Annotated in this window: 90 protein-coding genes, 1 tRNA gene and 1 pseudogene (1 of these 92 only partly in view); 34 read left to right on the top strand and 58 right to left on the bottom strand. The window is 43.7% G+C overall.

Features of this window, described 5'->3' with window-relative positions; translation table 11 throughout:
* Positions 1-169 precede the first annotated feature (169 nt).
* The 11 genes from V7R39_RS13300 to V7R39_RS13250 all read left to right on the top strand — a co-directional run bounded on the left by V7R39_RS13300 (position 170) and on the right by V7R39_RS13250 (position 10,125).
* A complete protein-coding gene (locus V7R39_RS13300) occupies positions 170-1,504 on the top strand; it encodes a sigma-54-dependent transcriptional regulator (RefSeq protein WP_334031265.1) in 1,335 nt (444 codons plus the stop codon).
* 13 nt (positions 1,505-1,517) lie between these two features.
* A complete protein-coding gene (locus V7R39_RS13295; protein WP_334031264.1) occupies positions 1,518-1,754 on the top strand; it encodes a hypothetical protein in 237 nt (78 codons plus the stop codon).
* Positions 1,747-3,261, top strand: coding sequence for a sensor histidine kinase (locus V7R39_RS13290; RefSeq protein ID WP_334031263.1), 1,515 nt, complete (start codon positions 1,747-1,749; stop codon positions 3,259-3,261). The genes V7R39_RS13295 and V7R39_RS13290 overlap by 8 nt, the downstream gene beginning before the upstream one ends.
* Positions 3,251-3,703, top strand: a complete 453-nt coding sequence (locus tag V7R39_RS13285; RefSeq protein ID WP_334031261.1) for a response regulator — start codon at positions 3,251-3,253, stop codon at positions 3,701-3,703. Before V7R39_RS13290 ends, V7R39_RS13285 begins: the two co-directional genes overlap by 11 nt.
* Before the next feature lie 11 nt (positions 3,704-3,714).
* A complete protein-coding gene (locus tag V7R39_RS13280; RefSeq protein ID WP_334031260.1) occupies positions 3,715-5,865 on the top strand; it encodes a response regulator in 2,151 nt (716 codons plus the stop codon).
* Positions 5,866-6,172: 307 nt separating this feature from the next.
* Positions 6,173-6,490, top strand: coding sequence for a DUF883 domain-containing protein (locus V7R39_RS13275; RefSeq protein ID WP_334031259.1), 318 nt, complete (start codon positions 6,173-6,175; stop codon positions 6,488-6,490).
* 2 nt (positions 6,491-6,492) lie between these two features.
* Positions 6,493-7,062: a hypothetical protein gene (locus tag V7R39_RS13270; RefSeq protein ID WP_334031257.1), complete on the top strand. Its 570-nt coding sequence runs from the start codon at positions 6,493-6,495 to the stop codon at positions 7,060-7,062.
* 126 nt (positions 7,063-7,188) lie between these two features.
* Complete coding sequence (locus tag V7R39_RS13265) at positions 7,189-7,431, top strand: hypothetical protein (RefSeq protein ID WP_334031256.1); 243 nt, start codon at positions 7,189-7,191, stop codon at positions 7,429-7,431.
* A 24-nt stretch (positions 7,432-7,455) separates the two neighbouring features.
* Positions 7,456-8,064 carry a CC0125/CC1285 family lipoprotein gene (locus tag V7R39_RS13260; protein WP_334031255.1) on the top strand — a complete coding sequence of 203 codons (609 nt, stop codon included), beginning with the start codon at positions 7,456-7,458 and terminating at the stop codon, positions 8,062-8,064.
* 231 nt (positions 8,065-8,295) lie between these two features.
* Positions 8,296-8,940 (top strand): phosphoribosyl-AMP cyclohydrolase, encoded by a 645-nt coding sequence (locus tag V7R39_RS13255; RefSeq protein ID WP_334031253.1) that lies wholly within the window; start codon positions 8,296-8,298, stop codon positions 8,938-8,940.
* Positions 8,941-9,264: 324 nt separating this feature from the next.
* A complete protein-coding gene (locus V7R39_RS13250; protein ID WP_334031252.1) occupies positions 9,265-10,125 on the top strand; it encodes a bile acid:sodium symporter family protein in 861 nt (286 codons plus the stop codon).
* 19 nt (positions 10,126-10,144) lie between these two features.
* Here the strand turns inward: V7R39_RS13250 and yfbR are convergent, their stop codons facing one another.
* Entirely contained in the window at positions 10,145-10,804 is a 660-nt protein-coding gene (gene yfbR, locus V7R39_RS13245; protein WP_334031250.1) for a 5'-deoxynucleotidase, read from the bottom strand.
* A gap of 423 nt (positions 10,805-11,227) precedes the next feature.
* Here yfbR and V7R39_RS13240 point away from each other — a divergent pair, with 423 nt between their 5' ends.
* Together V7R39_RS13240 and V7R39_RS13235 are read left to right on the top strand one after the other, a co-directional pair.
* Positions 11,228-11,404 carry a DUF1328 domain-containing protein gene (locus tag V7R39_RS13240; RefSeq protein WP_334031249.1) on the top strand — a complete coding sequence of 59 codons (177 nt, stop codon included), beginning with the start codon at positions 11,228-11,230 and terminating at the stop codon, positions 11,402-11,404.
* Between the two features lie 42 nt (positions 11,405-11,446).
* Positions 11,447-11,695: a hypothetical protein gene (locus tag V7R39_RS13235; protein WP_334031247.1), complete on the top strand. Its 249-nt coding sequence runs from the start codon at positions 11,447-11,449 to the stop codon at positions 11,693-11,695.
* A 149-nt stretch (positions 11,696-11,844) separates the two neighbouring features.
* Here V7R39_RS13235 and V7R39_RS13230 read toward each other — a convergent pair whose 3' ends face one another.
* From V7R39_RS13230 to V7R39_RS13200, 7 genes are all read right to left on the bottom strand, one after another.
* Positions 11,845-12,063, bottom strand: a complete 219-nt coding sequence (locus V7R39_RS13230) for a hypothetical protein (RefSeq protein ID WP_334031245.1) — start codon at positions 12,061-12,063, stop codon at positions 11,845-11,847.
* Positions 12,064-14,880, bottom strand: a complete 2,817-nt coding sequence (locus tag V7R39_RS13225) for a DUF349 domain-containing protein (protein WP_334031244.1) — start codon at positions 14,878-14,880, stop codon at positions 12,064-12,066.
* Positions 14,870-15,163, bottom strand: a complete 294-nt coding sequence (locus V7R39_RS13220; protein ID WP_032096640.1) for a YeaC family protein — start codon at positions 15,161-15,163, stop codon at positions 14,870-14,872. Before V7R39_RS13220 ends, V7R39_RS13225 begins: the two co-directional genes overlap by 11 nt.
* Positions 15,164-15,490 carry a zinc ribbon domain-containing protein gene (locus V7R39_RS13215; RefSeq protein ID WP_163106714.1) on the bottom strand — a complete coding sequence of 109 codons (327 nt, stop codon included), beginning with the start codon at positions 15,488-15,490 and terminating at the stop codon, positions 15,164-15,166.
* Between the two features lie 229 nt (positions 15,491-15,719).
* Positions 15,720-17,390 (bottom strand): alanine/glycine:cation symporter family protein, encoded by a 1,671-nt coding sequence (locus V7R39_RS13210; RefSeq protein WP_334031242.1) that lies wholly within the window; start codon positions 17,388-17,390, stop codon positions 15,720-15,722.
* A gap of 92 nt (positions 17,391-17,482) precedes the next feature.
* Positions 17,483-18,619, bottom strand: a complete 1,137-nt coding sequence (locus tag V7R39_RS13205) for a M14 family metallopeptidase (protein ID WP_334031241.1) — start codon at positions 18,617-18,619, stop codon at positions 17,483-17,485.
* A 207-nt stretch (positions 18,620-18,826) separates the two neighbouring features.
* Positions 18,827-20,272, bottom strand: a complete 1,446-nt coding sequence (locus V7R39_RS13200; RefSeq protein WP_334031239.1) for a glyceraldehyde-3-phosphate dehydrogenase — start codon at positions 20,270-20,272, stop codon at positions 18,827-18,829.
* 132 nt (positions 20,273-20,404) lie between these two features.
* Between V7R39_RS13200 and V7R39_RS13195 the strand changes: the two genes are divergently transcribed.
* A complete protein-coding gene (locus tag V7R39_RS13195) occupies positions 20,405-21,289 on the top strand; it encodes a DUF2989 domain-containing protein (RefSeq protein WP_334031236.1) in 885 nt (294 codons plus the stop codon).
* 143 nt (positions 21,290-21,432) lie between these two features.
* On the opposite strand, the gene msrB is transcribed toward V7R39_RS13195, so the two are convergent.
* The 5 genes from msrB to malQ all read right to left on the bottom strand — a co-directional run bounded on the left by msrB (position 21,433) and on the right by malQ (position 30,367).
* A complete protein-coding gene (gene msrB, locus V7R39_RS13190; RefSeq protein ID WP_032096646.1) occupies positions 21,433-21,831 on the bottom strand; it encodes a peptide-methionine (R)-S-oxide reductase MsrB in 399 nt (132 codons plus the stop codon).
* 195 nt (positions 21,832-22,026) lie between these two features.
* Positions 22,027-23,580: an NADP-dependent phosphogluconate dehydrogenase gene (gene gndA / locus V7R39_RS13185; protein WP_334031234.1), complete on the bottom strand. Its 1,554-nt coding sequence runs from the start codon at positions 23,578-23,580 to the stop codon at positions 22,027-22,029.
* A 123-nt stretch (positions 23,581-23,703) separates the two neighbouring features.
* Entirely contained in the window at positions 23,704-25,791 is a 2,088-nt protein-coding gene (gene glgX / locus V7R39_RS13180) for a glycogen debranching protein GlgX (RefSeq protein WP_438823544.1), read from the bottom strand.
* Positions 25,792-25,872: 81 nt separating this feature from the next.
* Positions 25,873-28,074: a 1,4-alpha-glucan branching protein GlgB gene (glgB, locus tag V7R39_RS13175; RefSeq protein ID WP_334031232.1), complete on the bottom strand. Its 2,202-nt coding sequence runs from the start codon at positions 28,072-28,074 to the stop codon at positions 25,873-25,875.
* 94 nt (positions 28,075-28,168) lie between these two features.
* A complete protein-coding gene (malQ, locus tag V7R39_RS13170) occupies positions 28,169-30,367 on the bottom strand; it encodes a 4-alpha-glucanotransferase (protein ID WP_334031230.1) in 2,199 nt (732 codons plus the stop codon).
* A 239-nt stretch (positions 30,368-30,606) separates the two neighbouring features.
* Here malQ and gap point away from each other — a divergent pair, with 239 nt between their 5' ends.
* Both gap and V7R39_RS13160 read left to right on the top strand, forming a co-directional pair.
* Positions 30,607-31,602, top strand: a complete 996-nt coding sequence (gene gap / locus V7R39_RS13165) for a type I glyceraldehyde-3-phosphate dehydrogenase (protein ID WP_287009212.1) — start codon at positions 30,607-30,609, stop codon at positions 31,600-31,602.
* 230 nt (positions 31,603-31,832) lie between these two features.
* Positions 31,833-32,684: a D-hexose-6-phosphate mutarotase gene (locus V7R39_RS13160; protein WP_334031227.1), complete on the top strand. Its 852-nt coding sequence runs from the start codon at positions 31,833-31,835 to the stop codon at positions 32,682-32,684.
* 112 nt (positions 32,685-32,796) lie between these two features.
* Here the strand turns inward: V7R39_RS13160 and V7R39_RS13155 are convergent, their stop codons facing one another.
* Genes V7R39_RS13155 through zwf form a run of 5 tightly spaced genes read right to left on the bottom strand, consistent with a single transcriptional unit; the run spans position 32,797 to position 38,422 of the window.
* Positions 32,797-33,441 (bottom strand): bifunctional 4-hydroxy-2-oxoglutarate aldolase/2-dehydro-3-deoxy-phosphogluconate aldolase, encoded by a 645-nt coding sequence (locus V7R39_RS13155; RefSeq protein WP_334031226.1) that lies wholly within the window; start codon positions 33,439-33,441, stop codon positions 32,797-32,799.
* 3 nt (positions 33,442-33,444) lie between these two features.
* Entirely contained in the window at positions 33,445-34,398 is a 954-nt protein-coding gene (locus V7R39_RS13150; protein WP_334031225.1) for a glucokinase, read from the bottom strand.
* On the bottom strand, positions 34,398-36,224 hold the full coding sequence (gene edd, locus V7R39_RS13145; protein ID WP_334031224.1) for a phosphogluconate dehydratase: 1,827 nt from the start codon (positions 36,222-36,224) through the stop codon (positions 34,398-34,400). The genes V7R39_RS13150 and edd overlap by 1 nt, the downstream gene beginning before the upstream one ends.
* Positions 36,225-36,234: 10 nt before the next feature.
* Positions 36,235-36,927 carry a 6-phosphogluconolactonase gene (pgl, locus tag V7R39_RS13140; RefSeq protein ID WP_334031222.1) on the bottom strand — a complete coding sequence of 231 codons (693 nt, stop codon included), beginning with the start codon at positions 36,925-36,927 and terminating at the stop codon, positions 36,235-36,237.
* 1 nt (position 36,928) lies between these two features.
* A complete protein-coding gene (zwf, locus tag V7R39_RS13135; protein ID WP_334031221.1) occupies positions 36,929-38,422 on the bottom strand; it encodes a glucose-6-phosphate dehydrogenase in 1,494 nt (497 codons plus the stop codon).
* Positions 38,423-38,705: 283 nt separating this feature from the next.
* Here zwf and V7R39_RS13130 point away from each other — a divergent pair, with 283 nt between their 5' ends.
* Entirely contained in the window at positions 38,706-39,557 is an 852-nt protein-coding gene (locus V7R39_RS13130) for a MurR/RpiR family transcriptional regulator (RefSeq protein ID WP_032096656.1), read from the top strand.
* Between the two features lie 325 nt (positions 39,558-39,882).
* Positions 39,883-41,319 (top strand): pyruvate kinase, encoded by a 1,437-nt coding sequence (gene pyk, locus V7R39_RS13125; RefSeq protein WP_334031219.1) that lies wholly within the window; start codon positions 39,883-39,885, stop codon positions 41,317-41,319.
* 151 nt (positions 41,320-41,470) lie between these two features.
* Here pyk and V7R39_RS13120 read toward each other — a convergent pair whose 3' ends face one another.
* Positions 41,471-42,091, bottom strand: a complete 621-nt coding sequence (locus V7R39_RS13120; protein WP_334031217.1) for a BON domain-containing protein — start codon at positions 42,089-42,091, stop codon at positions 41,471-41,473.
* A gap of 564 nt (positions 42,092-42,655) precedes the next feature.
* Here V7R39_RS13120 and V7R39_RS13115 point away from each other — a divergent pair.
* Entirely contained in the window at positions 42,656-43,636 is a 981-nt protein-coding gene (locus V7R39_RS13115; protein WP_334031216.1) for an endonuclease/exonuclease/phosphatase family protein, read from the top strand.
* A 169-nt stretch (positions 43,637-43,805) separates the two neighbouring features.
* On the opposite strand, the gene V7R39_RS13110 is transcribed toward V7R39_RS13115, so the two are convergent.
* Positions 43,806-44,360, bottom strand: coding sequence for a hypothetical protein (locus V7R39_RS13110; RefSeq protein WP_334031214.1), 555 nt, complete (start codon positions 44,358-44,360; stop codon positions 43,806-43,808).
* A gap of 493 nt (positions 44,361-44,853) precedes the next feature.
* On the opposite strand from V7R39_RS13110, the gene V7R39_RS13105 reads away from it, so the two are divergent.
* Both V7R39_RS13105 and V7R39_RS13100 read left to right on the top strand, forming a co-directional pair.
* Entirely contained in the window at positions 44,854-45,912 is a 1,059-nt protein-coding gene (locus tag V7R39_RS13105; RefSeq protein ID WP_334031212.1) for a glycosyltransferase family 2 protein, read from the top strand.
* Between the two features lie 26 nt (positions 45,913-45,938).
* Positions 45,939-48,134, top strand: coding sequence for a response regulator (locus tag V7R39_RS13100; protein ID WP_334031211.1), 2,196 nt, complete (start codon positions 45,939-45,941; stop codon positions 48,132-48,134).
* Positions 48,135-48,270: 136 nt separating this feature from the next.
* Here the strand turns inward: V7R39_RS13100 and V7R39_RS13095 are convergent, their stop codons facing one another.
* The 4 genes from V7R39_RS13095 to V7R39_RS13080 all read right to left on the bottom strand — a co-directional run bounded on the left by V7R39_RS13095 (position 48,271) and on the right by V7R39_RS13080 (position 54,690).
* Positions 48,271-49,155, bottom strand: coding sequence for a WYL domain-containing protein (locus tag V7R39_RS13095; protein WP_334031209.1), 885 nt, complete (start codon positions 49,153-49,155; stop codon positions 48,271-48,273).
* 415 nt (positions 49,156-49,570) lie between these two features.
* On the bottom strand, positions 49,571-52,117 hold the full coding sequence (locus V7R39_RS13090; protein WP_334031286.1) for a M1 family metallopeptidase: 2,547 nt from the start codon (positions 52,115-52,117) through the stop codon (positions 49,571-49,573).
* A 268-nt stretch (positions 52,118-52,385) separates the two neighbouring features.
* Positions 52,386-54,305 (bottom strand): methyl-accepting chemotaxis protein, encoded by a 1,920-nt coding sequence (locus V7R39_RS13085; protein WP_334031208.1) that lies wholly within the window; start codon positions 54,303-54,305, stop codon positions 52,386-52,388.
* A 133-nt stretch (positions 54,306-54,438) separates the two neighbouring features.
* Positions 54,439-54,690, bottom strand: coding sequence for a hypothetical protein (locus V7R39_RS13080; protein ID WP_334031207.1), 252 nt, complete (start codon positions 54,688-54,690; stop codon positions 54,439-54,441).
* A 194-nt stretch (positions 54,691-54,884) separates the two neighbouring features.
* On the opposite strand from V7R39_RS13080, the gene V7R39_RS13075 reads away from it, so the two are divergent.
* Positions 54,885-55,289 (top strand): phosphate ABC transporter substrate-binding protein, encoded by a 405-nt coding sequence (locus tag V7R39_RS13075; RefSeq protein ID WP_334031206.1) that lies wholly within the window; start codon positions 54,885-54,887, stop codon positions 55,287-55,289.
* Positions 55,290-55,379: 90 nt separating this feature from the next.
* Here the strand turns inward: V7R39_RS13075 and V7R39_RS13070 are convergent, their stop codons facing one another.
* Complete coding sequence (locus V7R39_RS13070) at positions 55,380-55,946, bottom strand: substrate-binding domain-containing protein (protein WP_334031205.1); 567 nt, start codon at positions 55,944-55,946, stop codon at positions 55,380-55,382.
* 11 nt (positions 55,947-55,957) lie between these two features.
* Between V7R39_RS13070 and V7R39_RS13065 the strand changes: the two are divergent.
* Both V7R39_RS13065 and idi read left to right on the top strand, forming a co-directional pair.
* Positions 55,958-57,016, top strand: a pseudogene (locus V7R39_RS13065) (iron-containing alcohol dehydrogenase); the annotation flags it as partial.
* A gap of 157 nt (positions 57,017-57,173) precedes the next feature.
* Positions 57,174-57,731, top strand: coding sequence for an isopentenyl-diphosphate Delta-isomerase (idi, locus tag V7R39_RS13060; protein ID WP_334031203.1), 558 nt, complete (start codon positions 57,174-57,176; stop codon positions 57,729-57,731).
* Between the two features lie 38 nt (positions 57,732-57,769).
* On the opposite strand, the gene V7R39_RS13055 is transcribed toward idi, so the two are convergent.
* The 6 genes from V7R39_RS13055 to V7R39_RS13030 all read right to left on the bottom strand — a co-directional run bounded on the left by V7R39_RS13055 (position 57,770) and on the right by V7R39_RS13030 (position 64,098).
* A complete protein-coding gene (locus V7R39_RS13055; RefSeq protein ID WP_334031285.1) occupies positions 57,770-58,645 on the bottom strand; it encodes a Brp/Blh family beta-carotene 15,15'-dioxygenase in 876 nt (291 codons plus the stop codon).
* Positions 58,645-59,829, bottom strand: coding sequence for a lycopene cyclase family protein (locus V7R39_RS13050; RefSeq protein ID WP_334031202.1), 1,185 nt, complete (start codon positions 59,827-59,829; stop codon positions 58,645-58,647). Before V7R39_RS13050 ends, V7R39_RS13055 begins: the two co-directional genes overlap by 1 nt.
* Positions 59,822-60,736 (bottom strand): phytoene/squalene synthase family protein, encoded by a 915-nt coding sequence (locus tag V7R39_RS13045; protein WP_334031200.1) that lies wholly within the window; start codon positions 60,734-60,736, stop codon positions 59,822-59,824. The genes V7R39_RS13050 and V7R39_RS13045 overlap by 8 nt, the downstream gene beginning before the upstream one ends.
* Positions 60,726-62,336 (bottom strand): phytoene desaturase family protein, encoded by a 1,611-nt coding sequence (gene crtI / locus V7R39_RS13040; protein ID WP_334031198.1) that lies wholly within the window; start codon positions 62,334-62,336, stop codon positions 60,726-60,728. Before crtI ends, V7R39_RS13045 begins: the two co-directional genes overlap by 11 nt.
* Positions 62,329-63,186 (bottom strand): polyprenyl synthetase family protein, encoded by an 858-nt coding sequence (locus V7R39_RS13035; RefSeq protein ID WP_334031197.1) that lies wholly within the window; start codon positions 63,184-63,186, stop codon positions 62,329-62,331. Before V7R39_RS13035 ends, crtI begins: the two co-directional genes overlap by 8 nt.
* A gap of 90 nt (positions 63,187-63,276) precedes the next feature.
* The gene (locus tag V7R39_RS13030; protein ID WP_334031196.1) at positions 63,277-64,098 is read right to left on the bottom strand and encodes a bacteriorhodopsin-like; all 822 of its coding nucleotides are present in this window, start codon (positions 64,096-64,098) and stop codon (positions 63,277-63,279) included.
* A 202-nt stretch (positions 64,099-64,300) separates the two neighbouring features.
* Between V7R39_RS13030 and V7R39_RS13025 the strand changes: the two genes are divergently transcribed.
* Positions 64,301-64,465, top strand: a complete 165-nt coding sequence (locus V7R39_RS13025; protein ID WP_334031195.1) for a hypothetical protein — start codon at positions 64,301-64,303, stop codon at positions 64,463-64,465.
* A gap of 44 nt (positions 64,466-64,509) precedes the next feature.
* Here V7R39_RS13025 and V7R39_RS13020 read toward each other — a convergent pair whose 3' ends face one another.
* The 6 genes from V7R39_RS13020 to V7R39_RS12995 all read right to left on the bottom strand — a co-directional run bounded on the left by V7R39_RS13020 (position 64,510) and on the right by V7R39_RS12995 (position 73,403).
* Positions 64,510-65,184, bottom strand: a complete 675-nt coding sequence (locus tag V7R39_RS13020) for a nitroreductase (protein WP_334031194.1) — start codon at positions 65,182-65,184, stop codon at positions 64,510-64,512.
* Positions 65,185-65,320: 136 nt separating this feature from the next.
* Positions 65,321-67,276: a methyl-accepting chemotaxis protein gene (locus V7R39_RS13015; protein WP_334031193.1), complete on the bottom strand. Its 1,956-nt coding sequence runs from the start codon at positions 67,274-67,276 to the stop codon at positions 65,321-65,323.
* Positions 67,277-67,672: 396 nt separating this feature from the next.
* Entirely contained in the window at positions 67,673-70,792 is a 3,120-nt protein-coding gene (locus V7R39_RS13010) for an efflux RND transporter permease subunit (protein WP_334031191.1), read from the bottom strand.
* Positions 70,793-70,803: 11 nt separating this feature from the next.
* Complete coding sequence (locus tag V7R39_RS13005) at positions 70,804-72,123, bottom strand: efflux RND transporter periplasmic adaptor subunit (RefSeq protein WP_334031190.1); 1,320 nt, start codon at positions 72,121-72,123, stop codon at positions 70,804-70,806.
* Positions 72,124-72,249: 126 nt separating this feature from the next.
* Positions 72,250-72,639, bottom strand: coding sequence for a hypothetical protein (locus V7R39_RS13000; RefSeq protein ID WP_334031189.1), 390 nt, complete (start codon positions 72,637-72,639; stop codon positions 72,250-72,252).
* 164 nt (positions 72,640-72,803) lie between these two features.
* Entirely contained in the window at positions 72,804-73,403 is a 600-nt protein-coding gene (locus V7R39_RS12995; RefSeq protein ID WP_334031188.1) for an FMN-dependent NADH-azoreductase, read from the bottom strand.
* A 343-nt stretch (positions 73,404-73,746) separates the two neighbouring features.
* On the opposite strand from V7R39_RS12995, the gene V7R39_RS12990 reads away from it, so the two are divergent.
* Together V7R39_RS12990 and V7R39_RS12985 are read left to right on the top strand one after the other, a co-directional pair.
* The gene (locus tag V7R39_RS12990; RefSeq protein ID WP_334031186.1) at positions 73,747-74,493 is read left to right on the top strand and encodes a pirin family protein; all 747 of its coding nucleotides are present in this window, start codon (positions 73,747-73,749) and stop codon (positions 74,491-74,493) included.
* A gap of 229 nt (positions 74,494-74,722) precedes the next feature.
* Positions 74,723-77,116, top strand: coding sequence for a fatty acid cis/trans isomerase (locus V7R39_RS12985; protein WP_334031184.1), 2,394 nt, complete (start codon positions 74,723-74,725; stop codon positions 77,114-77,116).
* 112 nt (positions 77,117-77,228) lie between these two features.
* Here V7R39_RS12985 and V7R39_RS12980 read toward each other — a convergent pair whose 3' ends face one another.
* The 3 genes from V7R39_RS12980 to V7R39_RS12970 form a co-directional block, all read right to left on the bottom strand.
* Positions 77,229-78,431, bottom strand: coding sequence for a mechanosensitive ion channel family protein (locus V7R39_RS12980; protein ID WP_334031181.1), 1,203 nt, complete (start codon positions 78,429-78,431; stop codon positions 77,229-77,231).
* Positions 78,432-78,522: 91 nt separating this feature from the next.
* Positions 78,523-81,642: an efflux RND transporter permease subunit gene (locus tag V7R39_RS12975; RefSeq protein ID WP_334031179.1), complete on the bottom strand. Its 3,120-nt coding sequence runs from the start codon at positions 81,640-81,642 to the stop codon at positions 78,523-78,525.
* 2 nt (positions 81,643-81,644) lie between these two features.
* Positions 81,645-82,916 carry an efflux RND transporter periplasmic adaptor subunit gene (locus tag V7R39_RS12970; RefSeq protein WP_334031178.1) on the bottom strand — a complete coding sequence of 424 codons (1,272 nt, stop codon included), beginning with the start codon at positions 82,914-82,916 and terminating at the stop codon, positions 81,645-81,647.
* Between the two features lie 664 nt (positions 82,917-83,580).
* On the opposite strand from V7R39_RS12970, the gene V7R39_RS12965 reads away from it, so the two are divergent.
* The 5 genes from V7R39_RS12965 (at position 83,581) to V7R39_RS12950 (ending at position 87,046) form a co-directional block, all read left to right on the top strand.
* Positions 83,581-84,762, top strand: coding sequence for a tyrosine-type recombinase/integrase (locus V7R39_RS12965; protein WP_334031175.1), 1,182 nt, complete (start codon positions 83,581-83,583; stop codon positions 84,760-84,762).
* Positions 84,763-84,843: 81 nt separating this feature from the next.
* Complete coding sequence (locus V7R39_RS17860) at positions 84,844-85,050, top strand: helix-turn-helix transcriptional regulator (protein WP_373318497.1); 207 nt, start codon at positions 84,844-84,846, stop codon at positions 85,048-85,050.
* 922 nt (positions 85,051-85,972) lie between these two features.
* The gene (locus tag V7R39_RS12960; protein ID WP_334031174.1) at positions 85,973-86,272 is read left to right on the top strand and encodes a hypothetical protein; all 300 of its coding nucleotides are present in this window, start codon (positions 85,973-85,975) and stop codon (positions 86,270-86,272) included.
* Positions 86,272-86,835, top strand: a complete 564-nt coding sequence (locus tag V7R39_RS12955) for a recombinase family protein (RefSeq protein WP_334031173.1) — start codon at positions 86,272-86,274, stop codon at positions 86,833-86,835. The genes V7R39_RS12960 and V7R39_RS12955 overlap by 1 nt, the downstream gene beginning before the upstream one ends.
* A gap of 4 nt (positions 86,836-86,839) precedes the next feature.
* Positions 86,840-87,046: a hypothetical protein gene (locus V7R39_RS12950; protein WP_334031172.1), complete on the top strand. Its 207-nt coding sequence runs from the start codon at positions 86,840-86,842 to the stop codon at positions 87,044-87,046.
* A 249-nt stretch (positions 87,047-87,295) separates the two neighbouring features.
* Here V7R39_RS12950 and V7R39_RS12945 read toward each other — a convergent pair whose 3' ends face one another.
* The 13 genes from V7R39_RS12945 to V7R39_RS12885 form a co-directional block, all read right to left on the bottom strand.
* A complete protein-coding gene (locus V7R39_RS12945) occupies positions 87,296-88,711 on the bottom strand; it encodes a UvrD-helicase domain-containing protein (RefSeq protein WP_334031171.1) in 1,416 nt (471 codons plus the stop codon).
* A 12-nt stretch (positions 88,712-88,723) separates the two neighbouring features.
* Entirely contained in the window at positions 88,724-90,433 is a 1,710-nt protein-coding gene (locus V7R39_RS12940) for an ATP-dependent nuclease (protein ID WP_334031170.1), read from the bottom strand.
* Positions 90,434-90,623: 190 nt separating this feature from the next.
* The gene (locus V7R39_RS12935) at positions 90,624-91,085 is read right to left on the bottom strand and encodes a hypothetical protein (protein ID WP_334031169.1); all 462 of its coding nucleotides are present in this window, start codon (positions 91,083-91,085) and stop codon (positions 90,624-90,626) included.
* Positions 91,086-91,525: 440 nt separating this feature from the next.
* Positions 91,526-93,253: a hypothetical protein gene (locus V7R39_RS12930; protein WP_334031168.1), complete on the bottom strand. Its 1,728-nt coding sequence runs from the start codon at positions 93,251-93,253 to the stop codon at positions 91,526-91,528.
* A 2-nt stretch (positions 93,254-93,255) separates the two neighbouring features.
* A complete protein-coding gene (locus V7R39_RS12925) occupies positions 93,256-93,624 on the bottom strand; it encodes a hypothetical protein (protein WP_334031167.1) in 369 nt (122 codons plus the stop codon).
* Positions 93,625-96,042 carry a reverse transcriptase family protein gene (locus tag V7R39_RS12920; RefSeq protein ID WP_334031166.1) on the bottom strand — a complete coding sequence of 806 codons (2,418 nt, stop codon included), beginning with the start codon at positions 96,040-96,042 and terminating at the stop codon, positions 93,625-93,627. It abuts the gene before it with no gap.
* Between the two features lie 261 nt (positions 96,043-96,303).
* Positions 96,304-96,705 carry a hypothetical protein gene (locus tag V7R39_RS12915; protein ID WP_334031165.1) on the bottom strand — a complete coding sequence of 134 codons (402 nt, stop codon included), beginning with the start codon at positions 96,703-96,705 and terminating at the stop codon, positions 96,304-96,306.
* Positions 96,706-96,721: 16 nt separating this feature from the next.
* Complete coding sequence (locus V7R39_RS12910) at positions 96,722-97,984, bottom strand: DUF2130 domain-containing protein (protein ID WP_334031164.1); 1,263 nt, start codon at positions 97,982-97,984, stop codon at positions 96,722-96,724.
* Between the two features lie 160 nt (positions 97,985-98,144).
* On the bottom strand, positions 98,145-100,085 hold the full coding sequence (locus tag V7R39_RS12905) for a nuclease-related domain-containing DEAD/DEAH box helicase (protein WP_334031163.1): 1,941 nt from the start codon (positions 100,083-100,085) through the stop codon (positions 98,145-98,147).
* Positions 100,086-100,316: 231 nt separating this feature from the next.
* Complete coding sequence (locus V7R39_RS12900) at positions 100,317-101,504, bottom strand: restriction endonuclease subunit S (RefSeq protein ID WP_334031162.1); 1,188 nt, start codon at positions 101,502-101,504, stop codon at positions 100,317-100,319.
* Positions 101,501-103,069: a type I restriction-modification system subunit M gene (locus tag V7R39_RS12895; protein ID WP_334031161.1), complete on the bottom strand. Its 1,569-nt coding sequence runs from the start codon at positions 103,067-103,069 to the stop codon at positions 101,501-101,503. Before V7R39_RS12895 ends, V7R39_RS12900 begins: the two co-directional genes overlap by 4 nt.
* 42 nt (positions 103,070-103,111) lie before the next feature.
* Positions 103,112-106,543 carry a DEAD/DEAH box helicase family protein gene (locus tag V7R39_RS12890; RefSeq protein WP_334031160.1) on the bottom strand — a complete coding sequence of 1,144 codons (3,432 nt, stop codon included), beginning with the start codon at positions 106,541-106,543 and terminating at the stop codon, positions 103,112-103,114.
* A 64-nt stretch (positions 106,544-106,607) separates the two neighbouring features.
* Positions 106,608-108,101, bottom strand: a complete 1,494-nt coding sequence (locus V7R39_RS12885) for a sigma-54 interaction domain-containing protein (RefSeq protein ID WP_334031158.1) — start codon at positions 108,099-108,101, stop codon at positions 106,608-106,610.
* Between the two features lie 256 nt (positions 108,102-108,357).
* Between V7R39_RS12885 and V7R39_RS12880 the strand changes: the two genes are divergently transcribed.
* Entirely contained in the window at positions 108,358-109,068 is a 711-nt protein-coding gene (locus tag V7R39_RS12880; RefSeq protein WP_334031156.1) for a hypothetical protein, read from the top strand.
* Positions 109,069-109,318: 250 nt separating this feature from the next.
* Here the strand turns inward: V7R39_RS12880 and V7R39_RS12875 are convergent.
* The 4 genes from V7R39_RS12875 to apbC all read right to left on the bottom strand — a co-directional run bounded on the left by V7R39_RS12875 (position 109,319) and on the right by apbC (position 112,901).
* Positions 109,319-109,395: transfer RNA gene (locus tag V7R39_RS12875), tRNA-Pro, on the bottom strand.
* A 104-nt stretch (positions 109,396-109,499) separates the two neighbouring features.
* The gene (locus tag V7R39_RS12870; protein WP_334031154.1) at positions 109,500-110,951 is read right to left on the bottom strand and encodes an SLC13 family permease; all 1,452 of its coding nucleotides are present in this window, start codon (positions 110,949-110,951) and stop codon (positions 109,500-109,502) included.
* A gap of 114 nt (positions 110,952-111,065) precedes the next feature.
* On the bottom strand, positions 111,066-111,659 hold the full coding sequence (dcd, locus tag V7R39_RS12865) for a dCTP deaminase (protein WP_163106762.1): 594 nt from the start codon (positions 111,657-111,659) through the stop codon (positions 111,066-111,068).
* Positions 111,660-111,785: 126 nt separating this feature from the next.
* Entirely contained in the window at positions 111,786-112,901 is a 1,116-nt protein-coding gene (gene apbC, locus V7R39_RS12860) for an iron-sulfur cluster carrier protein ApbC (RefSeq protein WP_334031151.1), read from the bottom strand.
* 108 nt (positions 112,902-113,009) lie between these two features.
* Between apbC and metG the strand changes: the two genes are divergently transcribed.
* The gene (metG, locus tag V7R39_RS12855; protein ID WP_334031150.1) at positions 113,010-115,037 is read left to right on the top strand and encodes a methionine--tRNA ligase; all 2,028 of its coding nucleotides are present in this window, start codon (positions 113,010-113,012) and stop codon (positions 115,035-115,037) included.
* Between the two features lie 72 nt (positions 115,038-115,109).
* Here metG and V7R39_RS12850 read toward each other — a convergent pair whose 3' ends face one another.
* Positions 115,110-115,343: the 3' end of a class I SAM-dependent methyltransferase gene (locus tag V7R39_RS12850; RefSeq protein ID WP_334031149.1), read on the bottom strand. It continues 597 nt past the right edge of the window; 234 of the gene's 831 nt are visible here — the last part of the coding sequence; its start codon lies beyond the right edge, outside the window; its stop codon occupies positions 115,110-115,112.

Here is a 115,343-nt window from a genome sequence, read left to right as displayed (position 1 = left end):
ATAATACCGAAGTGTGTTTTATGTTCACATTTCAGGGCTTTAAAGAAAATTTCAATGCAGAGGTCACTTCCTCAATACTTAGTGGTAGACTTTTGTCTTAATGCGAAATTATATAATTGATATTGTTCCAGTTTTTACACCTATGGAATAGATAAAGAGGGAATCTCACGTGCTTACCGTATTACTTGTCGACGACGACGCCGAATTTACAGAAGTAGCTTGTACCATTATTGAGTTTTTGGGCCATGAAGTGCTCACGGCGGCTACGCTTCAAGAAGCAAGAAATTGGCTAGAAAAAGAAACGTTCGACCATATTTTACTCGACTTCATGTTGCCAGACGGCAGCGGAGCGCACTTGTTCGACGAATTAGACGAATTAGAAAAGCGCCCTCGTGTGACACTTATTACCGGTCACCCATCAGTAAAAAGCGTGATTAAAGGACTGTGCGGTCCAAATATTGACTATCTCGTCAAACCGATTCAACGAGAAGACATTGAAGCGGTATTGACGAAAAAATCAGAAAAGGCCGCACCGAAAAAAGCAAAAATTGAAAAGCACTTCGACCTTCTTATCGGTGAATCGCCGGCAATGAAAGATCTTTACAAGCTGATATCACGAGTGAGTAAAACCAGTGCAAACGTCATGCTGCTAGGCGAAAGTGGTGTGGGTAAAGAAGTTGTTGCTGCGGCAATTCACAAGGCATCAGACAGCGAGGGCGCTTATGTGGCAACTAACTGTGGTGCATTTTCTAAAGAGTTAATTGCCAGTGAGCTATTTGGCCATGAGAAAGGCGCTTTTACTGGTGCTGTAGGTCGAAAAGAAGGTGTATTTGAACAAGCAGAAAGCGGGACGCTGTTTTTAGATGAAATTACCGAAATGCCAATAGATATGCAGCCCAATTTACTGCGTGTTTTAGAAAATAAAGTGGTAATACGGGTAGGCGGTACTAAAACTATTCCCGTCAACTGTCGCGTTGTATCAGCCACAAACAGAACCATGGAAGAAATTGCGCAAAGCAAAGTGTTGCGAGAAGACATCTACTTCAGACTAGCCGTATTCCCCATTACCATTCCACCGCTTCGCGAGAGAAAAGAAGATATTGCTCTTCTTGCAAAAACGTTTATCGAAGAGTTTAACAAAGACAACAATGCCAAATTTAAATGGGACGATACCCAGCTTGATACTCTGCAGGCCTACGATTGGCCGGGCAACGTGCGAGAGCTTCGTCACTTTGTTCACCGCGCGGCAATAATGAGCGATCCAGAAAGTAATGTATTGGAGCTGCCGAAAACTATTGAATCTCCGTTTGCACAAAAGCAAAGCACAACCCCCTCTTTGCAAGCGGGCCGTACTATTGAAGATGTAGAAAAAGAGCTTATCTACGCCACGCTTGAAAAAGTGAATGGCAATAAGACAATGGCAGCGGAAATGCTAGGCATCAGCACCAAAACGCTCTACAACCGACTGCATGCCTACGGCGATTTAATGAAAGACGAGCAGTAAAAGGCAAAATAGAATGACTGACGAAGAGTTTTCGACAATGAGCGTTTTTGTACACGACGCTCGTAAACCGCTAAATCGGATTTCGATGCAGGCGGAATTAGTAAAAATGGCGCTAAATGGCGATATTCCACCTCAAAAAGCCTTTGAGGCGTTAGACAAGATTATTACAAGCGCAAAAGATTGTAGTAATACACTAGCTGACATGACCTTAAAGATGGGCGAGTCTGCATCGGACGGATCTGATGATTAACAAAATTTTGTCGTCTCTCTATAGCTGGATATTGATGGTAGTGTTGGTAATAGCGATTATTACTGCTAATTCATTTTACGTTGTAAACACGTTAGACGACTTATCTGCACTTGAAGCAAAACTCTTCAGTACCAATCGTATTATTAGCGCTGTTAACAAGCTTCATGTTGTGTTGCTTCGTGCTGAATCAGGACAAAGAGGCTATTTACTTACTGGGGATGAAGCCTATTTAATGGAGTACACCGAAACGCTTAATACATTTTCATCTGTAGCCGAAGAATTGGAGGTCAGTGCGTTTGCCTCAGAGACACCTGAACAGAATGACCGAATTAGCAACTTACTTGTTTTAACCAGGCAAAAAATTAATAGCATGGTCGAGATTGTAGAGCTAGCTCGTTCAAACCAACGCGCTCAAGCTATTGACTTATTGCGTTCTGACCGCGGTTTGCGGTTATACAATGAATTCGAAAGTGTTTTTGAGGAAGTAGACAGTTCTGAGCGAGATATTCAAGGGACTCACTTGGCTAGCTTAATGAAACTGCGTCGCGACTCTGTCAATACATTAATTATTTCATCAGCCACTACCCTACTTCTTATTGTCACCATCTTTTTGCTGCTTAAAGTTAATGCCAGAGAGAACGAAAAGCACCAGTCTGATCTTGAAGGGATTAACGAAGAATTAGAAGCTAAAATAGCAGCGCGCACCCAAGAGTTAAGCGTCTATTCGGATGAATTAGCAAGAAGTAATAGGGAATTAGAAGACTTTGCTTTTGTTGCCTCGCATGACCTTCAAGAACCTTTGAGAAAAATTCGCGCTTTTGGCAATAGAATAGAGTCTGGCTATGGCGATGTGATTGATGAGCGAGGCAAAGACTTTCTCGCAAGAATGCTTAACGCGGCTGAGCGTATGTCTATGCTCATTTCAGATTTGCTTTCATTCTCTCGCGTTTCCACCCGCGGCAAAGATTTTGTAGACGTAGAGCTCAACGCCATCTTTTCTGGTGTGTTAGGCGACCTTGAAATTGCAATTGAAGAAAAATCTGCTCAAGTTAACGTTGCCGATATGCCGAGCATGCGCGGTGATAAATCGCAGCTAGAGCAACTATTTCTGAACCTTATCTCTAATGCACTTAAATTTCAGCCAGTCGACGTGACACCAATAATAGACATCTCGTGTAAAGACCTTACAAGTGATGAGCAAAGCACATTGCTAAAGGCTGACGAGTATCAATGGATAAAAATTACAGTAAGTGATAATGGAATAGGCTTTGAGCAATCTTTTGCCGAAAAAATATTTGCCCCATTCCAACGATTGCACGGTAGAAGTGAATATAAAGGCACAGGGATTGGACTTGCGGTGTGCCGACGGATTGTAGAAAGACATAACGGAACCATAGCCGCCACCAGTGAACCCGGTAAAGGCGCTAAGTTCGACATTATATTACCTCTAGACAGCGAGCCATTCGGCTCAGATAACGAAAATGGAGAGCCTTCGCATGATGCGTAAACAAGCCCAATCAATAAACATTTTAATGGCCGATGACGACGAGGATGATCGTTTACTCACTGTCGATGCACTTAAAGAATCCCGTGTGTTAAACACACTTTTTTGTGTTGAAGACGGTGTAGAGCTTCTTGAATTCTTGCGCCATGAAGGCAAGTATACCGATGCCGAAAAGTATCCGCGTCCTAGTCTCATTTTGCTCGATTTGAATATGCCTCGTAAAGATGGTCGTGAAGCACTTCAAGAACTGAAGAACGACCCTAAACTGCGCAGTATCCCGGTGGTTATCTTAACCACTTCGAAAGAAGAGGAAGACATGTTGCGTGGCTACGACTTAGGGTGTGCTTCATACATTACCAAGCCAGTGAACTTTGAAGGTTTGGTTGACCTAATGCGAGCACTTGGTCGCTATTGGATTGAATTCGTAGAACTACCACACGAGTAGCGGAGTACTAGATGACAGAGGTAATAAAAATTCTATTAATTGAGGATGATGAAGATGACTACTTCCTTACCTCTGACTATCTAGAGCGGTGCGAGTCTCCACAGTTCAAGCTTACATGGGTAACTGACAGTGACTCTGCGTTAGAAGCGCTGAAAGAGGGCTCATTCGATTTGTGCTTGCTCGACTTTTTATTGGGCGCAGAAAATGCGCTCGATGTGTTAAGTATTTTAAAAGCAAACCAGGTTAACGTACCCGTTGTTATATTAACGGGTCAATCTGACACTATGGTTGATGAAATGGTGATGCGTGCGGGCGCCGCGGATTATCTACAAAAGTCTGAAATTGAGTCCCCCCGCTTTATGCGCACTATTCGCTATGCGCTTGTTCGAAGAGACATTGAAAACGAGCGGATAGAACGAAATAAAGTAGAGCAAAAAAACAAAGCAAAAGATAAATTTCTTGCCCACTTAGGTCACGAATTAAGAACACCACTTACCTCAATATTAGGGTACACAGAGCTATTGATTGACGATGCTAGAAATAGTCCGTTCCAGCAAGAGCTGTCAATTATTCACTCTAACGGTAAACACCTCTTGAGCCTGCTTAACGACTTACTCGACATGTCTCGCATTATGGCAAACAAACTGGAGTTAAATGTAAAGCGGGTCAACTTAGCGGCATTTCTCACCGATATACACTCCTTGATGCAGTTAAATGCGAAAGACAAAGGACTCAGTCTCAATGTGGTTGCTAAAACCAAGATGCCAGAGTTTATCCAGACAGATCCAACACGCCTTCGCCAAATATTGCTCAATTTAATTACCAATGCGGTGAAGTTTACAGATAACGGTACCATCACACTTACTATTGAAATTGAAAAGCCCGATGTGGACGACCAGGATGTGGAAGGGCAGTCTGTTCAGCCAGATAGCGTATTGCGATTTACCGTGGACGATACCGGTATTGGCATGGCGCCTGATAAGCTTGAAAATATCTTCCACCCTTTTGAACAAATTGAAGATGTGATGCGAGCGAATCATGGTGGTGCAGGCCTTGGGCTCGCAATTTGTAAAGAGTTGGTCTGTAAACTCGACGGTGATATTTCAGTGAAATCTCGCATGGGAGAAGGCAGCAGCTTTAGCTTTTATATTCACCCAGGGGATATAAGTACTCAGCCTTTAGAAGAACTTGCCTTAGGTCAGCTTTCAATCGTTGAGCCAGCTAACTTAAATTTAAAGTTGACTGGGAAAGTGCTAATTGTGGACGACCTTAGAGAAATAAGGCGCCTTACTGGCCACTTAGTCAGTCAATCTAGGGCCGATATTAGTTATGCTGAAAATGGCGTTAAGGCCCTTGAAGCAGTATTACAGGCTGACGAGCAGAACGCCCCTTTCAACTTGGTACTCATGGACATCCATATGCCGGTAATGAATGGTATTGAAGCTCTTCATGCCATAAGGCGACATGGCAAACATCTCCCGGTTGTTGCAGTTACCGCTGCAAGTCGTAAAGGGCTTAAAGAATCGTTAATACGCGAAGGTTTCAACGATGTTATCGGCAAGCCTATTGATAGATTTGCACTGGCCAGCCTGCTGTCGCTTTACTTACCTGCGGACAACCCTATTACGTTTTCCAATGTTGAAGCTCAAGTATCGAACATGCCTACAGCAAAACCTTTTGCACCTGAGTCGGCACTGCCCCACCAAGGTGGCAGTAACTTGGATATCCCAGCACTATTGAACGCGCAAACCACGTCTATTTCACAGCCCCCTGCAGAGCAAACCGCTGATGAGGTTACACAGAGAATCACTGTAGGTAGTGGCAAAAAGAAAGTATTAGTTGTCGAGGATGACGAAGATGCCGCAGAATTGCTGCAATTATTTCTAACGCATCTTGGATGCGATGTTGTAAAAAGCCTTTGTGGAAATGATGCCTTAAAAGCAATGCATGAACAGCAATTTGACCATGTTCTTATGGACTTAACATTACCTGACTGTGACGGTTATGAGCTAGCAAAAGAGCTAAAAGCTCAGCAGCATGACTGCAAGCTGACTATTGTTAGCGGGCATCAAGCTGACGCAGGTTTTATGGCGTCAATTGGTATTGACAGCGCATTGCTCAAGCCAGTGACGAAAAACGACTTAGAAAGCGTTATTGCTTGAGCTTCTAATTTCTTACAGCGAAATTTCTCCCCACTCTAGCCACGGATTGGCTAAGCCAAAATACTTAGCCAAGAACTACTTAGCCTAGAGCTACTCAGCTTTCACATTCTTATCTGCAAAAATCATCTACGAAATTATTACAGGGTGTTCACAATACTGTGTGCATTATTCCTGCTTCTTTTCATAATCGTTTTCACCATAAAAAATTTTATCTTTGAAAATCAACAAAATAAAAAACTCACACAATGGTACAGCCATTGCTTTAGTCAAAGGGAAAGATGCATTTAGTAAAATCAAGGAGAATACTATGGCTACACAAGCAGCTAAAAATACATCGACAAAAACAAACACAGCTAAAGAGCAAGGTCACCCAGTTACGGACCAACTGAAAGAGTCACTCCATCAGTCTGTAGACAAGCTCGCAGACAACGCAAGTGTTGCAGAGGAAAACATTCGTCGTACCGCTACGTCGTCGGCTGAGAATATGTCAGAGCGTAAACGTCTTGCTGAACAAAAGTGGCAGGCATCTTCTGTGCGTAATTACGCCGTTGAAAACCCAGTGGCAACAGCAGGGCTTGCATTTGCGGCGGGCATGCTAGTTACTTCATTATTTCGTAAGAAGTAATAATGGTAACGATACCTGATTTTCATAGCGCTCATTTTACAATGAGCGCAGAAAATCCGTTTCGCCTGACTCCACCATCGGAGCAGGCGCTCTATTTTGCTGGCGAAAACAATTCTGTGATAGCAATCAACGCTGATGGCAGCGTGAGCACTGGTTATCGCGATGTCCCTACCAAAAACAAAAAATCTCAAGACAAGCAGCAAGCCCCCTACCCCGACCCGACTTATGAAGCTGTTGTTGACGCGCTTAAAAATGCGGCAAAACAGCGAGCTAAGCAGGGCACCGCTTATTTGAGCTTGGTCAATAGCGAAATAATGCTTGTTAAAAAGTCGCTGTTTATTTCTGTTTTTGCAGCCCTTGCCGCTTTTGTTATTAGTATTGTGTGCTGGCTGCTCGTCAATATAGCGATTGGCGGCGCGTTATACTCATTCGGTATCAGTATTACCCTTATCGCAGGTGTTTTGTTGTGTTTTAACCTTGGGTTTAGCATGTTGTTTTACAGAATTGCGAAAAGGTCGTTGCATTTCGTCAGCTTTGAACGGCTTATCGCATTGTTTAAGCGCTCTCTCTAAGCACGCTTTTTAATGGCAACATCTAACCGAACATCTAACCCAACATCTTGCAAGAATTAGGCTATAGTTTAAAGGACACCCAAAATGGTAGACGCATTGTTAAATAAATTTTTGTTGAAGAAAAACATGACTGACATTGCACAAAAAGAGCGCGATTTTTATGCGCAGCGTCATCATGCTCACCTTGCCGAAAAAACAGCCAAGCAACAATGCCGTTACTTAGTGGGCAAACCAGAAATATTGTTAGGTATTGTGGGGTTAGGTGCCTATAAAGGTATGTCGGATGCAAAACCAAAGGTGAAGAAAAACCGTAAAACTGCACTCATAACGATAGGCAGAACCGCTTTGCTATCGTTGTTTAAATTATAATTGTGTGACGAAAGGAAGTAGTAAATGCGCCGTATGTTGGAAAAAAACGTTTTAAAAAGCAGCCATGTAAAATCGAGACCCACTCACCTAATCTTAGGCTTGGGCATTGCAGTCACCGCTTTACTAGCAGGTTGTTCATCAGTACCCGTTGCCACGCCAACGCCTTACAAATCGGCTAATTCCAAGCAAAGCTATGGCTATTCAAGCGAAAAGCTAGGTAATGATGAATACCGTATTTTATTTAAGGCATCGGATAGAACACCTGCAGACAAGGTGCAGCAGTACGCGCTGCGTCGAGCGGCAGAAATTGCAAAACAAAATAACTTCGGCTATGTGGCAGTAACAAAAACCAATATCACTAAAAAGCGTGTTCTTGCTCGCGAGGTTATCATGAGCAACGATGAACCTATGGTTTTTCCGTCAGATAAACAGTGCACCATGTCAGGCTGTTCAGATGTTGCGCAACCATCTACTGTGCCCAATCCAAGTGATATTGAAAAAACGGCAATGAAAGACATATACTTTTCAATCGTCACCTCAATGTCAAATGACGAGCAGAGTTTAGGTGCAAACGCATTTTCGGTATCTGAACTTCTTGCAACGCCACTTGATGAAGAAAACAAAGGTTACTAAGACGTAGTCACAAAAGAATACATTCGATGCATTGTTAGTCAGGTTTCAGCGCATCGGATGCCTCACCTTTACTACACGCGTTTAAGATTAACCCTGCGTTAATCAGTTTTTAATCCTCTAAAAAAGTGCACGTCATTCGTTGTGTATATCCTTTAACTATCGCATTGCAATGAGTTCGATATTGCACATGCTTCTAGCAAAATTATTGTTATAAAATTTAGGATGTATGCTATGAAAAATGTAAAAGCAACTCGCTCAAAAATTACCGCTGCTATCGCCTCAATCCTTTTAGCATCTGCATGCAGTGCTGTAGCCGATACTCAATCTACCAAAAGTGGCGCGCAAGCAAAGGATTCGCTTACTGCAGAAGCACTAGATAACTCATTACTGTATTCAAACACCTGTATTACAGAAAGAGAAGTCATTGCTGCGCAAAAAATGTGGGGAAACGGCATTGTCAGAATCGGCTCAGTGTTTACTAATAACGGCAACTATTCTGATGAAGCTGCTGATTTTATCCAAGACATGTATGGGTACGATCTGAGTGGTGTACTGTTTAAACCAACGTTGGCAGCGGATGATCAATTTCGCTCAAGTTTCGATGCCGCTCTTTCCTATTTTGTGGGCGGTAACGATGCGTACGAAGAAGATAAGGGCTTTGCAATAAAACCTTATACCAACGTGAAATTTGATAATGTAGGCATTATTAACAATAGCTGCAGAATGGCGGTTGCCATGGGCAATTACTTTTTCATAGATACTAATGGCGGCGAAACTAAAGTGGAATATACCTTTGCCTATGTTAAAGACAGTGATGGAAACTTACGTATCGTTGCTCACCAGTCGTCGTTACCTTACAATCCCACTGCCAGCTAGCCTGCCTAGGCCGTTTCTCTACATGGTCTTTCAAATGAGCCTTGTGAGCAGCTTGGCGAAAACGGTATTGCGCATAGGGCCTAGCAAATACGATATTGCGAATAACGCTTGGCGAATAGCGCTTGGCAACTTTCATGAACGCCCTCGGCAGTTTTCATAAGCGCCCTCGGCAGTTTACATTAAAGGGCCCGATATAAGTTTTTGCTTATTTTATCATTCATAGAATTAATCAATCTTAATAACGGGCCATCACTTCTTTCTATTGTTAAACAGAGTAAACTAGCGGCACTATAATAATAAGTTGCTGTTTTAAGGGGCGTATGCGTGCAGGCATCTGTACTTACTGAGGTATTACTACCTCTAGCGTTGGCGTTTGTAATGTTCGGTATGGGCTTAACGCTCACCATTTCTGATTTTGGACGGTTACTTAAAGCGCCTAAAGCTATTTTGACCGGTTTCTTAGGTCAAATAGTGTTGTTGCCCCTACTCACTTTTGCTATTTGTCTCGCGTTTGAACTGCCACCCTATATTGCTGTGGGCATCATGATTTTGGCAGCATGCCCTGGGGGAACAACGAGTAACTTAATAAGTCATATTGCGAAAGCTAATCTGGCGCTGTCTGTAAGTTTAACCGCCATCTCCACTATCGCCTGTGTTTTTACCACGCCTTTCATTATTCAGTTCGCTATCGACTACTTTGTAAAAGAGAATGCGCCTGCTTTTTCGGTTGTTGAAACCGTATTGGGACTTATGGGCGTGTCTATTTTACCCGTAGTGATAGGCATGATTATTCGACGTCTTTTCACAGGCTTTGCGACAAAGACGGAAACTTTTTTTCGTCAGTTTTCAATGTATTTTATGTTGGCAATGATTGTGGGCGTACTCGTGTCGGAGCGCGATAACTTAGCGACATCATTTGAAAGCGCATTTTTAGTATGCCTTACCCTTAATCTTAGCTCTGTGTTGATGGGATTAATACTAGCAAAAATATCCGCAGCTTCATTTAAAGATTCCCTAACTCTTGCCATTGAGATAGGTGTTCAGAACGCGGCTCTCGCCATGTTGATTTGTATTACATTTTTAAGAGCGCCTGACTATGCTATCGCGCCAGGCGTGTACGGTATTGCAATGTATATAGGCCCTGCTTTGCTTGCTATTTGGGCAAAACGCAAGAGAATGAAATAAACACATAGACTGATTCGTTTTACTCACCGCTTTCGTTACCATCAAGGTGGAGCGTATTCGCTCGCTCTATCCACTCTAAATCTTTTGTTTGCTCATCTAGGGTTCCCTTGGCATCTTCAAGGAAGATTTGGCAGAAATAACCAACGGCGGGTAGCTTTTCCTTGTAGCGCTTTAGCTGCACTTCCATTTCTTGCATCGCGTTGGAGAACTCAGAATTCGACTTGGATAGCTCGTAGTCACATTTCAAATATGCGCATAGCACGTCAGCAGCCTTTGCAAGCGTCACATGGACATCTTCCTTGTCTTGCTCAATTAGCGATTGATATCGCTGCTGGAGAGCTTCAGGTAAAGTTTTTATTAGCATAGCTTCAAAACGACGTTCTAACTTTTTAATTGCCGCAGTGGTTTCAGGATCGTGGTATTTGACCGGGCTTGGGATATCGCTCATCCCCGCTATTTCACTTCCCTCGTGAAAAATAGCCATTGCCGCCACACGATCTGGGTCCACATCCTCGTTAAATACATCACATGCAATGGCGCCTAGCATATGCGCTACCACCGACGCCTCATAGATATGGGTCGATAGCATTTCATCTTGGAACTGCGCCATTAGCGGCCAGCGCTTGACGTTGCGTGCACGCTGCATAAGCCCTATAAATGCCGAATGTGTATTTGCCATAAACGCCGTCACCTATTTTAACGAATGGTGCTACCTGAATAACTTCAAATGATCAATTGTGCATATGTCCATTTATCATCTGCTCAATTCTGACAACTAAACTCTATCTCTTTGTTACCTATCTGTGCAACGCAAATTGCATAGCCCTTATTACGTGGCACTTATTACATAGCTTCAATTACATAGCCGAGCATTTTAGTAAGAATGTAAAAAATGCAATTTACCTGTAACTCTTGTCTATACACTGTGAACTTCACACCAAGCAAAAGTGCAGAAAATAAAATTACTTTAATTTTTTCAATGGTTTGCAATGTAGGCACGAAGATAGCATTAACTAATGTAACAACAGCTTAGATATAGTAGAAGCTTAATCATAGCAAAAGCTATTGTGAACATAACGGAAGCAACAAGAGGAAATAAGTCATGTTAGGCTGGGCAATCACATTTTTTATAATCGCCATTATTGCAGCAGTTTTTGGCTTCTCGGGCATCGCAGGTGCAGCAACAGGAATTGCACAGATATTATTTTTTGTATTTGTCGCCTTTCTTGTCATATCACTTTTAGTGAATGCTTTGCGCGGTAAAGCGCCGAAAGCGTAAACAACATCTTGTATAAAGTAGTAATTGAAAAGGAGTAAGGACATGAGTTCATTCAAGAAATTATTAAAAGTAGTAGCAGCATCAGCATTTGTACTTTCACTAGCAGCATGTAGTGAAAACGATGCGGAGAGCGCAGGCGAAGAGCTTGACGAAATGGTCACAGATGCTGGCAATGCGCTTGAAGACGGCGGTGACAAAATTGGCGATATGGCCAACGACGCTGGTAACGCCGTAGAAGATGCATGTGAAGACGTTAAAGAAGGCGTTGAAGCAGAAGATGACGACTGTTAATTTGTCTCGTAGCCGTCTATGGATATAAAATATAGGGCTAGATACAAACAATACAGAACTAAAAAAGGCCGGTTTTTACCGGCCTTTTTTATGTTTGTGTCTTCTGGGCTTTTTTTTGCCCTAAACTGAATTAAACCAAAGGATCTCCTTCAAGAAACCTCTATACCGCCGAGCTCTCTTGCCAAGTCATCGAGTGTAGACAGGGTTTCATCAAACTCACCCACAATATACGTATATTTTACACTTACATGATGGTCGGTTTGACCAAATTTAGCGCGTAACCCGTCTGCATTAACATGCTTCACAGTATTGAGAAATCTATACGCTGACATCTCTGTCTCAAATTGAAACTCGACACTATTTTCCATTTACGCCAGCACACTCGGATGGTTATCAATAATGGCAACAACACGCTGTAAAAGACCACCTTCGTCTTCTTTCACTTCACCATGCTGTAACCAATCGCTCAATATTTCTTGGGCCTCTGGAGCTTCACCTTGCTCAAGTTTTGCCGTCATCATTTGAAGCTGCACACTTGAGCGTACAGATGCGTCAGATTGCGGACTAGGCATACCGCTAGCCACCTCCAACGCAACTGTTAACCACGCTCTATCGTGCCTCGGCGCATTTGACTCACCAGCGTTAGTCAGCAAATTCGACCAACGCTTACCCAAGGTTTCTAAAAGCTCAGTCCTAGCCTCTGGTTCATCATTTTGCAGCAACCGAATAATGGCATGAGCTCGCGCTTCTATCACTTTTGTGTCATGTTCACGCTGCATAGACTCTCTTTGCTTAAAGAGCGTCTCCAGCTTGCGTTCTAACTTCACTCGCTGTGGTTTTGGCAGTGCTAACATGGCTTCTTGAATAGGCTGAACTGCACTTTGAAAGGTACTGTCATCACCTTCTACAGAGATAGACGCGATAGAGGACGACAGCTTTTCAGCTTGCTCAGTATACTCACTAGTTTGCGCTTTACGCTGGGTTTTCAAACGTTCGAAAATGGCATCGTTACTGGCTTTAAATTCTGCCCACAACCGGCTCTCTTCGCGCTTACCGGCATGTCCAATGCGCTTCCACTCTTGCTGTAGTTGCTGCGCAGACTCTGCTGCGTCGCTAATATCATCAGCATCTTGTAGCGCATTAACCTTATCCACTAGCTTTTGTTTAAGCGTCTGATTATCGTTTTGCCACGCATAAATGCGCTTTTGAAGGGGAGAAAATACTGCCTTCCACTCGACTTTTAGTTGCTCGTAAGCTTGCTTTTCAACTTGACCGCAAGCTCGCCACTGCTTGGCAAGCCTATCAAGGGTTTTGCTTAATTCAGTTGGCTCAATGTCTTCGGGTATGGACGCTACTTTTTCAATAATCGAACGACGCAGCTCTAACGCCGCTGCTCGTTCAGCATCTAATTTAGCGTAATGCTCTCTGCAAGGCTCGAACGCCTTTTCTAGCGCGTTATCAAACTCTTGCTGCAGCGCTGCATTTTCTTGCTCATTGTTACTACTAGATGGTGTATTTAGCGATAACCATTGGCTACGTAAATACTTTATCGACTCACTACGCTGTTTTATGTTCTCTACTGGCGTAGCGGCCAGCACTTTGGCCTCTTTAACTAAAGCAGGCTTTCTCGGTGCGGCAATATAGCTCTGCCAGCCTTCCAACCTTGCTATGTCGTCAGCTGTTTTCTGAAAACGTTTGTCGATGTCCTTCTTTAAACCTTCAGGGAGCGAAGCAACACTATCAGACAGCTTCTTAAACTTAGCCATGGCCGCACGAAATTTGCCCTGTGACACTAGATTATCAACAATGCTTATTTGTTTTCTAACGCGTCTCAGTTCGTCTTGGTGCTTTGATTTGGCGGCTTTTTCATCGGCTCTCACTTGCTTAGTTGCTGCCTTAAACCGCTGTAAAAGCACCTTGGGCTGTGCAATAAGTTCGCGACTGATGGCTGAATATTCCTCTATCGCAGCATCAAATTCGCTACGTAAATCGCCCTTTTGTTCATCACTCACATCAGTACTGCTTAGTTTTTGCGCCACGTCTTCAACGACGTTCAGTCTAGACAATAACTTTTGACCGTATTGCTGCTGCATAGAGAACGCTTCAAGCTTTGTGTTTAGCGTATCAACAGCTAATTGAATCTCGTTAACTCGCTTGTCATTGCTGCCAAGCTGCCCCAACTGTTCCAGCGTAGACTCAACACCTCTTACACTTTCATTTACCGTTGCAACATCGGCTAACGTGGCTTCACACAAGCGCGTGTCGAACAACCAACCTACTTGTTCTTTCGCATGGGTTAGCTGCTGTTCGCAAAGGGCTTGTGTATTTGCAAGTACCGCCGACTTTTGCTTCTCTTCCCACGCAGGACGGATCCTGTCGACATAGCGCGTAACTTGCTCAGTTATTTTGCTACGCTTTTCTTCGAACTCTTGCTTATCGTCAGTTGAAAGAATGCCCGCTTGTGCAAACAAGCCTTCCAGCTCACTGTGGTAACGAGATTGCAAATCTACAACCTGTTCAACATCGGCTTTATCAAGTAGCGCACGGTATTTGGACAAGCATAGCGTAAGTTGCTTTTTAAGCTCTACAGGCTTTTGCTCTGCTGCCCTTATTTCGTCAATTCGGCTATTAATCGCATCAAGCGTTGGGGAGTCGCTCAGTTTCTTTGACCATTTTTGCAGTGTATTTATCTGAGACTGACTGCTAATAAGCTGGCGTTGCAATTGCCCATTAATTGTATGTAAAAAGACGTATTGCGTAAACGAAGGCTTATCGACTTTGGCTAATAGCGCAAAAGCCAATTCAGTATTGCCTAACAGCTCAGGTTCGCGCTGGACTACATCAATGATCACATCCGTACTTGCCGTTTCTCGCAAAAACGAAGACTTTTCCTCGGCGCTAAGGGCCACACTGCCTTTGCCTGAGATAGCTTCATTCACACAGTGCTGGGCTGCTTTTTTTACTTTTGGCGACTTGGCAATTTGTGCCATCTTTTGCCATAGCACGAAGCTGTTCAACTTTGCCAACGCTGCAAGACTCACGTCTGCATTATCATCGTTAAAGGCCAGCTCATGAAGAATCGTTTTGTCTTGAGGTTTTTCCGGTGAGAGTTTTTCAATGGCTTCCAGCCTTTTTTCCGGCTTTTGACTGGTATGAGAAGGAGCAAATATACGACTAAATATCATCCTGTTTGAACCGCGCTATCGTGTTGTTATCATTTTGGTGGTCCGATAGAGAGCGTTTGAAATCGGCTTTGCTTTTATGCACAATTTCGCCACCCTCTCCTACTGTCATGTGTTCAGACGATTTTTCAATTTTCGCCTGATACAACATCACTGCCTGCATTGTGCTGGCTTTTTGCTCTTCGTTAAGTGGCGTTCCATCAACCCACTTTCCGGTCTCTACGGCTTGACGCAAGCGTTCGTAAACCTCTGGCGTCATGCTACTAACTAGTGCATCTATATTCATTTATGAGAAACGCTTTATCATTACAATTCGAGCTCGGTTTACTAGGTACCAAACGAAACCTACAATAGCGCCTAGAATAGCGAGATTGTGCTGCAAATCACCCGGTCTAGTTCCACCCCAATACATAAAACCAAAACTTGCCACAAATATCAGCATAGCCAGCAGTGATTGATTTTGAATGCTTTGAAGTTTTTGAAAACGGTTAAGGCTTTGCTTGCGCTCAACATCTTCAGATGTTGCATCGCCAATTTTAAATCCGCAATGTGGACACTCTTTTGCCTTGTCAGAAGTTTTTTTCTTGCACGACGGGCAGTCAACTAATGCCATGTGTTGCTCCTGTTTATTCGCTGCGAGTAAAAAACGAAAACTGTACGCCAGCGCATACTATTATCTCGCGGATGAGTATCATACTGAAGTTGATTACAACAATGAAGTCGGATTATACACTTCGCAAACAAAAAATGCGTGTCAGAGTTATTCTAGGAATAACGCCACCACACGCATTTTACTACTATTTAGAAGCCGATTAAGACTACTTGTTTGTCTTAATCTTAATTCATTTATCGCGGTTATTTTTGGTTCTTGACCAATAATCGTTCACTGTCTCTTTCATCTCTTTACTCAGCATCAATATGCCAAATAAGTTAGGTAGTGTCATAACCACAATGGCTACCGCAGAGAGCGCCCACACCAATGTGGTATCTGAGAACGCAGCCCACACAAAGCCAGCGACATAAATGACTCGATAAGGCATAACAGAACGAGGACCGAGAAGGTATGTCATCGCACGGTCACCATAATACGACCATGCAATTGCCGTTGAAAATGCGAATAAAAGCAAACCAACCGACACGATGTATTGCCCGAAATCACCGAAGAAGCCTCGGGTAAACGCAATGGTAGTCAGTGCAGCAGAGTGAACCAGAGATTTACCACTTACCTCCAGGTTCTCTTTTAGCGGTTTACCGTCTTCGATTTTCAATGTACCGGTAAATAAATCTTCACTGCCTACCGAGTACTTCACGTCTTCTGCGACTGAACGAGAGTTTATAAGGGTAAAGTCGCCGCTGACTGCAGTGCCATTTACTACGGTGATCGCACCTGTAAACGGTTTAATTTCGTTACCTTCAACCCCGTTTAAAAAGCCGTATAGCGTTTCGACATCTTTTGATTCACTATCGTCATATTCGCCTGCTACAAAGAACATGTCTGAACGGTCGAATACATTTTCATGCTTTTCTTTCCACACGCCAGAAGAAAGAATAACTAAACCTGTAATAGTACAAATTAGAATAGTATCGATAAACGGCTCTAATAAAGACACCATTCCTTCTGATGCAGGCTCTTTGGTTTTAGCTGCCGCATGAGCGATAGGCGCAGACCCCTGACCCGCTTCGTTTGAAAACAAACCTCGGTTTACACCACGGTTAAATGCGTAAGCAAGTGAGGCACCTAAGAATCCACCTGCTGCGGCAGACCCGGTAAACGCATCGCTGATTACCGATAAGAATGAGGGAATGATATTCTCGAGATTGGCAAAAATAACCGCCATAGCGCCAATGAGATAGATAACCGCCATTGCAGGAACAACGCGGGCGGTGAATGCCGCAATGCGTTGAATGCCGCCTAGAATAACCAGCGCGAGTAAAATACCCAGCACGCTACCTACAAGCCAAGGCTCAAAACCAAAGGTGGCTTCGATACTTTGTGCAATACCGTTACTTTGTGGAAGGTTACCCGTTCCAAACGAGCTAACTACAGTGGCAATCGCGAACGCTACGGCTAACCACTTCATGTTTAAGCGACGGTCCATGTAGTACATAGGTCCACCGGCCATCGTACCATCTTCTGTCTTAACTCGGTATTTGTGCGACAAGGTCACTTCGACGAACTTTGTCGTCATGCCTAAAAAGGCCGTCACCCACATCCAAAATAGCGCCGCCGGGCCGCCGAGAAAAATAGCGAAAGCAACACCAGATATGTTACCTGTTCCAACGGTTCCTGAAAGTGCCGTGGTTAACGCTCTAAAGTGTGTGGTATCGCCAGGATCGCTCTCTTTGTCAAATTTACCAGTAATAACCTGCCATGCATGTTTGAAGAAGCGAACTTGCGGAAACTTCAAGTAAACTGTGAAGAATAAGCCCACACCAAGAAGCACAAAAGGAAACCAACTCGCGCCCCCCAAGAAGCTATCAAGCGTGATAAGTAAACCGTATAACCCTTCCAAGGTATTTCCCCTTTTTTATTATTTCGTTTTGTTGTTTTTATCAAAAGACCTCATTCGCTGAGGCCTTTATTGTTAGAAGCGGGCGCTTCTTTTTATTTATCGTTATTGAGTTTTTTTACGACAGCATTTACAGCTACGAGAATATCTTCGCCAAGCTGACGGCATCGCTGAACAGACCAACCATAAACATCGTCAGGTACGTTTGCGTTATCTTTAAACGGCATTTCAACGGTATACGCCATGCAAGTGAATTTTTCGCCCACTGCATTCGACGCCACCGTTAAATTTGCTTTACCCGGCGCGTCTTTGTCGTAGCCAAATTCATCTTGAAACTCCGGTGTTGCATTAAGTAAAGCCGATTTAAATGTGTCCTCCAACGCTTTTATTTCGTCGTTATAGCTCGGGTTTCCTTCGCTGCCTGCAACAAAATTGTACGGCAGTGCTTCATCACCGTGCAAATCGAGGTACACATCCACGCCTGCATCTTCCATTGCCTTTAACACAAACAGTACTTCAGGACTTTTTTCAGGTGTCGGTGTTGCCCATTCTCGGTTTAGATTGGTGCCCACAGCGTTTGTACGCAAATGCCCTCTGGCACTGCCGTCCGGGTTCATGTTTGGTACGACATAAAACACGGCGTTGTCTAGCAACTGTCGAGCCAAACCGTCTTGTTCGTCCAGCAACCGATAAATAATGCCCTCTGCGCACCATTCGGCCATGGTTTCACCAGGATGCTGACGGGCTGTTATCCATACTTTTTTCTTGTTAGGTGTTTCTTCGCCAATAACTAACATCGACATGTCACGACCATCTAGCGTTAGCCCTAGAAAGCGGTGCTCACACAACAGTGACATTTGCGCGTCGTGAACTAGGTCTAGGTGACGTTCGTAACTATAAGGAATGAAATACGCAAAATACACGCTTGGCTGTTCTAACGTGAGTGAGAAGGTGAGATTGTCTCCGTCAAATTCACTTGGAACACGAAACCAGGTTTGCCTATCGTAAGAAGCAAGAACGTTATACCCCTTCCAACCATCAGGATACGCAGATTTTGCCAACCCTTGGATGGTCATTGTATGGGTGACAAACGTTTCGCCCACAAGACGAAAATGAAACCATTGGGCAAATTCTGATTGGTTGTCTTTTGGTATGGTGAGAAGAATATCTTCTGGAGACTCTGCGCTAACAACATTAATGTTGCCGCTGTCGAATTGACTGGAGATATGCATAGACTGTCGTTTCCCTTATTATTTGTGCGCTAATTTAGCATAGTCAGCGACACAAATACCATGCGCACTGGCTGGTTTTACCAGCATGGAGTACACAATTTGTTTACACTAATAAAAAAACCGACTCTGTCGGTCGGTTTTTTAATCAATTAACGCTCTGTGTTTTTGCTAGCAGCTATGTACTGATTTGAGCAGTCGCTTAGCTTACTAAAGCGGCAGCGTTGGAAAGCTAAGGTTGGCCATATCGCGAACCACGCGAAGCACCTGGCAGCTATAGCCAAACTCGTTGTCATACCACACGTAAAGTGTTAAACGGTCATCAGACACGATAGTTGCCTGTGAATCTACTACTGACGCAGCTCTTGAACCTACCAAGTCGGTGGATACAATTTCTTTGCTTGCTGTGTAGTCTATTTGGTGCTGCAATTTAGAAAATAAAGCGGTATCGCGTAAGAACTCGTTGACCGATAGCTTGTCTGTGGCTTTCTCTAAATTGAGGTTCAAAATTGCCATAGACACATTGGGGGTAGGCACACGAATCGCGTTACCCGTTAGCTTACCGCCTAATTTAGGGTATGCCTTCGCCACTGCTTTCGCTGCGCCGGTTTCCGTGATCACCATATTAAGTGGTGCACTTCGACCTCGACGATCCCCTTTGTGATAGTTATCGATAAGGTTTTGATCGTTTGTGTAAGAGTGAACAGTTTCAACATGGCCATTCTTAATGCCATATTCTTCATCAAGGGCTTTTAACACTGGTGTGATAGCGTTGGTGGTACAGCTGGCCGCCGATACAATGGTATCATCAAGGGTCACTTCGCCGTCATTAACACCATGTACGATGTTTTTAATGTCGCCTTTACCAGGCGCGGTCAGTACCGCCTTTGCTGCGCCTTTTGCTTTTAAGTGAAGACCTAACCCGTCTCGGTCGCGCCAAATACCGGTATTATCAATGATAATAGCGTTGTCGATACCGTATTGCGTGTAATCCACTTCATCAGGACTGTTGGCATAGATAACCTGAATAAACGAGCCGTTTGCTTTTAGTGCATTGCGCTCGTGGTCAATCGTAATACTGCCGTTGAATGGACCGTGCACTGAGTCTCTGCGAAGTAAACTCGCACGTTTTTCCAAATCGCCATCGCGACCACCGCGCACTACAATGGCACGTAAACGAAGCTTGTTGTTTTTACCCTGACGCTCGATTAGCAAACGCGCTAGTAAACGGCCTATTCGACCAAACCCGTAAAGCACAACATCTTGAGGCTGCTGATTATCGTCTTTATCAACCACGTCACTGAGTTTGTCAGTGAGATACGCGGATAAGTCATCGTTATCAACGGCTGAACCATAGTGAAAGTCAAACGCCAGTTTGCCGATATCAATTTGCGCTGGAGCAATCTTCATAGTACTCAGCGCTTCCAATATAGGGTAGCTTTCACGCAAACGTAACTTAATGCCTTCGTGCAAACGGACCTTGCGGTGCGCTTTAATGATGTCGATAGCACTGGCATTGAGAAGAGAGCGGCCGTATACGGATATCTCTACGGCTTTGTTGCGATACAGCTTGCCTATCAAAGGCAGCATAATTTCTGCGTATTCCTGACGCTCTTGCCAGCTACTTTGTAATTCCTGCTCATACTGTTGATTCATGCTTCAGCCTTCATGGATGTAAATTTACGTTGGTTTCACGTCGGCTTTTTATTATTCTATGGGTACACGTAGGTGAGTTTTTGCCTGACGATCGTGGGACGTAGTTTAATTAAACACTCAGGGAAGACCAAATTGTCTATTAATTTCAAAAATGCATTATATTTTATGAATGGACGTACATTATTTAGTAAGTTTCCAACAAGTTATTACAAAGCCGCCTGCCTTGTGGCATCGTTAGTTGTGCTAAGTGGCTGCAGTGATTGGTTCGAGCCCACCATCAAAGAAATTTGCGCTGAGCATGAGAATATGTGTGTAGACTTGAGCTTAGATGCTCGATGCACGCCGCAAAGAGCAGAGATTATTAGGCTGCGTTACTACAACCAAAACCCGTCGAGTGATGCCTATAAATATCCCCTACTCCTGTCTTTCGAAACCTACCTTGAGTGCGTTCAAGAAGTGCAGCACATTGAACATATAAAGCGTAAAGGCAAGGAGGCAACGCGCCTAAAAGGGGTTATCACCGCGAGAAGAGAATTGCAGCGTTTAGCCCGAGAAACAAAAGACTCCTTAGACCCTCACCTAAGCTATTACCACTGGACACGCTTCGGTGATGACGACGCGTTTCATCGCTTCGAACGCTATGCAGCAAGCGACCAAGTCAAAGATCCTGAACTACTGGTTAACTTGGCCTCTGTGCAAATTAAAAATGACCCTACGCGAACCATAGAGACACTTTATCGCGCACTAAGCCTTTATACCGACAGTGACGACATTGACATTGGTGTCTACCATTCTTTGGCATCAATAGGCATAGATGCAGACAACTACCGAATGGCCTATGTGTGGTATGGCGTAGCAGAAGAGTATGACGATAGATTACCTGACACGCAGCGCGTGCAGTTAGGTGAACGCTTCGACTTACCTACAGACATACTCGACTCGGTCACTGCCGACATCATCAGTGCCCTCAATAGCAGTACGTTTGATGCTGCAAAATTACAGCTCAACAAGCTCTAGTATTGAAAGTAAATTACATTTTAAAAGCCTAGAAAACACAAAAAAACCGCCTTAAGTTGGCGGTTTTTTTTCTACAATTGAAAGCGATGACGAAACAAGCTCAAATTTTAACCACCTGTTTACCTTTAACCTCGCCTGTAGTGTTAGCCTTTTACTACTTCGTTATTCTCACTCTTAAATGTCATAGAGACTGAGTTTACGCAGTATCGCTGACCTGTTGGTTCTGGGCCATCTGGGAATACGTGGCCTAGGTGTGAATCACACTGCTTACATATTATTTCTACTCGACGCATGCCGTGCGATACATCTTCGCGATAATCTACATTGCCATCGTCTAGTTGTTTATAAAACGAAGGCCAACCGCACCCTGCATCAAATTTTGTGTCTGAGGGGAACAATGGCGCATCGCAGCATTTACAGACATACACACCACCACGGGTTTCATCGAGCAATGCGCCAGTGAATGGTCTCTCTGTCTCGGCCTGACGGCAAATACGGTACTCTTGCTCGCTCAGCTTTTCTTTCCATTTATCGTCTGACATTACACCCTCTCTTTGTTCAAAATAATCCAATTTACGTTAGCGGGTTACCAGTGCTCACTTTTGTAGCCAGTCTGTTAAACCTCACACTTAAAAAAAGAATGTGGGTAAACAGACTAACAAAAAGGGTGTATTTGCTACCAAATACACCCTTCTTATGTGAGTAACGCTAAACCGCTAAGTGTATATCGCTAACGATTAACGTTTTATAGCAGTCTCTGGTCGTGAGGGATCACTCCACTCGATGTGATACTTTTTACCCGCTGGCTTATCAACGCGCTGGTAGGTATGCGCTCCAAAATAGTCACGCTGCCCTTGAAGCAGATTTGCCGGTAATACTGCTGAACGGTACGAGTCGTAATAGCTGAGTGCCGACATCATTGCAGGGCATGGAATTCCCGCAAGTGCAGATTGTGCAATAGACTCACGCCAATCAGCCTGATACTCGGTAATTTGCTCTGCAAAATACGGGTCCATTAACAAATTAGCCAGGTCTTCGTTATTTTCATAAGCTTTTGAAATAGACTGTAAGAATACGGCGCGGATAATACATCCAGCTCGCCATATTTTTGCTATTTCGCCAAAGTCTAATGTCCAGCCATGCTCTTTACCTGCCATTGCCATTAGCTGGAAACCTTGTGCGTATGCACAAATTTTCGAGCAATATAACGCCTGCTCAAGCTTGTTGATGATTGACATTTTTTGTTCATCATCAAACAAAGAGGCTTCTGGGCCTGCCAGTACTTGGCTTGCCGCCACGCGTTCTTCCTTTAAGCTTGAAATACTGCGGGCAAAAACCGCTGCCGTAATTGTTTGAGCTGGGCTTCCTACTTGCAACGCACTTACCGCAGTCCATAGGCCAGTGCCTTTTTGCCCTGCTCGGTCTAAGATAACATCCACTAGAGGTTGTTTGGTCTCAGGGTCTAGCTGTTCGAGTACTTCAGCGCTGATTTCAATGAGATAGCTATTGAGCTTACCATCGTTCCAGCGGCGGAATACTTCTGCTATTTCAGCAGGCGCCATGTGAAGCGCATCGCGCATAATTTGGTATGCTTCACAAATAAGCTGCATATCGGCATATTCGATGCCGTTGTGCACCATTTTCACGTAGTGGCCTGCACCCACAGGGCCTATATAAGTTGCGCAGGGCTCACCGCCAACCACTGGCTTACCTGGTACGTAGCTTTCGATAGGCTTTCCGGTTTCAGCGTCAACTTTTGCTGCAATAGATTTCAAAACAGGCTCAATACGCGTCCACGCATAGGGGTTACCCGATGGCATTAGCGAAGGACCAAAACGAGCCCCTACCTCACCGCCAGATACCGCAGTAGAGAAGAATATGAATTTGCCTTTGTACTGATCTTCACGAGCAACTGAGTCGGTCCACAAGCTGTTTCCCGTATCAACAACGATATCGTCGGCTTGAATGCCTGCATCAATAAGGTGGTTACACACGTGGTCAACGGGGTCGCCGGCCGGCACTGAGAGGATAATAAGGTGTGGCGCTTTAAGTTTACTGAGCAATTCAGTATAAGAACTGCAACCTTCAACCCGTGGGGGTGTATTGCGTTCTCTTTCACTTTCATCTTTGGCAAGAATTGCATCAACTTTATTTTGATCTAAGTCGAAGCATGCCACTCGATAACCATGATCTACTAGGTTCATAGTAAGGTTGTTACCCATTACCCCTAAACCGATAAAACCGATATCGCACAAAGTATCTTTGTGCGAACTGCCACCATTATTTTGCATAGGAAAACCCTCACATTTAGATGGGAGAGCATGTTACCACTTGATGATATAAAGAACAGTCAAACATCGAAAATATAGTGCGGTATGCCGTATTTACCACCGCTGGTAAAGGTTAACTCGCTGTTAGCGGGTTAATTCAGAGAAACTGAATAAGGTTAACGACCTGCTTGCTTGTAAAAAGACCTGCTGAATACAAATTGAAGGCTGGTCATCAAGTGAGGCATAACGCGTATCTAGCTTCAGTGTCCAGCCACCACAACGTTTTGACGTAGGTAAATGGAACCGTACGTCATTTTCACTGGCGTTAACGCATAAAAACCAATGCTCGGGCTTAACATTGCCGTCACGGTAACCTTTAATCTCAACGCCAAAAGCCTTGTTGTGATGCGCATTCCAGTCTTCGGAGGCTTTGTCAGAACCATCTGGTTTGAACCAATTAATGGCTTTTACATTTCTCGACAACGTAAACGAATCATCGTGAAGTTTTAGCTCGCTCAATAAAGTGGATGATTGGCGTAAGCGAATAACAAACTGACAAAACTGCAGAAAGTCCTGTTTGCTTTTGTTCATCTCCCAATTTAGCCAACTTATGGCATTATCTTGACAGTACGCGTTATTGTTTCCGTTTTGCGTTCGGCTTAGTTCATCGCCACCGAGTATATGCGGCGTTCCTTGGGAAAAAATAAGTGTAGCAAACAAGTTGCGTTTTTGGCGTTCACGAACTGCCAAAATGGCACTGTCCTTGGTCTCCCCTTCAACGCCGTAATTGGCAGAAAGGTTATTCCCATGGCCATCGCGATTATCTTCTAAATTATCGAGGTTGTGGCGATCGGCGTAGGTCACCATATCGTGCAGGGTAAACCCATCGTGATAGGTAATATTGTTGACTGACGTAGAGATGTGGCGATGGCCTTTATGGAATATATCTCTAGAGCCCATTAGGCGGGTTGCAAAGTCGGGGGTTTGACCATCATCGCCGCGCCAAAACGCGCGAACTGTGTCTCGGTATTTGTCATTGACTTCTAGCCACGGTGATTCAAAGTTGCCGACTTGATAGCCTCCAGGACCAATGTCCCACGGCTCAGCAAGCAATACTTTGTTGCTAAGCACCGGATCTGCACTGATTGCTCTTAGTAGGCCCGACTGACTGTTAAAATGCTGAGGTTCCCGGCCTAGAGACACGGCTAAGTCAAACCTAAACCCATCAACACCAATAACATTTACCCAATGACGCATGGCATCAAGGATAAGCCCCATCATAAAAGGTTGTGCAGTGTTAATGGTATTGCCGCAGCCTGAGTGATTTGAAAAAAATACTTCACCGGCGTCCGTCTGCTCAAGTAAGTAGGCTTCATAAGGACACAGCCCTTTGTAGGACAATATTGGACCGCCAAATCCGGCCTCGGCGGTATGGTTGAATACCACATCCACAATGACTTCAATACCGGCCTCATGGTAACTATTCACCATCTGTTTAAGTTCAGCCAGTGCGTCAGACACACCGTAGCGGGGCTCTGGTGCAAAAAAATTAACAGGGTTATATCCCCAGTAATTGGTTAGCCCTTTATCTGTAATAAAGGGTTCCGGCATAAACGAGCACAGAGGCATAAATTGCACAGTGGTGACGCCTAGTGCCTTAATATGATTAATGACACTTGGATGGGCGGCGCCAAGGAACTTACCCTGATGCGCCTTAGGCACATCAGGGTGTAACTTTGTTAAGCCTTTGACATGGGCCTCGTAAACAATGCGATTGTGTTTTGCGATATTCGGACGAGACGTATCACAATGTGCATATGCCGCGACGTCAATAACTAAACATTTAGGGACCATAAACTGTGAATCATCGTCATACTGACGACGATTCCATTTAATAGGTCGGCTAATTTTCTTTGCATAGGGGTCGATTAACAGCTTCTCTCGCGTTACTTCGTCAAGGTCACCCTTTGCTCGTTCAACGCGATAGCCATAAAGCTGCCCGGCTGCAATGCCATCTACAAAACCATGCCACACGTCCCCGGTTTTTTCTGGTAACGCTTGCTCGTGAGTCGTTTGCTCTGTATCGCTGTTAAAAAGGCACAATATAACGGCGGATGCCCCTGGTGCATACACTGCAAAATTACATCCATCTGCGTCTACAGTGGCTCCTAAAGGAAATGATGTACCACTTTTTATATTGTTTATTTTATTCAGCTTCACGTCTTTATTCACTGCTCATTCACTTTGCGAAATTATACCTAAGGGTGCATTTTTCTGTGCCTATGGTGTACCGCGCCTAATTACTTTTCATTATTACGTTTCATTAACCACATAAAATATTGTCGCAAGCGGCGGTATCGTAAGTTCTACCGAATAATCTCTGTCATTCCACGCCGTTTTTTGCGGTGTAGCTTTACTTAATACCGTCATACCGCTTCCCCAAAACTTAACATCGTCGGTGTTAAGCGCAAGCGTCAGCGTATTTTTGGAGTCTACTCCTACTCTGAAGTTTTCATAAGGTATTGGTGTAAAGTTGGTAATAACATACACTTTTTGTTTTGAGGACTTTGCGTTTCGGACAAAGGAAACTATGCTTTGCCCCGCATTGCTGTGGTCTATCCATGCAAAACCATCGGCGTGATGATCTTGTTCATAAAGCGCAGGCGTTGTTGTGTACAAATGATTAAGGGCTTTGTAAACAGCTTGAACCCCTTTATGACGGTCGAAGTTCAAAAGGTGCCAGTCTAGTTCACTGTCGTGATTCCACTCTGACGACTGACCTAACTCGTTACCCATAAAGTTAAGCTTTTTGCCCGGGTGCCCGTACATAAACCCAGCGTAGCAGCGTAAGTTAGCCGTTTGTTGCCACTCGTCACCGGGCATTTTACGCAGCATACTCCCTTTACCGTGCACAACTTCATCGTGGGAAATTGGCAGCACAAAATTTTCGTCAAATGAATAAACCATGCTGAAGGTAATATCGCCGTGATGGTAATTTCTGTATGCGGGGTCTTTGGCAATGTAATGCAATGAATCGTGCATCCATCCCATGTTCCATTTAAAGCCAAACCCTAAACCACCGTCAAACACGGGGCGAGAAACTTTAGGGAAAGACGTTGACTCTTCAGCAATCGTCATCGCGTCAGGGAAGTGTTTGTAGACTTCTTCGTTCATCCAACGCAACAAGCTGATGGCTTCGTAATTCTCGTTTCCGCCATCCACATTGGGGATCCATTCGCCATCATTGCGTGAGTAATCCAAGTACAGCATTGACGCTACGGCGTCGACGCGCAAACCGTCGATGTGGAATTTATCTAACCAGAATAACGCGTTGGCGACTAAAAACTGACGAACCGTGTCTTTGCCAAAATCGTAAATGCATGAATTCCAATCTGGGTGCCAGCCCTTCTTAGGATCCTCATACTCATACATGCACGTGCCGTCAAAGCGCGCCAATCCGTGTCCGTCTTCAGGAAAGTGAGCTGGAACCCAATCAATAATAACGCCAACACCTGCTTGGTGGCAGCGGTCGACAAAGTATTTGAAATCGTCAGGGTCGCCAAATCGGCTTGTCGGTGCAAACATACCCACGGGCTGATATCCCCAAGAGCCATCGAATGGAAATTCTGATATGGGCAGTAACTCAACATGGGTATAGCCCATGTCGCTAACGTAATCGATTAAGTTGTCAGCTAATTCTTTATAGCTTAAATAGCGTGCATCGCTCTCGCTATTTGGACGTTTCCATGACCCCAAATGAACTTCGTAAATGCTCATAGGTGTGGTGTATTTATTTGCTTTTCGTTTCTCCAACCATTCGTCATCATTCCACGCGTAGTTGTCGTGGTTATATACTTTAGATGCGTGGGAAGGGTATTGCTCAGCGCTGAATCCTAGAGGGTCGGCTTTATGCGGCAGGTCGTGGCCACGAGAGTCTTTAACTTGATATTTGTAGCGCTCGCCTTCGGCCATACCTGGAATAAACAACACCCAGTAACCCATGGATGTTTTTTCCATAGGATGAACCCGGCCATCCCACTGGTTAAAATCGCCTATTACCGACACTGCCGACGCATTCGGTGCGAACACACAATACCTGACACCTTCTATTGACGCTTTATCTGAAGCATCTACTGTGAGCAACTGAGCGCCCGCTTGCTGATATAAGTTGAACGGTGTGCTGTCGATAAAGTGAACGGCGTGATAAGCCTGTTCTTTAAACTGGTAGGGGTCGATGTAATCGTACTGTTGCTGCCCTTTATTAACAACAACGCGATAAACATGACTAATACAGTCTCTTGGAATGACAGCTTCAAATAAACCTGAGGTTGAAATAGGCAGTAACGATATGTCTTTCAGTGCAGGGCTATCCCACGTTATCGTTATCGATGTTGCTTCTGGACGCCATACGCGAAGAAGTAATTCACCTTCGCCCTCGATAACACCTAATTGGGAAAACGGTTGTGAACATTTTGCCTGTTCAAACTGCTCAACGACCTTCTGCACTAACTGCATTTATTACTCCTATTAAAAACCCGCGTAACGCGGGCCTAACTTAGTCATAGTGAGAGGCAACACAGAGCGCCTCTCATTAAATTACCCTGCAAGGTTAACGATGACTCGCTTGTTTTCTTGCAGCAGTAAGTTTAGACGCTAACGCATTTATATCATGACTTTCAAAGATTGACTCAATATTCTGTGTCAACTTTCGGCGCCAATTCGGGTATTCGTTAAACGTACCAGGAATATTCACGGGCTTATCCATTTCCAGCCAGTCTTCTAACTGCAAGCTCAGCAGCGCACTTGAGCCACCAGCCATGTGAACCTGCATGCCGTTGTTAAGCTCTCGATTCATACCGGTAACATTAACATCGTGTCCCACATGTGCTGGTATAGAGTGATGCCCGTGCAGTGTATTAAGGATCTCCTGCTTGTTTTCATGCCTGTCAGCATACAGGGTTTGCAATATATCATCCGTTGGGTACAACCCAATCTCTTTACCCAACTCTAAATCTAGACAATGCCAGTAGCCGATAAGCGTTGGCATATCGTGGGTTGTTAACGTGCTCATCGACTGTTCAGGGTAATGACTTGGTGAATAAAAACCACCGTCCTCGGCCTGCTCAAAGAAAAATACGCGGTATGAATAAACGCCATTTTGTGCAAGCTTACTGCGAATTTCTTCCGGCACTGTTCCAAGGTCTTCGCCAATAACCAAACTTTTATTTCGGTGGCTTTCTAACGCTAAAATCCCAAGTAAATCATCTACTGGATAGTAAACGTACCCACCCTCTTTGGCACTATCACCTTTACACACCCACCACAGGCGAAGGAGTGCCATCACGTGGTCAATACGCAATGAGCCAGAAGACGCCATGTTCGATGCGAACAAGTCAATAATGGGTTGATATTGTTGCTCATAGAGCTTTTGAGGGTCCATTGGCGGTAAACCCCAGTTTTGGCCTAACGGACCAAGAATATCTGGCGGTGCACCCACACTTGCATCGGTGCAGTACAAGTCTTTGTTACCCCAAATCTCAGCGCTGCCTTCACTCACACCAACCGCTAGGTCGCGATAAAGACCAATGGTCATGTTGGCATCAAGTGCTCTGCTGCTTGCCATGTCGAGCTGCTGCGCAGCAATCCATTGCAAGAACAGATAAAACTTAACGTCGTGAGCGTTATCTTTCTTAAATTTAGCAACCGCAGAATTGTGGTAATCTTTGTACGCTTTAGGAAATACAGGCCATCCCCAGCTTTCTTTGCCGTCTGCTTTTAACTTAGACTGCAATGCATCGTAAACCGCAAGCATATCAAGACTCTCTCCACCGGCTTCAACAAAGTCGTTAAACGCTTTGTTTTGCGGTGTTTTGCCACGTAGAAATTGTTTATCGTATACGTTGAACAAGGCGTATAGGGCGGAAAGCTTTAGCTTGGCTACCGCTTCATAATCTACGTGTTCAGCGTCTCTGGCATGTTTCAAGGTATCAGCAAAGTCATCCGCATTGACCACATCTTGAACGGATTTATCATCAAAACCTTCAACAGCAGTGACATCAATATATAGATAGTTCAACCAACGACGTGAGCTTGGGCCATAAGGTGAGCAGGCATTTGGGTTTGCCGGATAAAGTGCATGTATCGGATTAAGACCGATAAAGTCAGCCCCCACCCCCGCCGCATTATCAATCAGTTTTGCTAGGTCAGAAAAATCACCAATCCCCCAGTTGTTTTCGCTGCGCACACAATAAAGTTGAACGCTTAGGCCCCAGATTTTTTTTCCTTCCTTGATTTCTTTTGGGCTATAGCACGCTTCTGGCGCAACGATGAGTCTTGAGGTGCCAAGTTGGTCGTCGTCGGCTTTAAGTACTATATTGTGATAACCCAGAGGGAAGTCCAAAGGCACTTTCACTGCATATTCATGAAACTCTACGTCATCGATGTGGGCCATTGACGACATTTCTTGGTCAACAGGCGTAAACGGGTATTGCTTTTGACTTCCATCTTCTAAGGTAATCTCAAACACATGCTCGTCATTAACAAGTTCGATAGGTAGACGCACAGGCAAATAAATTGCTTCAGTAGCTCTGACTACCTGGACGGGATTAAGCGGCGACAACCAAACGGAGGAAACATCTTGAGCTATTTGAGACTGAATTTTTTCATCACTGGATGTGTCATAGCCTAGCGCGTTTAATAGTTTCGCTTTGCTCGGTTCTGCGATGGTTGTCGGGTTGCCCCATGCGTCGACGTAGTGGGTCTCGATTCCACGCATTTCAACCAGTTGTTGCAGAAGTTGTTGTGTCATTATGAGTCATTCCTGTTATTCGGCAAAAGACGCTGGCATAGGCAAACTTGCAGAAAGCGTCTACAAACAATTTTTTAACATTATTCTAGAAACGACGCGCTGGCGAAACTGAATACGTTTGCATAAGCATTTGTTCGTAATTTTGCAACACTTTATCTTTTTATTTTGCTAATTATGGCATTTTGATCCATACTTTACGTAATTTATTTTCATTTTATTTTAAATTTTCGAGGTACGTTATGACAATTCGCATCGGTATCAATGGTTTTGGCCGCATCGGTCGCCTAGTAATGCGCGCAGCAGCAGAGCGTCAAGACATCGAAGTTGTAGCAATAAACGATTTGCTAGACACAGATTATATTGCCTACCTACTAAAATACGATTCTACTCACGGTGTTTTCAACGGTGAAGTTTCCGTAGACAATGGAAGCCTAGTTGTAAACGGCAAGACTATCCGCATTACCTCAGAAAAAGATCCTGCCTCTTTAAAATGGGGTGACGTTAACGTAGATGTAGTTGTTGAATCAACAGGTCTATTTTTAACGAAAGAAACAGCCGCTAAACACATCGAAGCGGGTGCTAAGAAAGTGGTTATGTCTGCGCCATCTAAAGACGACACGCCAATGTTTGTTATGGGTGTTAACCACGACAGCTATGCGGGTGAAAACATTGTGTCTAACGCATCGTGCACCACAAACTGTCTTGCACCGCTTGCGAAAGTACTCAACGACAAGTTTGGTATTGTTGACGGCCTAATGACAACAGTTCACGCAACAACCGCTACACAAAAAACCGTTGACGGTCCTTCAATGAAAGACTGGCGCGGCGGCCGTGGCGCTGGCCAGAACATCATTCCTTCGTCAACTGGCGCCGCTAAAGCGGTAGGTAAAGTCATTCCAGCGCTTAACGGTAAACTTACCGGTATGGCATTTCGCGTTCCAACGCCAAACGTTTCAGTGGTCGATTTAACCGTAAACTTGGCAACGCCAACAAGCTACGACAATATCTGTGCGGCAATGAAAGAAGCCTCTGAGGGTGAGCTTAAAGGTATTATGAGCTACACCGAAGACGCTGTTGTGTCTAATGACTTCATTGGCAACGCAAATACGTCAATCTTTGATGCGACAGCGGGTATCGCACTTACTGATACCTTCGTTAAAGTGGTATCTTGGTATGATAACGAATGGGGCTACTCGTCAAAAGTACTTGATTTGGTTGCTCACATCTCTAAATAACTTAGCAATAACAAATTTTGCGGCGTTAACGCTTTATTTGTTTAACAGTTAAGGTAATCTAAAGGCGTAGATGTCATATCTGCGCCTTTTTTGTTTCTGTGGCAGTGGTAATGTTTCGTCACTTTTAGCTTAAGCTCTGTCGTATGAGCTCTGACGTATAAGCTCTGTTATTTTATTTCTGTCGTTTAAGTTTTACGTTTTCATTTTCTTTATTTTTTAGCGGAGCATCTATGTCGCCGGTACCGTCAATTTCTATCAGTGAGTCTAACGGACTTTCATTTCTCAACGTTAACAATGAGTTTGCGTCGGCAAAAATCAGTTTGTTCGGTGGGCACGTTTTATCATTTGTGCCTGCTTCAGACGGTAAAGACAGGCTCTGGGTTAGCCCTCATGCTTATTTAAACGGCGAACGCCCTATCAGAGGGGGTATCCCTATTTGCTGGCCATGGTTTGCAAACGACCACGGCAAGGAGGCCGGTGAGTTACCGTCTCATGGTTTTTTGCGAACTCAAGTGTGGCAACTCACAGAGTCATCAGAAGACGAAAGTGGAACAACGCTAGCTTTGACTCCTTCGTTTACCCGTGCAGAAGGCTTTGAACACGACTGTAACGTTATGCTTCGAATACACGTAGGCGCAAGTCTACGTGTAGCCATAGAAACTGAGAACACCGGTGTAGCTCCTTTCTCGTTTAACACGGCATTACACACCTACTTTCACGTAGACCATATTAACCATACTGAGCTTGTTGGAATAACGGGTGAGTACAAAGATAAGCTCGATGAATGGGCGGTAAAACCGACACCTGTGCCCTACACTATCGATGCCGAAACAGACCGTATTCACTTATCTGCGGTAAAACAAGCAACCATTTCGGTTGATAGCACTGAATTTACTGATGTCATTTCAGAAGGTAACGACTCACTCGTGGTATGGAACCCGTGGCAAGGTGCAGCCTCTATTTCTGATATGGACCCGTTTGGCTACAAGCATATGCTGTGCGTGGAATCGTCGGTAACAAAAGGGCTTAAGCTTGAGCCAGGAGAAAAGTTTGAACTGGCTCAGATAATCGTGCCGAAATAAGCCTCAAGTGCGGTGTGGGTACAACGTCAGACAAATACGCATTGAATAAAACAAAAAACCTGCCAATTGGCAGGTTTTTTAATGCTGATACGTTTAGCTTAGGCCAGTATAATTAAAGCTTTGCACCGGCAACCGCTTCTTTCGCTAACTGCGTAATACGGTCCCAATCACCTGACTCAATCGCGTCATCAGGCGCTAACCACGAACCACCCACACATTTCACGTTATTCAGTGAAAGGTAATCGTTGTAGTTATTAGGGCCAATGCCGCCAGTAGGACAAAATGTCACGTCTGGAAACGGGCCGCTGATTGATTGAATGGCTTTCACGCCGCCAGATGCTTCAGCAGGGAAAAATTTCACGTGCGTATAACCCGCATCTTTACACTTCATCAAATCTGACGTTGATGAAATACCTGGAATCAGCGGTATTTCTGCGTCCATACCCGCTTTCAGTAAATCGGCAGTCATACCAGGGCTAATAGCGAATTTAGCACCCGCATCTACAACCGCTTTTAGCTGCTGTGCATTGGTTACTGTACCAGCGCCAATCAGAGAGTCAGGTACTTCCTGCGCAATACGCTTAATAACGTCAATAGCAGAAGGTGTGCGAAGGGTAACTTCTAGCACTTTTATTCCACCGGCCATCAGCGCCTTCGCCAAAGGAACAGCCTTTTCTACGTCGTTGATAACCAATACAGGAACCACAGGTCCGGCCGCAAAAATTTCCTCTGGAGTGTACTTCCATTTAGTCGTCATAATTTAACTCGCTGTGTTTTGATTCAGAAAAGCAGCTGCGCCTAAAAGGCCATGATCAGGCTCTGCTATCAAATAGGTAGGAATATCTTTTACATAGTGTTTCATTTGACCTTTAGCTTCGAATCTCGCTCTGAAGTCACTATTGTGTATAAAATCTGGAAAGCGGTTAGCAATACCGCCGCCAATGAAGATACCTCCAGTGGTTGCCATATTCAGTGCCAGGTTGCCGGCAAAACTTCCCATTATTCGGCAAAACTGAGTAAGGGCAGCTGCAGATATCTCGCAGGCTCCTGCAAGGGCTGCGTCAGTAATTTGCGCTGGCTCTTGAAAAGCAACCGGCTTGTCAGCATGTTTAGCAAGTGCAGTGTAAATGTTCAAAATTCCGCGACCCGACATCACTTCTTCAGCGGATGCTCTTCCAAAAGTAGACTGCAAATAACGCCAAACAACAATGTCAGTTTCATCAACCGGAGCGAAGTCTATATGTCCCCCCTCTCCGTCTAATGTCTGCCAGCCAGAATCCGTCATGGTAATATGCTCAACACCTAGGCCAGTGCCTGGGCCGAAAACAGCAATGTTGCCTTTTTCAGTGGCAGTGCCTTCGCCAATTTGTATTACTTGGTCGCTACTTAGCACAGGAAGTGAATGAGCAACTGCTGTGAAGTCGTTTATCACAAACAGTGCATCTAGCTTGAGCTGTGAACGCAATGCATTTTGTGAAAACGCCCAGCTGTGGTTGGTCATTTCTACCTGGTCGCCAAGAACGGGGCACGCAATAGCAATACAGCCTTCGCCAAAGGAAACATGAGGCATATCTGAAAAATACTGTGCTATGGCCATATCGATACTGGCAAATTCTTCACACATATATTTTTTGATGTCGGCAACGCCAGACTCGGTAACCCGAGCCAAACGTATATTAGTTCCGCCAACGTCAGCCACAAATCCTTGGCTCATTACGCTTGCTCCTGAGTGTAAAAAAGAGAGCAAGCTCCTTCTTCTGCGCCAGTAAGTATTGCGCGCATTCCCGCAAACATTTCGCGTCCCATTCCAACATGATGGTTAGCCAAATTCGCAGGGGCTGGTTCACGGGCTGCCAATGTTGCTTCGTCAACATGAAGAGTCAGAGCACCTGTTTCTGTGTTGAGCTCAATAATGTCGCCTTCTTGCACTTTAGCAAGTAAACCGCCTTTATAGGCTTCAGGGGTAACATGGATGGCGGCTGGCACTTTGCCTGACGCTCCAGACATACGACCGTCGGTGACTAGCGCCACTTTATAGCCTTTATCTTGCAATACGCCCAGAGGAGGCGTTAAGCGATGAAGCTCTGGCATACCAATAGCTGATGGACCTTGGAATCGCACAACCACAATGCAGTCTTTATCTAACTTACCTGCTTTAAATGCTGCGTCTAGTTCAAACTGATCTTCGAATACCACTGCTGGCGCTTTAAGCGTGCAATGTGGTGTGCGAAGCGCAGACGTTTTAATTACGCCACGGCCTAAATTACCGTCAAGTACACTTAATCCACCGTCTGGTTTAAACGGCTTATCTACCGTTGCTAGCACTTCTTTATCAAGTGATTCAGTAGGGCCGTCGTGCCACTCTAGCTCACCGTCAACAAGTTTTGGCTCTTTGGTGTAGAAGTCTAAGCCTTCACCGCAAATTGTCTTAACATCGTTGTGCAGTAAGCCAGCATCAAGCAACTGCCTTATTAGCAATGACATACCGCCAGCGGCCACAAAATGGTTAATATCGGCTGAACCGTTTGGATAGATACGGGTCATTAACGGCACTGCGTTTGAGATGTCTGAGAAATCATCCCAATTAACAATGTAGCCTGCTGCACGCGCTACTGCGATTAAATGCATAGTGTGGTTGGTAGACCCACCTGTTGCTAACAAACCTACTAAACCGTTGACAATCGCTTTGGCATCGACAATATGACCAATTGGCGTGTAGTTATCACCCAAATCAGTCAAACGGGTTGCTTGCACTGCAGCGGCTTTCGTTAGCGCTTCGCGTAATGGTGTACCAGGGTTAACAAACGAAGAGCCTGGTAGATGCAGTCCCATCATCTCTACCACTAACTGATTTGAGTTTGCTGTACCATAAAAAGTACATGTCCCTGCCGAGTGATAAGACTGTGACTCGGCATCTAACAATGCATCACGACCCACTTTACCTTCTGCAAATTGTTGTCGAACTCGCGCTTTTTCTTTGTTTGGTAATCCCGAGGGCATTGGACCCGCAGGTACAAATACCGTTGGCAAGTGTCCAAAGGTTAAACTAGCAAGCAATAGACCAGGCACTATTTTGTCACATATACCCAGCATCATAGCGCTATCAAACATATTGTGTGAAAGGGCCACGGCTGCGGCTTGCGCGATATTGTCACGGCTCATTAAGCTCAAGTCCATACCAGACTGGCCTTGAGTCACACCATCACACATGGCAGGCACACCACCGGCGAACTGTGCAACACTGCCCACTTCTTTTATCGCTTCTTTGATAACCGCGGGATAAGTCTCGTAAGGCTGATGCGCGGAAAGCATATCATTGTATGAAGAAACTATGGCGACGTTTGCTTTCGTCATCGAACGCAAATCGCTCTTTTCTTCTGTGCCGCAGGCGGCAAAACCATGAGCAAGGTTACCGCAAGATAACACACCGCGATGTGGTCCTTGGCGACGAGCCTTTTCAATTTTCTCTAAATACGCTTTACGCGTTTCTTTGCTACGCTCAATAATGCGTTGCGTGACTTCGGCAATTTTTGGGTTCATTTCTTGTCTCCTATGGCGCCCACATCAAAGTAACCGGCGCTCTATTGACAACGGCTGTGATGGGCTTTTGCGCTTCGGTGGCGTTTTCAATAGCGTCGAGTAGTACTTGTTTTTTCTTCTCACCGGTAAGGTGCAAGAAAATATTTCTGCTATTGAGTAAAGCGGGTAACGTTAGTGAAATACGTTGATGAGGTGCTGTTGTAGGTTGAACAGCGATACACGTTCGTCCGCTGCTCATATCAAGGCCGTCATTAACTTGTTCTGAACATGGGAAAAGCGATGCAGTATGACCGTCTTCCCCCATACCCAAAATAAGTGCATCGAAAGGCTGAGACATGCTGGCTAAATTACGCTCAGCAACATTCACACCTTCGTTTGCATCTTCTACATCACTTTTTAATTCAACAAAGCGTGCGGCTGCGGCCTTATTTTGAATAAGGTTATTTTTAACTAAACTCGTATTGCTGGCGTCGTGATCTTCATTTACCCAACGTTCGTCGGCAAGAGTAACGTCTACTTTATCCCACTCAAGGTCGGTGTCGCTCAACTGCTTGAACAACGCTAGCGGCGTGCGACCACCGCTAACAATAAGCGAGGCACGGCCACGGGTTTTGATACCTGTTTTAAGGATACTAACTAAGTCTTCTGCAAACGCGCTGGTAAGCGCGTCTGGGTTGTCGAATGATAATGTAGTGAGTGCCATATTATTTCTTCTTTACCGTTTTGCTTTCGTACCAGCTGCGATTTGCACGCGCTAATAAACCGATGGAATCAACCGGGCCCCAAGTACCAGCCTGGTAAGGCTCTGGAGGCTCATTTGATGACTTCCATGCATCGAGTATTGAATCAACCCACGTCCACGCCTGCTCAATTTCATCGCGACGAACGAACAGCGCCTGATTACCTAGCATAACTTCAAGCAATAACTTTTCGTAAGCATCGGGAATGCGCTCATCAGCAAACGCTTCTGAAAAGCTTAGGTTAAGTTTTGACTTTTGAAGGTCCATAGAGCCCGAATTAGTTAAACCCGGTACCTTATTCATTACGGTAATTTCTACGCCTTCATCTGGCTGTAGACGGATAACTAACTTGTTTGGCGGTAGATTCTTAAAGCTGTCGCCGAATAAATTATGAGGCTGTCGTTTGAAGTAGATAACAACTTCACTCACCTTATTTGGCATGCGTTTACCAGTGCGCAGATAAAATGGAACTCCTGCCCAGCGCCAGTTATCTATTTCCGCTTTAATAGCAACGAAAGTTTCCGTTTTGCTTTGCGTGTTGGCACCCTCTTCTTCAAGGTATCCAGGTACTTCTTCACCTTTCACAAAACCCGATGTGTACTGACCGCGAACAATACTTTCATTTATATTAGTGGCATTGATAGGACGCAGCGCTTTAAGTACTTTTAGTTTTTCGTCACGAATACTGTCTGCATCAAGCGTCGTTGGTGGCTCCATGGCCACTAGGCTCAATATCTGCAGTAAATGGTTTTGCACCATATCGCGCATTTGACCGGCGTCATCAAAGTAACCCCAACGGCCTTCAATGCCCACAGACTCAGCCACTGAGATTTGCACATGGTCTATACAGTTATGATCCCAGTTTGTTGCGAATATTGAATTAGCAAAACGCAACGACACTAGGTTAAGTACCGTTTCTTTACCAAGGTAGTGGTCAATGCGGTAAATTTGCTTCTCGTCAAAATACTCTGCAACTTGTTCGTTGATTATTTTCGACGACTCAAGATCATGACCGATTGGCTTTTCAAGCACAACGCGTACGCTTGAATCAATAATTTTGCAGCTGTGCAAACCACGACAGATATCACCGTAAATAGCAGGCGGTGTTGCTAAATAACACACCATGGTGCGAGATGGGTCTACATGGTCGTCTAGCACACAGTAGCTGTCGACATTTTTCATATCAACACACGCGTAATGTAAGCGAGCGCGCATTCTTTCCCATGTAGCTTCACACAAATCTTGTTCGCCAAACTTAACTAAGTTTGTATGCACTTCTTCAATGTAATCTTCTAAAGACATATCATGGCGAGCAACACCCACAATAGTGGTTTCAGGGTGCATTAGATTCGCTTTTTCAAGCTGATAAAGTGATGGCAACAGCTTGCGTCGTGAAAGATCCCCAAGTGTACCGAAGAGTACAAAATCACAGGGTTCGTAGGAATTATCCATTACCATATTCGTCGACCTTTTAAATGTGGTTTTAAGTGCCGTGTTGGTTCTTTATTTACAACACTAACGACTATAATTACCGTATAGTTAACACCAAATGTAGTAAAATTACAACTTCTACAAGCTATACGATGAGATTCTTTACTTTTCGATGATATAGCCCCCTGTCTATTACCATTTACAGTACAAAAAATGTTAAAAAATTACATTTTTCTTGTCACAGCTTTCACATTGGGTACTATTAGGGTGTACCTTACAATAAACCGAGCCAATTACTTGCCGTATCTGTATGAACATTTTAGAAAAAATAACTCAAAACAAAGCTGCGTTTAGCAAATCAGAAAAGAAAGTTGCTGAGATTATACTTGCTAATCCTCAAACTGCCATCCATTCAAGTATAGCAACCTTAGCTAAAATGTCGGATGTCAGCGAGCCAACTGTGAATCGATTTTGCCGCAGACTAGATACTAAAGGCTTTCCGGACTTCAAACTCCATTTGGCGCAAAGTCTCGCAAACGGTACGCCCTACGTGAACCGTCATGTTGATGAAAACGACAGCCCAGACGAATACACCAACAAAATTTTCGAATCGACAATGGCTTCTCTGGAAGTAGCGAGACAGTCGATAGATGTCAATGTAGTCAATCGGGTTGTTGATTTACTTACTCAAGCACAGAAGATTTCTTTCTTTGGTCTTGGTGCATCGGCTTCTGTGGCTCACGATGCGTTGAACAAGTTTTTCAGGTTTAACGTGCCCGTTGTTTACTTTGAAGACATTTTGATGCAGCGCATGAGCTGTATGAATTGCTCTGCTGGAGACGTTGTGGTGTTGATAAGTCACACAGGTCGAACCAAAAGCTTAGTGGAAATTGCGCAAATATCGCGAATGAACGACGCCACTGTTGTTGGCATAACATCAGCTGATAGCCCACTGGCGCAGGAGTGCAGCTACGTATTATCGCTGGAAGTACCTGAAGATACCGACATGTACATGCCCATGGCATCGCGCATTGCACAACTGACCCTCATCGATGTACTTGCTACCGGATTTACGCTTCGCCGTGGCAATAAATTCAGAGAAAATCTAAAACGGGTGAAAGATACATTGCGTGGGTCTCGTTACGATAAAAGAGATGGCTAAGGGTTGCATCTCTTCCTTCACTCCTTCTTCTATCAATTATTTTCCATGCCCTTCTCTTTTACTTATACATTACTGACGCTTGCGTGTAAGCGTCAGTAACCTATACTCAAACTTTACTGCGACTATCAATCTGTTTCTCGCAAAATAGAGGAAAGTTAACGACAACTGGTCGAGCCAGTAGGGAGTTTTTCTTTCTTTCATTCACATTTTTGTCAAAATACTCTACTATTCTGTAATAAAATTACGTAAAGCGATTACAGCGCTCATTGAGTTGAAAGATCAGCTTTACCCATCTTTTCTATAAAAGAAGCAGCGACGGAATCCCATGACCAGAAGAACCAAAATTCTTGCCACATTAGGCCCCTCAACCGATTCACTTGAAAAAATTAAAGAACTTATTGCTGCTGGAGCAAACACGGTTCGCATGAACTTTTCTCACGGGCAAGCAGAAGATCACATCGAGCGCGCAAAACGTGTTCGTGAAGCAGCGAGAAGCCTTGGTAAATATGTAGCAATACTCGGTGATTTACAGGGGCCTAAAATTCGCGTAGCCCGATTCAAAGAAGGCGCTGTTAAATTACAGATTGGTGCAAAATTTGTACTAGACGCTGAGCTTGAGCGAGATGAAGGCACGGTTGACCACGTAGGCATAGACTACAAAGCACTACCTGATGATGTGTCAGCTGGCGATATTCTATTGCTCGACGATGGACGCATACAGTTGAAGGTAACAGGTGTAGAAGGTCGAAAGGTAATGACGGAAGTTACCGTTGGCGGCAAGCTGTCTAATAATAAAGGCATTAACCGCCAAGGCGGTGGTTTGTCAGCAGAGGCGTTAACAGAAAAAGACAAGCAAGATATAAGAACGGCAGCGCTCATTGGCGTAGACTACCTTGCTGTGTCGTTCCCACGCAGCGGCGCCGACCTTAATTACGCTCGTGAGCTTGCTGAAGCTGCTGGCTGCTATGCAAAAATTTGCGCCAAAGTAGAGCGCGCAGAGACCGTTGCGACAGATGACGCCATTACCGATATTATCAGCGCCTCTGACGCTGTCATGGTTGCCCGTGGCGATTTGGGTGTTGAAATAGGCGATGCAGAACTCGTTGGCGTTCAAAAGAAACTTATCGCTCGCTCACGTCAGCTCAATAAAGTGGTTATTACAGCCACTCAAATGATGGAGTCTATGATTGATAGCCCTATGCCCACTCGTGCAGAGGTTATGGATGTGGCCAACGCCGTATTAGATGGCACAGATGCAGTTATGCTGTCAGCTGAGACAGCGGCGGGTAGTTTTCCTATTGAAACTGTTCAAGCAATGGCACGTGTTTGCGAGGGAGCAGAGACTCACCCTAGCGTAAAAATTTCCAAGCATCGCATGGATCAACAGTTTTCATCGACCAGTGAATCTATAGCGCTATCTGCGGTTTATGCCGCGAATCACCTACCAAGCGTAAAAGCAATTGTAGGGTTGACAGAAAGCGGCACCACGCCAAAGTTAATGTCTCGAATTACAACATCACTGCCAATTATCGCCATGTCGCGCCACGAGAGCACGCTCAATGCAATGGCCCTTTATCGTGGTGTTAAGCCAGTATTCTTCGACTCATCAAACAGCGAGCCAGGCAAGCTTAAGCACGACGTTGTTGCATGTTTAAAAGAAAAAGGCTTAGTGGAAAGCGGGGATAGTATTATCTTGACCTATGGCGATGAAATGGAAAAAGTCGGCGCGACTAACACGCTTAAAATAGTAGATGTAGAATAACTAGAGTCATTAGCCTTAGACAAACATGCTTGAACTAATTGTGTTGAATAGGGTGCCGAGAAAAACTGCATTCAATTAGTATTGAGCACCTAGCTAACTATAAAAACGAAAAAAGGGGCGCAAGCCCCTTTCTTATCAGCATACTAAATAGTTAGTTCATCGCTGTGGTTGTTACAACCTCAAGATTGTTTTCAACATTTTTCACGTCAGAAGCATTCTTCGCAATCTCTACCGCAAGGTCTTCCTCAGCATCAGAATCTACGGTGCCCGTAAGCACAACATTCCCATTTTCGACGTCTACGTCGATGTCGAAGCCTGAAATATCAGAGTCCATCAGCAAACGTGTTTTAATCACCGTGGCGATTTTCGCATCTGTTAGTTCGCTTGTGCCTTCATCTACGCCGTCTTCAAGGTCGTCAGACATATCTGATGTCATTGAATCCATATCTTTATCTTCAATTACTGAAAGCTTGTTATCGACTGACATTACGCCGTCGATGTTAGCAACTAATTCTTCGGCGAGTTTTTTGTCCACCGAGTTATCTACTTTACCAGTTAAAATAACATCGCCATCTTTCACGTCGGTATTGATGTCAAAAGAATCTAGGTTACCATTGAACAGCAGCGTCGCTTCCGCTTTGCCATCAATCCATGCGTCTTTGGCACCTTTTTCCCATGCGTTATCTGAATGGCTGTCTGAATTCATATCACCTGCAACAGCAGCAGTAGACAATGATGTAGCAACAATAATAGATAGTATTGTACGTTTCATAACATTTCTCCTTTGTTGAAACTCACAAGAGATGTAGCCAAGTTCATGCCAACGAAATAAGCCACTGTTATATATACACTTTTTAAATAGCCAACCCAGCACAGGAAAGATATAGTTGCAAAGTTTGCGTACTTTTAAGCAATTTTTACTGATTCTCATTTAGATTAATGCTGTGATGATAAACTCAAGCACTTACAGCAGTAAGCATAAACTTAGAAAGATAAATAAGTGTTGGCTGTGTTAATTCAATTCTACAGATTGAAGTGAGGCGTTATAGCGTCTAGTACATCAAGTAGCCGAAGAATCTGTACATGAAGATAAGACTTTCACAACAGTAGTCAATGTTGAAGTAGGCTTCATCACAGTTGTACTGCTATGATGAAGCCAGTAGGGTAATTCATTAAACGCTTTTTTATGCGGGTGTTCTAACTTAAAGGGCACACATTTAGCATGTACAGTTGAGCATTTGCACTAATTACTAATTACATCACTTTGCATAGAACAGACATCGCTCACATTAGCCTTGAACGTATGTGAGTTACACGCAATTAATACGGATATTTAATGGACATTTTTCTTGTATCACTTTCGGTTTTTTTTATTGTAGTTAGCGCTGCGCCATTACTGCCATCATCACATTGGCTAGTAAGAGTCTGGGAATTTCCAAGGTTACAACTTGCGGTGTTAATTACTGCGGTACTTATCACCCTACTTTGCTATAAAAGTCTTTCGTTACCTTTTTGGCTGCTTGCCGCACTTGTCGCAGGGTTAGGCATTAGTTTACTGTATCAGGCTATTTGGATTTTTCCTTACACTGGGCTTTACCGCAAGGAAGTAATCCGCGATAGCAACCCCCAAAAGCAGCGTATGATAAGCATTCTTTCTAGTAACGTTTTTATGCCTAACAGCAATTATCAAAAGCTCATCGACCATATTAACAATAAACAACCCGACTTTGTGGTAACTCTGGAATCAAATGAAAAATGGGAGCGGGCGTTAAAGCCTATCGAAAAAGACTACCCTTATACGCAGTTTTGCGCCTTGGAAAATCTTTACGGTATGCATTTGTATAGCAAGTATGAATTTGAGGAGCACACGCTTCGTTTTTTAGTGGAAGATGATGTACCGTCGGTAAAAATAGCCATCAAGGTTGATGGTGAACGTGTCATTCTTCAGTTTCTTCATCCCAAACCACCTAGCCCTACAGAAAACGAATACGCTCGCCCAAGAGATATTGAACTTAATATAGTGGGACAAGAAGTGGCGCAAACGATAGAGCCAATTATCGTTGCGGGAGATTTAAATGATGTGGCATGGTCGCCCACTACTCGCAAGTTTAAAAAGATAAGCGGGCTTTTAGATCCAAGGGAGGGACGCGGCTTCTATAACACATTTCACGCTCACTACCCGCTGATAAAATGGCCGCTGGATCATATCTTTCATTCTTCACATTTTGCGCTGGTAGACCTAGAAAGGCTCTCAGATATTGGCTCAGATCATTACCCGCTTTATACCGAGCTTGTGCTTAAAGAAGCGAATGAATAGTAGGCTCAAATCGGTTACAAGGATTTAAGCCAAGCTCAAACCAGTTAATTCAAACCAAATAGTTCGCATACGAAAAAGCCCCCAATTTGGGGGCTTGATCATTACAACTGGTTAATGAAGTAACGTTGCGTGATGGCAGCACTTATGGGAAAGCGCTCCGAATTACATCTTATGACTTCGCTGAGGCCGACTTATTCGTGCACCACATAACGCTTTCACACGCATCTTCACGGCGTTTAAAATGTGCTAGTCCCACCAACTTACCTTCTCTCGGCCAAACTGCTTGTTTTAAAACTTCTCTATCTTCAACAGTAAGCTGTTCACTGCGAAGCTGAATTTCTACCGCTTTTTTGTTTGGTTTTATCAATGTGGGTATTGCATCCACAATTAATGATTTATCAACGCATATGTACTCACGTTTAACGGGGTCGCGAACAACGCCGATAACATTGTCATCGCTGATAATTGCAGGCCACCCCTCTGAAATTCGGCTCTGACCGAACATAATAAGTGTAAAGGCAACCAATACAAAAAGCGTTAGTCCAACAAACTGAGTACTCAGATCAGGGGCCACAATAACGATCACCGCAACCACCGCAGCAAAGAATATCCAACCGCCAAACACTCTGCGCATGGCGTTAGGTGAAATGCCTGAAATAACGTCTACAAGGCGTAGCGTTTGCTTGTCGTAGTGCCTAATTTCTACATAAGACTGGGATGACACAGAATTAACCACCATTTATAAGGAAGTAAAATAAAAACATAACCCTACATTTTTACGTAAGAGGCATAGTTATAGGTTAAAAGATAACGCTAGTACAATGGCATTACACTTTCATTAAACGCATACAAGCAAAAAATAACTTTAATAAGTTATTGAAAAATAGTTACTTAAGCATTGATATTAGGTTACCAAATAACATTACCATCGCATAGCGTTAATCGTATAAATAAAGTGAAAATACCTATCCTGTAGCGATGTGAATGCTTGCCTGTAATTTTTACCCTCTTATTGACAAATATGGGCATTGCACCTCTACACTCCAGCGCAGAAAAACAAAAAAAATCATATTAAACAACACATTACATAATGGACTAACTATTGCTTACCTAGTGCTATCAATCTGTCGTTTAGACGAAAGTATAAGAGCACATCCAGTTCATGCTCTTTTCCAGTAAACGTCTTCTCTAATGACGATGAAAAAGGGATATTTAAGATGAGCGCACCAGTAAGTGTGATAACAATAGTGAAAAACAGGACCGAAAAGCTCTGTAACCTCATTAATCAGCTTGAGGCATGCAGCCCTACCCCTAATGAGTTACTCATTGTGTGGATGACACCACCGTCTGATTTATCTCTAGTCACAAGCAATAAATTCGCCATTGAACACAAATTTGTCAATCAGGACGAGCTTCCGATTGCGAAGGCAAGAAACAAAGGATTGTTTGATGCGAAAAACGACATATTAGCGTATATCAGTGTCGACACTATTTTTTCGTCAGCTTGCTTTAAAGAAGCGGTATCAGCACTCGCTCCATCATCAATTATGAGAGCACCGGTAAGCTATATTCCAATCACTTCTCGCAATCAACCGTATTCTGAGCTTTTACATGTCAAAAGCAGAATTTTTGCAAACGAACCTTTTTCTGTAACACAAACAAGCGACACTAAACATAACGACGCTTTACCTAAAGCGAGCTTGCTAAAAAATACAGGGTCAGTAGACAAACAGGACGATAATCATGGAAAACTTAGTAACGATAGCAGTGCTTCTGCAATGTTTTTTATACGTAAGGCAGACTTTGAAAAAACCAGCGGCTTCGATGAAACCTACGACGGTTACGGGCTAAACGACGAAGACTTCTTCACCCAGTGCCGTAGTGTGGGATTATCAATCACAGACCATCCTTCTATTGTTTTCTCTCCTGCACGCGACCTCACGCGATGCCCCGTCAATCATTTATTAGATTTTGTCCATAATGCACAACTTTTCCGTGAAAAATGGGGGTTTTATCCCCGCAAAGACATTCTTTGTGCATATGCAGAAAAAGGATTAATTAATGAAGATTTTGAACACAGTAATATTCGGGTGGTTCGCTTGCCGAATGAAGACGAACTATCTGAAAGCAAAAAAGCGCTAGCGCCAATTGATAACCCGAAAAAATGGGAGCACAAGGTAAAAAAGCCCTTAAATAAGGTGCTTGCTGAGTCTAAAGCGCCCTTTGTATCGACAGCTGACAAGTTGCACATGAAATGCGTGTCTATTACATTGTAAGGTAAGGTTTGCCTAATGCGATTATAATGACCATAAAGTCTCAGTATATCTTTGCCCTTTTGCTTACTGCCACTGCAGTGACTCTTTCCTTTTTTATCATTAACGACCTATTAAGCGACCAGCGTCAAGATGCCGAAATAATCAATATTGCTGGACAGCAGCGAATGCTTTCTCAAAGAATTGCGTTGTTAAGGTCATCCACTAATTTATGTGGTAGCTCGCAGACACAACGTTATTTAGCGTCCTCATTAGACAAGCTTGAAAGTAACCATGAAAAGCTCATCGCCCTTGCAAATCTATCAGCCGCGCATAAAGACTTGTATTTTAAAAATGTAAACCTCGACAAGGCTGTTAACAACTATATAAAAAGCGGCAGAGACAAACTGGCCAATGCGGCAAGTCCAACCGGTGCATCTAGTGAAGTCGATGGAGAGTGCCACACAGCACGCTTGCAAAATGCATCAATACAACCGTCTGCTTCATCCTCGATAATTGCAGACTCTACACAACTTCTTACGCACTTAGATATGGCCGTAACCTTATTTGAAAACGAGGCCAACGCCCGTGTGAAAAATGCGGCAAATTTTACGTTGTATCTTTGGCTAATAACGTTACTGCTGCTCGTTATTGAAGCGGTATTTGTTTTTACGCCAATGGAAAAGCAAATACGTCGTTCGTTAGCTCGTCTCACTAAACTGAAAAACGTGGCTATGGAAGAAGCGGAAAACGCACGGCGAGCGAGCCAAGCAAAATCAGATTTTCTTTCTAGCATGAGCCATGAACTTCGAACACCAATGAACGGGCTTTTTGGGATGATTGAGCTCGCCATTGACAATCCGAGTAAAAGCAATATCTACCTTAAAAAAGCGAAGAGTTCAGGTAGGCAGCTACTTTCGCTTATTAACGATATTCTCGATATTTCAAAGATTGAAGCAAACAAGATTAAAATAGAAAAAGTCCCTGTCGATCTACTTCAAGTTCTAGATGATGTAGTGTCGTTACAACGTGTTTTTTGCCAAAAGAAAGGACTCGAGTTTCACTATCATAAAGAGGCTAGCCTTCCCCCCATTATCGAGGGCGACGTGACTCGTATCGCACAAATTCTGCATAATTTGCTGAGCAATGCAATCAAGTTTACCTCTTCTGGCAGCGTGTCATTGAATGTCAGTCATGCCATTTCGGGCGATTCACTTTTACTCACGTTTGATATTGTTGATACCGGAATTGGCATAGAGGAAGATGTTCTTGACAAAATTTTTCAAAAGTTTGAACAAGCCGACCACTCCACTACTCGTCAGTTTGGCGGAACGGGCCTTGGTTTGAGCATCGCAAAACAGCTGGCGCAGCTGATGGGTGGCGACATAAACGTGCAGTCAGCGGTAGAAGAAGGGACTACCTTTTCATTTACAATGAACACACAGGAAGCCCGTTTACCGCCTATGCCCGTTCAGTCAAAAGTAAATATTCGGTGCGCCATTATCGACGACTTACAAACTAGCAGAGAATATTTAGCCCACATATTGGCTTCTATGCATATTGAAGGTACGTGCTATTCTTCGGCCAGCGACTTTTTAAACCACACCCCGTTTGACTATGACGCCATTATCATCGATTTAGCCATGCCCGGCTTGAGTGGTTTAGACCTCATTGAACAATTGAAACACAGTAAGCACAGTGTCCTGCCAAAAATAATTGTAGTGTCCGCAGAATTGGAATGGCTTAACGGTCAGGACACGTTAACGGAAGTAGTATGGCGATCACACGCCAAGCCCATCAATAGACGTGAAATAGAACAAGATTTGCGTAAATTACTAGCCAGTTCTTCTCCTATTTCTGAAACGCCAAAAACTAAGGTAAAGAAAAAGCGCATACTGCTAGCAGAAGACAATGAGATTAACGCAGAAATTGTTAAAGCACTTTTACAGCAAGAAAACTTCATTATATTGCATGTTAAAAATGGGCAGGACGCACTTGAGGCCTGTATTAAGTATACTTTTGACCTCATTCTCATGGATTGCAATATGCCGGTGATGAGTGGTATTGAATCCTCCATCTCCATTCGAGCCACTTTGGACTTGAAAACACCCATTATTGCGTTAACAGCGAATGCATTCATTGAAGACAAAGAAGAGTGTTTAGCGGCTGGCATGAACGACTTTCTGACCAAACCTATAGACAAAGACACTTTGATCACCTGCATCAGAAAGCACCTAGGTGAATGAGCTAGCCTTAATGGTTAACATTACACCATTGCACTATTGCACTATTGCACCATTATCTAAGCCCTATTTTTCTCACTACAGCTATTGCTCTGGCTTGCACAGCAGCTAGAGCAATAGCCTAATCGTCAGCATCATTTTACTGATACTCAACTTCCTCACTGGTATAACCAGGTGCAATTGCAAGATTGTCTATATTTGCCAAGCTTGCCTGATTTTTCAGCCACAGTTGATATTCCCCCGTTCTCAGACTGGCTAATTTAGTGCAATCCACATTCCATCGTCTGAGCAAATACCCCGCCATTGCAGCACGTACTTGAAGCACCAATACGCCCTCTTCCATGGCATAGTCTAGCTCTATCGCTGTAGGGTATTTAATATTTTTAGGGTGAGGAACAATTTCAAGAGGTATCATTCTTTGCCACGCCTCGTCACAGTCTTTGCGCTCAATTTCATTAGGAGTATCTTTAACTGTCACCTTGCTAATACGGGTTAATACAAAGTCTCGAAAACTCTGAGATTTTCTATCAAATGCGCGAACATGCCACCGCTGCCCGTTATCAACAATACTATGGGGCACCAGCTCTCGCGCGCCTGAGCCGCTACTAAGCGACGTATAAATCACGCTCATGGCTTTTTGATTCACAATAGCTTGCACTACTTTAGCCACAACAAATATATCCGGCACGTTAAGGGACGACGCGCTTTCAACGGGAAAATGAATATCGCCGATGGCATCAAAGCCATCTGAAATATCATTGGCTAATTTGACTAACGTACGTCTAGCATCGTGCTCGAATAGTGGCAAAAAGGATTCTGTTTGAAAATACCGTTTTTCTTGCGCTGAATACACCAAGTTGTCAGGCGCTAACTCTTTGTAAAGCGTAAAGTCTCGAGAGCCGGCAGACAGCCCCACTTCGAAACGCTTAATAAGGTCTTGTCGATGAATAGCGCCCTTGAATAAGAGGCAAAAATCGATGTAAGCCAGTCGCTGGCGTTGTGAAAAAGAGATGGTATCTAGCATTAAAGCGCCTCATTATTTTCGACAGAGTGTTTTTACAGGCAAGGCTATTTGTTAACGCTTTCACAATAGAGATTACAAAATAAGCGTTACGGACTAACCGCTGTAAGAAACGTGTTCTTTTAGCCAGTGTGGTTTATTTTAAGCCGCGTGTAAATATAAACTTCAATCAGGCAGAGTATTCGCAATCAGTGTTTACTGTGAGTTGGTTTTTGTAAGTCAGTTAATGTAATTCGGATATTGTGAGTCGGTTAGTGTGAGTCGGTTAGTGTGAGTCGGACATTATGTCGGCACGTGCAATAAAAAAGCACCTTTCGGTGCTTTTTTATAACAGCTAGCAAACAACGCCGGAGCTATGTATATCAAGTGCCGCGTGCTGTGTAAATCAAATGTTGCGTGCTATGTATTTCAAATATGACTACTTGGCATAGTTAGCAAGAAACTTATCAAAGTCACTTTGAAACGCTGTTTTTAAGCGAAGACACTGCTGAGATTCGTCTTGCATAATTTCAACACCTCGAGCCATCCCTTCGTAACGGTCTTGAATCTTGCTATAAAACGTGTTCGCCATGGCAAGGTTTGTTTCAGAGCAGCTTGAAGACACAAATTCAGGCATGCGCGCTACGTGATAGTCAGGCATCTTCTTAATCAAGGCGTCAGCGTTATTATCAAGCCATTGATATACCAAGGTATGATCATCAAGATTTCTTGCCACCCGCGCAACCATATACATAGTGTTTGCTGGTGTTATCTCATTGGTTAACGCCAAGTCTAACATTTTGAATACAGATTCCTTGTCGTCAAAACGCATGGAATAAATCAGCGTACTTTTTACGTTTGGCAACTGCGCTTTTTTAAATGCACTTACCACCTCGTTAAACCACTTGGCATTATCTTTATCTGCACTATTTTTTGTCGCAATAGCAATGGCAGTTCCGGCAAGGCCAGAAGAAACACTTGTTGTATCATCGATATACTTTTTAGCGAGCAAGTTACTCTTCTCAACCAAGCTATCGCTATCGGCATACATACCTAAAAAGCCATACAGTTGATTGCGAAGGCGAATAATGTCGGTCGAATCATCCTCTGCCTGAGTAAGGCTCAGTGAGTCTAATAGGGGTATATAAGTATTAGTCAGCAAGGTAGCATACGCATCGCGATTGCTATCATTAACTAAGTAATCAAATTCTTGCAGTACACCAACAGCTGCGCGAATAACGGCAGGGTCCTCGTCAGCACTTAACGCATTGAGTACTTTCATCACACTATCAACACCAACCTCATCAGCATTTAACAGTGCTTGATAGTTATACAACACGTTTTTCTTTTCACGCTTGTTCAGTACCTCAATATTTGCCAGTAAATTGTCTAACTGCGCAGGCGAGATAGACCAGCGGAAATAGCCTGTGGCATTGTCATTCGGATACACCCAGTCGGCCTCGGCTAGCTGAGGGAGGGTTGTAGTGGTTTTGTCGATAAACACAACCTCACTTTTCATTTCCCCGTTTTGCTGGTAGGTCAACTTAAGCGGTATGGCCCACGTTTTATCTTCTACCGATGCGCCAGCAAAATGGAAGCGAGACTGAGTGACTTTACCATCTTCAGTGATATGAATAATGGGGTAACCAGGCTGTTCTAGATAGGCTTTCATCATTGCACTTAAATTAAAGTCGGATACGCCATCAAGCGCTCGCCACAAATCATCAGCTACCGTATTACCCCATGAATGGGTTTTCATGTAATTACGCACACCCTCACGGAAGCTGTCGGTACCGATTAGCGACTCAATCATTTGCAGGATCGACTCGCCTTTTGAGTAATTAAGCCCCAAACCATCCATAACGTCTGGCTGACGTTTCACGACTTTTTTCACGGGCTTAACCGTTGGGCTTGCATCTGCACCAAATGCCCCTTCTTGAACAAGGCGATCGGCATAATATAACTCAGGATATAGCGTCTTCATTGTGTGACTTGCAGCCCATGAAGCAAACGCCTCGTTTAGCCACAGGTCGTCCCACCAGGCCATGGTTACTAAATTGCCAAACCACTGGTGGGCAAGTTCGTGAGCAATCACGTTAAGTGGGCCAGAGCGCTCCGTAACACTTGGGTTATCGGCTAAAAGCAACAGACTATCGCGATAGGTAATTAGACCCACATTTTCCATGGCGCCGTGTGTAAAGTTAGGCACAGCCACAAAATCCATTTTCTTGTAGGGATATTTAATGCCAAAGAAATCTTCCAAAGACGTTAGTATTTCTGGAGTATGCTTGATGACAAACTTCGTTTTGTCGATATAGCCTTTAGGTACATAAATACGACCAGGCACAGACAACCCTGTCATCTCAGTGCTATCGAATGGGCCCACTGTGTAAGCGATAAGGTAGGTCGGCATAGGCTTTGTTTTTTCAAACAGAACGGTTTTTACGCCATCGCTTACCGACTCTTTAAGCACTGGCGTATTTGATACCACTACCTGATGGTCAGGCGCGCTAATGGTCATTTGATATGGAATTTTGAAAATAGGCTCATCAAAGCTTGGAAACGCTTTTCTGGCGTGCATGTCTTCAAACTGGGTAAAAATATAGTTGTTTTCTTCAAAACGAGACAGATACATGCCGTCTGATGACGTGTTTACTTTGCCTTCAAACGCAATTTTAAGCGTGTAGTTGCCAGGCTTGATAATGTTCTCAGCCGTTCCCAAATTAATATCATAATCACTTTCCATAACGCTTAGCGACAGCGAGTGCTCAGCGTTTTCTAAAGTAGCAGACGTGATGGATAAATCGTGCTGATAAAAACCGACTTTTTGAGTCGGTGAATTGACAACAACGTCAATCTCCGTTGTTCCCGAGTACGATGGGTTGTCTGGGTCGACATTTAGATGTATACGTTGAAAGGTTGGGCTTACTGACGATGGCAGGCGATAATCAACATCGGCTGCGTTAGCAAAACTGCTCAATAGCATGTTTAATGTGAGCAGCACCGCTGCCGTATTAAACAGCGCAGTTATTCGTTTCATTATAATTATTCCATGTGTGAAGCAGTGCGATATCGCCGCTGCAATGTTTTTTCCACCGCATAGGATAAGAGGGAACACCGGCTACGGCAATGCTAAGCTGTCATAATCAATAATGAAATTGTTACTGTTCGTTTCAAGCCTGACAATTGGTAGACTCGTCGCAAATAGTTAATTTAGTTAATGTCTGAATGGAAGAGACCTTAGCGGCCTCTCCTTAGAAACGATAGCGCCTAAGCTGCGCTTGCATTTGTTTTATTTGATCAACCAACTCATTACAGCTTATTGCCACCTCGGTGGCATAGTTACGATTGGCATCACCAACGGCTTTAATACTCTCAACCCCTTGAATAACGTTCCTAGCGACCTCTTTTTGCCCTTGTGCGGTATGTGATGCCTCTTGGTTTAACCGAGTGATTCGAGCCACCGCTCCTAGTGCTTGCTCCAGTGAGACTCCTGCATTTCTAGTGACTTCAAGCGTATTATAAGCCGTATCTTTATTGCGATTCATTTTTGATGCGGCTTCTCTGCTACCTTGTTGTAAACGTTCAATCATAATGCGAATTTCTTCTGTCGATGACTGCGTTCTGCTTGCCAAAGAGCGAACTTCATCGGCAACTACGGCAAAGCCTCGTCCTTGCTCACCCGCCCTAGCCGCTTCAATGGCCGCATTTAACGCTAACAAGTTCGTCTGCTCGGCGATGTTGCGTATCACTTCCATCACGCCGCTTATTTCTTCACTGGCTTGCGCTAGCTCATCAATGACTTTAACTGACTCATCAACATCACTAGCCTGGGCTTGAATGTCATCGATAGTTTGCGCAAGCACGCTTACGCTGGTTCTAGTATCGCTATCTGCCGCCGTGGCAGCTTCACTGGAACTGGTAATATTGGCAGAGACATTGTCAGTATTTTCTTGTAATAGGACGATGGCTGAATCAATTTTGTCCGTTTCTAAAGAAAGTAACGACACTGACTCGCTAGACTGCTCTGCCGTTTTGTTTAGTAACTCTGATTTAGCCAGCATACCGCCGGTTGTGGCATCTACATTTTGCAATGTCTCTTGAAGCTGGCCTAATAGCTGATTAAAGGCTCTAGCCATTTGCCCAAACTCATCACCTCTTTTGCCTTCAAACCTAAAAGTAAGATCGCCTTCGCCTGAGGTTAAGTTAGTTACAACAGCAATAAATTCATCAAGGGGTCTACCCACTATGTATTTAACAAGCAACCATATAGTAATAAGTACGCCTGCACTGGCCACAAGTATTTTTGCAAGTACCGCGAAAACAGCAGCGCTTATTAGCGACGATTTTTCACTTTGTGACGCGACCAAAATAATATCGTAGCCCCACGCTTTAAAAGGCACGATAGTTGTCGACCATTTATCACTATCATTGAGTGCAGACTGCACTGTTTGTTCATTGACATGAGACGAGTGCATGCGAATATTGCCCTTACCATCTCTTAAGGCTACGAAGCCGTCATCAAGAAGGTGGCTTTTCTTAATTGCATCCTCCAGCACGTTTAAATCTGCAGAATAGCCCACGTACCAAATGCCAATAACACGGCCTTGGGCGTTGAACATGGGCTCATAGCCTGTGAGATAAGGGCTACCTAGTATATCCACAGCACCATAATAGGCCTGTTGTTGTTCTATTTTTTTTATTGCCTTACCGGATGGGGCGAGCTTAGTACCGATAGCTCGCGCACCGTTTTTAATTACGTTGGTGCTGACCCGAATATAATCATTGCCCGTTTTACTGAATAAGGTGGCGGTACCGCCCATTACATCAGTCAACCCGTCTACCAATGAAAAGTCGTTAGCTTGCGCTTGAGAACCGAGAAATAATTGTTGAGCTGGTGTGTCTTTTACGGTGACAACCCCATCATGACTAGGAACACCCAGTGCGTCGCCTCGCTGTTTGAGCAGCGACATACTGCTTTTCACTCGCTCGAGTACAATGGCGTCAGTAACGGTGAGAATATTAACGAGCCTATCTGCTGTGTTTTGTTTTTGCGTTTCTATCTGCTTTACGACACTGGAAGACGTGGTGACTACCGTTATAATTGCGATAATCAAGGCTAATAAAGCGATGACAGAACAAATTGCTAATAAAAACTTACGCTGGATCGACATACAATTTTCGCTCGCTCATGAAGGTTGTTAATACTAATTATTACTTGTTTTTATTCAGGCACCTTCCCTAGCTAACGCACTCCATATACTTAAATTTAGGTAACTTTTTCCATAGAGCAAACTTTTTTATCATTTACTTCATATTTATCTTTCCGCCAATCATTTTTAGAGAGGGGGCTCCTCGAATTAATGTATCTCGTGCAAACTGCTGTTCGCAGTTAGGGCATATGCCCTCTTCTTTTGTGAAGTCTTCAACTATTCGCTCTTTGAAACACTTAACCAACGCCCCTTTACCACCTTTTTTATATTTATAGAGTAAGGTTTTACACTTAGCACAATAAATCTGAACGGTTTTTTCTGGGGCTTTTTTTCGGGGTTTTGCCATCAATACCTCGCTAATACTCATTCTACGTTTTGCTACCATTGTACAATCGCAGCATGGTGTTATTTTCAGCTATACTTTAACAGACGTAAACACGACTCACTGTTTCTCTCCTTTATTGGCTAAACTGTTTTCAGAGAACCTGAATGACGAGTGCCCTATAACGGATTTATTTACAACGATTAAAGGTAACCTTCATGAAATTTATTTTCGCACTGTGTCTTTTGCTTTCAACGCCTGTATTTGCCGGCACAGCTATCATCATTAATGCCAACAATACTTCGGGCATTGACATTGAAATGGTGAAACGCATTTATCTTGGTAAATCAAAAGCGTTTCCTGATGGGAGCAGAGCTATTCCCCTTACGTTTGAAACAGGTAATGGACTTCGGGATATATTTAACAAAAACGTACTTGGAAAGTCTGAATCTCAATACTCAGCTTTTTGGTCAAAACTTGTGTTCACGGGTCGAGGAACGCCACCTGAAATGATTTCAAACGAAGATGAAATGCTAACGCTTGTTGCTACAAACCCGAACACTATTGGCTTTATTGATGAGAGCAAAGTTGATGGCTCAGTAAAAATTGTAGGCACGTTCTAGCTTTTGGTTCGATTAACTCGCCGGTTCAGTTTAAAAGAAATGCGCAGTACAGTTCCCCCTGTACTGCGTTTTGATTCTTTCACCCTCGTACTAGCTTGGATACTCGGCAAGGTAATTTAAGTTAGTAAACGCTGTGATAACGTCCTTAGCAAAATCTACTCTGGGGTTAGAAAGCGCGCCCTTTTTCCACACTAAATATAAATCATTTTCTGGACCGGGCTTGCCCAGCTGAATAAGCTCCCCCTGCTTGATGCCTTGCTTGCAAAGGTAATCGGGCAACACTGAATAACCAACCCCCGACGTAACTATAGACGCGATGGCTCTTATATCGGGGCAGATGGCTGCCACAGGCGAGTCGCATTTGGCATTAAACACATCAGCAAAGTAGCGGCGAATAAGGGGAAGTTGTTCATCGTAAGCGACCACTTTATGCGTATTTAATAGAGAAGCTGTCACCTCCCGCTCTCCTATCAACTTGCCCTGAACTCGATTCATAACAAGGATGAGTCGCTCTTTATCCAGTTTTTGATATTCATACATAGTCGATTCTGGCTCTGAACCAGTAATAGCAAGTTCAGCCACGTCGTTTTTTAACAGGCCATAAATATCTGTTTTATTGCCGGTATGGACAACCAGGTTGACTCTATCAGCCTGCAACAGATTGGCAAGTGTTTCTTTACGGTGGTGGCTCGATTAAAAAGAACGGCATTTACGATAAAACCGCAGAAGCACTTGCCGATGCCAAGGTTGTAGAGTTTCACGGTGTTGAGCCAAACCCGGAATTTTCGACGCTTATGAAAGCCGTTGAAGTGGCTCGTGATAACAAGGTTAACTTTATCCTTGCTGTAGGTGGCGGAAGTGTTATCGACGGTGCAAAATTTGTCGCTGCTGCGGTCAACTTTGCTGGCGACCCTTGGGATATCTTAATTAAAGAAGCACCGTTTGAAAACCCATTACCTATCGGTGCCGTTCTTACATTGCCTGCAACTGGCTCAGAAAGTAACGGTAATTCAGTGGTAAATCGCAAAGAAACCTCACAGAAACGCGCGTTTTCATCAGAATCTGTACAGCCGGCATTTGCAGTACTCGACCCTGAATTTACCTATTCGCTGCCAATGCGACAGGTATCAAATGGTGTGGTAGACGCCTTTGTGCACGTAATTGAGCAGTACCTCACCTACTCAGTTAACGCGCCGTTACAAGACAGGTTTGCAGAAGGCATTTTACAAACACTTATTGAAGAAGGTCCTAAGTCACTAGCAACACCTACTGATTACGACGTAAGAGCTAACGTAATGTGGTCAGCAACAATGGCGTTGAATGGTCTTATTGGCAAAGGCGTTCCACAAGATTGGGGCACTCACATGATTGGCCACGAATTGACGGCACTTCACGGTTTAGATCATGCGGTAACGCTAGCTATTGTATTGCCTTCGCTGATGTATGTGCAACGAGACAGTAAAAAAGAGAAGATTTTACAGCTTGGTGAGCGCGTATTTAATATTTCAGAACACAATGAAGAAAAGGCGATAGATTTGACTATTAAAGCCGTTCAAGATTTCTTTGAAACAATGCAAGTCAAAACTCGCTTGTCTGATTACGATATCGATAAAACAGCCATTGATGGGTTGGTTGATAACCTAGAGCGCAACGGTCTAACTGCGCTTGGCGAGCACGGCGATATTGATTTAGCAAAGGCAAGAGAAATTCTCACCCTGGCTGCCTAAAACTCAAATCTTCTAGTTTTAGACTACATTGCGCTACAGCGGCGGTATATGTAGCGCATTCGTCCAAGCTAGTAAGTATAAATAACGTAAAACCATATTGTCCCCAACGCGTATCTATCAATAATGGTCGGGCAAGTTTTTATAAATGAGTATGGTTATGAATGAGTCAGTAGTGTTAGTAAATTCGATGGGCAATATGGTTGGTACATGCGAGAAACTGCAAGCTCATCAACACGGTCTTCTTCACCTTGCCTTTTCACTGATGCTAGTAAGAAAAACCGAAAACGGCTTTGAACACTTACTACAACAAAGAGCCAGTGATAAGTACCACAGCGGCGGCAAATGGAGCAATGCCTGTTGTTCACATCCTCGAGAAGGAGAAAGGCTTGATAGCGCGGTAAAGCGTCGCGTTTTTGAAGAGCTAGGTGTTACCCATTTACCTAACCCTGAATACGTTGGCGCAATGACGTACAAAGCGTCATTGGATAACGGGCTTACTGAGCACGAGTACGATCATATTTTCGTCCAGTATTGCAATGACGAGGACGTTGCTCTATCACCTAACCCTGATGAGGTCAGCGCCACTCGCTGGGTAAGCGAACAAGACATTAAGGCTGAATTGTCACAAAACCCACTTAGCTATACTGCTTGGTTTGCAGATTTACTGCAGCGCTTTGTAAGTGCCAGAGAACAAAAGCCAACACCTGATGCTTAGTGCGTTGCTTCTGGTTCCTGGTTCCTGGTTCCTGGTTCCTAATTATTGTGATTACTAAAGTGTGTAAGCAACACATGGGGGCACGTTACTGCAAACAGCCCGATAAAGATAAGCGGGTAGTACACACTAAAAGCCTCTGTTTCGATAAAATACCAGTAGCCTGCGCTAAAAATAGCGACAGTACCTAGCATAGGAACGAGCGTAGCAACGGCCAGACTTTTGAAATTCACCTGCATTGTTTTTTGCACTAACGCTGTGTGGTAAACAGAGTGAACAATACAAAAGTACAGCGTAAAAAAGACAAGAGGAGGCAGCACGCAGGCGCATATCACAACAATAATCATGTTCTTCACCACTGTCGTCTCAATACTGTTTTTTAACCAATAAGCCAATACAATTGCAATGCACAGCACTGCTATCACCTGCATGCCTAAGGCGATAATGGACGCATGGTTGGCGGGTAAAAAAAGCCATTCAAAAACACCTTCAAGACGCTGTGAGTACACCAACGATGGGGCTGTCACCACCACGGCACTGAGACACCATGCAGGTGTCGAACGTGTTTGCTGCCAGTCGTGCCTGAAGTGGGCAACTCCAATAGTTAAAAACACTAAGAGGCACACTGTTGGCAACAGCATCCATGCAAAGAACGCCATCACTACTAATGCGGTATACACGCAAACAAGTATGCTGAGCTTTACGGCATAGCTGAAACGAAATTTTCCCATGTCTTGCTTGCTTAAAGACTTAAGCATAAGGATATCTAGTGCACCATGAGGCATTCCCATGATAAAAATTACAATGAGAGCCGCTATGCCTATCCCATCATTAGAAACGGGAAAGGCGGCGTACCAGGCTATACAAAGCACGATACTTGAAATCGTAAAATAATTAAAAAGCCGAAGGGTATTCATTAGTGCCAAGGGGTAAAAAGCGCTTTGACGAACGGCCTAATCGGCATAGCCTTGATAATAGACAGAACGTCTGAAAAAGTAGCCTTCTCTGTCATAAAGCGGGCAAACACATCAGCATTCACATTTTTAGCCATTGCATTAAATAGTGTTGGGGACAGCGCCATGTTTTTTCTCATTACCTTCAAAAACAAAGAGTCTAACGCAGAGTATATCGGCGATATGGGCTTAGCTAGAGATAATTTGTTTTCACTGCAGAGGCTTTCGGCTGTTTTTTGCGCCCAGCGCTGAATGGTTAAAAACGCGTACCCAGACGACGCTCTAATCATATTGCCTCGCGCACCAATACAAATCCAGTTGCCTACCTTGACGGGTGCTATTCGTGTATCCATCGGCAGCACCCCTTTTTCCCACGTTTCAATAACCACATCATTGCCATAATTGCAGCTATTGACTATATCCTCACAGGCAGACTGCATATCGGCAAGGGATTCATCGCGCATTGAAAAGCGAGTTAACTCAATAAGTGCATAGTCTGAATCGAAGGGCAAAATATAGGTGAACTCAAAACAGCTTTCATCAGCGGTCATGTTTGACATCAGTGCAGCCTTTTTTGCGTTAAACGACTGAGTGGACGTTTTCACCCACGCACCAACAAAATACTGATTGATAGTATTACCTTCTGGCAGAGAGATGCCACACGCACTGTCAAACCCAAAGGACGCTGAAACTCGCCGGCCTTTCAGCGCTAGCTCAACACTATTGGCGCTGGCATTGGCATGAGCATGAGCATGAGCATGAGCATCTACAATATCAATCAACTCACTATCGGTATTCCACAGCCATTCTATAGTGGGCAGGCCTTTGAGCTTTTCAAAGGCGTATTGATAAAAATCTTCGGCCTGTAAGCAGCAGTAAGCGTGTTCACTTGATAGTGTACAGTGGTGATATTCTTGACCGTCACCTGAGAATGACCAAGAAAACCAGCGGCGTTTAATTAAGTGATGTAGGGAGGATGAAATATTTTCCTCTCCCCAGAAACACCAGGTTTTTTGTGTTTCGGGTTCAGCGCGCTTTTCAACAACTAATACGCTTCCCGAGTAGCCTTGTTCTATTAACGCTAAAAGCAGGGATATACCTGATAACCCTGCCCCTCGAATAATAATGTCTACGTTATCATTAGTCATTAATTATGCTAACGGGCTGCAGGTCGGTAATGGAGGCGTGAAGCACATCAATACTTGGAGCACGCTTCTCAGCAAATACAGGGTAGCCACCTCTCACCATGACAGAAGAAGCGATCAGTATTTTCTTGGGTAACCCTACCCGCGTTCTTCTTTCCCAATATGCATAGTTGTGACGTGCTGCTAGTTTTATGCCTATCTCGCGGTACACTGAAGCAGCGATGGCAATGGCATTTCTGCTATTTTTAGGTAAGTACCTTAATCCTTGCCAACCACTATTATAGTAACACTCACTCAATGCCAGTAACCGCTTTGTAGCACCTATGACTTTTTGCTGTGTTGTAACGGAATTTTCCACAATATCTTGAGCAGACACATCGCACCAGCTTCCGGGAATATATCGTCTTCCCATCTGCGCATCTTCAAAAACGTCTCTTGCTATGTTGGTGAGCTGCATGCCGATGCCGAGGTTGGTGGCATAAGGCAGCCCTTTCTCTTTCGCGCCTAAAATGGGACACATCATTAGCCCTACGACGCCTGCTACCCGGTAGGCATATCTGATAAGGTCGTCCTGCGTTTTAAAATCCACGGTGTATAAATCTTGCTTCACTCCTTCTATAAGCTGTATGGGAAGCGTCGAAGAAAAGCCGAGCTCACCCTGCAATGACAAAAAATCTGCCGTGTTTGCACATAATTCGGTGTCGGTTTCAATAGCGCGCTGAATAGTTTCTAGCTCTGCCTTGGCGAGCTGTTTGTCGCTACTTTCATCCGCTATATCATCAATCCAGCGACAAAATGCATAAAGACGGGCGGCCTGATTAAGTCTTTTTTCAGGCAAAAAATATCCTGCAAAACGAAAAGACTTACCATGTTTAGCGAGTGTTGCTAATGCCACCTCTTCATTTTGCATTCATGCCCCCACCTTGTAATTCGGGAGATGCGGATAAGCTTGATTGGGTAACATTGCAATTCGTGGAATGTGCAGCGGACACAGGATTAACCTCTGGTGCTGTTGTTGATGCCGTTTCATGGGTTTTATTAGGCACCACGCTAGGAATTAAACTCTCTACCACTTTTGCAGAAGAGAGAACGCCGGGTAACCCTGCCCCAGGATGGGTTCCTGCACCACACAGGTAGAGGTTTTCTATTCCTTCTGATTTATTGTGAAATCTAAACCACGCCGATTGAGTAAGGGTGGGAGCAATTGAAAAACCTGCGCCCTCTACACTTAAATACTCTTCGGAAAATTCTTTTGGTGTCATGTCAAATTGTTCAACAACACAGTCGCTAAGACCCGGCATGATAGATGATTCGAGAGCCTTTAAAATTTTCTCTGCATACTCTTCACGAATGTCTTCCCATTGTGTTCCAGATGACAAGTTGGGAACGGGAGATAATACATAAAAGCTATCGCAACCCTCGGGTGCCATACTAGGGTCTGTCGCTGTTGGGCGATGTAGATATAGAGAAAAATCGTCTGCTAACACTTTCTTATTAAAAATATCATCTAAAAGTGGTTCGTAGCGCTTGCCTAACCAAATGGTGTGGTGAGCTATGTCTTCAAATTTTTTGGTGGTGCCAAAATACAAAACGTAAAGTCCCATGGAGAGCTTGGCATGCTTGGTTTTTATCCGAGCTGACAGCTTTTGGTCTTCTTTTTTAATCAGTTTTGAATAAAGGTATTTCGGGTCGATATTCGACACTAGGGTATCGCAGTCAATGGCACCCGATTCGCAGTGCACTTTTGTGGCTTTCTTATTTTCAGTTTCGATACCCGTTATAGTGGTGTTTAGCTGAATGTTAATGCCTTCCTCTTCCATCAGCTTACCTAGCGCCTGAACTAACGCGCCGGTGCCACCCATAGCAAAATGAATTGCCCACTTTCTCTCTAAGAAATGGATTAGGTTATAAATACAGGTAGTGTCAAATGGGTTGCCGCCAACCAGCAAAGGCTGAATCGAAAAGGCTTGGCGTAGCTTTTCACTTTTTAAGTGTTCGCACACTAGTTGCCACACGTTGCGGTAACAACGAAGCTTGGCGAGATTGGGAATTTGGGAGACCATGCTAGAAAGTGTATGGAAAGGTTTATCTGCCAATTGGCTAAAACCAATATCAAAGATAGCTTCTGATTCTTTTAATAGTTCGAGGTAGCCGTTTTCATCTTCTGGGCAAATACGCCTAATTTCTTCCAACGTATCTTCAAGTGTGCCGCCGTAGTTAAACGTATCGCCATCGGGGTACACAAATTTATACCAAGGCTCGACAGGCACAATGTTTATGTAATCTTCAATTTTCTTCCCAAATAGTTCGAATAACTCTTCGAATAAGAAGGGTGCAGTAATGACGGTAGGACCTGCATCAAAAACAAAGCCGTTGCGACGAAAAACCCGTGCTCGCCCGCCCAATTCGGTTTGGCGGTCGACTAAGGTAACATCGTAACCTTTTGCTTTCATACGCAAGGCCGATGCAATGCCGCCAAACCCGGCTCCAATGACTACTGCTTTATTCATTTTGGCTCCTACACACTGTCTTAAACAAAAGCTGACACGCCTTTATCGCAGACTCGCCACAATTGGCGGGTAATTCATTCAATTCAAGTTCGCAACGTTTAAGTAAATACTGCGCCCGCGTTCTAGCCAGTTCAATGGCTTGGTCGTGATCAGATTCTCTGGCCAATAAATTAACCACATTGAGCTGACCATTCTCTAAATCTGCCTGCCAATCATCCATGTCATCAGCAATTTGATAGGCTATTGCAAACTGGCGAATGGCTTCACTGGCTTTGTCGACTGCGCTTTCATAATTAGCTGCAATAAGCGGTAGCGCTAGAGATAGCTGTAAAAGAGGCCCAGATTTCTCTGCTGCGATAATTTCAAAGTCAGCAAGTGATTTAACCTGTTGATGGATATCCTTGCACTGACCCTCAATAGTTTTGGAAACATTGTTGCTTACACAGCGGATTAAAGCAGGAAGTTTTGTAACGTCTTCAATATTGCTCAAAGCGCCGTAGGCTTTTGACAGCATTAAGTCACCTGCGCACAGCGCGATGTCTCTTCCAAACCGGCTCCAGGCAGACGCTCGACCACGGCGCTGTGCGTCGTTGTCTTGCAAGTCGTCATGAACTAGCGAAGCGTTGTGTAATAGCTCTACACAGCTAGCCAGTGATAGAGCCGTTTGTTCGTTAAGTGATAATGCCTCGCACGCTTGAAGGCAAAGTTTAGCTCGTGTTCGCGAACCTCCGCTTTGAAGGTGGTAACACGCGGCTGAATTTTCTGATACAGATAAAAAGAGCGCTTTTTCTAATAACTCCATTACCTGTAGACTGTTTTTACTGGTGCTTTTAGTTTTGCTTTTGTTCATTTACACACCCTTGGCAGTAACGCTTGCGCTGCTTTGCAGCGCAAGCGTGCATAACGCAAAGCAGCAGTTAGTTAACTGCTGCCTACTCTCTTAGTTTTTTAGTTTGCCGTCACTTTCATTCGTTGCGGCGAACCAAATCAAGAGGCCAAATGCAATTTTGTTAACTACGTCTGCTAAGTTATAGATAATGTTAAGCGAATCTGCATCTGCAGCACCCACTAGGTAACCCATTACATAGCCGATTGGATAAATTGCCCAACCGATAGTTACAACCCAACGCATTGCGCCATATGCATATTTTACTGCATCACTTGCATGGGCTTCTGCTGCTTTACCCGCTTCACCAAGGAATACTTCGTACAAAATGTAGAACCAACCAAGCATACCAATTACGAAGCCAAGCGTTAGGTCCATATACCCTGCTTCACCAAGATATCCTGGAATCAGCATGACTAATGTACCAATAAGCAAACGCCAGAATATGCCAGCTGTTGCTACGCCAATCGCACGTAATATTAGATAGAATTCAATCATTAACAGCGGCACGGTAAGTAGCCAATCGATATACCGGTATACCGTTGGCGTTTCACCCGTTGCTACCCACACGTCGCGCATGTAGAAATAGTGCACAGCGGCGATAAACGTTACCAGCGCTGACACGGTTAGTGATGTTTTCCATTTTGCCGTTACCGCTTGTGTTTCCCATAGGAAAAATACGGTTGATGCCATAAGGGCCATGGAAATTAGCCAAAATGAAATACCAACAAAGTCATCTGGCTGAAGGTTAGCGGCCGCGTGGGCCATGGTTGGGGTTAAAAGCAATAAGCCTCCTGTGGCGAGCATTTTACCTTTCATTCCAAGTTTACCCATTTTTTTACACATATCTGAGATGGAGCTAAAGTTTGTCTTCATTATTTTTCTCTCACATTCATCACTGAGTTTAGTTTAACGCTGAGCATTTTTTACAATTACTTAACGTAACATTATTATTCCGTTAACATTATTTAGGATCAGAACATCACTCTAATTTCTGTTAATATTAAAAAACATTAATAAGATCTATGTTTAAGCCGAAATCTCGACCACATTCAAAAAGTGAAAACAGGAAAGTATTATGAAATTATTGAAACTAGGCTTTGCCGCTGCAGTAATCGTGTCTTTGATATCGCTTGCGTGGCACTTCGTACGTCAACAACAGTTTTTAATGGTGGGGGTACCTACCGCATTGTTACTCACTATTATCATCGTAATGATCATGCGGCAGGAAAAAGTTGAGTAGATAAAAACGAGTAGCTTTTGTTTAGCGGCTTAGCTGTTTAGCGCTTACTCAAAACCGTGGTAGGTCACAAAATCTGCGTTGTCTGCGCGGGTAGAGCGAACAGAGTTAGCAGGAAAATCAGGGTCTGGATAACCAAGCGCTATGCATATCATAATTGCTTCATCGTCTGGAATATTGGCGTGCTTATGCACCACGTCAGACTGCATAATGCCCTGTCCGTTAATCACGCACCCCAAGCCTATGTCCCACGCAGCCAGTACAATACCGTAAGCAAGAGAGCCTAAACCGAACTGGGTAATTCCTGCAGGCTCAAGCGTTTTATCGTAAGTCAGCACTAATGATACAGGTGCATCGAATTGACGAAAACCGCGCATCATCCAGTCCATTCGCTTTTCTTTGTCTTCGCGAGTTATGCCCATGACATCAAACAACTGAACGGCGACATCGATTTGTCGCTGGCGGTGAATACCCTCGTAGTCTTCCTTATAAGGAAAATCCCGCTTATGGGGCTTTCCTGCAAGTGTATTCTCTGTATTACCTTCGCGTATTTTATCTAAAACATCGCCAGTAACAGCGTGTATCTTCCACGTTTGTGTGTTGTAAGAAGAGGGTGCCCACTTAGCCGCGTTGATAATAGAATCTACGGTTGCTTTAGAAACAGGCTGCTTTGTGAAGCCACGGACACTCTTTCTTGAAGCGGCAAATTCTGCAAAATTCATATTACTCTCGCTTACTCTACGTTATTACAATTAATTAACATAGAGTAAACGCTGACCATCCCGTGATGCAATGCAAAAGGCAGACATAAACAATTGATTATAGTTATATATATCTATCGCTTGTTAGTGCCCCCTGCTACAGCTTAAACTGTCCAACTAGGTCGTTAAGATCATCAGATAACGACAGCAAGTTTTCGGCGTTATTCGATAAGCCCTGCGACGCTTTGCTTACCTCTGAGGTTGAAGCCTGCATTCCCACAATGTTTTTACTTATCTCTTCTGACACTTGGTATTGCTGTTCCGCCGCGGTAGCAATTTGCGTTATTTGATTCATAATTTGCTGCACCAGCAGCCCAATTTTCTCAAAGGTTTCGCTTGCCTCATTTGACTGCGTGGTAGCCTGCTCTGATTGTTCAAGACTTGTCGTCATTTTCGCTGATACAAATCGCGTGCGCTCTACAAGTTTGTTGAGCATGCTATCAATTTCTTCTGTTGCACCGTGTGAACGTTTTGCAAGGGTTCTAACTTCATCAGCGACCACAGCAAACCCTCTACCCTGTTCACCTGCTCTGGCCGACTCTATAGCGGCGTTTAGTGCTAATAAATTTGTTTGTTCAGCAATATCTCGAATGACATTAAGAATTTTATTGATATTGCCACTTTCGTTTTCAAGCTCATCAGTAGCCGATGATGCATCACGCATCAATGTCATCAATTGTTCAACCTGAACCACTGTATCTTTAATGATATTGCGGCCGTTTTGACTTGCATTATCAGTTTGCTCTGTCGCATCCTGAGTTGATACACAGCTTCTGGCTACCTCTTGCGCTGCCGCGGCCATTTGATTAGTCGCAGTAGCGGTGTGCTCTATTGATTGTTCCTGTTTTTCACTTGCTTGATTGAGCGACTCGGCTACCGCTTTAAAGTCTTGAGATGAGCTGTGCAGCGTTTGTGCTTGGACTTTAATTTGACTGATTAAATCGCCAATAGAGTTCATAAACTGGTTAAAGTAATTGGCAAGCTCACCAATTTCATCCCGTGTTTTAACGTCTAAACGCTGGGTTAAATCTCCTTTTCCGTCAGCGATACCTTTTAAGCTTCGACTAATATGCAAAATAGGCGCAACAATTTTATCGGCGAGCAGCACACCAAGCACACTGCACAGCACTAGCATTACAACAAGTACAATCATCATGGTGGTCACAATATTTCTTGCCGGTGCTTCAATGTCTGAACTTTCGATTACCCCAATAAATTGCCACTTCAAATTAGGAGAGCTGTATTTGGTAACCGTTACCTCACCATCTTTAGTATCGACCGAAAACGTGCTATCTCTTTGCGTTTGCAGTGCCTTGTACAACGCGAAATTTTGCAATTCGCTTACGTTTTTAAAGTTGTTGCTCTTATTACGTGGGTCAGCAAGCACAACACCATTATCGTCAACTAAGATGACGTATCCCGATTCACCAATTTTCACATCATTCACTAATCGCGTTAGCGTATCTAGGGTTACATCTATTGATTGAACGCCTATTACCTTGCCGCTGTTAGATTTTATCGTGGTGGCAATGGAAATCATCGGGCCGCCTGAAACGCCTTGATAAGGCGAAGTAATAATAGCCTCGCCACCCGCTTGCTTCGCCTGCTCGTACCAAGGGCGCTTGCGAGGGTCGTAATTGGTCATAGGTTCAGCAGGATATTGAATAAAGCCACCCGACTCTGTTCCCATGTAGACATTCAATAAATTGGGATGTTTTTCTCGAAACTGACCGTGAAACTCATAAATGTTTCTCTCTATATCTGAGTTGTTCAGAGGCGTCATGTCCGCTGAGCGGTTTATGTAGTTAGTAATTGAGGTATTTGCCGCGGACTTTACTCTCACGTCGTCAGAAAGGTAGCGAACGTGCTCTTTCATTCCCTCAAAAAATAGTTCAAATGCATTATCTATTTGTTTTATTTCTTGAGATGCACTGTTGACGAAGTAATTGCGAGATTGTGTAAAGGTTTGCACTGTCGTTGTTACTACTAAAACAATGATAGGAACGGTTACAGCGACTAAAAATGCAGTTATCAGCTTACTTCTTATTTTCATCTGCCACTTCTCTTTGCGTTGCGTTGTATTAAACAGGGTCACCAAGCAATGGTCACCACAGAATGCATGTAACAATAACCTTATCAGTAAAGACGGTTTATCGTAAGTATAGGTGAGGGTTTTGTGAAATTTCTGCTTAGGTTCTCGTTAATCTTACCGTTATCGCACTTAAAACTACAGATTGAAGCTGGGATTGACAATGGGATTGAAGCAAGGAATAACGCGGAGTTAAGGCGTTACGCCTCAAAGATATGTGGGCGGCACAGTTAAGAAGGCGGTAAATATAAGAAAGCGACGGGGCCCGCTAATATGCTAATAATAACGCGTGTTTTCATGCTATGTACGGCATAACACACCTGTTGAAGCCCCGTCTTTGGCGATGTCACTGAATTAACTTTACGCGTTTTTTCCTTTTACTAGCCCCTTCATGTCTCTACCGTACCCTCTAAAATAGTGTTTTATATCCTCGAGAATAAGGTAGTTTAGCGGCACAATAAATAAAGTGATCACGGTCGCGAACAGAATGCCAAAACCTAGGCTTACCGCCATTGGAATAAGAAACTGAGCTTGAGTAGACTTTTCAAATAGCAGCGGCATTAGCCCCGCGAAAGTCGTTAGTGATGTAAGTAATACAGGCCTAAAGCGTCTACCACCAGCATCAAAAACTGCTTTTTTAAGAGCGACTCCTTCGAGGCGCTTTTGATTTATATAATCTACCAACACTAATGAGTCGTTCACCACAACCCCCGACAGCGCGAGCATGCCCATAAAGCTTAAAAGCGTTAGGTCCATGCCCATGATCCAGTGACCAATTACCGCGCCAACAAGACCAAAAGGAATAACAGACATCACAATTATCGGCTGAGAATAGGACTTAAACGGAATGGCTAACAAAATATAAATCAGTATTGCCAGACCTGCTCCTCCTACCATTAGCCCTTGAGACGACTCTTCTTGGTCTCGTGCTTCACCTGCCATTTCAAAACTTACGCCAGGGTACTGACCTAGCTGCTCAGATAACCAATCGTTTAGTTCTGATTGCACCAGCGTTAAGTCACCGTTCTTTTTATCAAAATCTGCGGTAACCGATAGGGTTCTCTGCCTATCTACCCGCAAAATGCTGTCTGGGCTAAACCCTGGGATCACATCTGCCACTTGCCAAAGTGGCACTTCTTGGTTCGGCCCAATGCGGATCATCATTTGTTCGAGGGTTTCAATAGACTGTCTAGCTTGAAGTGGGTAACGCACCATCACGCGTACCTCTTCTCGTCCTCGCTGAATACGTTGAATTTCAAACCCAAACACCGCTTGTCTAACTTGCCTTGCCACCGTGTTTAAGTCTAATCCTAACAGTCGGGCTTCGGGTTTTAATTCAAGCTGAAGTTCTTCTTTACCATCTGACAACGAGTCTTCAATATCAAAAACAGCCGCATATTCACCCATTTTTGTTTTCAGCTTTTCCCCAAGCTCGTTAAGTGCATTGGTGTCTCTGCCTTTAAGCTCAACATCTACGGGCGAGCCGCCCCATCCACCAATTTCAGCGCGATAGTTAAGCTGTTCTGCACCAGCAATTTGACCAACACGTTTGCGCCATTCGTTAACCACCTCTCGCGTAGATACGTCTACCGTGCGTTTTTCAGGCGGCACCAAATCAATTTGCACTCTACCTGTGGTTGAATTTCTTCCACCACTCACGGAGTAAATATTTCGAATGACTGACTCGCCAGTATCTTCATCAAGATACTCCTCGCGAAGTGCTTGAGCGTGACCCGTGATAGATTTTACGATGCGATCCGTGCTTTCAAATGCCGTTCCTGCAGGCATCACTAAAGTAGCAGTTGCCACCTCACTTTGAACTCTTGGAAAGAAAACAAACTTGGTTTGCCCACTGGCGATAGAGCCTATAATAATTACCAGCACTGCAAACATGAGTACCCACGATGCATAGCGCCACTGCATTGCGCGCGCTAATACAGGTTGATACGCTCGTTCAATAAGCACTTCTAAAGAGCGAGCAACCTTCTTCTGAATTTCTGACAGTTTTGAGGCAGGTTTGTCGCCACGGGGTTTCACATGCTTTAAGTGAGCGGGCAAAATAAATTTCGATTCAATTAAAGAAAACAGCAATACAGGGATGATTACAAACGGAATTGCCGCATACCAACTTCCCCTGCCTGTTTGAAACGCGAGTGGTAAGAAAGCCGCCGCGGTAGTCAAAATACCAAACGTAACCGGTACCGCGACTTCTTGCGTGCCTTTAATGGCCGCATCGAGAGGGTTTTCACCCCGTTCTAAGTGGGCGTAAACATTTTCACCGGTAACAATGGCATCGTCCACCACTATGCCCAGCACCAGAATAAAGGCGAATAGACTCATTAAGTTAAGGGTAACATCGAAAACAGGCATCAGTAAGAATGCCCCCATAAAACTCATTGGGATGCCTAAACACACCCAAAACGCTACCGATGGACGTAAAAATAGGGCAAGTAAGGTAATCACCAATAGCGCTCCCTGCCATGCACTAGTCGATAACGTAGCAAGGCGAGCCTTAATTGGCTCGCTTCTGTCTCGCCAAAAATCTAAACTTAACCCTTCGGGCATTTGAGATTGTTTTGCTACTACGTAATCTTTTACCGCTTGGGTAACTTCAATAATACTTTCATCACCGGTGCGAAACACCTCTACTTCCACAGCTGGCATGCCGTTAAACCGTGTTTTAAGGGGCGTCTCTTCAAAGGCATCGACAATATTAGCCAGGTCACCCAGCTTTATCATTGTACCGTCTTGCGTGGTGACTATAGGAATATTTGCATATTCATCAGCGTTATAGGCTTGGCCTCTGCTACGTATGAAAATATCACCGCCTTCGGTCTTTAGGTTACCTGCTGACACATCGGTTGCGTTTTGACGAATAACGGTAGCAACCTGCTCTAAGGTTAAGTCGTACTTTCTAAGCACCAACTCTTGAATTTCAATAGAAATTTCAAAGGGAAGCGTTCCCCCCACCTCAACTTGAGAGATTTCGTTTATGGCTGCCAATTCATCGCGCACTGTGTCTGCTAATCGGCGCAGCGTTATGGGGTCGTAATCGCCATATAGCACTACACCAATGGCGTCTCGTCGCCATTGGGGCACCTGAATAAGTAAATTCTCAGCATCAACCGGAAAATTATTGATGGCGTCCACTTTTATTTTTACATCATCAAGCATTTCCCTAACGTTATACCCTTCCTCAACTTCGATAGTGACAGATGCACTACCCTCACTGCTTGATGAATTAAGTTCTCGTATTCCCTCTAGGTCTTGAACCGCCTCTTCAATACGTATGGTGATCCCTTCCTCTACTTCCTGAGGCGATGCGCCAGGCAGAGACATAGTAACGCGCACGCTGCGCTGTTCAAATTCGGGAAACAAATCAACAGGGATATGGTTTGATACGACATATAGCCCTGAGATAAAAATGACGGCAAGTAAAATATTAGCCGCCACATCATTTTTAGCAAACCATGCAATCATGTTGGCAACTCCTACTGTTGTTCAGTGTTTTTTGCACTGTCAGCAGTCTTTGCCTGAAGCGATTTTTTAGCTGACGATGTCTCTGGCAAGCTATCGGCCAGTGACTTCACCTTAGTGCCATCGGGAATGTTGGCCGTGGGGGTAAGAATTAGCTGATCGTTTGGCGTTAACACATTGCTCGCATTGCCAGTAACTTGAGAATTGGTGGCAGAAACAATCACGTTTTTATCGTCGGTCCATAATGGAGTGATGGGCCTTTTTCTTAACACACCTTCATCCACCACACTTACCATATTGTTCTGAGACACAGCTTGGCGAGGAATAACGAACACATCATTGAGTTTCTGCCCTTCGATACGAGCACTCAAAAATTGACCTACTCGCAGAGCTGGTCTTTGCTGAGTCCCTTGAAAAGGGGCTTCTACCTGAGCCACAAGAAATAACATACGGGTGGTAGGGTCGAAAGCGCCTTCACTTCGCACAATCTCGCCTTCCCATTGATAGGTTTTAGTGCCTAAGTCGCCATATAGTCTTACGCGGGGATTTTGAGCAGAGCCAGAACCGTTTTCACCTAGGTAAAAGTATTCTAGCTCTGCGGTTTTAATGGGAAGCCTAACTTCAACAACGTCGGTACTGTAGATAGACGCGATAGTTTGTGATGGAGTCACAACTTGTCCAACATCAATTGACTGACTTAGCACCATGCCATCGAAAGGCGCTTTTATAACGGTTCGCTCAAGATTTAGCTGGGCGCCCATTAGTCTTGCCTCTGCTGCGCGAAGCGCCGCTTGTGCAGCAGCAACCTGAGGTTTGCGCAACGCCAAAAGTTTAGCGGCCTCACCTTTAGGCTGCTTGTTCCATTGTTGCGCTGAAAAGTCGGCTTCAGCCAGTTCTTGCAAGTAGCTTACGTTAGCCTCTGCAACCGCAGATTTTGCAATATCCACTTCAATGCGAAAGTCTCTGTCTTCTAATCGAACAAGAACATCACCTTTTTTAAATGACGCCCCAGCTCGAATATTAGGGGCAACCGATACCACGCGACCGGAGACATCGGCTACAAGTTCGGTTTGTGTGAGCGGTTGGGCCGTACCGTAAGACTCTATCCATACCTCGTAGTTATCGATAGTAAGATCCATGACATCAACGGCGACGGTGGGAGCAGCTTGACTTCCTCCCCACTTCCTTGCCTCTGGCTTACTGGAAAACATCACTTTCACTATTAGCGCAGCGATGATGAGGATAACGATAGAGACAATAATATGAGCTACCCAAGGTGCTTTTTTGTTATAGGGCGTCTGTTGATTTTTGTTGTTATTATCGGTGTTAACCATATTTTTACTCCGCGCAGCACGCGCACTTCATCAGTTTTCTGAGACATAGAATACGGCGTTTTAAAAATTTAGGACTGCTATAAGCGATAAAAAGACGAAAAAGAAGGTTTAACACAAAATAAACATTTAGCGAGATGATAAGCGTGTCTGCGAAAGCCAGTGTTGAATTTTTGCCTCGTCTTTATCAATCATAAACGGCATGGTGAGATTTGAAGGCCTATGCGGTGAACCTGCGTAAACAAATATACTGTTTTCGACAATACCCACCGCGTTGCAGCCGGCCTCCTGAAAAGCAAAGTATCCCGCCATCATTTCGCCAATCGCATCATGAGTAATGCCCGCAGTTTCTGTAGGGCGCTGAAAAAGCACCCATGCATTTAACGATGCGGTTAATGAAAGAATGTCGAGGGTGAGTTTTCGAACGCCACTTAAATTGAACCCATCGGCATAATCGCAATATACCGTTTCCCCCTGCAAAGACAGTGAATAATTTCCGTGTGCATTATCTAGGAACATGCTCTGTCGAACCATAACGTTTGAGATGACCACTCCACTTAGACTAAAGTATATTGCCAGAAAATTGAGAATGGCAACTTAATTGAAGATAGGATGTTTCATATAACAGTAAACGAATGACCAAGAGGCCATTCGTTTACCTGCATTAACGCTAGAATGAATACCTATACACTAAACTCGTTGACAGCCTGTTCAGCTGCTTTCATTCGCGCTTCACCGTCTGGCATGGCTAGGCCCTCAGCATAGATAAAAGAAACATCAGTAAGGCCAATCAAAGCGAAGAAATCTTTTAGATACTGAGACTGGGTGTCTTTTTGTGTACCTTGATAAATACCGCCTCGCGCGGCAACAACAATTATCTTCTTGTTTTCCAGCAATCCGACGGGGCCGTTTTCAGTGTACTGAAAGGTAACGCCAGCACGCGCTATGCGATCGACCCAGGCTTTAAATGTAGAGGGCACGCCAAAATTGTACATAGGCATGGCAATAACAACAGTGTCGCTGCTTTTTAACTCATTAATTAACGTATCTGATAAAGTGGCGAGTTCATCTTCGCTCTTATTAGCCCATGAAGCCATTTCAGCTTGCGTTAAATGAGGTAGATCATCAGCAGCAAGGTCTCTTTCTATCACCGTTACGCCATTATCTGATTGGCTATTTTGTTCAGATTGGGATTTGATTCTTTCTACCAGCGCGTTAGCTAAGATAGATGAATTTCCTTGGTCACCATTAAGTGACGATTTCAATAATAAAATAGTGTTCATTCGTTTTCTCCTTCGATATAGGTTTGGCTGACTTAGTTAAACATCACAAATGCTAAGCCGAAGTATTGAATGAAAGCGCAACAAAATAAATATGTTAAAAACGCATCATTCATTCCAATAAAACGAATTAAGATAAAACACGCCATGTTCACTACTTTGTTATGTAGTGAGCACTACGTCACATTATCAAAAGAACCCACAGAAGTGTAAAAATATAACGGCCGTTAATAACCGACTCGCAATACATTCTAATAAAAAGAATGAAACAACCTTTTTAAAGCCATTTTTTAAATCCATCGTTTGGACTAGAGTGACCTTATTGAAATGAAGTGAGGACATTCAAATGATTTATATTAGAAAAGCAGACGAACGAGGCGACGTGAACTTAGGCTGGTTACAAAGTAAGCATAGCTTTTCATTTGGACATTACTATGATGCACAGCATATGGGTATTTCGGCGTTACGGGTGATTAATGAAGATGAAGTCATGCCGGGGCAAGGGTTTGGCACTCATGGGCACCGAGACATGGAAATAGTGTCTTACGTTATTGAAGGCGCGCTAAAACATGAAGACAGTAGCGGCAATAAATATGTGGTGCCTGCAGGCGATATTCAGCGCATGAGCGCAGGTCGAGGCGTTACCCACTCAGAGTTTAATGCTTCAAAAAATGAGAAAGTAAAGTTTCTACAAATCTGGATCTTACCGGATAAAAAAGGCATTGAGCCAAGCTACGAACAAAACGCAGTGGCACAAAAAGGTGCGCTTACTCCTTTAGTTACTCCCAAAGGCAGCGATGGCACCCTATCAATAAATCAAGATGCCAGTATCTCTAGGCTAATGTTAGATGAGGGAGAGAGTTATAGCTTAAGCACCGCGAATCGAACGGGCTATTTGCACATTGTCAGTGGTGACGCTGAAGTAAATAGTACTGATAAAGAGGGCGCTGATAGTAATAGCATAAGCGCAGAGGCATTTGATGTTCATACTTTCAGTGATGGAGATGCCTTTGCTGTTGGCGCAAATGAGCGAGTTCAGATACAAGCAAACAGCCCCATTGAGGCGCTTTGGTTTGACTTACCCCCTGCTTAGATCAAATGATAGAAAAATATCTATGAAACGGGAGAGATGGCCCCCTTTTTGCGATTGCACACGCACATTTCTCCTCTTTTCTACCACCTGCCCTCGGGCTGCTGTATAGTTGGTAATAAAGGCAGTACAAAATTGCGTGTACGCATGATTACCGAGCCGTAACATTCAGGTAATCACTACCCACTAAAAGTACAGCCATCTACAAAATAAAGTTAAAGAGAGTTTTTGCATGAGTAAATGGACCATCTCCATTTGGTGTATCGTTGTGCTATTAGTTGGGTCAGGCATTTATCATTTTTTCCAAACGCCCATCAAAGCTAAGTCGCTACCTGTATCAGTGCCGCGTACAAGTGAAGTGGTTAATTATCACGACGACGTAAAGCCTGTGTTAGCCAAGCGCTGTGTGGTTTGCCATGCTTGTTATGATGCACCTTGCCAACTCAAAATGGGCTCTTATTCCGGTATTGAACGAGGCGCGAGCAAAGAGCGGGTTTACGATGGTGAAAGGCTCATAGAAGCCAACTTAACTCGACTATTCGAAGACGGCCATACGCTAGCCCAATGGCGAGACAAGAACTTTTTCGCAGTTAATTCTGATACGCCCCAAACAAGCACAAATGGCTTGTCATCCGCAGATTACCAAACCGCGGCCAATGAAAACTTATCATCAAGCGTTATTGCCCACCTGCTGCAATTAAAACAAGATACGCCGGTAAAAACAGCCAGCGAGACACCGGCGCTTCTCAGTAAAGAAGATTACCCGTTGAATATCAACAGAGCATATCAATGCCCTACCATCGACGATATCAATGACTACAAAGAGGATTACCCATTATGGGGAATGCCATATGCACTGCCAGCATTAGACAAAAAAGAAAACGCGCTCATTCTCAATTGGATTGCTCAAGGCGGCAAAGGCAGTGATGACGTTGTTATCACAGAAGAAAATCAGCAGCAGATTATGGCGTGGGAAGCCTTTTTAAACGGCGACAGTTTAAAGTCTCAATTAATGAGCCGTTATTTATTTGAACATCTCTTTCTTGTGCACCTGCATTTTGACGAGCAGCAACCTCAACAGTTTTTCAAGCTGGTTCGCTCAGCCACACCCCCGGGACAACCCATTAAAAGTATTCATACCCGTCGGCCCTTCGACAGCCCTGGCGTAGAGCGGGTGTATTACAGAATAGTGCCGCTAAAACAAACGCGAGTGCACAAGTCGCATATGCCAGTATTACTTACCAGCGATCGCATGGACAAATACGAAGACTGGTTTTTAAACGACGATTATGAAGTTACCTCAATGCCGTCGTATAAGCCTGAAGAGGCCTCTAACCCCTTTATTACATTTGCCAATTTGCCAATAAACGCTAGATACAACTATATGCTTGATGAGGCGCAAAATACCATCATGCAATTTATCAAAGGCCCAGTGTGCCGCGGGCAAATGGCGCTAAACGTGATAAACGATCATTTTTGGGTTGTTTTTTCTGAGCCAGATTTAGATTTGGTTCAAAATAACGGCGAATTTATACAACAAGCACTTCAAAATATTGAGCTGCCTGCTGAAGAGCAAAGCAATGCCCTACCCACAGCATGGATGAACTATGCCGCGATGGAGCGTGAATATTTAAACGCGAAATCTGAATTCATCAATACTAAAATAAAAGACAAGTTAAGCATCGATCTTGATTTACTGTGGAACGGTGATGGCGAGAATGAAAATATGGCGTTAACTATCTTTAGGCATAATGATGCCGCAAGCGTAGTTAAAGGGCTTGTTGGAGATACGCCACAAACAGCGTGGGTATTAACTTACCCACTATTTGAGCGCATTCACTATTTATTAGTTGCGGGTTACGACGTGTACGGCAACGTTGGCCACCAGCTTAACAGTAGAATGTATATGGACTTTTTGCGTATGGAAGGCGAATTCAACTTTTTAGCGTTACTACCAAGTGAAACCAGAGACAAGATTAGAAACAAATGGTATCGCGGCTCGGTAAGCGAAGTTGAAGAATTTGTGTATAAAGGCAATACATCAAAGATAGAAACTAATATTGAGTACAAAACCGACAACCCTTATCAAGAATTACTCGATTCTATGAAGCGTAAATTCACTGGCACAATCAGCGAGCGACATTACCTAAATAACGGGTTTAAAGAAAAAGAGGCTATCGCTAGCTTTAACACCATAAACTCGCTTAAGGGCAAAAATATTTCGCTTCTTCCTGAGTCCACCATAGTGCGGGTTTATGACAAATCAAGCGATGAACAACACTTTTACACTATGCTGCGACACAGCGCCCACACCAATATTTCGCATTTGTTTAATGAGGAAGACAGGCGTTTACCAGAAGAAGACACCGTCACTATCGCCAGTGGATTTATGACCTCTCACCCAAATGCGTTTTTGCAGGTAGAAATATCCGAGCTACAAGACCTCGCCTCGCGCATCAATAAAATGGGGTCAGAACCGGATTATGCAGCTTTGCTAGACACCTACGGCGTAAGACGCACAAACCCAAAATTCTGGGACTATGCTGACAACATGCACAGCTATTTTAAAAACACCTACCCTACTGAATTTGGCTATTTAGACTTCAATCGGTTAGAAAATAGATAAAAAACCTGCTGGGTGATGACCTCTCACAGCAGGTTTATTGAAAGTGATTAGTCATAGAAGGCGCCAAGGTTTGGCGCTTTTTTAGTTGATTTCCTGCTACCGCTGTAACTACTTAAAGAATATTCTCGCCCCCCTCTGGATCTCTAGAGTTACGTGCTTGTTCTCTAATTTCATGAGCTTCAGACGCTACATCATCATCTGAGAAACGACTATTTTGTTTCACGTTATGATTATGTTTGGCTTGATTAGCGCTAGAACGTGATGCTTCACCCTCACTGTTATTTGAAGCATCATTAACCTGACTCACTTTTTCATCTCCACCAGCCTCACTTTGATTTGACGCGGTTTCAACCCGAAGGCCTTGTGGAAATATCCGTTCTCTTGCATCGTCAGGCATACTAATATTGGCATCTAAGAAAGCCGTGGTGATGTTGCGCATAAGCACAGACGACATTTTCAGCACGCTGGTTTTCTCTACATTTACCCAAAAATACACTTTCACATTGTAGCTAGAGGCACCAAGCGTATCGATAAGCGTTTGAGGCTCTGGATCGGTCAGTACGTTTTGCTGTTCGCCAATCACACTCTGCGCTATTTGTTGTGCTAGCTGAATATCAGCGTCGTACCCTACTCCAATAACAAAGTGTCCTCGCATTAGCGGGTTAGCCGTTAAGTTCTTTATCACACCTTTATAAATTGTCGCGTTAGGTATTTGAATGTGATTACCATCAAAATCTACCAATGTAGTGGCACGTGCCGTCACTTTTTGAATAATGCCCGTAAAATCATTTATCTGAACAATATCGCCTATGCGAAAAGGCCGCTGGATAGTGAGCAGTAAGCTTGAAATAAAGTTTTCTGCAATGTCTCTAAACGCAAAACCTAAAATAAGCCCTACGACACCCGTCCCACTGACAACCGCGATGGCAAAGCCCGTTAAACCCGCCAAAAACAAAAATAAGTAAATGCCAAGTAGCATAAGCACTAAGCTGATGCTTCGTTGAATAACAGAGCGCAGTAGAGGCGACGTTGTCGTTCGCGTCATAGGCTTTACAAGTAAGTTGGAAACATGAGGGGCTAAAAAGATAAAGACAGCCATCACAACAATGCCAAGGGCTAAACCAGGCAAGCGATAAACAAAGCTCTCCCAAAGCTGGGCTAAAAGCGATTGCGCATTAGATAGACTGGAAATAGCGCCTCCACCATCAGTGCTTTGCACCAATGAAGACGCTGTGAGTTGTAGCTTGTTAATTAATAAACTGCTACTTAATTCCGCACTGCTCGGCAGCATGGCGTTTGATGATAATACAAACATAACCTTAATCCTTGGTGTGCGCCCTCATGTTGAATAAAGGCGCTTTAGTTAATCCTGTAATACCAGTGTGCCTTTGATGGTTGATACAGTTCTAGCTGGCCTTTTCAGTATTACCGTTAGACCCTTTACCAATGCGACGTACCCACACAAACAAAAACGGAGCAAAGAACACAACGCACACTGTGGTCATGGTTATCCCGCCAAGTACGCCTATGCTAATTGCATTTTGTGCACCTGAGCCCGGGCCAGAGGCAAACGCTAGTGGCATTACGCCTAAAATGAACGTAAGCGATGTCATAATAATGGGGCGAAAACGCTGACTTGCGGCGTTTATGGCAGCGTCGTAAGCGCTCATCCCTTGGCCGTAGTTGCGCTGTGCAAACTCCACAATCAAGATAGCATTTTTAGCCGCTAAACCAATGGTCATTAACAGCCCTACTTGAAAATACACATCGTTAGATTGACCCGTTAACCACGTTGCTAAAACGGCACCGCAAATACCTAATGGCACCACCAGTATAATAGCAACCGGGATCACCAAGCTTTCATACAAGGCCGCTAAAATCATAAACACCACCACTACGGTAATACTGTAAAGCAGCAACGTTTGACTACCGCTTTCTTTTTCTTCGTAAGACAACCCCGTCCACGCAATTTCAAAACCGTTATCGAGTGATTCTGCAATTCGCTCTAATTCTTTTAGCGCTTCGCCCGAACTCACTCCAGGTGGCGTCGAGCCCTGAATTTCTCTTGCAGACCCGCCATTGAAGCGCGTTAACTTAGACGGGCCGTAAGACCACTTCCCCTCTGCTATTTGACTAAGCTGTACCATGCCATCGCTACTGTTGCGCAAATACCAATTATCGATATCGGCAGGCAGCATTCGATATTCATTATCGGCCTGAACGTAAACCCGTTTAATGCGACCGCTATCGACAAAATCATTCACATAGCGACCGCCAAGGGCAACGCTTAACGTTTGATTTATAGTTGATATAGGAACCCCTAGCGCTAGCGCCTTTGGCGTATCTATATCTAAGCTGTATTGAGGGTTGTCAGCAAGACCATTAAAGCGAACTTGAGAGAGTAGCGGGCTTTCGTTAGCAGCTTTTAATAATTGCTGAGTTGCCTGCTTCATTGCCTCGTGACCCGCTCCTTCGCGGTCAATCAGCTGTAGCTGAAAACCACTGGCATTACCTAACGCACTCACAGGCGGCGGTACCAGGGGAATAATCATGGCGTCTTTCACCGGAGCCAACGCCTTAGCGGCACGCTCTTTTATTTTAAAAACGCTGTTTTGTTCGCCACGCTTTTCCCAATCTTTCATTTGCACGAAAGCAATACCTACATTCTGCGCTTGCCCTGCAAAGCTAAAACCAGCGGCAGTAAATAAACCCCCTACTGCATCACCTGCTTCGTTGAGATAAAAGTCTTCAAGCTTGGCCATTTTTTCTCGCGTTTGCTGAAGCGTTGAGCCAGGCGGCCCAGACACCAAGGTAAACATTCGGCCTTGATCTTCCTCGGGTAAAAACGAGGTAGGAATTCGTCCGAAGATCCACATACTTCCTGCCACCAATACAATGAACACAGCAGGTAAAATTATTTTATTGTTCAGCAACTTTTCTAACAGGGAATTGTGACGATTTTTGATACTGTCGAAGCCAGTATTAAACCATTGCAGCACCTTACCGCTTTGTTTCTTGCCTCCAGATTGCAGCAACAGTGTGCAAAGGGCTGGCGATAAAGTTAGGGCAATGAACAGTGATATCCCCATTGCAACTGATATGGTAACAGCGAACTGCCTGTAAATAACGCCAACCGAGCCGCTAAATAGCGCCATGGGCAAAAACACCGCCCAAATGACTACCGTTGTACCCACCAGTGCGGAAGAAATTTCTGCCATCGCATTTTTTACCGCCTCTTTAGGCGACAGGCTTTCATCTTCCTCAAGCTTTCTTTCGGCGTTTTCGGTAACCACTATGGCGTCATCTACTAACATGCCAATGGCTAACACAAGGGCAAACATGGTAAGTACGTTAATGGAATAACCAAACAGCAATAAAAAGCTAAATGTACCAAGCAAAACAACAGGTATGGCAACAGCCGGAATTAAAGTAACTCTTAGCGTTTGCAAAAAGATGTAAATCACTAGCACCACTAACACCACCGCAATCACGAGGGTTTCAAGCACATTGAGAATAGACGCGCGGATAAAAGGTGACGTATCGACAGGGTAAGCAATACCCAAATCATCTGGAATGATGCTTTCAAATTCATCAATTCGTGCTTTCAACGCTTCTATTGTGGCAAGCGCATTAGCGGATGGCGCAAGCTCAATGGCGATACCCGACGCGGGCTTTCCGTTCCATCGACCAAGCACCCTGTAATTTTCTGCACCCACTTCAATACGAGCAACATCTCCCAACGTTAAGTTCGCACCGTTTAAATCTGAACGTAATAAAATAGCTTCAAACTCTTCAGGCGTGGATAACAGCGACTGAGCAGTAATAGTGGCATTAAGTTGTTGGCCTTCTACCGATGGGGCTCCGCCAATTTCACCCGTTGCTAACTGCACATTTTGTTGTTCAATGGCACTAGTGACATCGAGTGCGGTTACGTTGTAATTGTTCATGGCGTTAGGATTAAGCCATATGCGCATGGCGTTTTCAGGGCCGAAGGTTTGTATTTGCCCCACCCCATTCACCCGACTTAATGGCTCTTCAAGATTCGATACTAAAAAATCTGAAATCTCATTGCGGTTCATCTCGCCACTTTTTGAGAAAAAGCTGACCAGCAGCGCATAACTGCTGCCTGCCTTTTCTACTGCAATACCAAGCTGCTGCACAATGGGCGGTAACGCAGATTGCGCTTGGGATACTTTGTTCTGGGTTTGTACCTGCGCAATATCGGGGTCGGTACCTGGCTCAAAGGTTAAGGTAATTGACGCCGTACCGGCAGAAGAGCTTTGCGACTGAATGTAACGCAAGTTGTCGATACCCGTAAGGCTCTTCTCAATGACTTGAGTAACCGTAACCTCCATGGTTTTTGCCGATGCACCAGGGTAACTTGCGCTAATAGAAACTTTAGGTGGGGCAATATTTGGATACTGCTCTAGCGGAAGATTCATCACTGAAAAAGCGCCGCTTCCCATAATAAGAAGTGCGATTACAGCGGTAAAAATAGGGCGGTTGATGAAAAAGCGAGAAAACATAATTATTGCGCCTTCCCTGTCGGCTGTGCATTCTGGTCATCAGCGCTCTTATTGGTTTTTTGCTTAACTTCCTGTTTAGCTTTTTGATTAGTTTTTTGATTAGCTTCTCGGTCACCCTCCTGAGTCACTTTTTGCGGCTTAACACGTTGCCCGTCGGCTAATGTCATTGTGCCCTCAACAATTAGCCGCTCACCTTGCTTCAAGCCATTTTCAATAACCCATTTATTTTCAAACGCCGTGCCCGTGGTAACCTCTCGTTCGCGCGCTTTGTTGTCGGCGTCTATCACCCACACATGCTTTTTACCGTTCGCCCCAATTTTTACGCTTTTTTGCGGAACAATAATAACCGGGTCTGCAGCGCTGTCATTAATTGCACCGCGCACAAATAGCCCAGGTAAAAGAGCAGTTTCAGGGTTAGCAAACTCGGTGCGAACTTGAATAGTGCCTGTTTGATTATCAACCGCATAATCTGTGGCTATTATTTTGCCAACTTGGGGATACCGCTCTCCTGAGTTTAAAAATAAGCTTACAGATTGGTTCTGCGAAGTATCATTTTGCGAGCCTATCAACTGCCTATCGCTAGCAGAGACAGAGAAATCAATATAAACAGGGTCTAATTGACGAATGGTGACAAGGGTTTGTTCTTGCTGCTGCGACACCAGCGCGCCCTTAGTTACACTTGAAGGCCCTATGTAGCCAGTGATTGGTGCGTAAACCTTGGTATAAGCGAGGTTTATTTTCGCGCGCTTGAGCTGGGCTTCACTTTGCATTACCGCGGCTTTTGCTTGCATTAGCTCTGTTTGCGCATCTTCGAAAACTTGCTGACTTAACACGTCAGATTCGGCCAAGCTATCGTATCGCTCAACAACGGACTGGGCATTGTTCACTCTCGCTTGGGCGTTATTAAGGTCTGCTTGTGCAGAATCTACCTCGGCTTGGTAGCGATTAGGCTCAATTTGGTAAAGCTGGTCGCCCTCTTTAACTAACGCGCCCTCGGTAAACAAGCGAGACTGTATAATGCCGCTTATCTGGGGCCTTACTTGGGCGACTTGGTATGGTACTACTCTGCCTGGAATTTTAGTTAAGGTAGGAATTTGCTGCAAAGTGAGATCTACATACCCTACCGGCGTTGCAGGTTGTTTTTGCTTAGCGTTTCCACCATCTTGTTTCGATGAGGAAGACCTTTGAGATTGTGATAAGGCAGTATTTTTATCACTACAACCAGCAGCTACTAGCGCGGCGAACATCAATGCAATACTAATTTTTTTAATCATAATCCCTGCTCGTAAGTTCCATGGTGTTGAGTTTTTTTGGAATAAAGAAAGCAACTTATTCCCTCGGCCTTCGCCAGTGCGTGACATCAAGTGAGAGTAAAGCGAATGACGCAACAACGGTTTTAGAGAATGCTTGAATTGATAGTTGCTACGGCGAGCGAGCGCATTAAAGATCACCCAGCCGAACATATGATGTTTAATGGTGTTCGCTGCGACCAGCCCATATAGTTTTATAAGAATGCAACAAGATTTGGCTAGATTAGCCAAATGACATTTTATCAGAATAGCGCTTTCAAGCATTAGAGTCGCTCTGAGACGCAGTTCAATATGGTGCTTTAGTTTGCTTCAGAGTGAAAAATTTTAATGGCTGAACAGTGGAGATAGAAAGTACGTAATACTGCGGGGAGCAGAGAAGTTGGTCGGTGTGAGAGGATTTGAACCTCCGACCCCTGACACCCCATGACTACTACTGAGTGATAATATTGCTCGTTTCTTAGTCGAAAATAAATACCCTATGGCGCTGTCTATGAGAACTTTCCTGAATGTCAGCGTTTTCTTTTTTTAAATACTGTACATAATAACACCGTGTTGATTCATACAGTGTCACGCATTCGTGTACACCGAATGAGTACACATTATTTTAATAAATTAGAAGGTGATTATTATGATCGTAAACAATTTAACACTACCGACTATCTACAAGCGAGAAAAGAAAAACCCAAGTGGGAAACGTTTTGAATTAACGTTTGGCGATGGGCTGGGATTAAGAGTTTCAAAAAAAGGCATATTCACTTGGCAATGTCGTTTTCGTTTAGACGGACGACAACATCGCATTGATTTGGGGCGATACCCCGAATTAAGCGTCAGTCGAGCTCTAGCTGAACATAAGGCTTTTAAAGAAAATATAGCTGAAGGCATTGATCCTCGAGAAGATGTGCCGGATGACATCAAAACAGTCGGTGGTCTTTGCAATTATTGGTATCAAGAATACGCCGAGGAGCAGCGAAAAAGACCCGAAATCGCACGTCGCTCTCTCGACGTTGATATCATACCCGAATTAGGTCACAAGACTTTACTGGGCATAAGGTCGATAGATGTACATCGTTTTTTGCGAAAAATTGTCAAACGCGGGTCAAAAACGCAAGCACTAAAAACACTCAGCTTGCTTAAGCAGATATTTCGGTTCGGTGAAAGCCTTGGGCTAGTTCACTCCAGTCCGGCTGCGTCGATCAAGAAGCGTGACATATGTGATGTGCCACAGTCTAAAAAACGTTGCCTCGACGATGAAGAAATCGCATGTTTACTCAAGAAACTCAACGAAGGACTGTTATCTGAGCAATTTTCATTAGCGACTAAGATTTTACTTTTCACAGGACAACGTCGAAGCGAAATAACATTAGCTGAGTGGAAAGAGATTGATCTATACGAGGGTAAATGGTTCATCCCAGCGCCTAAAAATAAATCTAACAGGGACCATGTCGTTTATTTAAGCCCTTCTGTTATCGAGTTTTTTCACAGGTTGAAGCAATTAAGTGATGATTCCATCTGGGTTTTGCCTGCGCCAAGTGATAAAGAGCAACACATATCAGAAAGAGCTCTAACGCGAGCCATAAACCGAAAACAGCATCAATTTGGTTTGCCAAAGTGGCGGCCGCACGATCTCCGTAGAACTTTCGTTACCGGCGTGAACGACCTAGGTACTCCTCTTCAGGTGACAGAGAAGATAGTCAATCACACTCTTGAAGGAATGCTCAAAATTTACGACAGAGGTAATTACGACGAGCAGCGCTTGGAAGCGATGTTCAAGTGGGATGAACACCTGAATGAACTGATGAAAAATGGGTAACTGAGTAATCATTCGCCAACGTAAGGAGCATTATATTGCAATCTAAGATAATCAAATTTAAATTAAAAGGCAGTAACATTTATGAAAAAACAAATAATCACTACGATTCGATCTGATGAGCTAAGAAACATATTGGGGATCAGCAAGAGTACTTACTACCGGATGATCAAAACTGGACGCCTTCCAAAGCCAAATCCAGTTTCAGATCGCATCAGAGTTTTCGATGTGGAAGAGGTAGAAGAGACTCTCGGTTTTACTCTAACCAGCTCCTGTTCAAAAGCTCATTAGTGAAAAGCGAGTGGCGGAGACTACACAACAACACACTCGTTTTTTAATTTATTCAACTGAATCAAATCAAGCTTCAGGTCACAAACAGTTAACCACTGCACTACTGGCTTAGTCTATATTTACCCAAATGACTTTCAGAATTTACCCCGCAACCTCTCTGAATGCAGTAGAAACAAACCTATTGGTATCGTATTGCTGGCAATGTGTCCAGAACTCAGCGTTAATATCCTTTTGCTAGTATATTGCTAGCAATGTGATCACAACTCGGCAGTAATATCCCCTTGCTAGTATATTGCTAGCAATGTAATCACAACTCAGCATTAATAGCCTATCACTACTATATTGCTAGCAATGTGATCAACAGTGATCACAACTCAGCGTTAATATCCTCTTGCTAGTATATTGCTAGCAATGTGATCACAACTCAGCAGTAATATTCCATCACTATTATATTGCTAGCGACGTGATCACAACTCAGCAGTAATATCCCCTTGCTAGTATATTGCTAGCAATGTGACCACAACTCAGCGGCAATATCCTCTTGCTAGTATATTGCTAGCAACGTAATCACAACTCAGCAGTAATATCCCCTTGCTAGTATATTGCTAGCAATGTGATCACAATCTAACGGAATATCATATCGCTAGTGTATTACTAGCAATGTGATCACAATCTAACGGCAATAGCCTATCGCTAGTGTATTGCTAGCAATGTGATCAGAATCTAATGGCAATAGTCTGTCGCTAGTGTTTTGCTAACAACTCAATGGCAAAAGTCTTTTGCGGTCATGAAATCGTTGCTGTTGTGCCGATTCATAAGTCTCAAAAGTATTTTGAGCATGTTCAAAAATAAATACTTAATATTTTGAACATGGGTAAACTATACTGTTCAAATATTTTAATTTTTGGGCGGGCCCGGAACGATGACTTTAAAGCTGGATATAGAGGTTCTCGCTAAAGATGACGATGAAGCGCTATCGCTTCTTACTCGCTTTGCCCATGAAAAACTATTGGCAGCGGATGTACACGAACTCGATGGCACTAAAACGCTTAACATCGATGGCGGTGAAAACGACATCCGCGCAAAAATTTCTAACGCTACTATCGAATTTTGGGTGCGCTACAGCCACGATGAGTCCATGTATGAAAAAAAGTTGCTAGATTTCTGTCGGCAACACAATCTCACTGTAAGATTTAAAACCACTGACAGAGGGGATAAGTGATGGCATTAGTTGGCTTCGCACGCGTCAGCACAACCGCACAGGACTTGGCAGCACAACTGGAGCAGTTTGATGGGATTGGTTGCGATAATGTTTTTGCTGGCAAACAGGGTGGCACAAAGGACGAAAACGAGCGAAAACTCGAAGAGATGATTGGCTATATTCGGGATGGTGATGTGGTTGTCGTTACAAAGCTGGACCGACTTGGACGCTCTTTGAGAATAATCCTGAGTGCTATCGATGCAATTCACAAGGAGGGCGCTTCTCTTCGCACGCTCGATGGTGCTATCGATACATCTAATAACTCGCCTTTCGCTCAGGCACAAGTCAGCTTAATAGGCACATTTGCACAACTAGAAAGAGATCTGATCGTGTCTCGGACAGGCGACGGCCGTGAACGCGCCAAACTCAAAGGCGTAAAATTCGGAAGAAAGCCTAAGCTCAATTCAGACCAAAAGCGGGAAGTCGTAAAACTTTACAATTCAGGCAACGGCAAAAGCATCAGCAAGCTAAGCCAGAAATTCAACGTATCAAGAATGACCATAAGCAGAATAGTGAATGAATAATGCTATGAATGATCCACACTTTAGTGAAATATGGCCTCTCGTAGAGCACTGGTTTGATTCAAAGGAAAGCGCATGGCGCTGGTACACTGAAGAACAAATAATTGGTTTTGGCAGAAAAACACCAAAAGAACTTGTTGATGAACAAGGCAGTCAAGGGGTTCATGAAATAGAAAAGTTTATCAAGTCAAAAAACCTAGGCGGATTCGAATGATCTCACCGAACTCACTATATCAATTATGTGTCGCTGCTCAGATATAATCTGACACTTTCATGTGTACGGGCAGTTACGTAAGATTAGTTACAGACTTAGTTGCTACGATGTGATTTTCTATTTCTGAAATCAAGAGCGCACGTAGAAGATTTACCGCCATCTCTAGAATGACGCTACCGAAGCAAGGATTTTAACCTGTTCTATGTAATATATTAGATTAGACAATCTGTACTTAGATTATGCGCGGGATTAGGGAAGCGTTTTAGTTGAGCTTGCAATAGATATTGTTTTGGCACCTCTTGATAAAGCGACATATAAATTTTGTCTATTCATGTTGCTGACATCAATAATTAAACTGTGATCGGCTTCCAAGCCCTTAAGCAATAAAGTACTACCAATAGCCAAATTTGGAATACGGATATCACCTCGTTGACGCAGACTTTCTCTGGATCTCTCCATGCCTTGCTTGAAGCTCAAGGATGGTTCACAAACAACGCTATTAAAGGCTCTATTTAATGCTCTGAATGCCGCTCGTCGATAGATTCTAACATTATTGTCAGCTTCAACAGCATTCATAATTATCAAAAAATTAGCGGCTGTTTTCGAATGAATGAATGCAACTATTGCAGCTTCAGTCGGGGTTGGTCCGCTTCTGTTTCTGCCCGCTATTATTGTCTTTATTCTTGGAACCCAAGTTGAAGCTCCCATTCCTGTGGCCAATGCTCCAAAAATATTGATTAAACTGGTCACTAATTGTTCACCCAGTTCAACGTCTAATTGTCCAGTGAAGGCAACTAAATCTCTTAAATCAACGGGTTCAACCACATCAATCCCGTTATTTTGACTCGCATATAAATGTCTTGAGTTCGTGTTGATTGAGTCACCAATAACTAGCAAAGAATCTTGGGGATAAGTGTTCCTAAGCTGATACTGTGCTGCACTCTTAAGACGCATATTTTCTTGATGATTTCTGCTCAGTTGAATATGTGATACAGAGCTAGGGCTATGAGTTAAATCAATACTGCTACTGGCTATCAATCTCCTGCGGCATTCCAGCACCCACTCACCTAGCTCTTGGTTTTGTGCATTTATCCAGCGCCAAGGTGTATTCAACTCTGTTAGCAGCGGGAAATGATTTAAAACCTCTGCTTGCCAATTTGGAATCTGCGTGCCCCGAAAATTGAAGATCAACTGCATTGGATCCCCTAAAACTGTAGTCGGAATACACTGTGCAATAGAGCAAACAATATTATGTTGTTCTTGGTTACAGTCTTGGTATTCATCAACAATCAGTCGTGAATATGATGCTCTGATCACTTCATGCAGACTTCCAGAAGCCAAATAACGACTCACTACATTTCTTAATTCTGGGTAAAACGTTCGAGAGTTTTCAACGGGTGAGGCTATTTGACAATTGTGGCTAAAACTACTCGCGATTCTCACCGACCAGCCATCAATAGTCGACAATACATAATTCTTTGCTGGTACATTTGCCCTAGTAAGCCTCTTTCGAAGAGCTGCAACACCAGCAGTAGTATGGGTTAATACTAGATATGGCTTAACGGGGGGAATAGCCAAAGCTTCAACTATTAGTTGAGTTTTTCCACATCCCGCAGGAGCCTCGATAGCCCCAATCTCATTTTCTAATATAATATCTGCCGACACTATCAGTCCTTATTATTGTCGCGCCCACGTAAGAAGATTATCTAACACTTGAGTGAAAACTGGTTGAATCCGCGGTTTGTTAGGCCAAAGAATTGTTTCCGCGACATTTTCCATAGGCTCAATATCTTTGTACCACCCTTTATTCTTTGCGGTTAACCCAAGACATTGACGATGAGCATCGATGGGGGCTTGAATACAGTTTGACAGATTAAATTGATTTTGTGATGCGTTAGTAATGTGTGCATTTACCGCGTCATTTGTTTTTCTCTCAGCCGCAATATTTAATAGTTGTGGAATGAGATTAAGGTGGCAATTGTTGAATATTGCCTGCTCAGTAGCTTGGTTATCTCCCCATTCAAATATTGGTATTCCCAATTGCATTACTTCGTTGATAGACGCTTGCTGCTGGTCATTGATATCTGAGTCTTTAAATATCGCAACAGGATAACCAAATTGGTTGAAGACTTTGGCTCGCTTAAACATATGACTTCCGTCGCCATCTGCGTGCATAACACCAAGAGATTGAATACTGTGCTGCCCCTGTGCCTGTTCAACAGCATCAACACCTTTTAAAAGTCCAATTTCTGTTTTTCCTTCGCAGACTATTACTTTATTACTCAAGAATGCTTCAGCACATACTCGTAAAGTCGATTGATGCTCGTCGCTATCATTCATTGAATATATAACGTGATTAATTTGAGGTTGCCCAGTTATTGAATACTTTCTCAAAATATGTAATTGCGACGAATTTAATTCTCGGAGAACATAAGGAGAGTGCGTTGTAATAAATACTTGCTGTGTTGGTTGCTGTTCTTTTGCACCTATCTCTTTAAGTAAACGACTAATTCTAAATGGTTCTAGACCGAATTCTACCTCATCAATTATCAGCAGTTTTGAGTTGGAAACCAATTTTTGAAGTCCCGCTAAAAGCAACCTAGTAGAGCCAGTACCCATTTGTCTAATTGGCGTTGCGTTAGCATCATGTAAGCTTACTGCACCATGCGAGACTGAAACACTCGACACATCAAGTAAAGCTTTAAGCTCACCTAAATTTACACCGAGCGTATCTGCTACACCTTGAACACTTGCAAGGGCATCATTAATCCCAACCACATTTTGTTGTTCAAAGGCTTGTCTGGCCTTGCGAGAAACTTCGGTAAGAACTTCACTTACGTCAAACCTATCATCTAATAGTTTGTTTAGAAGTGAGTTACGTCCCCACGTAAAATGGCGAGATGAGCCTTCCCCTAATCTAGTCGGTGATATTAACTCCCTGTGACTCCAAGGAAGTCGCTTCTCTAATCCTTCCTGAGCAGCCCGATCTGAATATAAGCCCCAGTCTGGATCCAAACCTTTATCCACGACCAACCTAACTGTAATAACAGTTTCGGCGCCTACTTGAGGCTCATCAAAGAATTCCTGTGTAGCAAGATTGTAAGAACGGATAAAATTGCCATAGCGCTCAATACTAAGAAGTTCATCACTTAAGCGTCCCAAAGTGACATAGATTTCAATTGGGTTATCAACATTGGAGTTATGGAAGTCAGCATCTGTAAAACTAATATTGCGTCTCGCACCGAGACAAAGGTCAATTGCATCAAGGACGGAAGATTTTCCCGAATCACCGGGCCCTATTACGCAATTGATGCCTTCGGTTGGATACCAATCCAGAGATTGAATACCTCTGAAATTACGTATAGCGATGTGACGAATAATCGACATAAAACTCCCTGATTTAACATTCCCTTATCGTGGTAAAACATAACGAAAGCTACAAAGAAAGGCAAAGTCTTATTCGTGCTTGGATGCTCAGAACACTTTTTCATTAAATAGTGTAGTGGCATTTGCTTTTCTTTTGAAATGCCAGCTTCACGCGTAAAAGCAAGAAAGGTAGGGTGTGGACACTGAACTCTCACTGGCTCATCATCAGACTTTCGCATAGATCTCGCCAGCATGCTTCTTTATATGCTTCCTCAAAATCAGAAAATGACAAGTCTATTTCTCTAAGTGACTTATGATGGCGAAATAACCACTGGATGAGCCCGTCAGATATTTCTGGCTTTTCATGCCATTCATGAGCATCAGCCGGAAGTCCTCTTTCACAAATGACAAATCCTACAAACGCTTTGTATTTATCTATTTGTTCATCGTCATAGAGCTCCTGCAAAAACTCATAGAGTTCATACGTTTTGAAATGCTGTAAATGAGCATAAAGCTTCGCCTGTGACACACGCCAAGAATGTCTTATTTCGTTGAGACATTTAACGTCAACGCCATTCATTTTTTTGTAGATGTTTAGATCTTCAATCTCATCTTGTCTAAGTCGAACAAATTGCTCAAAAGTACTCAGTATTTCTTCGATGATTGTGCGCATTGATGGACTCCACGTTACCTGCTAAATGCCTCAATTTTGGCGCGGAGATTTTCAATGTCACATTTTTTAAGATCTTTTTTGATAGGAAGAACCAGATGTCTTGACAGGCACTAAACGTGTCGCACGCGACATTAACGGTGCCATTCATGGCACCACTGACGCCTCTTGTGACATCAATGATGACGCCCATGACATCAAGCGAAGCAAAATATATTTAAAATTGTCGTTGCAAAAAAGACGGAGTTTTACTCACATTATTTTTATTTATAATTTTATAATTCTTTATAACTGTTAAAATAATTTATAACACAGAAATACGTTTAGATGGCGGTCAAGTTCCAAAACTTTGACTTTAATCACAATGAATTTTTTCTTTAAGTACATTATCAAATGAGTTAGGGCATTTCGATGCTGCACTATCTCCTCTTTCCTCATCAATGTTACCTCTGAGATTGCAAGAGCCTGTCCATCAAAGTCCAAATTATCAATAACGACGTTTCGATATTTGCAACTTCAGCGTGCTTTACATCACCGTAGCCTTCTGAGCCATGAATTATTGGTAACTTGTTTCGAACATTTTTGCAGGATTCATATTTAGATAAGAGGTATGAATCAGACTGAGAATCAATGCACTCCAACGTATCATCTATTATTTTTGCATGACGACCCTTGGTGTCTTTTTTTACTCTTTTAGATGAGTACAGTGTTAACTTTTCCGTCGTATCATCCCAAAGAAATTTTTCTAATTCATTAAATAATTCCATTGTCCCAAGAAATATTCTGTCATTAACGCTTTTTTCATCAATACCTTGCCATAACATCCAAGTAACTGAGTGTTGAGTTTCTACAAAAAAGTTTTGAGCTCTCCGTTGAAAAGGCGTTCCGGTAAAAGGCTGCCTTTGACAGATTTCATTGAGAATTCTCGCAATAGCAAACACTCTGCAATAGCGTACCTGACTAAGTCCGCTTGTCATCTTCTCGACAAACTGACAGTAGATATCCATTGCCGTCGCAACGGCATGAGAATTAGCATTATTAGAGCTTTCATCTGATTTACGCCAATATGCCATAGCTCCTTTCTTTATAGCCTTTTCAAGATTCCAGAGTTTGTTGGAAGCAGATGCTATTAAGACAGGAAGCCCGGGAACGGCATTTAAGAGAGATTCAACGACTGCAAAGCCGCTCAGATCGTCAGAATCATAGTTTTCAAAAGCAGACTCTTGTTCAGATAATCTTAAGTCTACTATCGCCAGTTCAGGTAATTTTCCCTCCCCGTGCAATTGAGACATCTTCAAAAACAATTCAACATCAGCCTGACTATTAAAACATCGAATATCGGCATTTATATCAGCCAACATGCTGTCTACCAATTGGTACCAACCATCTGCATGCTGATCATCAACAAACCAAATTTGTAAACTTTCACTACTTTCGAAAACGTCACTTGAGAGATGAAATGTCTCTTGCAAGTCATTATAAAAAGACATGACAGGTGTGCTCTGACTCATGAACCTCTTTACATGACTCCACGTAGTTGTGAGTACTCTTCTCTTTTGTAAACAAGTCTGTATTTTTCTATTAATAGAAGCTCTGAGATCTCCGTTGTGCAATTCATTCCATCTCTCTAGAATCTCCCACATCATCTTCGCGTTATCTTGATTGTGCAAAAAGGAACAGGCGCTATGTAACGTTAGCTTGGAAGTCTCGTTGAACAGGGTAAGGTTACCCTCGACTTTTTGAAGTTCAAGCAGATCGAGTACTAATGAAAGTAATACGGCACCTCTGATATTTTTAACAGCATGCGGATCTAATAAAGACGCTGGTTGCTCAGGCATATCATTGCAATCAAAGACTAGTGACTGATCATCTCTAAGAGCACCCGTTTCTTTTTCTACTTTCTCAATGATTGCGTCATCTACGTCGGAAAAAGCAATGGTAAACAACCGAAGGTTGGAAGATTCTAGACCCTGAACTAACAGCAACAATGTCTTGAATTTATCTACAAAAAGCCCTTGCTGACATTTACTCAGATTAGAGATGTTAATCGCACACTCTTCAGAGCCGAAGTTGCTTTTCAACAATCGTAATAAGTTAAAAGGATTAAATTGACCCGAATGGGTGAAAAGAAATTTACTATGCTTCGAAGTAAGTTTTAAATCGAATGTCATTATCAAGCTTCCCGCTTGATCGAGTGGCAACGGTCGATAAACTCCGGCAATGCTTTTTCAAAGTAGTCACTATCAATACTGAAGTATGGTCTCCCTGTACCACTTTGTCGAAGATACGGGGTACTATCGACAGAGCCCGAGTAGACCAGCATTGGCCAGTTATTCTTTTTAGCAAAATGGTTTACGATGTCATATCCAGTCATTCCCGAGTGGCATATGACACCATCAATTTCCAATGAAGCTATGTAATCGATATCAATCGTTTGACATATCTCGATAATGTTTTCATAGCCCAAGCGTTTAATCTTTTCTTTAAACATCGTGTTACGCTCGGGACGCCTGTCGTCGTCCATGTAGATAATTCTTAGCATTTAGTCTTTAAACTCTCTTAAGGTAAACATTAACCTTCCTTTTTTCGCATCTACAGCTACAGACTCTCTGTGAAATGAATGCTCTGTCAGATTTACCGTAATATCCTCCAACACACTTTCGGTGTTACGCTCTTTGAAGCTCCCATGAACTAGGAGATCTCCCACTGGCAAAAATTCCCTAGCAGCAGATGTTAGATCTCCACCGGCGATCCATTTTTTGACTTGACCTGAGTCTGATGCGATATCTATTTTTGGCACTTTGGTGAATGGCAGCCCTGTATTTCGCCTGAATATTTGCAAACATTTGGACTCTCCTGTAACCGGGTCTTCGTTATTGAAACAGAGCACATACGGCTTATTAGCCGATGATGTCCTAACCCGCTCACTATCAGCCATATGTTGTTTAATACTATCAAGAACCTTCTTCAGTGAATCTCGCCATGCTTTGATATCGGTGACGACTCTGTCTTCCATATTGCTTCTATCGATTTCAACAGCGTTCTCCATACCCGCGGCAGAAACAGCGGACAAAGCTATTTGTTGATAAAAGTTGTCAGTATCATTTTCGTAAAGTCGTACAGCGGATTTTAAATCACGGATTGCTTGTACTGCTTTAGCCGATTGCTTAGATGGTTTTTCAATGTTAATGCGAACATCATCCCCAAAACTCCGCAGCATTCTCAGTAGCTCTTTATGAGTATTTGATAGCTTCTGTTTTAAGGTTTTTGAAAGATATCTAAAGTTTGGAGAAACTGACTCAGACAAATTGTCAACAAGCTGTTTCACACTATGACCATCTCCATTAGTGCTTTTGTGAAAAAGATCATCCAGCGGGTCCATGTCTAATTTTTGGCAAACAACACGTTGTTTCTTGGGATCTGGCCAGCCTTGCTCGACTAGCATCTTAATTTTATCCAGATCAGAGGGAGAATGAGACTTACAATGCACTATCAATGCTCTTTGTAAACTTTTGGGAGCATTAGTGAAAAAAGTCTCATAACGAGATTTGTCTGACTTTAATTTATCGGCTTGCTCTTTAAGGCTTTTCTCTTGTTCAGATAGTAAACCACTGTCCAGAGCCAGATAGGGCTGGGTCTTAATTAGGGTTTGAAGGTGAGTAAGCTTATTGGCAAGCCTCAGTACTACATGTTCAACAGGCCACTCAAATTTCATTGCTATTCGGTAAAATGCTCCTAGCATCTCTTCATATTTTTTTATTCGAGCGTACTGTTTGGGAGAAATTGAACTCCTTTTGTCCAAATCATAGGGCGAGTTAACGGCCGTACACACTACTTGCCCGTACCAATGGATTCTTCCTAGCAGGTGCAAAGCATAAATTTTTTGCATTTCATCTTTTGTTATCGGCTTAGGATGCTTGACTCCCTTTGAGGGCGAACGTAAAAAACGTCCGAGCGATCCGTTTTTATAAAACCCAATAGGCAAAAACGCATCAAATGCTCTTTTATTTTTTAGCTTCCAAAATTCCATTATGGCTTTCTCTACCGAGTCATACTTGTGCTCAAGGTTGTAAAGTGTCGCTTTAAGTGCGTCCACATGCTTTTTATGCAAATTTAGACCATCGTTAACTAATATCCCCGTTACCATCTGACGCATATTTCGATACATTATTTTTGTTTTGGCCACATTGATTTGGAAGCCATTTCTTCGCACATGACGAGTTACTTCATCAATTATTTTTTGTGGGGATATTCGTTTGACGTTATTAGTCGATATCGTTAAGTCATCAGCATAACGGGTATATGTTAGATCATACTTCGCAGCAAACTTTCCAAGCTGATAATCCAACTTTTTGCAAATAAGGTTTGAAAGTAAAGGGGAACTAGGGGCTCCTTGCGGCAATCCTCTATTGATATCAATGTCTTTCGGCAGACAAACTATAGAAGCAGCAACAGCCGCTTGACGATGACTAAAACCATATGGCCTTTTAATAAGCATCCCGACAATTCTTGGGAAGGTGATAGATGGGAAAAAGTCTTTGAGATCGATACTTATCACGACCTTTTTCCCAGCATGAGCCAGAGCATTACTTACAACACCCCTCGGCCTGTCTACGCCACGGACTGATTCAACATCTTGTTCGTCTTTGAAAGGTGTTACTGAATTTGGAGATACAAAGCCATAAGCAAACTGTGAAACGTCATGATTTTTCTCAAGATACCTTCTCAGTTTGGACTGATACTCTTTTAGCTTGTGGTCAACTGTGACTAGCTGCCTTTCAGTACCATTGCGCTTTTTGATGGAGAAGGTTTTATAGTGTTTTGTTGTTATTGGCCAACACTTATTTTTTGCAAGACTTTTGGTATCAAAAACAGGTTCGCTTGCCGTCCATTCATCTATTAATGCTAAAAGGCGTTTTGTTTCTTCTGATTGTTTTTCTGATGTTTTTATTGTTTTCATTATATTTTTAAGACGCGCTTCCCCAGATTACTCATCGCGCTTGCGCGAAAAATGTCCCATAGTGTCACTCATGTATTCTCATGAATGTTAGATATTACATAACGCTACGTGTAACACGTAACAAGCCAATTGCCAGCTTCGGTGTAATTAAGCAACGAGTGCTCAATTATCCTACTAAAGGCAACGACTTAACTAATCTGGAGAAGCGCTTTAAAACGTTATCAAATTTTTCTGACTAACTCATTAGTTTTCAGCGTAGTTTTAAGCTTCTTTTGAAAAAACTATTTCAAAGTTATCCGAATCCCATTTTGTTATTGAACCCACCCAATCTATTTTAGGCGAGAACGTGTTCTTATATTTACTGGCGTCCTCACCACGAGCAATTGCCTCCGGTAAATTTGTTTTTGCAATAATAGCGCGAACTGTTGTCCCATTTTTAGTTGCTAGATCAAGCTTTTCTCTAAACTCGGAGTTGCCATTGCCACTCCATCTACTGACTCTATCAACGTACTTCATAGCCCGCTCTCCGTTAACCGTTACCGGCTGAAAGAATTGGTGCCACAGACTCAGTACAAGCTCACCTTTTTCATTAAATGCCGATACAGACCACTGCACGTTGTTTTGCGTAGCTTTGAATGCCTTGAACGCCTCTGAAATTAACATAGCAATCTCCTTTTACTTAATCCAAAGCGCCTATCTGGTCCAATAACGGCATTCCATCATCAGCCAATCCTTGAAGTTCACCGGCCATTGACATCATTTGGTTCGTGATCCCATCAATTTGCTTTTCGCGCTTGTTCCAAATACGAGTCATGGCATTGCGTTCCTTCTCAAGTTCTTCCTTCATGACTCTTTGGTGATCAACCACTGCTTTTACTCGTTGAAGAAACTGAGGACTGCAAATATAGTCATAAACAGCCTCAATATGTTGTTCACGACCCGTACTAATTACTTTTTGTCTCTGCACTTCAAGTAATTGCATTCGTAATGCGTTAGCCAAACTTTTCACCAAACTAGGCTTTACTAACCAAATATCGTCTCTTATGACCATCGAGCCCTTTTCTTCTGCCGGGAACACTTCTGTTACGATTACACCTATGTTGCCATTAACTGACTGCATGTCTGTTTTAAGCTTACTGATCCAGTTATTACTCCAGTTCTCAGTACGCTTTGTTTCCCATATCACTTTCCCACACTCAGTGCCCGAACGCATTTTCACCGTTTGGATAATGTCAGCACCTCGCGCCCCCGTTTTGACAGCTTCCACTTCGTCTAAGGGATATTCAGTGGCAAGAAGTGATTCCAGCTCAAGCTCAAGCACTTCACCTTGAAGCTGCTGAGATCCTTGAGCAAGCTTTCGCTTCATCTCTTCATTCGCTTTCACGGCATCAGAAAGCTTTTTATTGTATTCAGCCTCTCTTAACTTAAAGCTTTCCTCCAAACTCTCTTGAATAGACTTCTTTTCTTCATCGAGTTTTCGTGCCACTTCCAGCTCCAAGTTCTTTCGGCTTTCTTCAATAGATGCTTTTTCTTTCCTCAGCTGCATTTCCCTATTTCGAAAATCTGCTATTTGCTCTTTTTGCATGGCAATGGAATGTTTGAGCTCGTCACTCTCCAGTTTCATATTCTCAATGGCCAATTCTGCTGCCTTTTGCTTTTCTCGCTCAATGCGCTGCGCCAACCTCTTAGCGGCCTCACTACTATCTTGTAATTGCTGGGTCAGCTCTTCGATTTGGCTTTCCTTGTCTTTTACCAAAGATCGCTCCAACTCCTTTCGGATCTGTTCTTCCAGCCCAGACTTGGACTCTTCGAGTTGCTTTAAAAAGTCAGTCTCATGCTTCTCTATCAAATGACTTGCGATTCCATCTCTCAGTTGGAACTGTGTATCGCAGTATGGGCAGGTAATATGGTCGTCGGAGTTGATGATTATTTTGGCGCTCATGATATTTTCCCTAAATTAAAAATTCTTTCCATAATGTGAGCAGCTTACGTGCCAAAAAGAAAAGTCTATATTTTACATAGCCTTAAGAGTTATTACTGTATACAACCCAATTAAAATAGCAAATATAATTACCATTAAGCAAAATTATTAGCGGTTATTTTTATTTCATAGCCTTAGAAAAGAAAGATGAAGCGACACTTCTGCCCCCGGAGTCCAATATCACCAAGTTTTCCGTTGAGCGAGTGATGGAGGTATAAATAAGTTCTGGCTCATCTTCTTCCAGCATGATGTAAAACACTGTTTTTGCTTCTAATCCCTTATAGCTATGTGTTGTTGACAGCTTGATGTTGCCTGAATTTGCGTAAAAATGATTTTTCTTTATGCGTCTGACTCGCTCAACCTCACTCGAACTTGCAGAAATCTCTTTATTGACTTCATGTTCTGTCATCTGTTCTAGAAGTCCCTGTTCTACACCCAATATCGCAGCTAGCTCCTGATATGTTTCAAACATACAGTGAGTCTTTTCTCTAGCAGTCAAAAGATCGTTCAACTTTCGCAACGGAAATATTTTCGAACTAATTATGATGGTGTCATTTGGGTGTAAATCATAAGCCTTTATCAGCTCCTGAATCGTCTCGAATGCTAACTCTACAAAATCTGCGGTTGGCAGCTTTTCATGTTTCAAGAGGCTGAATCCCATACCCAATTGTTCTGCGGGTGTCTCTATTACGTCCGTGTCGGAATATTTATCAATCAAAAAGTTGAGCTGGAACTCTTTGAACAATCTATTCAATGGGGAGTCATAACTCGTTCTGTAAGAGCGCGTTAACTTGTTCCAACGTCCAAAACCTTGAGCGATAACGGCCGACCGGCCTGAGTTTCTTGCGTAGATATCTTGAGAATCATCGCCAAGCAAAACCATTTCACCATCTTGCTTCAGAAAATTGTCTCTGATTATTTTTACCCACTCAGGCTTATAGTCCTGAATTTCGTCCACGAGCACAGTGTCATACTTCACTGTATCTTTTTCACTGAACAAATCTACGTCATACAGTCGCTCCAGACCGTATCGTGCAACAAGCTCTACTATGTCCTGTGATGTGTTATTGAGTTGTGAGTTAAAAAACTGATGGTAATTTGAGATTTCAAAGCTAGTAAAGTCACGCCCCCCTTGCAGATCGCTAAGTTTATCACGTATGTAATTTTTTAAAGTAATATTGAAAGTAAGTATGAGCACTTCTGAGCCATGACGACCTCGCGCGTTAATCGCTCTGCTAGCTAAGATGGTCGTTTTTCCGCAACCGGCGACCCCCTTAATCTTTTGCTTACCATTATCACTTAAAGTCAAACGTTTCTGTTTATCGTCCAACTTAATATCAATACCCTGTTTGATTTCATGCTCAGATGGACTCAAACGTCGTTTAAAGTCCCTATAAACATCTTCGTCAAAGAGAACGTGATTGTCTTGATTTCTGATTTTTTTAACCAGCTTCTTAATGCTGTCGTAGCCAAACGACATCCGTTCATCTCGCTGGATTTGGCGTTTTTTGTTTAACAAAGACTCATTAACACGCTCGTATTTTTCAAAGCGAATAGTACCGCTTCGATAATCATTTTGAACCTGCTGTCTATCCATAGCATTTGAGCTGTGGACTGGCTTATATAATGAGGCTAACTGTTCCTGATCTGCTTTGTGAAAATACACGAAACAATGAACAAGATTGTAAAAGTTCGGGTTCGTTAGACGGCGAATGCCAACTACGGGAAGATGCAAGTCATAAAGGTTTTTCTTGTAATTGAAGGCTTGTGATTGCGGCGATTTAACTCTCTGTCTTCCTTGACCGGCCATGACTGACCAAGAGTTTTTATCATCAATAGTGTATAGACTGAGATCCCAGTCTTTTACTTCAATAACAAATACACCGATCCCCTTCTTCATTATAATGATGTCAGGGCGGTCACCATCGAGATAAGGATTAAAGAAGACCTCATAGGTCTCGTCTAGGTTTTCCTCTAAATACTTAACTAAGTGCAGTTCACCATCTGTTGGCGGAACCTTCAATCTCTGAATGTTTTCTAACGTTGGATAAATCGTGGCCAAAATCTTTCCTTTGATACTACAAGCTACGTTTTCTTCGGGTCGATAGTGACATTCTTGTCAGTATTTTCCCTTGAATTACATGCGGTTTCCTTTCCAAAAATACTCTTCTGTTACCAACTCCTAATCAGTTTGTAAACCTCCCCTAGACCAGTGCCATTTTCTGTTTTGATCGTTATGCGTTTTAATTTTTTGTTTTCGGGTTGCTCCGACATAGTTTACATCCTTGTTAAGTTACAGCTCTCCTGCAAAAACTTTTTGGCTTAGAGAAGCAAACAAATTATTTGTGAATTGTAAGCTTTTAAGTGTTTTTTTATCTCGCTCAAAAGTTGCTCGCACAATTTTGGAATATTCTTCAACCTTCTCATACTCAGGTAAAGAAAACTCAAAATTTGACAACTCAGTTCTATTCATCTTAGGAATATTCGCTCGGGCGGGAAGAGAAGACACATAATTATCAAAAAAGTTAGATAGTAGTAGCGACCAGATAAACTCGCGTGTAACCACTCCTTGCATCGGCTTGATTGGATACATATCGGCAGAGCAAAGCGCTGTAAAGTCAGGTAATGCAGCTTTTCTTAAGTATGGTCGAATTTTAGAGTAGAGCACATAACGGCTATCAAATAGAAATTTTTTACTAATTAAGCCTTCTTCCCTAGCTGTTTTAGCGGGTAATAGTTTACCTGTATGTTTCTCTATCCTATCCGGGCCTATGTGCAACAGATCAAGAAAATCCTCTTCGCGAGGGTCTACCATCTTTGCATCTAATTTTGCTACATCACCAAAACGCACCTTCCCTGTTGCTTTCTTAAGCGTTTGTCCAAACATATCCAGAAAGACGCTTTTGAGAAAATCATCGGCGAGCTGGATAGCTTGCTGGCGTTTGCGGCGAATGGCGTCGGCCTTATCCAAAATTGCGGCAATGCGTTTTTGCTCGTCGAGTGGGGGGAGCGGTATCTGTAGTCCTCTTATATTGCCCAATGATACAAACTTTTGAGTCCCTCCCCTAGAATTGCTATTGAACTGGCGAGTAGCTAGGTTGCTATTTAAGAAATGAAATATAAACCTGTTATGAACCTCTTCTGACTTGTCGAATTTAAAGAGAGCGACATTCTTAATGGAAAATTCGAAATCCTTCTTCACTATGACAGGATTTCCAATAGTTCCGATCATTGCATATAGAATGTCTCCATTTTCCACAGCTGATCTTCTAGCGATTGCGACATGATCTTCCTGCGAAATAAAATTGCATGTCGAGAAGTCTATCTGACCACCTACTAAGTTTTTTGAAGTAACAAGAGGAATACCATTTGCGACAGCCTTGGGTGAATCGTGGGTTCCATCTCTAACGTCCATGATTTCGTCAGCTTCAACCCATGACCAATTTTTAGGCAACGACTCGCTGCACCCAAGTTTTATCACAGCATGCCCTCCAATGACTTTAAATCAGCCATAATGTCTTCTTCCAGCTTCACCAGCTTGTCCAGAATGACCTTGGGCTCTTCGTACTCTTCTGCCTCGTAAACCGTTTCTTTGTAACGATTAATCGAAAGGTCGTACTTATTCAACTCTATCTCATCCTTGCTTACCCAAAACGCTTTCTGGGTTTTATCGTTCTGCTCAGTATCAGCTACGGACTTATCCCGCGACTTATACTTGGCCACCATATCCGGCAGGTCGTTTTCTTTAATAGGCGTACGCTTGTCGTCCAAACTTAAACCATCAGCCTGCACATCGTAAAACCAGACATGGTCGGTTGAGCCGCCCTTGGTGAAAATTATGATGGCGGTGGATACCCCCGCATAAGGCTTAAATACACCGCTTGGTAGAGAAATCACCGCCTCCAACTGGTTATTTTCCACCAGCATTTTCCGTAATTGCTGGTGCGCTTTAGATGAGCCAAACAATACGCCATCAGGCACGATGGTCGCACTTTGCCCGCCGACACGGAGCATGCGCTCTATCAATGCAACGAACAGCAGCTCTGTTTTCTTGGTTTTGACTTTGCGCAGCACATTCGGGCACACATCTTCTTCGTCTAAGCTACCTTTGAAAGGCGGGTTGGCCAAAATGATGTCAAAACCATCTTTTGCCTCTTTCGGGAACTTTTCACTAAAACTTTGGCTAAGTGTATCTTGGTAATGAATGTCTGGCTCTTTAATGCCGTGCATGACTAAGTTCATGGCGGCGACACGCAACATGGTGGCGTCAAAGTCAAAACCATGGAACATGTCAGTGTCGATATGCTCCCTGCTCTCTGGCTCAAGCAGGTCGCCCGAATACAGCATATTCTCTACCGGCTTACCGCTAGCATAGAGTAAGGGGCTGCCGTTTTCGTCAAACAGGGGCTCGCGCTCAATACCCTCTTCTGAGGTATATTTTTCCAATAAGTATTCATAAGAAACAGTGAGAAAACCACCTGTCCCGGTACTGGGATCGCACACACGGCTGGTCTTATCCATATCGACCATTTCTACCATAGCGCGAATGATGTGACGCGGAGTCCGGAACTGGCCGTTAATACCCGCAGTGGTTAATTTGCTGAGCAGATACTCATATAAATCACCCTTAGTGTCTGAGTTTTCCAGAGGCAAATCATTAATCAACTCAACCGCTTTCACCAGTAGGCTTTGCTTCTGAATCATCAGCTGCGCATCTTTCATAAACTCGCTGAACAATGCGCCCTTGCCTGAGGTTTCAGCAAAGTATGGAAAAAGCTCATCTCGAACGGTTTTATACAGCTCTTCTGCACCAAGGTGACGCAAGTTCTGCCAACGCAGATGCTGCTGCTCATCAGTAAAGCGACGATTAAAGTGTTTACCTGTACGCGCACTGCGTTTTTCATCTGCCTGTTCTGCCATGTCGAGCATGCGGGCGTACATCAAAAATGTGACCTGCTCGATAACCGTTAAGGGGTTGGTAATACCGCCGGTCCAGAATTCTGTCCAGAGCTTGTCGATTTTGCTTTTTAGTGGTCCTGTTATCATTCTTTTCTCTTTACTGCTTATAAGTGAGCCACGCGATCTTAGTTAATCGCGCGACCGTTGACTGGTCTGATTTCGATTCCCCAATTGCACGCCAAACTGTTGCACAAACTGGGCAATCACATCGGCTTGGGCTTCACTGAACACCCCATCCAAACCGCCGTCATGAATTTGCGTAAACGGCGCCTCGTACAATTGTTCAACTTGTATGGTGCCGAAGCGTATTAAGTGATTTTTCAGCAACGTAATAAAGCGCTGCTGTTTGCTGTTCAAGTGGGTATGCACCTGCTGGACAAAATCAGTAAAGGCCTGCTCGATGGCAACTCTGTCCATGCCGACAATGGTACGCAGAATTTTATCCAGCGTCTCTGTCGACTCAGGAAAGAATTCTTTTAACGTGTTCAACTCTACGTTGGGGTTTTGCACATGCACCAGTGCGTTTAATTGCTCCAACTCGGCTTCTGTCACAGGTTCGCCACTGCGAATTTTTTGAAGTACCGCATCAGTTTCAAACAGCGGCATCAGCGTTTTTTCCACTTCGCGACGGAAGATTTCGTAGTCTACCGAGACGATTTTGGCCTTGCGCTCCTGCACCTGTATGCCGTCGGTCTCTTCCGTTACATCAATAAAGACTTCTGGTCGAGGCTCATAGGTGTCCTTTTTACGCAGGTGAATGATACTGCGTAACGCTCTGCGGCTTTCCTCTAATCTGAGGAACGTTAAGTCCTGCCAGTATTCATCCTGCTGAATATTGTGTACTGCTGCCGCCTGTGCACGTACTTCATTCAAATGCATCTGCAACTTTGACACTTTAACTAGCAACGCCTGCTTGGCGACATCTATTTTGCTTTTATTGGTAAACAGCATGAGCTGTAACTGCGCCATTTCGTTATCAAAACGCAGTGCTTCGCCCAACCCCATAATGTTGCGCCATTGCATGAGTGGCGCAATCACTTCCTGTAATCGTGTTTTCGTTTGCGGTGCGAAGGTTTTAAGACGCTCCAAATCTTTACACACCTCGACATCCTGCCAGTTGTCACGCACGCTAATCGTGTTCATATCAAGCGCACAGATATCTTCGTGAATTAGGCCAACGACGTCTTCAAAGGCGTCCATTTCAGCACGTTGTAGTAGAGTTTCAGCCAGCGCCAAACGGGTTTCAAATAAACGCTGACACAATGACTTGCTCTGACTGACATCGTCCTCATCCGGATCCTCATCGAAGTATTCAAAATTACCCCAGTGGTCAAAAATTAAGAAGTGCGACTTATCCTGCCCGTCGCCATAAAGATTCGGGCATAGGCGTGTGCCACGCCCAATCATTTGCCAGAACTTTACTTTTGATTTGATCGGCTTGGCGAAAACCAGATTAACCACTTCCGGCACATCAATACCGGTATCGAGCATATCGACCGAAATGGCGATACGAACGCTGCTTTCATCGGTCGACTTAAAGTCATCAATGAGTTCTTCCGCACGTTCATACTTTGAATGGATCACCCGGCAGAAATTATCTCCCATCTGCGGATACAGCTCTGCAAACAGAGTCGATAACAGTTCCGCGTGGGCAATATTCCGGGCAAAGATAATGGACTTACCGGGCAGTTGCCCATCGGCATCTCGCAGTCCCTTTTCCATGAGGTTACGCAAAATATGACGGTTGGTGTCTTTGTTTTTTACTGCCTCGTCGATTTGGGATGCCTCAAAATCCAGCTCGTTAGGGTCGATGCCTTGGTCTTCCAGCTCCGCAATTTGTTCTTCGGTCAGCTTTTGTGACTTAATGCCATCGCGTAAAAACTGCGTGGTATAAGACACCACCTTATAAGGCACCAGATTACCGTCAGAGATTGCCAGTTCTAATGGATAGTTGGCGGTAGGCTTTTTGTAGTCGCAGCCAAACAGCTGACACGTTGAACGCGACACCATCTCTACCGGTGTAGCAGTTAAACCAACTTCCAGCGCATCGAAATATTTAAAAATGTCGCCGTAAATGTTGTAGATAGAACGGTGCGATTCATCGGCCACGATAAGGTCAAAGTAACCTACATCGTATTGCTGGAAGATGCGCATCATGCCGGGATAGGTCGCGATAAATACGCGGGCACCGGCAGCGGCGTCTTTTTTACTTTTTCCAACGACATAAAGCGGTTCGTTGGTGTGCTCGTTGAACGCATTGCCCGCCTGCTTGCGAAGCTCTTTCCTGTCGCAGAGAAACAGCACGCGCTTCGCCCAACCTGCTTCCAGCAGGCGTTTCGCTAATGCTATCGACACCCGTGTCTTGCCCGTACCCGTCGCCTGCACAACGAGTGCTCGACGATGCTTATCGGTAAAGCGCTCACACACCCTTGAGATGGATTCCATTTGATAGAGCCGGCCCGCGACATTCGTATCAATGGGAGTCCTATTTAAATCTTTTTTCAGCGAACGCTGCTTAATGAGGTATTGCAGGCTGCTTTTGGAGTAATATCCGTATAGGTTTCTGCTGTTATAACCCTGCGCATCATCGAGAATGCGGATATCATAACCGTTTGAATAGAAGATCACCGGACGCTGGCCATACTGTTTCTCTAACGCGTTTGCATATAGTATTGCTTGCTGACGACCTTTTTCCACTGACTCACGGGTGCGCTTTGCTTCGATCAGCGCTAATGGCTTACCGTCGTCATCCCAAAGCACGTAGTCAACATAACCGATGCCGGTTTGTGTTGGTTGACCAGTTACCTCAACTTCCTTACCGACTTCCTCAGTACTGCTATCATCTAGTGAAACATCCCAGCCTGCGGCACGTAAATCCATATCAATGATACGTGCTCGTGTTTCAGCTTCATTGAAGTCAAAGCCAGACATCGATTCAAAACCGACTTTTGCAGCTTGAATCGCGCTCTGATCAATGGCCTGCTTTAATTTTGCTGCTTCCTGTTGCGCAGCCAGCTGTGCTTGTTCAGCCGCTTTGAGTTCATCTAACGCCTGTTGCAGCCGAGCTTCACTGTCTTTAAGTTTGGCCTTTAGTTTCTTGTTTTCACGCGTAAACGTGGCATCAGACTGCGTTGCAGTTTTCTCACAGTCTGGTGCTTTGAACTCAGGTAAGTCTTCCCGTTTGCCACCACAAAAAGCGACGTAAAAGTAGCTGGAAACAAAGTAGCTCTCTTTGAGGATCCAAACCGCGTCCTGCTGACTAACTTTACCTTCGTGCGCTGCCCGATTACCGCTTTTGCGTATCGCATGCAGTTTGTCTTGAATGGGCTTTGGGACAACACTTCGAAACTCATCTGCGGTGAGCTTATCCATGATGTTAGCATTGGGATAAACCGGCAGATTCAACTTGGCGTAAATAACACCGACGAACTTTTCCATGAGACAACGCATTTTCACCAGCGCACTTTGAGGGTCACTGCACGCATAGTCTTCCGCAAATGCTGCGAGCTGGTGTAACTCAGGCCAAGGCTGTAAATGTTCAAAACTCATAGATTGCTTCATTCAGTAATATCCCTGTTCTGGTATGAGCGAAATTGATGCCAAATTTGTTTTTCTGTGGATTCTCTCATTCAATTTTCAGACTTTTCATCCAGTTTTTTAACGTCTGTCGATTGCTGAGACTGAGCATTTCTGCCGTTCTAGTAAGATGATTTCCGGTAGCTTTTAACGCTGCCAGTATATATTTTTTCTTTGTTTTTTCAATAATTTGCTCTAACTCAACCTGCTGTCCAAACGCGAGATTTATTTGTGCATTATCGCTATGAGCCTCCCGTTTTATCATGGCTTTTTGAATATCTTCTGCTTCAATATTCGATTTTCCTGACGTTATAAATACGCGATTCATCGTGTTCCAAAGCTCACGAATATTGCCCGGCCACGGTTGACTTTCAACAAATTTAATTGCGCTTTCGGAAAGTTTTTTACGTTTATAATTGGGCTGTTTGCTACATGTATGGTTGATGGTTTGTTGAAACTCATCTATCAAAACCGGGATATCGTCGGCTCTTTCTCTCAATGCTGGAATTTGTATGATGCCAACTGCAAGACGATAAAAAAGGTCTTCACGAAACTCTCCGTCGATCATCATTTTCGTGAGATCTCTGTGAGTCGCGCCGATGATCCGAACATCAACATTTATAGTCTTATCATCGCCAACACGGTTTATTTCACCCTGTTGGAGGGCACGTAACAGTTTCACTTGCACGCCGGCACTTAATTCGCCAATTTCGTCCAGAAATAACGTTCCCCCATGGGCCTGTTCAAATATCCCTTCTTTATCTGAGATAGCGCCTGTAAACGCTCCCTTTGTATGGCCAAACAATATGGAATCGACCAGTGTTTCCGGGATGGCTCCGCAGTTTACAACCCTAATCGGTTTGTCGGCACGTAAACTTGCCTGATGAATGGCTTTCGCCATATTTTCTTTACCTGTACCGGTTTCACCTGTTATCAGTATTGGAACATCGCTGGCAGCTAAATTTTTGGCTTCTGCAATAGTCTCTTTCATCACTGCACTTTTTGCTGTGATTGCAGAGAAAGCTTTCCCTGTATTTGGTAGCTTTAATGCTTTCGAAGCCGCATTCTTCGCAGCAGATTTTACATACTCTCGTCCGAAATCAAGTGGAATGACAGCTTCGGCTATGGTGTTATCCGGTGCAGATTGATAGAAGGAAGTATTATCTTTTCCCTTCCCCAGCAGCACACTTATAACTGCCATTGCTGGTGTACCAGATGAAATATTGATACACAGAGTATCGCTCTTGTCAGCTAATGGTGTAATCCACGATTCGGTAGCTACATGAATGCTTTCGTAGTCTATGGGGCTGACCAACTCAACATTTTTGACTTGAAGACTCTCACAGGGCCGGCCGTTTTTACTTAGTAAGTCAGAAAGCCACGAATGATAAGCTAGCGTTTTGTCATGCCAGCTATTTGCGAGGATAATGATATTGTCGAATACTGGCTCGTGCTTAAGCGCAATTGACGCGAGTGCAGCCAATTCTCCTTTTTGCATATTTTCAACATCAGCTTTACCAAGCCAACTGAGCAACGTGTTCATAGTGGTTTTTATCTTTTTGTTGTGTAAATATATTTACATAAAGCAAATATTTTTGCGAACAATATTACTTGTGCACAATAATAAATCGTTAGAAAGCGACCAACTGCCACCATTGTTTTTAGTTTGCGTGAGGCGCGTCACATTTTAAGAAAATCATCCGGTTCATCGGCGAAAAGTAAGATATAAAAAAGAAACCTGATGCGAGATTACATCTTTTGTAATCAACTCAGGTTTGAAATCAACGTGGTAAGCCTTTATGACTGAAATGAGCAGAAAATCAATAATTAAAATATGTGCAAAAGTCAGAGGAGATGAATTCTCATTACCCTCCTTTTTTGTTCCGGTGCTACGCCTCGCTTCGAAAGATCATGATTTTTCCGAGTTGGAAGCCATTATCAAACAATACTTTTTGAACAGTAAAGTGTTAGGTGTGTTGATCAACGATAGCGTTAATTATGGCTGCTACCAAATTCTTCGCTATGTAATAAATGAGTGCTGCAAAAGCCCGATTTCAGAGGGAGTGTGGTTAACGTCAATCACATCTCTGATACTTAACAGGGATCAACGTGCTCTAAAATTTTGTTTACAGTACTTTAAGCCCGAGAATTATGATGTTGATGTCGTACAGGCTGAATTAGAAATGGCATTTTATAATTTTTATTGTCAGGAGACCAATAGCTTTTTACCTTCGGATATCGATAAAGCTGTCGTCAGAACCCTACTGCCACACTTTCCTACCCCCCTCTATGATCACCTGATTGCTGCATTAGAAAGTATATGTGGCTATGACCTTATCGGTCACCTTCCCGCGTTCACCCAATTACCAGAGCATTTATTGCGCTCGTTTCTTAATTATACAAATGTGAGTCCGACAACTTACATAAATAGACTGCCTATAGGTCACCCTCACGCATCACTTGCGTTGCAAATCTTCTCAGGCAGGTTTCAGTCGGAAAGCGAATGGTGATAACGAACTGTTTTGCACTACGTGGTGAATCTTCGTTTTTATCGATATTACCGTACCACAAGTTAGTATAATCCAAGTCTGGCCATATTTAGCTATAGCACTCCTACAGCTTGACTTTGAGGCCGTTCGGATTAAAACTCTTGAGTACACACGGTGAGTACAAAAATTTTAGACAGTAAGGATTTGGGATTATAAGCCAAACAACGTAAAGGCTAATCCATTGAATTTAAAAGTTTTTGAGGTAAGGAATTGGTCGGTGTGAGAGGATTTGAACCTCCGACCCCTGACACCCCATGACAGTGCGCTACCAAGCTGCGCCACACACCGACCGAAAGAGCGTGTAAGTCTACTCAAAATAATCAACAATGCAACGACAATTAGCAATTAAGGTACTCAAGCGCTTAATTGCTAACCACTTCTTTGAAAACAAACTATGCCAGCGTGACGTAACACACGGCAGTAACCACTAATGCCACGATAACGTTTAGCACAAAACCTTCTCGGGCCATGGTTTTTATATCAAACTTTTCTGTTGAGTAGGCAATAGCATTGGGTGCTGTCGCAACGGGCAACATAAACGCGCAACTTGCGCTAATTGCTGCGGGGATCATCAGTAGCTTAGGGTCTACGCTTACCGCTACACCGGCGGCTGCTAATATGGGCATTAGCAATGTTGCCGTGGCCGTATTAGACGTAATTTCGGTTAAAAAGGTAACAAATAAGCAAATACCTAGCACCAGCAGTATTATCGGTAATGATGAAAGGCCCGTTAACCAGGTCCCCATTAAAACGCTTAGCCCAGATGCAGTAAACGCTTTGGCAATACAAATACCACCTGCAAAAAGCAGTAACATTCCCCAGGGAATATCATTTGCTGTTTTCCAGTCTAATAACTTATCGCGATTGCCTTTGGCATTCACCTTCCCACTATCGTTACCACTATTGGTCAAAAACATGGCCGCCACACCCGCTACGGCAATAGTGCTGTCGCTGATGGTAGCAACCCCTAGCCACGCAGTCCAAAAGGGGCGAAAAATCCATGCCATAGCAACGGTGCCAAAAATAGCTAAAACCCGCTTTTCTGCATGAGACCACTCACCGGGCATAGGCAGGTTTATTTTACCCACCACAATAATACCGCGAGCAAGCCACAGTGCCATCATGGGTACCGCAACAATAACAATAGGAATGCCTGTTTTCATCCAATCGATGAAGCTGTATTCCATGCCTTGGGTTTCTTCGTAAACACTCATGAAGATAATATTGGGCGGCGTGCCTATTGGTGTGCCAACCCCGCCAACGCTTGCAGAATAGGCAATACCTAAAATAAGCGCCACGCCAAAACGAGGGTTGTCGACCGCGTTAATAATGGCAATCGCCATGGGCAACATCATTAAAATGGTGGCGGTGTTGCTTATCCACATGCTCAGCACTGCGGTGGTTATCATAAAGCCTAAAATCAGCTTCATAGGGCTACCACTGCCAGTTAAGCGCAGCATATAAATAGCAAAACGCTTGTGAAGATTGGCTCGCTCTAATGCTTTTGAAAGCATGAACGCCGCCATTAACAAAATAATGACATGGCTGCCAAGTGATGATGCCGCCTCACTGTGAGACAGCACACCGAATAATGGGAATAGTGCGAAGGGCAGTAATGAGGTTGCTGGAATTGGCAGTGCTTCAGTTACCCACAAAATGGCTACAAATAGAGTAATGGCTGCGGTAAAAACAATATCTTTAGGCTGCCCAACAAACCACAACGCTAGGCCACTGACACAGGAGATAACAAACGCCAGTAAAATAATGAGGTTTTTGGGTGTGGGCTTTTTGTTAAGGGGAAAATTGTTGTGTGGAGTATTTTCTTTTTGAGACTGACTGTCCATTGCGCTTCCCATTTACCTGTCGCATTTATAATTGCTTTTATTCGCTACTATAATTTCTACCAGTAAATGACGGGAAACGCACTACCCTTTACCACTTTAATCGTGGTTTTCGGGTTACTTATGCTGGTCGTCTGAGGTTATGCGACTTGCAATAGCGCCATCTTGCCCTTTGTATTTCGCATCCACTCTAGCGTTGTAAGGCTTTTCAGCTGGGCTAGATAACACTTCAAAACTTATCGCCCCAATTTTCATTCCTGGACGAAGTGCTAAGGGCAGTTTACCGCTGTTGTAGAATTCAAGCACGATATTGCCTGACCAACCTGGGTCGATTCTGTGTGCCGTTACGTGCACCATTAGCCCTAGTCGCGCCAGTGAAGAACGACCGTCTAACCAACCCACAATGTTATCGGGCAAAGTAACCGACTCAAGCGTAACCGCTAATGCTAGCTCTTTAGGATGAAGAAAAAACGCTTTGCCGTCTTCCAGCTCAATCTCGTCACTCATCACGTGATCGAGTGCTTCTTGAACCTCAACTTTTGGGCCGCTTAAATCAATATAAGGCGCTTGATGCTCTTCAAACACTCTAAACTTATTTCCTAAACGGATATCTACCGTTACCCCACTAATTTGGTCGTAATTAGGGGTTGGGTCGATGGCAATCTTCCCTTCTTGTAAATATTGATTTATGTCGCGGTCACACAAACGCATGATGTATTCCTCATTTCATTAGGCGGCTATTATGCGTATGTAAGGCAGCCCAATCAACTGTCTGAGCGAGTGTTTTGCCTGCTTTCGTCAAGAAAATTGCAAAGTGAGGTTTATGCCCATTAAGAATCAACTACCCACTATGCCTATGGGGTTGCCTTTAATGTGTTTATTGCCATCTTCTCTTGGTGAAAGCGTAAGGGCTAATTGCATTGATAGCGCCCGTGCGGCCTCTTGGTAGCTTGCTGATATAGGGCTGTCTGGCGAACTTATGAGCAAGGGCGTTCCGGCGTCGCCGTGTTCACGTATATGAATATCCAGTGGTAATTGTCCGAGCAGTGGTAAGCCGTGGCGTTCGGCTAACGCTTCTCCTCCGTCTTTTGAAAAAACGTAGTCTTTGGTTCCACATGCTCGGCACTGGTAGTAACTCATGTTCTCAATTAGCCCAAGTACAGGCACGTCAACTTTTTCAAACATGCTAATGCCCTTTTGTGCATCGGCTAACGCGAGGTCTTGGGGTGTGGTAACAATGACGGCAGCGGTAAGTGGCACCTGCTGCGCCATGGTTAACTGAATGTCTCCCGTGCCTGGCGGCATATCAACAATGAGATAATCAAGCACCGGCCACAGTGTTTCGTTTAATAATTGCGTTAGGGCTCGACTTGCCATAGGGCCCCGCCACACAGCCGCATCGTCTTGTGGAACCAAGTACCCAATAGAGTTTGCCACCAATCCGTGTGCCATTAACGGCTGCATGTGTTTATTGTCTTCGCTTTCTGGGTGCGCCGAGGTATTGCCAAGCATAATAGGAATAGACGGCCCGTATATATCGGCATCTAAAATGCCCACGTTGGCGCCTTCTTTCATAAGGGCAAAGGCAAGGTTAATACTGGTGGTAGACTTCCCTACTCCGCCTTTACCGCTGGCAACCGCAATAATATTTTTAATGTTAGTGATTGGCGGCAACGACGTTTGCTGGCTTGTTATCTCGGTTGAAAAAGACAGCTGCGACTCAGTTAACGCATGCTTTGAATCTGCTTTTAATTTAGCAAGCACCAAATCGCTTAGCACAGGTAGCTGGCTATCGATACAAAATGGCAATGTGACGTGCACGCCTTCGGCGTTGCCATCGGTAGACGTCGCTTTACACCAAGAAGCTGTTTCCTCTTCATCCATACTGAAATAGCTGGCTAAAATAGCAGCAACCTTTTGGGTTACCGGTTCGGCTTTGCGAGAAAAGAACATAAATTGCCCTACAACCTAAAGATTTGTTTGAATTACGTAATGCAAAAAACGCGGTTTTCCGCTAGTATTTGCAGCCATTTTGAAACGCAAAGAATCAATAACGTCATTATGTCAGAAAAACGCCGAATTCTGGTAACCAGTGCGTTGCCATACGCAAATGGCTCTATTCATTTAGGGCACTTGCTTGAACATATTCAAACAGACATCTGGACCCGTTTTCAGCGTCTTCGCGGAAACGAATGTTACAGTGTTTGTGCCGATGATGCACATGGCACACCGGTTATGCTTAAAGCGCAAGAGCTTGGTATTACGCCAGAAGAAATGGTTGCCCGCACGCGTGCAGAACATCACCAAGACCTCATTGATTTCCATGTGGATTACGACAACTACTATGTAACCCATTCACCGGAAAACAAGGCGTTTTGTGAAGAGATTTACTCTCGCCTTGATAACGCGGGTTACATTAGCAAACGCGTGATCAATCAGCTTTTCGATCCTGAAAAAGAAATGTTTCTTCCAGATCGCTTTGTAAAGGGCACGTGTCCAAGCTGCGGCGCAGAAGATCAGAACGGCGATAGCTGTGATGTTTGCGGTGCTACCTATAGCCCAACAGAAGTTAAAAACCCGCGCAGCGTAGTATCTGGCGCTACGCCAGTACTAAGAGAATCTGAGCATTTCTTCTTCGACTTACCCAAGTTCGAAGATATGCTTAAAACGTGGATACGCTCTGGTGCACTGCAAGAAGAAATGGCAAACAAGCTGCAAGAATGGTTTACAGAAGGCCTTCAGCAGTGGGATATCAGCCGTGATGCTCCGTACTTTGGGTTTGAAATTCCCGGCGCGCCAAACAAATTTTTCTACGTATGGGTAGACGCCCCCGTTGGTTACATGGCCAGCTTTAAAAACTTCTGCGACCAAAATAGCCTAGAATTCGATGATTTCTGGAAGGCCGATTCTACCGCCGAGCTATATCACTTTATCGGAAAAGACATTACGTATTTCCACTGCCTGTTTTGGCCGGCCATGCTGGAAGGCGCAGGATACCGCAAGCCTACTGGGGTTAACATCCACGGGTTTGTTACGGTAAATGGCGCGAAGATGTCTAAGTCTCGCGGTACCTTTATTAAAGGCCGTACTTATCTCGACCATTTGAACCCAGAGTATTTACGTTATTACTTTGCGTCTAAGCTAAGTGATGGTGTCACTGATATCGACCTTAATTTCACCGACTTTGCGCAGAAAGTAAATTCTGACCTTGTAGGTAAAGTTGTTAACATTGCAAGCCGCTGCGCTAGCTTTATTACCAAACGCTTCGATGGCAAGTTATCAGACAACGTCATTGAGCCAGAACTCATTGCTGAATTTCAAAATACCGCAGATGGTATTGCAGAACTGTTTGAAAAGCGTCGCTACCACCAAGCAATACGCGAGATAATGGCTCTAGCAGACAAGGCAAATCAGTTTATTGATAACAATGCGCCTTGGGTAACGATAAAAGACGAATCTAAGCAGCAATTTACCCACGACGTATGCTCGTTGGGCATCAATATGTTCCGTCTATTAACGATTTACTTAAAGCCGGTGCTGCCTATTTTAGCGGAAAAAGCAGAGAGCTTTTTGAATGACGAATTTAATTGGGCTTCTCTACAAACAGTACTTACAGGCCACGCTATCAACAAGTTTAAACCTATGATGCAGCGTGTAGATATGGAGAAAATTGACGCCATGATTGACGACTCTAAAGAGAGCTTAGCGCCACAACAGCCTGCTATTGCACCAGATAGCCCGCTAGCGCAAGACCCTATCAGCGACACTATCTCGTTTGAAGATTTTGCAAAAATCGATCTTCGTATTGCCCGTATTGCCAATGCCGAGCACGTAGAAAAAGCAGATAAGCTTCTGCGTTTAGAGCTAGATTTAGGCGGAGAGACCAAGCAAGTGTTTGCTGGCATCAGGTCAGCCTATGCACCAGAAGCGTTAATTGGTAAGCACACTGTGATGGTGGCGAATTTGGCACCTCGCAAAATGCGCTTCGGCTTAAGCGAAGGAATGGTACTCGCCGCAGGACCTGGTGGAGACGACCTTTATATTCTAGAGCCTCATGAAGGTGCTAAGCCTGGAATGCGGGTTAAGTAACCACAACGTGTTGCTGTAACCTTGCAACTACACACGCTAAAAAGCCACGGTTAGACAACTACAACGTAGTTGCTACACGTGGCTTTTTTGTTTTTGTGACGTGGTGCGCGCACTAGCCCCCACGGCAGAAAACTGGGGTTTTAATGCTCGCTTTGGCCTAATGGCCGTCATGGGGAATACGCGTTTCTTAGCTAGAATGACATACACCGCACTACACCAGGGAAAATACGACGATAAATAGTGCTGAAGCTTGGCCGCTCCCTCCCAACGCTGCTGAAAAAATAAGGTGGAAAAAAGAATTTGCCG

The sequence above is a fragment of the Alteromonas sp. P256 genome (assembly GCF_036864455.1).
Lineage (GTDB): Bacteria > Pseudomonadota > Gammaproteobacteria > Enterobacterales > Alteromonadaceae > Alteromonas.
This window is presented reverse-complemented; position numbering and strand designations above follow the sequence as displayed.

What these genes read in the sequence shown, in the direction of transcription:
- V7R39_RS13295 (WP_334031264.1), top strand. Translation starts at nt 1,518, where the DNA reads ATGACTGACGAAGAGTTTTCGACAATGAGCGTTTTTGTACACGACGCT.
- V7R39_RS13290 (WP_334031263.1), top strand. Translation starts at nt 1,747, where the DNA reads ATGATTAACAAAATTTTGTCGTCTCTCTATAGCTGGATATTGATGGTA.
- V7R39_RS13285 (WP_334031261.1), top strand. Translation starts at nt 3,251, where the DNA reads ATGATGCGTAAACAAGCCCAATCAATAAACATTTTAATGGCCGATGAC.
- V7R39_RS13280 (WP_334031260.1), top strand. Translation starts at nt 3,715, where the DNA reads ATGACAGAGGTAATAAAAATTCTATTAATTGAGGATGATGAAGATGAC.
- V7R39_RS13275 (WP_334031259.1), top strand. Translation starts at nt 6,173, where the DNA reads ATGGCTACACAAGCAGCTAAAAATACATCGACAAAAACAAACACAGCT.
- V7R39_RS13270 (WP_334031257.1), top strand. Translation starts at nt 6,493, where the DNA reads ATGGTAACGATACCTGATTTTCATAGCGCTCATTTTACAATGAGCGCA.
- V7R39_RS13265 (WP_334031256.1), top strand. Translation starts at nt 7,189, where the DNA reads ATGACTGACATTGCACAAAAAGAGCGCGATTTTTATGCGCAGCGTCAT.
- V7R39_RS13260 (WP_334031255.1), top strand. Translation starts at nt 7,456, where the DNA reads ATGCGCCGTATGTTGGAAAAAAACGTTTTAAAAAGCAGCCATGTAAAA.
- V7R39_RS13255 (WP_334031253.1), top strand. Translation starts at nt 8,296, where the DNA reads ATGAAAAATGTAAAAGCAACTCGCTCAAAAATTACCGCTGCTATCGCC.
- yfbR (WP_334031250.1), bottom strand. Translation starts at nt 10,804, where the DNA reads ATGGCAAATACACATTCGGCATTTATAGGGCTTATGCAGCGTGCACGC.
- V7R39_RS13240 (WP_334031249.1), top strand. Translation starts at nt 11,228, where the DNA reads ATGTTAGGCTGGGCAATCACATTTTTTATAATCGCCATTATTGCAGCA.
- V7R39_RS13235 (WP_334031247.1), top strand. Translation starts at nt 11,447, where the DNA reads ATGAGTTCATTCAAGAAATTATTAAAAGTAGTAGCAGCATCAGCATTT.
- V7R39_RS13230 (WP_334031245.1), bottom strand. Translation starts at nt 12,063, where the DNA reads ATGGAAAATAGTGTCGAGTTTCAATTTGAGACAGAGATGTCAGCGTAT.
- V7R39_RS13225 (WP_334031244.1), bottom strand. Translation starts at nt 14,880, where the DNA reads ATGATATTTAGTCGTATATTTGCTCCTTCTCATACCAGTCAAAAGCCG.
- V7R39_RS13220 (WP_032096640.1), bottom strand. Translation starts at nt 15,163, where the DNA reads ATGAATATAGATGCACTAGTTAGTAGCATGACGCCAGAGGTTTACGAA.
- V7R39_RS13215 (WP_163106714.1), bottom strand. Translation starts at nt 15,490, where the DNA reads ATGGCATTAGTTGACTGCCCGTCGTGCAAGAAAAAAACTTCTGACAAG.
- V7R39_RS13205 (WP_334031241.1), bottom strand. Translation starts at nt 18,619, where the DNA reads ATGCATATCTCCAGTCAATTCGACAGCGGCAACATTAATGTTGTTAGC.
- V7R39_RS13200 (WP_334031239.1), bottom strand. Translation starts at nt 20,272, where the DNA reads ATGAATCAACAGTATGAGCAGGAATTACAAAGTAGCTGGCAAGAGCGT.
- msrB (WP_032096646.1), bottom strand. Translation starts at nt 21,831, where the DNA reads ATGTCAGACGATAAATGGAAAGAAAAGCTGAGCGAGCAAGAGTACCGT.
- gndA (WP_334031234.1), bottom strand. Translation starts at nt 23,580, where the DNA reads ATGCAAAATAATGGTGGCAGTTCGCACAAAGATACTTTGTGCGATATC.
- glgB (WP_334031232.1), bottom strand. Translation starts at nt 28,074, where the DNA reads ATGCAGTTAGTGCAGAAGGTCGTTGAGCAGTTTGAACAGGCAAAATGT.
- malQ (WP_334031230.1), bottom strand. Translation starts at nt 30,367, where the DNA reads ATGACACAACAACTTCTGCAACAACTGGTTGAAATGCGTGGAATCGAG.
- gap (WP_287009212.1), top strand. Translation starts at nt 30,607, where the DNA reads ATGACAATTCGCATCGGTATCAATGGTTTTGGCCGCATCGGTCGCCTA.
- V7R39_RS13160 (WP_334031227.1), top strand. Translation starts at nt 31,833, where the DNA reads ATGTCGCCGGTACCGTCAATTTCTATCAGTGAGTCTAACGGACTTTCA.
- V7R39_RS13155 (WP_334031226.1), bottom strand. Translation starts at nt 33,441, where the DNA reads ATGACGACTAAATGGAAGTACACTCCAGAGGAAATTTTTGCGGCCGGA.
- V7R39_RS13150 (WP_334031225.1), bottom strand. Translation starts at nt 34,398, where the DNA reads ATGAGCCAAGGATTTGTGGCTGACGTTGGCGGAACTAATATACGTTTG.
- edd (WP_334031224.1), bottom strand. Translation starts at nt 36,224, where the DNA reads ATGAACCCAAAAATTGCCGAAGTCACGCAACGCATTATTGAGCGTAGC.
- pgl (WP_334031222.1), bottom strand. Translation starts at nt 36,927, where the DNA reads ATGGCACTCACTACATTATCATTCGACAACCCAGACGCGCTTACCAGC.
- zwf (WP_334031221.1), bottom strand. Translation starts at nt 38,422, where the DNA reads ATGGTAATGGATAATTCCTACGAACCCTGTGATTTTGTACTCTTCGGT.
- V7R39_RS13130 (WP_032096656.1), top strand. Translation starts at nt 38,706, where the DNA reads ATGAACATTTTAGAAAAAATAACTCAAAACAAAGCTGCGTTTAGCAAA.
- pyk (WP_334031219.1), top strand. Translation starts at nt 39,883, where the DNA reads ATGACCAGAAGAACCAAAATTCTTGCCACATTAGGCCCCTCAACCGAT.
- V7R39_RS13120 (WP_334031217.1), bottom strand. Translation starts at nt 42,091, where the DNA reads ATGAAACGTACAATACTATCTATTATTGTTGCTACATCATTGTCTACT.
- V7R39_RS13115 (WP_334031216.1), top strand. Translation starts at nt 42,656, where the DNA reads ATGGACATTTTTCTTGTATCACTTTCGGTTTTTTTTATTGTAGTTAGC.
- V7R39_RS13105 (WP_334031212.1), top strand. Translation starts at nt 44,854, where the DNA reads ATGAGCGCACCAGTAAGTGTGATAACAATAGTGAAAAACAGGACCGAA.
- V7R39_RS13100 (WP_334031211.1), top strand. Translation starts at nt 45,939, where the DNA reads ATGACCATAAAGTCTCAGTATATCTTTGCCCTTTTGCTTACTGCCACT.
- V7R39_RS13095 (WP_334031209.1), bottom strand. Translation starts at nt 49,155, where the DNA reads ATGCTAGATACCATCTCTTTTTCACAACGCCAGCGACTGGCTTACATC.
- V7R39_RS13090 (WP_334031286.1), bottom strand. Translation starts at nt 52,117, where the DNA reads ATGCTATTGAGCAGTTTTGCTAACGCAGCCGATGTTGATTATCGCCTG.
- V7R39_RS13085 (WP_334031208.1), bottom strand. Translation starts at nt 54,305, where the DNA reads ATGTCGATCCAGCGTAAGTTTTTATTAGCAATTTGTTCTGTCATCGCT.
- V7R39_RS13080 (WP_334031207.1), bottom strand. Translation starts at nt 54,690, where the DNA reads ATGGCAAAACCCCGAAAAAAAGCCCCAGAAAAAACCGTTCAGATTTAT.
- V7R39_RS13075 (WP_334031206.1), top strand. Translation starts at nt 54,885, where the DNA reads ATGAAATTTATTTTCGCACTGTGTCTTTTGCTTTCAACGCCTGTATTT.
- idi (WP_334031203.1), top strand. Translation starts at nt 57,174, where the DNA reads ATGAATGAGTCAGTAGTGTTAGTAAATTCGATGGGCAATATGGTTGGT.
- V7R39_RS13055 (WP_334031285.1), bottom strand. Translation starts at nt 58,645, where the DNA reads ATGAATACCCTTCGGCTTTTTAATTATTTTACGATTTCAAGTATCGTG.
- V7R39_RS13050 (WP_334031202.1), bottom strand. Translation starts at nt 59,829, where the DNA reads ATGACTAATGATAACGTAGACATTATTATTCGAGGGGCAGGGTTATCA.
- V7R39_RS13045 (WP_334031200.1), bottom strand. Translation starts at nt 60,736, where the DNA reads ATGCAAAATGAAGAGGTGGCATTAGCAACACTCGCTAAACATGGTAAG.
- crtI (WP_334031198.1), bottom strand. Translation starts at nt 62,336, where the DNA reads ATGAATAAAGCAGTAGTCATTGGAGCCGGGTTTGGCGGCATTGCATCG.
- V7R39_RS13035 (WP_334031197.1), bottom strand. Translation starts at nt 63,186, where the DNA reads ATGAACAAAAGCAAAACTAAAAGCACCAGTAAAAACAGTCTACAGGTA.
- V7R39_RS13030 (WP_334031196.1), bottom strand. Translation starts at nt 64,098, where the DNA reads ATGAAGACAAACTTTAGCTCCATCTCAGATATGTGTAAAAAAATGGGT.
- V7R39_RS13025 (WP_334031195.1), top strand. Translation starts at nt 64,301, where the DNA reads ATGAAATTATTGAAACTAGGCTTTGCCGCTGCAGTAATCGTGTCTTTG.
- V7R39_RS13020 (WP_334031194.1), bottom strand. Translation starts at nt 65,184, where the DNA reads ATGAATTTTGCAGAATTTGCCGCTTCAAGAAAGAGTGTCCGTGGCTTC.
- V7R39_RS13015 (WP_334031193.1), bottom strand. Translation starts at nt 67,276, where the DNA reads ATGAAAATAAGAAGTAAGCTGATAACTGCATTTTTAGTCGCTGTAACC.
- V7R39_RS13010 (WP_334031191.1), bottom strand. Translation starts at nt 70,792, where the DNA reads ATGATTGCATGGTTTGCTAAAAATGATGTGGCGGCTAATATTTTACTT.
- V7R39_RS13005 (WP_334031190.1), bottom strand. Translation starts at nt 72,123, where the DNA reads ATGGTTAACACCGATAATAACAACAAAAATCAACAGACGCCCTATAAC.
- V7R39_RS13000 (WP_334031189.1), bottom strand. Translation starts at nt 72,639, where the DNA reads ATGTTCCTAGATAATGCACACGGAAATTATTCACTGTCTTTGCAGGGG.
- V7R39_RS12995 (WP_334031188.1), bottom strand. Translation starts at nt 73,403, where the DNA reads ATGAACACTATTTTATTATTGAAATCGTCACTTAATGGTGACCAAGGA.
- V7R39_RS12990 (WP_334031186.1), top strand. Translation starts at nt 73,747, where the DNA reads ATGATTTATATTAGAAAAGCAGACGAACGAGGCGACGTGAACTTAGGC.
- V7R39_RS12985 (WP_334031184.1), top strand. Translation starts at nt 74,723, where the DNA reads ATGAGTAAATGGACCATCTCCATTTGGTGTATCGTTGTGCTATTAGTT.
- V7R39_RS12980 (WP_334031181.1), bottom strand. Translation starts at nt 78,431, where the DNA reads ATGTTTGTATTATCATCAAACGCCATGCTGCCGAGCAGTGCGGAATTA.
- V7R39_RS12975 (WP_334031179.1), bottom strand. Translation starts at nt 81,642, where the DNA reads ATGTTTTCTCGCTTTTTCATCAACCGCCCTATTTTTACCGCTGTAATC.
- V7R39_RS12970 (WP_334031178.1), bottom strand. Translation starts at nt 82,916, where the DNA reads ATGATTAAAAAAATTAGTATTGCATTGATGTTCGCCGCGCTAGTAGCT.
- V7R39_RS12965 (WP_334031175.1), top strand. Translation starts at nt 83,581, where the DNA reads ATGATCGTAAACAATTTAACACTACCGACTATCTACAAGCGAGAAAAG.
- V7R39_RS17860 (WP_373318497.1), top strand. Translation starts at nt 84,844, where the DNA reads ATGAAAAAACAAATAATCACTACGATTCGATCTGATGAGCTAAGAAAC.
- V7R39_RS12960 (WP_334031174.1), top strand. Translation starts at nt 85,973, where the DNA reads ATGACTTTAAAGCTGGATATAGAGGTTCTCGCTAAAGATGACGATGAA.
- V7R39_RS12955 (WP_334031173.1), top strand. Translation starts at nt 86,272, where the DNA reads ATGGCATTAGTTGGCTTCGCACGCGTCAGCACAACCGCACAGGACTTG.
- V7R39_RS12950 (WP_334031172.1), top strand. Translation starts at nt 86,840, where the DNA reads ATGAATGATCCACACTTTAGTGAAATATGGCCTCTCGTAGAGCACTGG.
- V7R39_RS12940 (WP_334031170.1), bottom strand. Translation starts at nt 90,433, where the DNA reads ATGTCGATTATTCGTCACATCGCTATACGTAATTTCAGAGGTATTCAA.
- V7R39_RS12935 (WP_334031169.1), bottom strand. Translation starts at nt 91,085, where the DNA reads ATGCGCACAATCATCGAAGAAATACTGAGTACTTTTGAGCAATTTGTT.
- V7R39_RS12930 (WP_334031168.1), bottom strand. Translation starts at nt 93,253, where the DNA reads ATGACATTCGATTTAAAACTTACTTCGAAGCATAGTAAATTTCTTTTC.
- V7R39_RS12925 (WP_334031167.1), bottom strand. Translation starts at nt 93,624, where the DNA reads ATGCTAAGAATTATCTACATGGACGACGACAGGCGTCCCGAGCGTAAC.
- V7R39_RS12920 (WP_334031166.1), bottom strand. Translation starts at nt 96,042, where the DNA reads ATGAAAACAATAAAAACATCAGAAAAACAATCAGAAGAAACAAAACGC.
- V7R39_RS12915 (WP_334031165.1), bottom strand. Translation starts at nt 96,705, where the DNA reads ATGTTAATTTCAGAGGCGTTCAAGGCATTCAAAGCTACGCAAAACAAC.
- V7R39_RS12910 (WP_334031164.1), bottom strand. Translation starts at nt 97,984, where the DNA reads ATGAGCGCCAAAATAATCATCAACTCCGACGACCATATTACCTGCCCA.
- V7R39_RS12895 (WP_334031161.1), bottom strand. Translation starts at nt 103,069, where the DNA reads ATGATAACAGGACCACTAAAAAGCAAAATCGACAAGCTCTGGACAGAA.
- V7R39_RS12890 (WP_334031160.1), bottom strand. Translation starts at nt 106,543, where the DNA reads ATGAAGCAATCTATGAGTTTTGAACATTTACAGCCTTGGCCTGAGTTA.
- V7R39_RS12885 (WP_334031158.1), bottom strand. Translation starts at nt 108,101, where the DNA reads ATGAACACGTTGCTCAGTTGGCTTGGTAAAGCTGATGTTGAAAATATG.
- V7R39_RS12880 (WP_334031156.1), top strand. Translation starts at nt 108,358, where the DNA reads ATGACTGAAATGAGCAGAAAATCAATAATTAAAATATGTGCAAAAGTC.
- V7R39_RS12870 (WP_334031154.1), bottom strand. Translation starts at nt 110,951, where the DNA reads ATGGACAGTCAGTCTCAAAAAGAAAATACTCCACACAACAATTTTCCC.
- dcd (WP_163106762.1), bottom strand. Translation starts at nt 111,659, where the DNA reads ATGCGTTTGTGTGACCGCGACATAAATCAATATTTACAAGAAGGGAAG.
- apbC (WP_334031151.1), bottom strand. Translation starts at nt 112,901, where the DNA reads ATGTTCTTTTCTCGCAAAGCCGAACCGGTAACCCAAAAGGTTGCTGCT.
- metG (WP_334031150.1), top strand. Translation starts at nt 113,010, where the DNA reads ATGTCAGAAAAACGCCGAATTCTGGTAACCAGTGCGTTGCCATACGCA.